Raw genomic sequence first — 115343 nt, 5'->3', positions numbered from 1 at the left:
GGATGTGGACGGGTTGCTCGAGGACACTGCCACGCGTTCTCCCCCGGGCGCCTGAGGTGGGCGCCCTGCCTTGACTGGTGGTGAACGGACCGGGCCCGTGACCTGCGAGGGCAGACCGGGGCTCCGGCCCTCCTCGCATGGTGGTCGCGCAAGGACGGGCCCTCTCCCGAGGTGATGGCCGCCGATCTCCTCGACGACCGCTCAGCTACCACGGTACGTAACGAATCTCCCCAGCCCAATAGGTTTGTGCTGGTTGGAAGATGGCGGTCACGTACCGTCTCAGGAGCCGTACCGACGGTGCCGTGCGGCGTACGAGCGGAGCGCCCGCAAAAAGTCGACTCTGCGGAAGTCGGGCCAGTAGGCCTCGCAGAAGTAGAACTCGGAGTGGGCGCTCTGCCAGAGCAGGAATCCGGAGAGTCGCTGCTCTCCCGAGGTCCGGATGACGAGATCCGGGTCGGGCAGGCCGCGCGTGTAGAGATGCTCCGCGATGTGCTCGACGTCGAGGACCTCGACGAGGTCCTCGATGCTCGCGCCCTTGCTGGCATGCTCCTGGAGGAGGGAGCGCACCGCATCAGCGATCTCACGCCTTCCTCCATACCCAACGGCAACGTTCACAATCAGGCCTGGACGATGCGATGTGGTTTCTTTTGCGTGTTTGAGGACACGAGCCGTGTGATCGGGCAGAAGGTCGAGCGAGCCCATGGGGTTGAGGTGCCATCCCTGGTCCACGAGATCCTGCACGAGGTTCTCGATCACCTGGAGCAGCGGCTCCAGCTCGGCCTTGTCCCTGGCGAGGTTGTCGGTGGAGAGCAGCCACAGCGTCACGTACTCGACGCCGGCCTCGCGGCACCACGCCACCAGCTCGGAGATCTTGTCGGCGCCCTTCTGGTGGCCCCGGCTGACGTCCCGCAGCCCCATCGCCCGCGCCCACCGGCGGTTGCCGTCCACGATGACGCCGACATGGCGGGGGATCTGGTCGGAGGACAGCTTCCGTTCGAGCCTGCGCTCGTACAGCTTGTACACGAGATCGCGCACGCTCATGTAACCCTCTTCCTCGCGACCGGTGGGGCTCGATCACCAATTATCGCGGGCGAACCGGCATGCCCTGCCCTCTCCTCAGAGGCTTTCCTGGGCACGGCCGGAGTAACCCGGGTCGCGCCCTCGGAGGCGTCCGCGTGCCCGCAGCCAGGCGGCGAAGTCCCGCGCGTCCGCCCTCGACCCGCCCTCGGGCTTCACGTGCCCGGCGGCGTACGCGGCGAACAGACCGGCGAAGTCGGCGCCGAGGGCCTCGGCGAGGTCGGGAGCGGCGCGGGCGACCGAGCCGCGCCTCTTGGCCAGCAGCCCGCGGGCCTGGACGGCCAGCCTGCCGGGATCGAAGCCGTCCGGCACGGGTCCGCCCGCGACCAGGGCCGCCACCAGCTCCGCCTGGGCGGCGGCCAGCGCGGCCCGCGCGTCCCGGGCGGCCGCCGGCTCAGGCACGGGACATCGCCTCCCGGATCCGGCCCAGCTCGCCCGCCAGGACGCCGTCGCCGGGATAGGCGTCGTCCCACTCCAGCAGCACGCCGGGCGGCGTCACCCGGCCGCACAGCTCGGTCAGCAGGTCGAGCACCTCGGCGGGAGGGGAGGCGGTGTGCGTGTCGTGCCAGAGGCCGTCGTGGGCGTGCCCGCCCGCCACGTGCACGTACGCGACGGCCTCCAGCGGCAGCGCGTCGAGCGCCCGCCGCGCGTCCAGACCGAGGTTGACCTGGTTGGTGTGGAGGTTGGCCACGTCGACCAGCAGCCGCACGCCCGTACGCTCGACCAGTTCGCCGAGGAACTGCGCCTCGGTCAGTTCGTCGTCCGGCCAGCCGAACAGGGCCGCCACGTTCTCGAGCGCGAGCGGCACGGGAAGCGCGTCCTGGGCCTCCCGCACGTTCTCCACGATCACCGACAGGGCCTCCCGGGTGCGCGGGACCGGCAGCAGGTGACCGGCCTCCACGCCCCCGGCCCGCACGAATGCCACGTGCTCGCTCACGAGAGGCGCGTCCAGCGCCTGCGCACACGCCGCGAGGCGCGCCAGCCGGGCCGGGTCGGGGCGGTGCGCCCCGCCGACGCCCAGGCCCACGCCGTGGGGCACGACGGGCACCCCGGCGACGCGCAGCACGGTCAGGGACTCCGGAATCCGGGCGGGATCGACGTTCTCGGCGATCACTTCGACGAACCCGACTCCGGGCAGCCGCTCCACCGTGAGATCGATCTCCGGCCGCCAGCCGATGCCGACACCGAGACCGGCACCCTGGCCCGCACGGCGATCGGCACCCTGACCGGCACTTCGACCGGCACCCTGGCCCGTGCCGGCGGTGTGCCTCTTGTGGCCCCCGGCACGCCTGCCGGACGGCAGCCACCTTCCGAACCGGCGCTCAGCCACCGCCGCACCCGCCACCGCACCCACCGCCACCGCCGCAGCCGCCGCCCCCGCCGCAGGCGTGCGAGCCACCGGAGCCGCAGCCGCTCGTCGCGCACGCGAACCCGCCACCGTTACCGCCCGCGGGCCCGCCGTCGGCGGAACGGCGCATCAGGGCCTCGTCGGCCGCGATCTGGGCCGCGAGGTGCGGGTCGCCGAGCTCGCCCAGGCCGTACAGGGCGATGGGCGTCACCAGGGCGAGACCCGCCGCGCCGCCCACGCCGAGCGCACCGGCGGTGCCGCGCGCGGGGACACCCCTGGGATGCCTTTCGCGCGCCTGCCGCAGCGTCTCCTCACCCGCGGGGCTCAGCGGATTCCGCAGGGACGCGGCGTACGCGAGGGAGGCGATCAGCGCGCATCCGCCGAAGACCCCGGCGATCGCGACCGCGGCCCAGTTCTCCGCGGTGGCGGCGACGGTCCCGACGAAGAGGATCAGCACGAGCGTGACGGCCGCGGCGGCGAGGGCGAGCACCGCGAGAGCGCGCAGGCGTGCGTTGAGGCGCCGCGCGACCTCCGAAGAGCCCTCGGGCAGCAGGTAGCCCTGCGCGAGCAGCCGTTCCTTCAGCTCCGCCATCGCGGAACCGCCGCCCGCGCGGCGCCTGACCTCGGCCGCGCTCGCCCCGCCGGCCCGCGTGGCCAGGTCGAGGACGGCCTGCTCGACAGGATCGGCGGAGGTGGCAGGGGCGCCGGCGACGGCGGTGACCCTGCCGCCGCGCGCGACCCGCACCCGCTCACCGACGGACAGCGAGGCGAGCGCCGTGTTGACCACCCGGGTCGGCCCGCCCGCGAGATAGGCCAGTTCGTAGGCGTCGAGGCGGGATCCGGGCACCGCGGGCCCGGACCTGGCTTCGCGCCGCTCCCGGCCGACGGCGAGAGCGGTCGTGACGATGAGTGCCGCGAGTATCGCCGCGGCGACGACGAGCACCAGTTCCACGTGCGCCCTCCTCCGGGGGAGAAGAGGGGGACCCCGAACCGGGCCGGACGGCCCGCGCCCCGTCTATCCGGTAGACGAACCTCCCACGGGGAGAGTTCCGTGCCGGGGCGACGGCGCGCGGGCCGTGGGCGAGAACTCAGCCGAGCCGCTCGACCAGGGCGTGGTATTCGTCCCACAGCTCCTTCGGCATGTGCTCGCCGAAGGTCTCGAAGTGGGACGGGATGAGCGCGGCCTCCTCGCGCCACACCTCGGGGTCGACGCTGAGCAGAAGCTCCATGTCCTCGGGCGCGATGTCGAGGCCCTCGGTGTCGAGCGAGGCCGGCAGGTTGCCGATCGGCGTGGGCACGGCGTCGGCCACGCCGTTCAGCCGGTCGACGATCCACTTGAGCACCCGGCTGTTCTCGCCGAAGCCCGGCCACAGGAAGCGGCCGTTCGCGTCCTTGCGGAACCAGTTCACGTAGTAGATCTTCGGCAGCTTCTCCGGGTCGGTCATCGTGCCGACCTCGAGCCAGTGCGCGAAGTAGTCGCCCATGTTGTAGCCGCAGAACGGCAGCATCGCGAACGGGTCGCGGCGCAGCTCGCCGACCTTGCCCTCGGCGGCAGCCGTCTTCTCCGAGGCCACGTTGGCGCCCAGGAAGACGCCGTGCTGCCAGCTCAGCGACTCGGTCACCAGCGGCACGGCGGTCGCCCTGCGGCCGCCGAACAGGATGGCGGAGATCGGCACCCCGGCCGGGTCCTGCCATTCGGGGGCGATCGTCGGGCACTGCTCGGCCGGAGTGGTGAACCGGGCGTTCGGGTGGGCGGCGGGCTCCGGGGAGTCCGGCGTCCAGTCGCGGCCCTTCCAGTCGGTCAGGTGCGCGGGCGGCTCGTCGGTGAGGCCCTCCCACCAGACGTCGCCGTCGTCGGTCAGTGCGACGTTCGTGAAGATGCTGTTGCCCCACAGCGTCTCGATCGCGTTGCCGTTCGTCGAGGCGCCCGTGCCGGGGGCGACACCGAAGAAGCCCGCCTCCGGGTTGATCGCGTAGAGCCTGCCGTCGGGGCCGAAGCGCATCCAGGCGATGTCGTCGCCGATGGTCTCGACCTTCCAGCCCGGGATCGTGGGCTGGAGCATGGCGAGGTTCGTCTTGCCACACGCCGACGGGAAGGCCGCCGCGACGTACCGCGCCTCGCCCTGCGGCGGCGTGAGCTTGAGGATCAGCATGTGCTCGGCCAGCCAGCCCTCGTCGCGGGCCATCACGCTGGCGATGCGCAGCGCGTAGCACTTCTTGCCCAGCAGCGCGTTGCCGCCGTAGCCCGAGCCGTACGACCAGATCTCCCGGGTCTCAGGGAAGTGGCTGATGTACTTGGTCTGGCTGCAGGGCCACGGCACGTCGGCCTGGCCGGGCTCGAGCGGGGCGCCCACCGAGTGGACGGCCTTCACGAAGTCGCCGTGCTCATGATCGCGCTTGCCGCGGCCCTCGCCGGCTCGTGCCTCGCTCTCTCGGGCCTTTCGCGCCGCTCCGCGCTTCTCGATGAGGCGCAGCGCCTCCTCGCCCATGCGGGTCATGATCCGCATCGACACGACGACGTACGGCGAGTCGGTGATCTCGACCCCGAGCTGCGAGATGTTCCCGCCCAGGGGACCCATGCAGAACGGCACCACGTACATGGTCCGGCCCCGCATGCAGCCCTTGAACAGCGTGGCGAACGTCCGGCGCATCTCGTCGGGCGCGATCCAGTTGTTGGTGGGGCCGGCGTCCTGTTCGCGCTCGGAGCAGATGAACGTCCGGTCCTCCACCCGGGCGACGTCGCTCGGGTCCGAGGCGGCGTAGAAGCTGTTGGGACGCTTGACCAGCCGCTTGAGGGTGCCCTGCTCCACCAGCAGGTTGGTCAGGCGCGTCCACTCGGCCTCGGAGCCGTCGCACCATTCGATCCGGTCCGGCTGGGTCAGCTCCGCGATCTGGCTCACCCAGGCCGCCAGATCGCTGTGCGTGGTGGGCGTCGGTACCTCTACTGAAATGGACACGGGGGCGGCTCCTTAATCTCTCAGGGCCAGAGCATCATGAGCGATGAATGGCCTCCGGATCCAATTGGAGTAGACCACCGCGTTTCCACTCCGTTAAATCGGCGCCATTCTCGGCTTCACCACCTCTGACCGCGTCACCGCAGGCAGTGGCCGTGATGTGGTGGGACCTTACCCACACTGGCCCTGTTGGAAAAAACGTCCTTCTCCCCCTTACCCGCCTCGCCGGCGTTACACATTGGTATAGGCCAATTCAATTGGTCCAGACCTCTCCGCGAATTGGTTCAGTCCAATCCGCCGGGCCCTTCCGCCCTGATCCGGTCCACGTGCTGGAGGGCATCGCGCAGGTCAGCGAGCCAACTGTCGGTGTGCTTGCCGACGAGCCGGACGCACCAGGCCAGCGCGTCGCTGCGGCTGCGCGCGACACCCGCGGCGACCAGTGTGTCGAGGACCTGCCGTTCGGGCTGCCGCAGCCGGGTCATGACCGGGACGCTGAGAGTGGTGAACATCACCGTCTCGCCGCCCACGACGACGCCCCAGGAGACCTTGCGACGGAAGCGGTGCTCGGCCTCCCTCGCGATGTCGATCCTGCGCTCGCGGGTCTCCTCGCGGAACCGCTCGACGTACCCCTGGACCGCCGCCGCGCGTTCCAGGTCGGGCAGCCCCTCGGCCACCGACAGCGGCGGGAGCGCGCCGAGCACGCTGATCTCCTCACGGTCGACGACGACCTTGGGGGCTCCGGTGAACCAGTCCTCGGGCAACCGGCCCGCGAACCAGGCGCTCAGCTGTTCGTCTGCATTCATGTAATCAACATTACATCGCTGCGTGAAAGTAGCCATATCTGCCGGACGGGGGCCCGGCCGTCTTCCTACCGGGGAGTACGGCCGGGCGGCGGAAAGACGGCAGAATCGGGGCATGAGCTCACCCCAGCGCGCTGACCGGACCTCGTCCCTCTCCGACCGCGCTGTCACGAGCCTGCGCGAGCGCAAGAAGGCGAAGACCCGCAGGACCATCCAGGAGCAGGCCCTGCGGCTGTTCGCCGAGCAGGGGTACGACGCGACGACGGTCGAGCAGATCGCGGAGGCGGCGGAGGTCTCCCCCAGCACGTTCTTCCGCTACTTCCCCACGAAGGAGGACGTGGTCACCCAGGACGACTACGACCCGATCCTGATGGAGGCGATCAAGGCACAACCGGCCGGCCTGCCCCCGCTGACCGCCCTGCGCGCCGCGTTCCGCACCGCGTTCGAGTCGATGGGGGCCGAGGAGCTCGACCAGGTGCTCGCCCGGACCAAGCTGTCCGCCTCCGTTCCCGCCCTGCGCGCCCGCACGGTCGAAGGGCTGTTCGCCACCATCGACATGCTCGCGGGCGCGGTGGCCGAGCGGGCGGGCCGCGACCCCCACAGCCCCGCCGTACGGACGCTCGTCGGCGCGGTCATGGGAGTCATGCTCCCGGCGATTCTCACCTGGGTGGAACGGGACGGCCGGACACCCCTGCCCGCGCTGCTCGACGAGGCCCTCGGTTACCTGGAGGCCGGGCTGCCGATCTGACCGGCCCGCCCCCGGGGCCCGGGTCAGCGGACGCGGGCGGAGATCTGCGGGCTGACCCTGACGACCCCGGCGAGGTTCTTGGTGTAGACGTCGGCGATTCTCACGACGTCGCCGGTGTGCGGGGCGTGCAGCATCTTCCCGTTGCCCCAGTAGATGGCGACGTGCGAGATGTATCCCGGGTTCGTCGGATCGTTGCGCCAGAACAGCAGGTCACCCGGCTGCGCCTGCGACAGCGGCACCTGCGGCCCGGTGACCCACTGCTGGTACGTCACGCGGGGCATGCGCACGCCCGCCTGCGCGTACGCCCACTGCACGAGCCCCGAGCAGTCGAAGCTGTCGGGCCCCTCCGCGCCCCACACGTACGGCCGGCCGAGTTTGCTCACCGCCGCCGTCAGCGCGACCTTGAGCTGATCGGCCGACATGAACGCGGTCTGCGGCCACACCCTCCGGCCCTTGGGCGTCACCACCACCGGGTTGATCGTGGCGACCTGGCTGCCCTTGGGCAGGATCTTCAGCAGCCTGAGGCGGAGCTTGCGGGAGTCGACCTTCGGCGCGCTCACCACCAGGGCGTTGCCGTCCGGGATGCCGAGCGCCGCCGCCGTCCCCTTCGAGACGATCGCCGCGATCGAGCCCATGCCCACCGTGGCGTACGCGCCGATGCGCAGGCGCCTGCCGCCGCTTTGGACCTGCGAGCCGAGCTGCACGCCGCCGTCGTTGCCGAGCTCGAAGGAGACCGCCATGTCGCCGGCGGCGATGTTGCGCCACAACTCGTCGGAGGATGCCGTCACCTTCGGCGTGTACGAGCGGAAGGTGGACGGGTCGACGCCCATCGTCGGCACCCGCTTGCCGTCCACGGACACATCGGCCGCGCCGGTCACCTCGGCCGCCGTCACGCCCTTGACCCGGCGTACCTTCTCCACGACCTCGGGCGGCAGCGGCCGGTTGGCCACCACGAACAGATGCGGGCGGATCAGCCGCCCCAGCGCGGCCACCGGCTGACGCGTCACCGTCTGGGCGGCCGGAGCCTGCCGCCCCGGCGGCGTCGGGGACACCGGGTCGCGGGCCTGCCGCGCCGCCGCCACGTAGCGATTGCCGGTGCGCCCCTCGGACAGGGACGCGACCACGCCCGAATCCGGGGAGCCGGATGTGAGTTCGCCCAGCACGAGCACGTCGGCCGTCAGCACGGTGACGAGCGAGACGGCGATGAGGGGAACCGTCCTGCGCAGGCGCCCCGGACGGGGCAGCCGGGGGCGGTAGGCGAGGTCCTGGCGAGCCTCGGACACGGCTCTCGTGAGCTTCCTGCCTAACCGGGTGGATGGGCGCGCTCGGCGTTCGAGCACGATCTCACCCCTCCCGTGGCGAATGGTCCGGTCCAGGACGAGATTGCCGCACGGCCGGGAATACCGCAAACGACTGCGGAATTCCCGGCCGGGACGGAAACGGACTAGTTGCCGATGTACGGAACGGCTTCGAGGATCTCGACCGTGTTCTGCCTGCCGTTCGGCAGCGTGTACGTCGCCTTCTCCCCGATCTTCTTGCCGTTGATCGCGGACCCGAGGGGAGAGTTCGGCGAGTAGACGTCGATGGGCGCGCCGCTCTCCTCGCGGGAGGCCAGCAGGAAGGTGACCTCCTCGTCGTCGCCGTCGAAGCGGACCGTCACGGTCATGCCCGGACCCACGATGCCCTCGGCGCGGGGAGCCTCGCCGACCCTGGCGCTGTCCAGGATCTGCCGGAGGTGGAAGATGCGGGCCTCCATCTTGCCCTGCTCGTCCTTGGCGGCGTGGTAGCCGCCGTTCTCCCTGAGGTCACCCTCTTCCCGGGCGGCTTCGATCTTCTTGGCGATGTCCGTGCGACCCGGGCCCGAAAGGTACTCGTACTCCTCCTTGAGGCGGTCGTACGCCTCTTGCGTCAGCCAGGTGACGTTGTCGTTCTGGGAGACGGCCACGGGCTCTCCTTGTTTCCGTAAGTGACTCGAAAGGCTGTCAAGATAACGCCTTCGAACGCTTCCCCAAAGATTCCACTATACGAGATCGCAGTAGTCGACATGTACCGCTGTGGCCTGCGCGCTCGTCCTCAGCCGCTCGGTGAACTCGAGGTCCGACCGGCCCCTGGGAATGCCGACCTCGCGGCTGCCGACCTCCAGGTGCTTGGTGTCGAGCGCCTGGATCCGGCACGTCGCCGCCCGGTCGGCCGGCTTGTGCACGGTGAAGGTGATCACGGCGGAGTCCGGAGCGCTCGCGTCGAAGGTGATGACGTCCGCGCTCACGGACGGATTCCCGTTGGCACGCAGCATGACGAAGCCCCATCCGCCCGCGATCACCGCCACGATCAGCGCAATCACGACGTACGGCACCAGCCTGGCGGGCCGCGCCGGGCGGGGCGGGAAATCGTCCGGGGTGCCGAGCACCGGGCGTGTCCCCTGGCCGCCGGCCTCATCCGTGGGCATCGCGGAATCTCCCTGAGGATTGTCGGTGTTGTGCGAGACGATCGTCCCCACAATTCGACCGTGGCGTGACGCGGGCCAGCCGGGTCCGGAACGCACGGTCACTTAGAAGCTAACCTCTTTCCGTAGCCAGAGGACACCATGAGGAGAGCCGTGAGTGCACCGTTGAGACTGATGGCCGTGCACGCGCACCCAGACGACGAGTCGAGCAAGGGCGCCGCCACGATGGCCCGCTACGTCGCGGAGGGCGTGGAGGTCCTCGTTGTCACGTGTACGGGCGGGGAACGCGGCTCGATCCTCAACCCCAAGATGGACCGGCCCGACATCCTCGAGAACATGGGCGAGGTGCGCCGCCAGGAGATGGAGAAGGCGCGCGAGATCCTCGGCGTGCAGCAGCGTTTCCTCGGCTTCGTCGACTCCGGGCTGCCGGAGGACGAGAACGAGCCGCTGCCCGAGGGGTGCTTCGCGCTGCAGCCGCTCGAAGTGGCCTCCGCGCCGCTCGTCGCCGCCGTCCGGGAGTTCCGGCCGCACGTGATCCTCACGTACGACGACAACGGCGGCTACCCGCATCCCGACCACATCATGACCAACCGGGTGTCGATCGAGGCGTTCGAGGCGGCGGGCGACCCCGACCGCTACCCGGGCACGGGCGAGCCGTGGCAGCCGCTGAAGCTCTACTACCACATGGGCTTCACCCGGGAGCGGTTCGAGGCGCTGCACAACGCGATGACCGAGCGCGACATGGGCTCGCCGTACGCCGACTGGATCGCGCGGTGGGAGGACCGTCCGCAGAAGTGGGAGGTCACCACCAAGGTCCCGTGCGCGGAGTACTTCGAGATCCGCGACCTGGCCCTGCTCGCGCACGCCACCCAGGTGGACCCCGACGGGTTCTGGTTCGTCTGCCCCCGTGAGCTCCAGCAGGAGATCTGGCCGACCGAGGACTACCACCTCGCGCGGTCCCTGGTGGACACCACGCTGCCGGAGGACGACCTGTTCGCGGGGATCCACGCGGAGGTCACCCCTGCCTGCTCGTAAGCTGGGGGCGTGGACGCAACCAGCTACGGGCCGGGTCTCCTGGGTTTCCTCGTCGTCGCCGCGATCGGCGTGGCCCTGTTCTTCCTGCTGAAGAACATGAACAAGCAGATGAGGAAGATCCAGGTGCCGCACGACGGCCGCGAGGACGAACAGCGCGGGAACGGGCCCGAGGCGTGAGCACGGACGCGCGAGTGGCGCACAACGCCGCCGCGTCGCGCTACGAGATCCTGCTCGGCGACACGCTCGCCGGGTTCGCGCAGTACCGGCTGCGGGACGGCTCGATGGTCTTCACGCACACCGAGGTGCGCGGCGAGTTCGGGGGCCGGGGGCTGGGCGGCATGCTGGTCGGCGCGGCCCTGGACGAGGCACGGGCGGCCGGCCTGCGGGTCGTGCCGCTGTGCTCGTTCGTGGCCTGGTACATCGAGAAGCATCCGGAATACCGCGAGCTGGTGGACGACGACTACCGCGGCCTCGTCGACGCGCCGGAATAGGCCCGGACGGCGCCGGGCCGCCCGCGACCATCATCGGCCGGGGGCGCGACACCGCCGGTCGGGTACGCGGGAGCGTCAGTCGGGCAGGGCGGGGCCTGAGGACCAGGCGCGTTCCAGCGCCTTGGGCAGGCCCCACCAGCCCAGTGGGGTCAGCACCTCGGATCGGTCCACGATGCCGAGGTGCGCCCACAGCGGCGTCACCGCCGTGAACAGCATCTCCGTCGCCTCGAGGTCCTCCGGCTCGTCCGGGTCCACGTCGACGTCCTCGGAGTCGGCGATGAACCGGGCGATCCGCTCGGGCGAGGCGAGCACCCCCGGGCCGTACCGGACCAGGGTGATCACCGACGCGAGCCAGTCGGCGTGGTGGATGGCGCACAGCGAGGCCAGTATGGAGTCCTCGTGGCTGAGCTCGCCCTCCATGTCGAAGAACCGGGCGGCGTCCTCCTCGTCCGGCAGGTCCGAGATGGGCGCGGCGATTCCGGCCGCGACGGTGAGCCACAGGTCCTCGTCCCCTTCGGGCAGGTCGCCGTCCTCCAGGCCGGCGCAGGCGCGCAGCACGTTGCCCGGGTAGCCGGGCCGGGTCAGCGTCACGCGCAGCCGCCGGGCGGCCGAGTGGAGGTCGGCCGCGGGGAAGGGCGGCTCCGGCAGGTCGTCGAGCACCCGCCGCAGCTCGCTCAGCGCGAACGCCTCCTCCTCGTCCCAGGCGGCGTACAGCTCCCGGTCCTGCTCGTCGTTGACCACGACACCCGGCACCCGGCCGTCCGGCAGCGGGGTGCCGAGCCAGCGCTCCTGGAGCTCCTCGTAGGCGTGCCGGGCGGCGGGGTCGCCGGCGGCCAGCGCGTCCGCGTCGATCTCCCCGGCCGTCAGCCTCTCCTCCAGGAACTCGACCAGCCGCTCGTACATCTCCGTGGCCACCGGCCCGCGCTCGCTCTCCTCCGGCCACAGGAAGTAGCTGCGGGTGAGCATGATCGGCTCGGTCCCGCTGGACTCCAGCCAGCGCTGCACGTCGCCGACCGTCGCGACGCCGGACTCGATGCTCGTCAGCACGGCCTTGGCCGAATCCCAGAACACGGGAGTCAGCGGATTGCCCGCCGCGAGCAGCTGCCGCCGCAGGTCGGGAAGGGCGACCAGGGCCTGTCCGGACGGAACGGCCAGCAGCACCCGCGCGACGTCGCGCCGCGTCATGAAGGCCGCGGGGCGTCCCGAGTGCCTGACAGCGAAGTCCAGATCCAAGCCCACGTCCTGTGAGCCTACGCCGGGACGCGCCGGAACACATCCCCGCGGTCGCCCGCGCGTTCTCCCGACATGACAAACAGCTCCACCCGGGAAACCAGAGCGCTCCGCGTCACGGCGAGCGGCCCCGGAGCGATCCGCACCCGAATCGTCCTTTCTGACGGTGTGAGAGGCTGGCCCTATGAACCGGCTGGGTGGCGAGACCTCTCCCTACCTCCTGCAACACGCGGACAACCCGGTGGACTGGCTCCCCTGGGGTGAGGAGGCCTTCGCGGAGGCCCGCGGGCGCGACGTCCCCCTGCTGATCAGCGTGGGGTACTCGGCATGCCACTGGTGTCACGTCATGGCGCACGAGTCGTTCGAGGACGAGGCCACCGCGACGCTGATGAACGACATGTTCGTCAACGTCAAGGTGGACCGCGAGGAGCGGCCCGACGTGGACGCCGTCTACATGGGCGCGGTCCAGGCGATGACCGGCCAGGGCGGCTGGCCGATGACGGTCTTCGCCACCCCCGACGGGCACCCGTTCTACGCCGGCACCTACTTCCCCCGGCCGCACTTCCAGCGGCTGCTGCACGCCGTCTCGCAGGCCTGGCGGCAGGACCGGGAGGGCGTCCTGGCCCAGGGCGAGAAGGTGGTGGAGGCGCTCGCCGGGCAGACCGGGGTTCCGTCGGGCCCGGCGCCCACCGCCGAGACCCTCGACCTGGCCGTACGGAACCTCGCGGACGGCTTCGACGACCGGCGGGGCGGATTCGGCGGGGCGCCCAAGTTCCCGCCGTCCATGGTCCTGGAGTTCCTGCTGCGGCACGGCACCCCAGATGCCGTCGCCATGGCGGAGGCGACCATGGAGGCGATGGCCAGGGGCGGCTTGTACGACCAGCTGGGCGGGGGCTTCGCCCGCTACTCCGTCGACGCGGGCTGGGTCGTGCCGCACTTCGAGAAGATGCTCTACGACAACGCGCTGCTGCTGCGGGTCTACGCCCACTGGTGGCGGGCGACCGGATCGGTCCTGGCCAGGCGGGTGGTCCTGGAGACCGCCGAATGGCTGCTGCGCGAGATGCGCACGCCGGAGGGCGGGTTCGCCTCCGCCCTCGACGCCGACAGCGAGGGACCGGACGGCACGCACGGCGAGGGCTTGTTCTACGTCTGGACCCCCGAGCAGCTCCGCGAGGTCCTCGGAGAGGACGACGGAGCCTGGGCGGCCTCGGTGTTCGAGGTGACCGGCACGTTCGAGCACGGCACGTCGGTGCTCCAGCTTCTCGCCGACCCCGACGACCCGGCCCGGTTCGACCGGGTCCGTACGGCCCTGCGCGCCGCGCGGGAGCGCCGGCCGCGGCCCGGACGGGACGACAAGGTCGTGGCCTCCTGGAACGGGCTGGTGATCGCCGCCCTGGCCGAGGCGGGCGCGCTCTTCGAGCGGCCCGACCTGGTCGACGCCGCGCGTGAGGCGGCCGTGCTGCTCGACGGCCTGCACACGGTGAGCCGCGACCCGGCCCGGCTGCTGCGCACCTCCCGCGACGGCCGGGCGGGGGCCAACACGGGCATGCTGGAGGACTACGCCAACGCGGCCGAGGGCTTCCTCGCCCTCTATGGCGTCACCGGCGAGAGCCGGTGGTTCCACCGCGCCGCAGATCTGCTGGAGACCGTGCTGACGCGGTTCCCCGACGGGTCCGGGGGGTTCTACGACGCCCCCGACGACGGCGAGCGGCTGTTCCAGCGGCCCCAGGACCCGACCGACAACGCGACGCCGTCGGGCCAGTTCGCGGCGGCGGGCGCGCTGCTGTCGTACGCCGCGCTCACCGGCTCCGCCCGGCACCGGGAAGCGGCCGAGGCGGCGCTGGGCACGGTCTCCGCGCTCGCGGAGCGGCACGCCCGGTTCGCCGGATGGGGTCTCGCGGTGGCTGAGGCGGCGCTGCGCGGCCCCGCCGAGGTGGCGATCATCGGCCCGGCCGACGACTCCCGTACGCGTGCGCTGCACCGGGCGGCCCTCATGTCCGGCACGCCGGGTTTGGTCGTCGCGCTGGGCACCGGACAGCCCGGCGCCGCACTCGTGGACGTGCCGCTGCTGGAGGGCCGGGGCATGGTCGACGGCTCACCCGCGGCCTACGTGTGCCGTCGGTTCACCTGCCGCGCGCCGGTCACCACCCCCGCGGAACTGCGGGCCGAACTGGCCCGGTAGAAGCGGCGGCCACCCTCAGCGGGGGCCGCGGAGCCGATCGCCCGCCGCCCGGACGAAGGCGCGGACGCGTGCGGTGGAGTTGTCGGCTCTCCACAGCAGACCCCATTCCAGCGGTGGAGCGTCGCTGAACGGGACGTAGGCGACGTCGGGCCTGGCGTAGTAGCGCCTGGCCTGCGCGCCGACCGGAAAGGCCCCGTGACCTGCCCCGATGAGGGTGAGCATCTCGTTGAACGTGGCCGCGGCGGGGCCGGGCTCGATCATCCGTCCGGAGGGCGTGGTGCGCGGGGTGCGATCCTCCCGCAGGGAATCCGGGAGCGTGCCGGGGAGCTGGAGCAGGGGAACCCCGGCCAGGTCCTCCAGGCAGACCGACTCCCGGCGGGCGAACGGATGCCCGGACGGCACCGCGAGCAGGCGCGCCTCCGACACCAGGACCGGCCCGGTGACGATGCCGGGCTCCTCGACGGGGAAGGTGCCCAGCGCGACGTCGACCTCCCCGGCGCGCAACCAGGGCATGAGATCGACCATCTGCGCTTCCCGGAGCTGGACGTCGCAACCGGGCTCGCTCCGCCGCAGGAGTTCGGCCGCCCCGACGAGCAGCTGCCCGCCCGCGGCGCCGACGAAGGCGACGCGCAGGGTGCCGATGACGCCGCGGCCTTCGGCGACGGCCTGCTCGAAGGCGGACGTGATCTGGTGCCAGGCGGGTCGCGTCTGCTCATGCAGTCTGCGGCCCAGCGGGGTCAGCTCCACCCTGCGGCTGGTGCGGTGAAACAGCGGGACGCCGACGCGGCGTTCGAGCTTGGCGATGGTCTGGCTGATCCGGGCGGTGGACACCCGCAGGCGTTCGGCGGTGCGGCCGAAGTGCAGCTCCTCCGCGAGGGTGAGGAACGCCTCCAGCTCGTGCCGCTCCAGCATCACGCCCCCATCGTTAACTCAGGCTTCACGATCATTGCACAGGACCGCGTTGATCGGCTCTGCGCTCGGCCCGAGAGTGGGACAGGTCCGCGGCTTTCTTCGGCCCCGCCGAAGCCGTCCGGCCTGCCACCACGGAAAGAAGATGATCGTGAACGCTCTGAACGCCCTGCGCTCCGCCGTTCGCGGGCGGGTCTGGTTGACCGGCGACTCCGGCTTCGACGCCTCCCGCCGTCCGTGGAACCTGGCCGTCGAACAACCGGTGGCGGCCGTGGTGGAGGCGGCCGACGCCGACGACGTCGCCGCGCTGGTCCGGCACGCCCGCACCGCCGGATTGACCGTCGCCACCCAGCCGAACGGGCACGGCGCGACCGGCCGCACCGACGGCGCCGTCCTGCTGCGCACCAGGCCGCTGGACTCCGTGGAGATCGATCCGGCCGCCCGGCGCGCCCGCGTCGGAGCCGGCGTGTCCTCGGGTCGCCTGCAGGCCGCCGCCGCGCCGTACGGCCTGACCGGCCTGCCGGGCAGCTCTCCGGTCGTCAGCGTCACCGGCGTCGCCCTCGGCGGCGGGCTCAGCTGGTTCGGCCGGGCCCACGGCTGGGTCGCCGACAGCGTCACCGCCTTCGACATCGTCGACGCCGAAGGACGACAGCGGCGCGTCACCGCCGAAACCGACCCCGACCTGTACTGGGCCCTGCGCGGCGGAGGCGGCGACTTCGCCGTCGTCACCGCCCTGGAGCTGTCCCTCCACCCCGCGCCACGACTCTACGGAGGGCGGGTGCTGTGGCCGGCCGAACACGCGCCGGACGTCCTGGACGCCTACCGGCGGATCACCGCCAGCGCTCCGGACGAGCTGACCGTCTGGCTGGATCTGCTGCAATTCCCCGGCTCCGCTCCCATGGTGGCGGTGGACGCCGCATACCTCGGTGAGGCGGCCGAGGCTCGCGATCTGCTGGCTCCCCTGGAGCGCCTTCCCCGGCCGCTGTCGGACACCCGGCGGACCATGCCGGTCTCCGAGCTCGGGTCCATCACCGCCGAGCCCACGGAGCCCGGCGCCGGCTCCTCCCGCGCTGAGCTGCTGACCCGGCTGGACGACACGACGGCCAAGACGCTGCTCGCCGATCCCGTCGCTCCGCTGATGAGCGTGCAGATCCGCCATCTGGGCGGCGCGTTCGCCCGCCCTTCCGACAGCCCGCACGGACCGCTGGCCGAGCCTTACGCGCTCTACCTGTTCGGCGTCCCGGCCGACCCGGCGACGGCCGAGGCGATCACGGCCAGGCAGCGCGCACTCGCCGAAGCCCTCCCGGTCGGCGGGCGCAAGCCCCTGACCTTCCTCAACCCCCGCGAGAGCGTGGCCGACGCCTTCACCCCCGCCGTGCTGAAGCGCCTGCGGGGCGCCAAGCGCCGCCACGACCCCCATGGCGTCTTCCGCGGCAACTTCCCCGTTCTCGCCGCCGAAGAGTCACAGCCGCCCGCCACGGGACTGCCCTTCTGAGCCGTCAGCGGGCGGGAACCTGGGCGACCGGTAGCTGGGGCCCGGGGACCTGCGTGAGCGGTGCGGGCTGGTCACCATGACCGTCCTGGCCGGTCTGGCCGGTCCGCCTGGTATCGGGACCCGTGGCGGCGCCCGGGGCCCTTCTTGCGCCCGTTCCCGTGGCGCCCGCGTCGGATCTGTCGTTCGCCGGCCCGGGGGCGGCGTCCGCGGCACCCGAGTCGCGGGCACGGGCCGCGCCGGCCGGGCCCGTCACCCCGTCGATTCCGTTCGCGCCACCTCGCGGGCCGGCCTCGCGGTCCTGGCCGGCCGTGCCCTGCTGCTCCTCCTCCGCGTCCGTGGTCGCGCCGGGCACGTCCTGGTCCGGCGGCACCACCGCTCCCCCCGGCCCGTACGGTCCGTAGGGGCCATCGGCACCGGGCGGACCCGACGGGTAGGGACCGGACGGATAGGCGGTGGGAACGCCGCTCGGCTGAGGCAGAGCCATGCCGTAGGTGTTCCAGTCGTAGGGGTTCCACGTGACCGGGTCGGGGAACTCCCGGACCGGCTTGCCCTCCATGGCGGTGCTCATGAAGGATTTCCAGATCTCGGCGGGCAGCGTGCCGCCGTACAGCTCGCCGTAGCCGGGAACGGTCACCGGCTTGTTGTCGTCGCGGAACATGTCGACCGCGACGGCCAGCTGGGGGACGTAGCCGGAGAACCAGACCGCGGCGGACTCGTCGGTCGTGCCGGTCTTGCCCGCCACCGGGCGGTCCCACAGGCCCGCGGCGCTGCCGGTGCCGCTGCGCACCACCTGCTCCAGCGCGTACGTCGTGTCGGCGGCGGTGTTCTCGCTGAAGGCCCGGGTGCCGGGCGGGGCGAACCTGCGGGTGAGCCCGGTGCCGTCGGTGACCGCCCGGATCACGTGCGGCTCGTGGTGAATGCCCCCGGCGGCGAACGTGGCGAACCCGGAGGCCTGCTGCACGGCGCTCACCGACGCCACACCGAGGGGCAGCGTGGCGGCGCCCTGGTGCGGGGCGAGCTGTGCCGCGGGGATCCCGGCGGCCCGCGCCGCCGCGACGACCTTGTCGATGCCGATCCGCTGGCCCAGATCCACGAAGGCGGTGTTGACCGAGTACTGCGTCGCCTCGAGCAGCGTGATCGCCGAGCCGTACGACTTGCCGCCGGAGTTGGGGATGTCGGTGGCGCCGACGCGGATGGGTGAGTTGCCGTAGACCAGCGTGTCGAGCCCGTAGCCGGCTTCGAGCGCGGCGGCCAGCGTGTAGGGCTTGAAGGTCGAGCCGGCCTGGACCTTGGCCGAGAAGGCGTTGTCGTACTGGTTGGTCTCGTAACGTCCGCCGTAGAAGGCGACGACCTCGCCGGTCGCGGGGTCGACGGCCGCCAGGCCGGTGCGGACCTTCTTGGGGGTGTCCTCCGGCAGGACCGACTTGACCGCCTGCTGGGCCTGCGCCATCAGCTTCTTGTCGAACGTCGTGGTGACCTTCAGGCCGCCGTGGTTGATGTCCTCGTCGGTGAAGCCGAGCCGGTTCAGCTCGGCGCGCACCTGCGCCAGCATGTAGCCGTTCTGGCCGCCGAGGGACAGCGGCGCGCGCTGCTTGGCGAGCGTGGGGAACACCAGCGCGCCGGCCTCCTCGCGGCTGATCGCGCCGATCTCGCGCATGCCCCGGACCACGGACGCCCATCTGGCCTTCACCGCGTCGAGCGCGGCCCCGGTCGGGTTGGCGAAACGGGTGGGCTGCTGGATCACGGCGGCGAGATAGGCGCCTTCGGCCGCCGTCAGGTTCTGCACGTCCTTGTCGAAGTAGGCCCGCGCGGCGGCCTGGACGCCGTACGCGCCCCGGCCGAAGTAGATGGTGTTGAGGTAGCGCTCCAGCACCCAGTCCTTCGGCATGGAACGATCCACCTTCAGCGCGATCATGACCTCTTTGAGCTTGCGCGCGATGGATCGTTCCTGGCCGAGACCGCTGTAGTAGTTGCGGACCATCTGCTGGGTGATGGTCGAGCCGCCCTGGAGCTGGCGGCCGGTGATCGTCGACCAGACGGCGCGGGCCGTGCCGGACACGGAGACGCCCTGGTCCTGATAGAACGTGCGGTTCTCCGCCGCGATCACCGCGCTTCTGACGGCCTGCGGGACCTGCGTGAGCGGCACGTTCTTGCGGTTGACGCCTTCGTTGGCGAGGACGGTCTTGCCGTCCCGGTAGTAGATCACCGAGCCCTGGGCCGTCGCCAGTTCCTGGGTGCTGTCCGGGATGGGGGTCAGCGCCCACACCACGGCGAGGAACACGACGAGCCCGGCGATCGCGGTGGCCAGACTCACGAGCAGGACGCGCGGCAGCCGTCTTCGCCGGCGAGGCTCCGGCGCGCGGCCGCCTTCGCCGCCTCCCCCGTTCGGGCCGCCGAGTGACGCCCGCGGATCCACGGCGCCCTCCTCGATCGGGCCCTCCTCGGCGCTGTCCACGCTGTGACCCCCGATAAGTCCGATACCCCCGCTACGCCCGTTTGTGCCCCTGAGCTGGGCGGATAGGAACACGGTAAACGATGGCCATCGGTGGTCCGGCACTTCCCGCGACGTCTGTGGAAAAGCCTGGCCCACGGCGGGACGTGTGGAAAACCCGTGCGGTCAGCCTCCGGCCGCCCGGACGAGCGGAAGGGTCCGGTACGGCACCGGCGTGTCGAGCGCGATCACCGACTCGGTCCGTACGACGCCCTGCACGTCCACGATCCGGTCGATGACGCGCTGGAGGTCGGCGTTGCTGCGGGCGACCACGCGGCAGAACATGTCCCCGCCGCCGGTGATCGTGTGGACCTCCAGGACCTCGGGGATGAGCGCGAGCTGGTCGGCCACCGGCACGTGCCCCGCGACCTGCCTGATGTGCAACGTCACGAACGCCGTCACGTCGAAGCCGAGCGCGGCCGGATCGATGTCCGGGCCGTAACCGGTGATGACCCCCCTCGCGGCCATCCGGTCGAGCCGGGCCTGCACCGTGCCCCTGGCGACGTTCAGCCGGCGGGAGCACTCGAGCACGCCGATCCTGGGCTCGGCGGCCAGCAGTGCGACAAGTCGGGCGTCGAGGTGGTCAATCGTCATAACGATTTCCCCTTGTCCGAAGCGAAGGCTGAGCACATTGTCCACCTATTTGAGTCACTGTTGCACAAATTGGCCATGCGAACGGACGCTTGTCACATGAACGATGTCTTTCCGGTTCACGGCATGGACGCGGTGGTCTTCGCCGTCGGCAACGCGAAGCAGGCCGCGCACTACTACTCGACCGCCTTCGGGATGCGCCTGGTGGCCTACCGGGGGCCGGAGACGGGCAGCCGCGACGAGGTGGCGTACGTCCTCCTGTCGGGCTCGGCCCGGTTCGAGCTGCGCGGAGCCGTACGGGCGGGCACGCCGCTCGCGCGGCACGTGGCCGAGCACGGCGACGGCGTCATCGATCTCGCGCTGGACGTGCCGGACGTGGAGACGGCCTACCGGCACGCGCTGGAGAACGGGGCCCGGGGGCTGGAGGAGCCCCACGTGGTCGAGGACGAGCACGGCAAGGTCGTCGTCGCGGCCATCGCGACCTACGGCGAGACCCGGCACACGCTGATCGACCGCGCCAACTACACCGGCACCTACCTGCCGGGATACGTCGCGGCCGAGCCCATCGTCGCGCCGCCCGCCGTGAAGAACGGCCGGCTCTTCCAGGCGATCGACCACTGCGTCGGCAACGTCGAGCGCATGGAGGAGTGGGTGGAGTTCTACGAGAAGGTCATGGGCTTCACCAAGATGGCCGAGTTCATCGGCGACGACATCGCCACCGAATACTCGGCGCTGATGTCCAAGGTCGTCGCCGACGGCACCCGCAAGGTCAAGTTCCCGCTCAACGAGCCCGCCGAGGGCAAGAAGAAGTCCCAGATCGAGGAGTTCCTGGAGTTCTACGGCGGTCCTGGCGTGCAGCACATCGCGCTCGCCACCAACGACATCCTGACGACCGTGGACGCCATGCGCGCGGCGGGGGTCGAGTTCCTCGACACGCCCGACTCCTACTACGACGACCCGGAGCTGCGCGCCCGCATCGGGGAGGTCCGCGTGCCGGTCGAGGAGCTGAAGAAGCGCCGCGTCCTCGTGGACCGCGACGAGGACGGCTACCTCCTGCAGATCTTCACCAAGCCGGTGGTGGACCGCCCGACCGTCTTCTTCGAGCTCATCGAGCGGCACGGGTCCCTCGGCTTCGGCAAGGGCAACTTCAAGGCGCTCTTCGAGGCCATCGAGCGCGAGCAGGCACGCCGCGGCACCCTCTGACGCACCCTTTGCGCCTGCCCGGCTTTGACCGAAGGGCGGCGGGGTGACCATTCAGCCATGGGAACACCGCCGCCTCCGGGAAGCCCGTACGAGGAACCGAGGAGTCCCTGGACACCCCCGCCCTTCGGGCTGACGGCGCCGCGGCTCGCCGGCCGCTGGCGCCGCCTGTTCGCCGGGATCCTGGACGCCGTGCTCATCGGACTCGTCGCCTCGCCGCTCACCTGGGACGACTGGCGGGTCGTGTCCGAGGGCACGACGGGAGCGGTGGCCCGGGTTCCGGTCGGCAACGGTCTCCTCGTCGGGCTGATCGGGTTCCTCTACTACTGGCTGCTCCAGTCGTTCTGGAACGGCCAAACAGTCGGCAAAAGAGTGTTCGGCATGCGCGTGGTGCGGGAGACCGGGGAGCCGGCCGGTCCCGGGCCGATCGCGGTCCGTCAGGCGGTGGAGATCGTGCTGGGCTGGTTGTTCTGCCTCGGACTGGTGAACCTCGCGTGGATCCTGTTCGACCGCAGGAAGCAGGCCCTGCACGACAAGGCGGCCCGGACGCTCGTCGTGGACGCCTGAGACGGCCGCCCCAGGCGCAACCTTCGAGACGGCCGCCCCCCAGGCGCAACCCCGAGACGGGCGCCCCCCAGGCGCAACCCCTGCGAGCAGGGAAAACACGCGGTGTCAGTACCCGGACCACCTCGCCGCCTCGCATAGGGTTGCCAGACATATGGCCACGCATCGTCTTCCTCCGTTCCCAATGCCGACCAGGACGCCGACCAGGACGCCGATCACCGCCCTGATCTGTGCGGTGGCCGTCGGAACCGCCACGGCCTGCGCGCCGTCCCAGGGCGCGGTCGCGCCGTCCTCTGCCGCGGCCGCCCCCGCGTCAGCGGGGGTGGGCACGTCGACGGGCACCATGGGCGCCCCGGGCATCGGCGACCCCGACTTCCCTAGCGACGGCAACGGCGGCTACGACGTCCGGCACTACGACCTCCGTCTGTCGTACGACCCCTCGTCCAGGAAGCTCGCGGGCAGCGCCACGATCGAGGCGAAGGCCGCGCAGGACCTCACGTCGTTCGACCTGGACCTGCACGGGCTCACCGTGAGCCGCGTGGCGGTGGACGGCGCGGCGGCCTCGTTCAGCCGCAGTCAGGACGAGCTCGTGATCGAGCCGGCCCAGCGGATCCGGAACGGCGACGGCTTCGCGGTCACGGTCGACTACTCCGGCGTGCCGGAACCGATGCACGACACCGCCAACCTCGGCCGGTACGGCTTCATCGCCACCCCGGACGGCGCGTTCGTCACGTGCGAGCCGAACGGCGCGAAGACCTGGTTCCCGTCGAACGACCACCCCGCCGACAAGGCGACCTACGACTTCCGGATCACCGTGCCCGAGGGGCTGACCGCGATCGCCAACGGCGAGATGGCCGGGACGCCGCAGACCACGGCGGGCAAGACGACTTTCGTCTGGCGGGAGAAGCACCCGATGGCGAGCTACCTCGCCACGATGACGACCGGAAAGTTCCAGGTCCGCACCGGCACGAGCGCAAAGGGCCTGCCGATCTACGCCGCCGTGGCCGACTCCTTCCGCGGCTCGCTGGACACCCTCTTCACCCAGACCGGGAAGATCACCGACTACTGGTCGACCGTCTTCGGGCCCTACCCCTTCTCCTCCACCGGCGGCGTGATCGACGACTACGCGGCGGGGTACGCGCTGGAGAACCAGACCAAGCCCATCTACGGCGGCTTCTCGCCCGAGCCCGCGATCATCGCGCACGAGCTCGCCCACCAGTGGTTCGGCGACAGCCTGAGCATCGGGCGCTGGCGGGACCTGTGGCTGAACGAGGGCTTCGCGACGTACGCCGAGTGGCTGTGGGCGGAGCACACCGGTCAGGGCACGGCCGATTCGGCCTTCCGGCGCTACTACGAGAACGCGGCGGACCCGATGTGGGCCTATCCCCCGGGCGCGGCCCGCGCCGACGACCTGTTCAGCGCCGCCGTCTACAACCGCGGCGCCATGACGCTGCACGCGCTGCGCCGGGAGATCGGCGACCAGAAGTTCTTCCCGCTGATCAGGGCGTGGGCCGACGCCCACAGGTACGGCAACGTCAGCACGCGGGAGTTCATCGCGCTGGCCGAGCGCGTCTCGGGCAAGGACCTCAAGGGACTGTTCGACGCCTGGCTGTTCCAGCCGAAGCGCCCCGCCCCGGTCATGTGACCCGAACCGCCCCGGATCAGGAGAACAGCAGCTTGTAGCCGTCCCGCCGCAGCGCGCTCAGCACCTCGTCGCAGTGCGCGGGACCGCGGGTCTCCAGTTGCAGCAGGACCTCGGCCTCCTCCAGGTGCAGCCGGGAGCCGAACCGCTCGTGCACCACGTCGAGCACGTTGGCCCCGAGGTCGGCCAGCCGGGCCAGGAGCGCGGCCAGCGCCCCGGGACGGTCGGTCAGCCGGATGCGGAAGGCGAGATAGCGGCCCGCCGCCGCGAGGCCGTGCCGCAGCACCCTGGCCAGCAGCAGCGGATCGATGTTGCCGCCCGACAGCACGACGACGACCGGCGGCTCGAACGCGTGCGGCTGGTCGAGCAGCGCCGCGACCCCCGCCACCCCGGCCGGCTCCACCAGCAGCTTCGCGCGTTCGAGGCACAGCAGCAGGGCCCGCGACAGCGACTCCTCCGACACCGTGACGACGCTGTCGACCAGGTAGTGGATCAGCTCGAACGGCAGGTCGCCCGGCCGCCCGACCGCGATCCCGTCCGCCATCGTGGACGTGGGCTCGACCATGACCGGACGGCCTGCGGCCAGCGAGTCGGGGTAGGCGGCGGCCCGCTCGGCCTGCACGCCCACCACCTTGATCCCCGGGCGCTGGGACTTCACCGCGAGCGCGACCCCGGCCGCGAGGCCCCCGCCGCCGATGGGCAGCACGATCGTGGCCGTGCCGGGGAGCTGCTCCAGGATCTCCAGGCCGACCGTGCCCTGCCCGGCGACCACGTCGGGGTGGTCGAACGGGTGGATGAAGACGGCGCCGGTCCGGTCCGCGTGCTCCCTGGCCGCCCGCAGCGCCTCGTCGACCGTGTGCCCCGCGAAGACCACGTCCGCGCCGTACGCCCGGGTGGCCTCCACCTTCGGCAGCGGCGCGCCCTCGGGCATGTAGACGGTCGACTTGGCCCCGACCAGCGACGATCCCAGCGCGACGCCCTGCGCGTGGTTGCCCGCGCTGGCCGCGACCACGCCCCGGGCCCGCTCCTCCTCGCTCAGGCGCGCGATCCGCACGTACGCTCCGCGGACCTTGAAGGACCCGGCCCGCTGGAGGTTCTCGCACTTCAGGTGCACCGAACCGCCGACGATCTCGGACAGCACCCGGGAATGCAGGACGGGTGTCAGCGCCGCCACGTCCGACAGCGACTCGCGTGCGGCGACGACGTCCTCGTACGTCACCTGTGGGACAGCCATGTGCCCATCATCACAGGTTCCGGCGCTCTCAGCGCTCCGGCGACCAGTACCTGTCGCCGGCCGCCACGAGCGCGGCGGCGCCGACGAGTCCGGCGTCCTGGCCGAGCGCGGCGGGCACGACCCGCACCCGCCCGGCGAACCCCATGCGGGTGTGCTTTCGCAGCGCCTCCTCCAGTGGCGCGAACAGCAGGTCGCCCGCCTGGCTGAGCCCGCCGCCGACGGTCACGAGGTCGAGGTCGCACAGGTTGACGGCGGAGGCGATCGCGACACCCAGGGCGCGCCCGGCCCGGGCCATCGCGGCCAGCGCGATCGGGTCGCCGGCCGTGGCGTCGGCGGCGAGGCGGCGCGCGGTGGCCGTCCCCTCCTCCCGGTAGAGCTCACCGTGGGTCACCCCGGCGTTCGGCGACCAGCCCTGCGCGAGCGCCCAGGCGGCGAGGCCGGGGCCGCGGGCGATCGCCTCCAGACAGCCGTTGCCGCCGCAGCCGCACGGCGGGCCCCCGGGGTCGACCACCACGTGACCGATGTGACCCGCGTTGCCCGTCCCGCCGTCGATGAGCCTGCCGCCGAGGATCAGCCCGCCGCCGACGCCGGTCGACACGACCATCCCGAGCATGGCCTCGCTGCCCTGCCCGGCGCCGCGCCAGTGCTCCGCGACGGCCAGGCAGATCGCGTCGTTGTGGATGCGGACCGGAACGCCGGGAAACCGCCCGGCCAGCCTCCCGCGCAGCGGGAAGCCGCGCCAGCCGCCCATGTTGAGGGGCGAGACCTCCCCCTCGGGCCAGGTCATCGGCCCGCCGCAGCCGACGCCCACGCCGGCGAGCGCGGCGGGCAGGTCCAGCCGGTCGAGCAGCGTGGTGAGCGTCTCCCACAGCGTCTCGGCGTCGCCGCCCTGCGGGGTGGCGGCCCGCTCGGCGGTCACCACCCGCCCGTACGGGTCCACCAGGCCGGCCGCGAACTTCGTGCCGCCGATGTCGACGGCCAGGATGAGGTCGCTCACGCGCCCGCTCCCGCGTCCCCGGGGAATCCCGTGCCCCCGGGGAACCCGGTGCCGCCGGAGAACCCCTTGTCTCCCGAGAAGCCCGTTCCCCCGGAGAAACCCGTGCCGCTGGACAAATCGGTGCCGCTGGAGAAGACGAGCAGCGACGCGGTGAAGCCGTGGACGTGGTTGTGCCCGCCGACCGGCCCGACCTCGCCCGCGGCGAAGAACCCCGCCACCCCGATCGGCCCCAGCGTCTCGCGTACGGCGAGCGCGTCGTGGTCGGCCGAGTCGAACATGCCCGAGCCCCGGCCGTTGCAGGAGAACAGCAGCGCTCCCTCGACCCGGCCGGAGTGCTCCCGCAGGTGGTCGTCGAGCAGTTCGTAAAGGTCCTCGTCGGCGGCCTCGGCGTCCCTGACCTGGAACCGCACCGTCCTGCCGATCTCGATCACGTCGCCGACGGCCACCGCCTCCCGCTCGGGGTCGATCCCGATGACCCCCCGGATCAGGAAGTCGCCGCGCTCGTGGCGCTCGGCGTACTCGTCCATCGCGATGCCGATCTGTAAGCCGGCGGCGACCAGGTCGCGGTCCTCCTCGTCGAGGGCGCTGACGATGTCCTCCAGGCGCGCCAGCGCGGGCTGGCCCGCGAGTTCCAGCAGCACGTTGTCCTCGGCGCGGGTGACGACCATGGACGGCCCGATCGGCCGGCAGCCCTGGCTCACGACGGTGCCGACGTTCACCTGACCGCCGATGACCACGCCGATCGCGCCGGAGTCGTGGACCTCCCCGTTGGCGAACAGCCGCACCGAGCCGCGGCCCTGCAGCCCGTTGGCCAGGCCGCCGACGATCGGCAGGCTGCCCAGCACCTCGTGCGAGTGCTCGATGAACGCGTCCGTGGGGAAGCTGTAGGGGTCGGCGAGCAGGATCACCGCCCGGTCGTCGGGGACGCGCTCCGGCAGCCCCACGACCACGAACCTGTCCTCCGTCCGGAGCGTCTCCAGGGCGAAGGTGTCGATCCTGGCCCCGCCGAGGGACGCCGCCCACGCGCTCACGGCGGGGGTCAGCTCCACGCCCTGGCCGTGCCCGATCACGCCGGTCGCGCTGCAGCCGATCACGTCGGCTCCGGACGCGACGGACATCGCCCGCCGGCCGGCTCTGGCCACGTCGTCGGGGTCGTCTCCGCAGATGAAGAAGCACACAAGATCTGGCGGACCCGACAGGCCGGCCAACGCCTGGCGTACGGCGGTCTCGGCCGCTTCCACCAGGTTCGGGCCCACGGCGAGACCGTCGGCGAAGCGGCTCGTCATTACCGCCATAGTCTCGCCCTCTCTTCCTCCGCGACTGTTTCCTTGGGCCGATTCTCCCCACTGAACGGAGGTCAACGCACGGGCCGCCCGGCCAATTGGGTCGTGTCCCCCAGCCGTTATCCCCCTCAGCCATGTTCCCTGAAAGTCGGCTGCCGGATCACCTGATGGGGACGTAGGCTCGACTCCGTGCACAAATCGCCCACGCCTGCCCCCAGCACTCTGCGTGAACTGCGCGAGAGTGGACACCGATACCGAACGGTCAAGGCCGAGATCAGGGAGAACCTCCTGGCCCGGCTGCGGGCCGGCGAGGCCCGGTTCCCCGGCATCGTCGGCTTCGACGACACGGTCCTGCCCCACCTGGAGAGGGCACTGATCGCGGGCCACGACCTCGTGCTCCTCGGCGAGCGCGGCCAGGGCAAGACCCGCCTGATCCGCACCATCACCGGCCTGCTCGACGAGTGGTCGCCGGTGGTCGAGGGCTGCGAGATCAACGACCACCCGTACGCGCCGGTCTGCGTCCGGTGCCGCCGGCTGGCCGCCGACCACGGCGACGACCTGCCGGTCGCGTGGAAGCACCGCGAGGACCGGTACGGCGAGAAACTCGCCACCCCGGACACCTCGGTCGGCGACCTCATCGGCGACGTCGACCCCATCAAGATCGCCGAAGGCCGCACGCTCGGCGACCCGGAGACCGTCCACTACGGCCTGGTCCCCCGGACCAACCGCGGCGTCTTCTCCGTCAACGAGCTGCCCGACCTGGCCGAGCGCATCCAGGTGGCGCTGCTCAACGTGCTGGAGGAGCGCGACATCCAGGTCCGCGGTTACAACCTGCGGCTCCCCCTCGACATCCTGCTGATCGCCAGCGCCAACCCCGAGGACTACACCAACCGCGGCCGGATCATCACTCCGCTCAAGGACCGGTTCGGCGCGGAGATCCGCACCCACTACCCCCGTACGGTCGAGGACGAGCTGGTCCTGATCCGCCAGGAGGCCGACCTCGGCGATCTCGGCGCGGACCTGCCCGACCACCTGGTGGAGGTGATCGCCCGGTTCACCCGCCTGGTCCGCGAGTCGACCGCGGTCGACTCCCGCTCGGGCGTGTCGGCCCGCTTCTCGATCGCCGCCGCCGAGACCGCCGCCGCCTCCGCCGTACGGCGGGCCGCGCTGACCGGGGAGGAGCGGCCCGTCACCCGCGTGTGCGACCTGCCCGGCGTGGTCCACACGCTGCGCGGCAAGGTGGAGTTCGAGGTCAGCGAGGAGGGGCGGGAGATCGAGGTGCTCGCCCACCTGCTGCGCCGCGCGACGGCCGAGACGTTCCGCGGCTCGCTCGGCGGCGCCGACCTCGCGCCGCTGCTGGACAGGTTCGGCGAGGGCGCGCAGGTGGAGTCGGGCGAGCTGGTGCCGGCCCACGAGCTGCTGCGCAGGATCGGCCGCGTCGAGGGCCTGTCGAAGATCATGGCCCGGCTCGGCATGGGCGAGGGCGACGAGTCGCCCGGCCACGCCGCCGCGGCGCTGGAGTTCACGCTGGAAGGGCTTTACCTGATGCGCAGGCTGTCCAAGGACGAGACCGACGGCGCCGCGGTGTACCGGACGTGAGCTACTTCTACCGGGAGTACCACGACGGGCCGGATCCGCTGGCTCCGCCGTACGACGTGCGCTCGGCGCTGGACGAGATGGGCGACGCCGTCCTGTCCGGCTCGACCCCGCTCGACGCGCTGCGCGACCTGCTGCGGCGCGGGTTGCCGGGCGCTCCCGACCGCCGCGGCCTGGACGACCTGCTCCGCCAGGTACGGCGGCGGCGCCGCGAACTGCGGGACAACACCCGGCTCGACGGCACGCTGGAGCGCGTGCGCGTCCTGCTCGACAAGGCGATCGGCCAGGAGCGGGCCGAGCTCCAGCGGGGGTCCGGGGGTCGCCCCCCGGGAGAACGCAGTCCCGATCCGGCCGACGACGCCCGGTTCCGGGAGGCGATGCTCGACGCGCTGCCCTCGGACACCTCACGGGCCGTCCAGGAGCTGGCCGGCTACGACTGGCGATCGGCCGCGGCGCGGCAGACGTTCGAGGAGCTGCGCGACCTGCTGCGCAGGGAGGTCCTCGACAGCCAGTTCCGCGGCATGCGGGACGCGCTGGCCAACCCCGACCCGGCCGCCATGGAACGGGTCCGGCAGATGATGTCGGACCTCAACGACATGCTGGACCGCGACGCCCGGGGCGAGCACACCCAGGACGACTTTGACCAGTTCATGCAGAAATACGGGGACATGTTCCCCGAGAACCCCCGGAACCTGGATGAGCTGGTCGACCAGCTCGCCCGCCGCGCCGCCGCCGCGCAGCGGCTGCTCGCCTCGCTCACCCCGGAGCAGCGCGAGGAACTGGCCGGACTGATCGACCAGACGCTGGAGCAGGCGGGCCTGGCCGAGCAGATGCGGCGCCTCGGCGACTCTCTCTACGCCCGCCGTCCCGACCTCGCCTGGGGCTCCCCCGAACGGGTGTCCGGCGAGCAGCCGATGGGCATGGGCGACGCCGTGACGGCCCTGCAGGAGCTGGCCGACCTCGGCGACCTGGAGAGCGCGCTGCGCCAGGACTACCCCGGCGCCCGGCTCGACGACATCGACGAGGCCGCGATCCGGCGGGCGCTCGGGCGCTCGGCCGTGGACGACCTGGAGGCGCTGCGACAGGTCGAGCGCGAGCTGGAGGCCCAGGGTTACCTGCGGCGCAACCGCGGCAAGCTGGAGCTCACGCCCAAGGCCGTACGCCGCCTCGGGGAGACCGCCCTGCGCCGCGTCTTCGCCTCGCTCGACTCGGGCCGCCGCGGCGACCACGACCAGCGCGACGCGGGCACGGCCGGGGAGCCGACCGGCTCGACCCGCCCATGGCGCTTCGGCGACGAGCAGCCCATCGACGTCGTCCGTACGGTCGTCAACGGCGTACGGCAGGGCGGGGGCGCGCCCGTGACCCTGTCGGTGGACGACTTCGAGGTCGTGGAGACCGAGCGGCGCTCGGCGGCGGCCGTCTGCCTGCTGGTCGACCTGTCCTACTCGATGGCCCTGCGCGGCACCTGGGCGGCGGCCAAGCAGACCGCGCTCGCCCTGCAGGCGCTGGTCGCCTCGAAGTTCCCCCAGGACGCGGTGCAGATCATCGGGTTCTCGAACTACGCCCGGGTGCTGCGGCCCGACGAGCTGGCCGGGCTCGAATGGGACATGGTCCAGGGCACGAACCTGCACCACGCGCTGCTGATCGCGGGCCGGCACCTCGACCGCCACCCGGACTTCGAGCCGGTGGTCCTGGTGGTCACCGACGGCGAGCCGACGGCGCACCTGATGCGCAACGGCGTGCCGCGCTTCGAGTGGCCGCCGTCGCAGGAGACGCTGACGCTGACGCTCGCCGAGGTCGACAAGATGACCAGGCGGCGCGCGACGATCAACGTCTTCATGCTGGCCGCCGACGACCGGCTGCGGGAGTTCGTGGACGAGGTCGCCCGCCGCAACGGCGGCCGCGTCTTCTCCGCCAGCGCCGACCGCCTCGGCGAGTACGTCGTCAGCGACTTCCTGCGCGCCCGCCGCACCCGCTGAGCGGCCGAGCCGGCGGCCGGCGGCCGCCTGAGTCACACGCACGCCGGCGTCGTCGTCCTCGGCGTCGGGGCCGTCCACGCGCTGCGCCGGGTGCCGGCTCCGCGCGGGAGGCGGACCGGTGGACGGTTCGCCGCCTGCCTGCCGGGCATGGCTAAGCACATCGGCGCGGGTCGGGGGGCGTGTCGCGAAGCCGCAGGACCGGCGGGGACCGGGAAGGCACCGGGCGGCGGACGTGAGCGGGGAGACGGACGGCCGCGGCCCCGGGAAATCGATAATCGATTGCCGACCGGGTTGCAATCGGCGGACGATAGACAGGCATCCCCTGTTCGCGCTGGTCGTTCCACATGCCGGTGGAAGGAGCGCTCCCATGTTCGCAGCGGTCGGCCTCGTCGTCCTCATGGTCGTCACCACGGTGCTGTTCGAGATGGCGGTCCACAACCGCCCCCGTCGCCGGAAGTAGCTCCCGCGTGTGCCCCGGCGTCCGACGCGTCCCGCGACGAGCGTGTCCGGGCGACTGCGGGGCCGATCAGTCAGGCGATAGCCTCTGCCCATGTCGCCTCTCGACCATCTGCTGCTGTGGCTGCACATAGGGTTCGCGATCTTCGCGCTCGGTCCGCTCACGGCGGTCACGAGCGTCACTCCGCGCTACATCCGGGCGCGCGATCTGGGCGTGCTGCGATATCTGCACCGCGCGACCCGGCTGTTCGGCCTGCTCACGATCGGGGTCTTCCTGTTCGGCCTGTTGCTGGGCCGCAGCGCCCTCGGCGCGCCGTACCTGTCGGTGTCGATGACGTTGTTCGTCGTGGCGGCCGTCCTCCTGGTGATCGTCGAGCGTGACCAGCGTACGGCCATCGCGGCGCTGTCCAGCGAGTCGCCGGAGGACGACGCGAAGGTGCAGACCGGGCGGATCGCGGCGCTTGCCGGCATCAGTGCCCTTATCTGGCTCGTCGTCCTCTTCCTGATGGTCTTCTTCAATCCGTCGTAACCGATTCCCGTCTTTTCCCGTATGTCCGGTAAAACGTCTTTGGCCGGAATCGGGGGAAAGAGGAGCGGGTGCACCTTACGACGCAACGCCGTGCGGCGTGGGCGCTGGTCGCCCTCGCCGTCGGCGCCTTCACCTACGTCACCGCCGAGGTCCTGCCCATCGGGCTGCTCACGGTGATGGCGGCCGACCTGGACCGGTCGCCGTCCGAGACGGGCCTGCTCGTCACCGGGTACGCCGCGGTCGTGGTGCTGGCCTCGCTGCCGCTCACCCGGCTGACCCAGCGGGTGCCGCGGCGCAGGTTGCTCACCGCCACGCTGGCCGTGTTCGTCGCGGGGATGCTGCTGACCGCCGTGGCGCCGAACTATCCGACGCTGCTGGCCGCCCGGCTGCTGGTCGCGGCCACCCAGGCGCTGTTCTGGTCGGTCGCGACCCCGGCCGCGGCGGCGATGTTCCCCCCGGAGATCCGGGGGCGCGCGATCGCCCGGATGTCGATCGGCAGCTCCCTCGGGCCCGTCCTCGGCGTCCCGGCCGGCACCTGGCTCGGCCAGCAGGTCGGCTGGCGGGCCGCGTTCGCCCTGGCCGCCGCCGTCGGCCTGGTCACGTGCGTCACAGTGGCGGCGCTGATGCCCGGCCGCCGGCAGACGGGCGGCGGCGCCGACGGCGGCCACGAGCCGGGCCGCGGCGCGACCCCGGACGCCCGCCGCTACGCGCTTCTGATCGTCGCCACCGTCATCGGTGTGGGCGGCTACCTGACCGCGTACACCTACATCACGCCGTTCCTGCTGGAGTTCGGCGGGTTCGCCCCGGCCGCGCTCAGCCCGTTGCTCCTCGCGTCCGGGATCGCCGGGGTCACGGGAACGATCGTGGTCGGCCGGCTGCTCGACAGCCGGCCGAGGACCGCCCTCGTCGGGCCGCTGGCCATCATCACGTGCGCGCTGCTGGGTCTGTACGCCTTCGGCGCCGTGCACGCGGTGGCCGTGGTGGCCCTCTGCCTGACGGGCATGTCGTTCAGCGCGCTCGCCGCGGCCATCGCCAGCCGCGCGCTGCAGGTGGCCCCGGGCAGCACCGACATCGCCTCGGCCGGCAGCGGCTCGGCCTTCAACATCGGCATCGCGGGCGGCTCGCTGCTCGGCGGCGCGCTCATCGACCACTCCGGCGTCCGCAGCGTGACCGTGGCCGGCGCCCTGCTGACGGCCACGGCGCTCGCCGCCCTGCTGTGCGAACGGTGGGTGGCTCCCGCCCGCCGCTCCGCGCCGGAGCCCGCGGCCCCGGCGCGAAGCGCCCCATAGGCAGAGCGCGGAGCGCGCGTTGGACAGAGCGCGGAGCGCGCGTTGGACAGCCGGCGCGGAGCGAGCGCGGAGACCTCAGCCGAGGGCCTCGGAGAGGTCGGCCAGGAGGTCGTCGACGGTCTCGATGCCGACCGACAGACGGACCAGGTCGGCGGGGACCTCCAGCGGCGACCCGGCGGCCGACGCGTGGGTCATCCGGCCGGGGTGCTCGATCAGCGACTCGACGCCGCCGAGGGACTCGCCGAGCGTGAACAGCTTGGCGCGGTTGCAGATCTCGACCGCGGCCTCCTCGCCGCCCTCGACGCGGAACGACACCATCCCGCCGAAACGCCGCATCTGCTTGGCTGCCACCTCGTGCCCGGGGTGCTCGGGCAGGCCCGGATAGAGCACCTGGACGACCTTCGGGTGCGACAGCAGCAGGTCGACCACGCGCTCGGCGTTGTCGCAGTGCCGGTCCATCCGCACGCCAAGCGTCTTGAGGCCGCGCAGCGTGAGCCAGGCGTCGAACGGCCCGGCCACCGCGCCCATCGCGTTCTGGTGGTAGGCCAGCCGCTCGCCGAGGTCCGCGGACCGGGTCACCAGCGCGCCGCCGACCACGTCGGAGTGGCCGCCGACGTACTTGGTCGTCGAGTGGACCACGACGTCCGCGCCCAGGCTGAGCGGCTGCTGCAGGTAGGGCGAGGCGAAGGTGTTGTCCACCACGAGCACGGCGCTCCCGTCGTGCGCGACGTTCGCCAGCGCGGCGATGTCCGCGACGTTCAGCAGGGGGTTCGTGGGTGTCTCCACCCAGATCGCCTTCGTCTCCGGCCGTACGGCGGCGCGCACCGCGTCCAGGTCGCCGAGCGGCACCGGGTCGAAGGTGACCCCCCACTCCTGAAGGACCCGGGAGAACAGCCGGTAGGTGCCGCCGTACGCGTCGTCGGGGATCACCACGTGATCGCCGGGCTTGCAGACGGTGCGCAGCAGCGTGTCCTCGGCGGCGAGGCCCGACGCGAAGGCCAGCCCGCGCACACCGCCCTCGACGGCGGCCAGCGCCTCCTCGAGAGCGGTCCTGGTCGGGTTGGCCGACCGGCTGTACTCGTATCCCGCCCGCAGGCCGCCCACGCCGTCCTGCTTGTAGGTGGACACGGCGTATATGGGAGGAACGACGGCGCCCGTGTGCGGGTCCGGCTCCTGGCCCGCGTGGATGGCCAGCGTCTCGAAACCATGGTTCATGGCGTCGAGCGTAGCCGCCCGGCCCGCCTGGTCCCGGCGGGCGCGTCGTCCGCCGGCCAATGGCAGGTCTAGTGGTTGGCGAGGAAGGCCAGCAGGTCCTGACGGGTGACCATGCCCACCGGCTTGCCGTCGTCCAGCACCACGGCCGCGTCGGCCTTCTCCAGCGCCTCGACCGCCCGGGCCACCGGCTCACCGGACCCGATCATGGGCAGCGGCGCGGACATGTGCCCGCCGATCTCGTCCTCGGACCGCACCCGGCCGCGGTAGAGGCCCTCCAGCAGGTCGCGCTCCACGATCGAGCCGATGACCTCGGCCGCCATGACCGGCGGCTCCTCCTTCATCACCGGAAGCTGGGAGACGTTGTACTCCCGCATGATCGAGATGGCGGTGCCGACCGACTCGTGCGGGTGGACGTGGACGAACTCGGGCAGCCCCGGCGTCTTGCGTCCCAGCACGTCGCCGACCAGGCCCTCCTCACTCGACGTGGTGAGGAAGCCGTAGTCGGCCATCCACTCGTCGTTGAAGATCTTCGAAAGGTAGCCGCGGCCGCCGTCCGGCAGCAGCACGACCACGACGTCGTCGGGCCCGGCCGCCTGGGCCACGCGCACGGCCGCCACCACGGCCATGCCGCACGAGCCGCCGACGAGCAGCGCCTCCTCGCGGGCGAGCCTGCGCGTCATCCCGAACGAGTCCTTGTCGGAGACCGCGATGATCTCGTCGCAGATCCCGGTGTCGTACGTGGCGGGCCAGATGTCCTCGCCCACGCCCTCGACGAGGTACGGACGGCCGGTGCCTCCCGAGTAGACCGAGCCGATCGGGTCGGCGCCGATGACCTTCACCCGGCCGCCGGAGACCTCCTTGAGGTACTTCCCGGTCCCGCTGATCGTGCCGCCGGTGCCGATTCCGGCGACGAAGTGGGTGATCCTGCCCTCGGTCTGCTCCCAGATCTCCGGGCCGGTCGAGTGGTAGTGGCTCGCCGGGTTCTCGGGGTTGGAGTACTGGTCGGGCTTCCAGGCGTTCGGGATCTCACGGGCCAGCCGGTCCGACACCGAGTAGTACGAGTCGGGGTGGTCGGGCGAGACGGCGGTGGGGCAGACCACGACCTCCGCGCCGTACGCGCGGAGCACGTTGATCTTGTCCTGGGCGACCTTGTCCGGGCAGACGAACAGGCAGCGGTAGCCCTTCTCCTGCGCCACGATGGCCAGGCCAACGCCGGTGTTGCCGGAGGTCGGCTCGACGATCGTGCCGCCGGGCTTGAGCTCGCCGCTCCGTTCGGCCGCCTCGATCATCCGCACCGCGATGCGGTCCTTCACCGAACCGCCGGGGTTGAAGTACTCCACCTTCGCGAGGACCTGGGCGGGCGCGCCCGCCGTGACCTTGCGCAGCCGGACGAGCGGGGTGTTGCCCATCAGCTCCACCAGCGAGTCGTGTACGCGCACCGCGATGACCACCTTGTTTGCCGAAGCTTGTCAGCCTGCCGTCAGCCGGGGTTCCGGTAGGGGTGGCCGGAACTCGGCTAATTTCTCCCTCAAACCGTACCGTGAGCATGGGGAGGACGGGTGATCCGGACGTCCGGCGCGGTGCGTGCCGCCCGCCGCATCGCCACCGCCGCCGCCGTGGGCGGTGGCGGGCTCACGGCCCTGGGAGCCGTGACGTACGGCCTGCTGATGGCCGAGGCCGTCCTGGCCCGGAGGATCGTGGGACAGCCGCACGGCCTCGACGGCCCCCGGGCCGACGGCGTGTACGGCTCGTTCCCCGGAGAGCCCATCCGGATGGCCGTGCTCGGCGACTCCACCTCGGTCGGCCTCGGCATGACCCGCCCCGAGGACACCCCGGCCGTCCGGATCGCGTACGGCCTCGCGGCCGTGGCCGAGCGTCCGGTGCGCCTCACCGTCGTCGGCCAGTCGGGCGCGGCGTCGGTGGACCTCGGCGTCCAGGTGGATCGCGCGCTGGAGATCCGGCCGGAGATCGCGGTCGTCTTCGTGGGGGCCAACGACGTGACCACCGCCACCCTGCCGGCCCGGGCCGTACGGCATCTGCAGAAGGCGGTGCGCCGGCTGCGCGAGGCCGGCGCGGAGGTGGTCGTGGGGACCTGTCCCGACCTGGGCACCGTGCGCCCGATCGCCCAGCCGCTCCGGTGGGTCACCCGGCGCTGGTCGCGGCAGCTCGCCGCGGCCCAGACCGTCGCCGTCATCGAGGCGGGCGGGCGGACCGTGGCGTTCGCCGACCTGCTCGGGCCCGAATTCGACGCGAACCCGGCCGAGATGTTCGGACCTGATCGTTTTCATCCATCTGCCCGAGGTTACCTACAAGCCGCGTACGCAGTGCTACCGTCTGTATGCGCCGCGTTGGGGTTGTGGCCCGAGCCGGAACCCGTGCGCGTCGAAGGATCGCAATACCTCTTGGCCGCAATGGCCGTGGAGGAACCCGGCACCGAGGTCACCGCGACCCGTGTCGCCGGCCGGGCTGTCGGCCCCCACGGACGGTGGGCGGCGCTGCTCCGCCGGAGACCCGGGCCGCTTCCGAACGCCTAGAGCCGGTCACCTACCGCGGCCGGGCCATCACCCCCTGTAGGAGCGAAATGATCCGGCCCCAGGTGAACCACGTGAAACCCGCTCTGGCCCTCGCCGCGACCGCCCTGCTGACCGGCGGCGCCCTCACCGGCTGCTCCGGCGGCGACGAGGCCGCCAAGGACCACCCGGCCTGGCACAACACGCAGGTGAACGCGGTCAGCCGGGCCACCACGGGAGGCGGCGTCGCGGCGACCACCTCGATGCGGCCCGACGGCTCCCTGGAGACCGTCGCACTCGACCTCGCGACCGGCCGCCGGCTGTGGGCGCACCCCGCGACGATGGTGGGCCGCCTCCCCGGCATGGGCGTGCAGGCTCCCGCGACCGTGGAGACCGGCGGCGGGCAGGCCACGGTGGTCGCGCTCGACCCCGCCGCCGCCGGCCGCAAGGGCGCCGTATTGGTGGCCAGGGACGCCCGCACCGGGCGGCAGAAGTGGGTCAGGCCCGTGCGGTCCACCTTCGGCCCGCAGCGCTGCGGGCCGTACGTCTGCGTCTCCGAGGACACCGCCCTCTCGTCCGCCCGCGTCGTGGTCCTCGACCCCCGTGACGGCGCCGTGAAGTGGCGCCTGCCCGGCATCGCCGAGGTCGAGTGGTCCGACGCGACCAAGGTCGTCCTGCTGAGACTCGCCTCCCATCCGGTGCTGGAGGCCCGCACGATCAAGGACGGCAAGACCGTCTGGCAGCTGCCGATCGAGCAGGCCCTCGGCCCGGGCGTCGACCTGAGCGGAGGCTGGGCCTTCGGCGCGACGGACGACAAGATCATCGGGTACGTCGCGCCGTACACCAACCCCCAGACCAAGGAGACCTCGACGTTCGGCCTGTTCTCCGCGCGTCTCACCGACGGCGCCGTCGACTGGATGCGGCCGTCCGTCGTCCGCGTCTACCCCAGCGGCAACCCGGCGTACGCGCCGGTCGTCCGGCCGGTCGACGAGCAGGGCCAGTACGGCGGGTTCGCCCGGCTCGACGCCGAGACCGGACGGGTCCTGGGGCAGATCACGCCCACGCAGGTCCCCGGCACCGGCTGGTGGCTGGCCTTCCCGCCCGAGATGAACAAGCTCGGCTTCCTCAAGCGCGACGCGCCCGGCTCGGTCTTCGACCTCAGCACCGGCGAGCCGACCCCGGTGAGCGGCGCGACCGGGTGGTCGTTCTGCGTGACCGACCCGAAGCCGCTGCCGCTGCGCGGCATGACCCCGGGGTTCTACTCGATCGCGGCACTGTGCGAGTTCGACCTGGCCACGGGTAAGCGCAAGGACTCCTCCTCCGCGCCGCCCTCCTGGTTCACCGGCGGCCAGAACGGCTGGCGTCTGTGGCGCGACGAGAAGGGCGCCCTCCACGCCGTCAACGACGGCACCGCCACCACCCCCGGCATGTACGGCTGACAGCCGAGCGCGCGGGAGCGAAGCGACCAAGCGCGACGAGGGCTGCGTTCCTGACGCGCCTCCGGCACGACCCCGCCGGGAGTGAGCGCCCCGACGAGCGAGCGGGAGACACTGTGCATTAGTACAAAGTTCTGGTGAGTGGGGCCCAGAGCGTGGCGGGCGGCGTACCGAGGGGTAACCTCCGGGGAGGAGGCCCCCCGAACCCTGGGTGGAGGGGCCCGAGATCAGGCAGGAGAGTCACATGCCCGAGGCAGTCATCGTGGCGACCGCGCGGTCACCGATCGGCCGCGCCTTCAAGGGGTCACTCAAGGACATCCGCCCGGACGACCTGACCGCGCAGATGATCCGCGCCGCGCTGGCGAAGGTGCCGCAGCTCGACCCGAACGACGTTGACGACCTCATGCTGGGCTGTGGGCTTCCCGGCGGCGAGCAGGGCCACAACCTGGGACGGGTGGTGTCGGTGCTGCTCGGGCTCGACAACGTGCCGGGCACCACGGTGACCCGTTACTGCTCCTCCTCCCTGCAGACGACCCGGATGGCGTTCCACGCCATCAAGGCAGGCGAGGGCGACGTCTTCATCTCGGCCGGCGTGGAGACCGTCTCCCGCTTCGCGCACGGCAGCTCGGACATGCCGCAGGCGCAGAACCCGCTGTTCGACGAGGCGAAGGCGCGTACGGAGGACACCGCCAAGGGCGGGGCCCCCGTATGGCACGACCCGCGTGAGGACGGCGTGCTGCCGGACGTCTACATCGCCATGGGCCAGACGGCCGAGAACGTCGCGGCGCTGAAGGGCGTCTCGCGGCGTGAGCAGGACGAGTTCGGCGTGCGCTCGCAGAACCTCGCGGAGAAGGCCATCGCGAACGGTTTCTGGGAGAGCGACATCACCCCGGTGACGCTTCCGGACGGCACCGTGGTGAGCAAGGACGACGGCCCCAGGGCCGGCACGACGTACGAGGCGGTCTCGCAGCTCAAGCCGGTGTTCCGGCCGGACGGCACGGTGACGGCGGGCAACTGCTGCCCGCTGAACGACGGCGCCGCCGCGGTGATCGTCATGAGCGACACCAAGGCCGCGGAGCTGGGCATCACGCCGCTCGCCCGGATCGTGTCGACCGGCGTCACCGGCCTGTCCCCCGAGATCATGGGGCTGGGCCCGATCGAGGCGTCGCGGCAGGCTCTCGCCCGCGCGGGCATGTCGATCGGCGACGTCGACCTGGTCGAGATCAACGAGGCGTTCGCCGCCCAGGTGATCCCCTCCTACCAGGAGCTGGGCATCGACATCGAGCGGCTCAACGTCAACGGAGGGGCGATCGCGGTGGGCCACCCGTTCGGCATGACCGGCGCCCGCATCACCTCCACGCTGCTCAACAGCCTCCGGTTCCACGACAAGTCGATCGGGCTGGAGACCATGTGCGTCGGCGGCGGCCAGGGCATGGCGATGGTGCTGGAGCGGCTGTCCTGAGCGACGGAGTCGACGCCGGTCCCGGCCCGCGCCGGGACCGGCGCCGCGTCAGCCGTGGTAGTCGGGGCCGGCGCGGGTGGGCTCGACCTGGATGATCACCCGCTTGTCCCGGATCATCGCGGCGCGGTAGTCGTCCCAGTCCGGGTGCTCGCCGCTGATGTCGCGGTAGTACTGCACCAGGTGCTCCATCGCGTCCGGCAGCGAGATGATCCGAGCGGTGCCCTCGATCTGCATCCACTCGCCGTAGAAGGCGTCGGTCATCACGGTGAGCACGACCTGGGGGTTCTCCCGCAGGTTGCGGGTCTTCACGGCCGTCTCGCGACTGCTGATCACGATGTGGCCGTCCTTGTCGCAGCCGACGGTCACCGGGGAGGTCTGCGGTCGTCCGTCCGGATACCGGGTCAGCATGACCGCTCGATGGTTCTTCCTGACGAACTCACGCGCCTTGTCGAGATCCATAGAACAATGATGCGCCCGCACCGGACCGGTGCGGGCGCTCGGTGTTTCTTGAGGTCGCGTGCCGCTCGAGGTCGAGAGCCGAGCTCTGCTGCTCGATGGGTCGCTGCTGCTTGGTGCTGTGTGCGCGGGAAGGCACTGCCCCCTCCCGCGCTCCGGTGTTCGCTAGAAGCGACGACGCCGCTCGTGCTCGAGGACGATCGCGGCGGCGTAGCCGTGGCTCAGCCCGTGCTCGTCGGCGAGCCAGTTGGCCCGCTCGTCACAGCGTAGGAACGACGGACCGTTGTCGATGGCTTCGAACCACTCTGGGAGTTCTCGCCCGGTTATGGACGGGACGCGGGCGATCAGCTTGTTCTGGGTCTCCGGTGAGTGGTTCAACGACATGGGCACCTCCACGGAAAAGGCGGCTTTGTGTCACAGTGCATCACCGGTCCGCGATTGACAAGCCCTCAGCGGCATAGATTTGTTACAAGATGTTGATCGAAAGTTACGGTACAGATCACCGGATCCTGCTATAGCGCAACAAAGGGGCACCGCTCCCGCAGGAACGGCGCCCCTTTCGCTCGTACGGCTAGTCGCTGCTCGTGAAGTAGCTGATGAAGCGGAGGATCTCCAGGTAGAGCCAGACGAGGCTCAGGGTCAGGCCGAACGCCATCAGCCACGAGTAGCGCTCCGGCACGCCGGCCCGCACCCCCTGCTCGATCTCACTGAAGTCGAGCAGCAGGAAGAAGCAGCCCAGCAGGATCATGGCGATGCTGAAGATCCAGCCGAGGGGCGTGTCGGCGCGCAGGCCGAAGCCTCCCGGAAGGAAGAGGCTGCCGATCCAGTTGAGCAGCATGAGGCCGATCGCGGCGAACCCGGCGGCGATCACGAACTTGGCGAACTTCGGCGTCGGCCGGAAGATCTTCATCGTGTACACCGCGAGCGTGCCGCCGAAGGCGACCATCGTGCCGAGCACGGCCTGCAGGACGATGCCCTCGGTGGCCTCGTTGTACATGTGGCTCAGCACACCGATGGCGAGGCCGTAGCACACGGAGTAGCCGAGGATCAGCGCGGGGTTCGTGCTCTGCTTGAACGACACGATGAGCCCGAGAATAAGGCCCACGATCATCGCCGGCGCCGCGAGCCCCCAGCCGAGGTCGAGGTACCAGGCCAGGGCCGCCGACACGATGAGCGTGCCGAGGGTCATGAAGCCGCGCACCACGACGTCGTCGATCGTCATGGTCCGCGCTCCCGGGGGAGCGTACGAGGGCGTGGCGTACATCTGGTTCAGCTGCTGCACGCTGGGCGTCGGACCGGCCCACGCCTGCTGACCAGCCGCCCCGCGCCGACTGAATATGGGGTTCTTACTCTCCATTCGCTTCCTCCAGGACGCGACTCACTGATCAGCCGCTGCGCGGCCTAGTGGGGATGGTGCCCGAGGAGTGGTGCTCCTACAAGCGAGAGCGCCACTCCACCACAGTGGGAACGATCAGGGTTCCACGCGAGTTCCCGCCGGTGCCATGGAAATACGCCCCTCCCCGCCAAGCGGAGTACAAACTTGAACAATTCCTTTACTTGAGGTCTTCAAGTCTAGTGCTACCGTGGTGCGGAGCCGAGAAGTAGCGGCCTGACCAGGCAGAACGCCATAGCGACCGGTCCGCCTGCCGTTGCGAGCCTCTCATTCCGAAACAGACAGGCACAGCACATCGTCGGGACGGCCACGTCGATCACACGGAGGCGGCCGCCCGCCGCGAGTGCCGCAGTCATCGCAAGGAGGACGGCGATGAACGCCAGCGGCCCACCGTTACTGCGGAGGTTCCGGCCTCATTCCATCCGAGGACGCATCACCGTCCTCGTCACGGCTCTCGCCACCCTGCTGCTCATCCCCACCGGGATCCTGGGCAGCGTGCTGGCCCGGCAGGCGTTCGCCACCGCGGTCTGGCTCGACGCGCGGCAGGAGGCCGCACTCACGGCCGCCGCATGGCGCGCCGGCCATCTGCGGGACGTCATCACCCCGCAGGTGGCCGGGATCAGCCTGGTCCAGGTGGTGGCTCCGAACCGGCGGGTGCTCGCCGCGTCGCCCGCCGCCCGGGGGATCGCCCCGCTGAGCTCCTTCTGGCCGTCTCAACAGGATCCGATGCAGGACCTGCAGGCCTGTGCGCACGACGGGATCGGCTGCCTGCGCCTGTCGGCGCTCCGGGTGACGCCCGGGGCCGACTCCCCCGTCGTCTACGCGGGACGCCCGATCGACGGATTCACTCCCGTCGCGATGTTCGACCTGCTCTTCACCGTGGAGGTGGCCGTGCTCGTCCTGCTCACCGCGTGGGCCACCTGGGTGGTCGCCGGACGCACCCTGCGGCCCGTGGAGGCCATCCGCAGCGACCTGGCCGCCGTCAACGTGCACGACCTGGACACCCGGGTGCCCGTACCGATCGGAGACGACGAGATCGCGCGGCTCGCCCGAACCGTGAACAGCACGCTCGCCCGCATCGAGCAGGCGAAGCTGACCACGGAGCGGGCCTTGCGGCGCCAGCGCGAGTTCGCCGCGGACGCCTCGCACGAACTGCGCACTCCGCTCGCCGGCCTGCGCACGCAGCTCGAGGAGGCGCAGCTGCATCCCGACGAGACCGATCTGCGGTCGCTGCTCCGGGACGCGCTTTACGACGTGGAGCGGCTCGAAGGGATCATCGACGACCTGCTCCTGCTGGCGAAGGTGGGGGCGACCGCCCCGGACCGCAAACCCGTGGACGTCTCGGCGCTGGTCAGGGACGAGGTCGCCCGCCGGGCGGACCGCATCCCCGTGCGCCTTCAGCTGGCGGACGGGGTCAGGATGCACGCCGCGCCGCGCCACCTCGCGCGCCTGCTTACCAACCTGCTCGACAACGCGCAGCGGCACGCCCGGAGCGTGGTCGAGGTCGGGCTCCGGCGTGACGAGGGCTACGTCGAGTTGTGGGTCGGCGACGACGGCCCGGGCGTCCCGGCGGGCGAACGGGAGAGGATCTTCGAGCGGTTCGCGAGGTCGGACACGGCGCGCAGCCGGGGTCATGGGGGCACCGGACTCGGCCTGGCCATCGCCCGCGACATCGCCCGCGCCCACTGCGGCACGCTCGTGGCCGCCGAGTCGCCGTACGGCGGCGCCCTGTTCGTGCTGTGCCTGCCGGTCTCCGGCTGCCCGCCGAACACCGACGCCACGGCCGCGCACGACGGGAGCCGCCGCGCCCCCGGCCCGTACGCCGAGGCCGCGCAGCTGGAGATGGCGCCAGGACCGGTGAACGAAGGGCACGCCTGACAGCGGTCAGAGGCGGGCGAACCAGTCCCGTACGGCCTGCCGCCCGCCTCCGCCGAGCGCCACCATCAGGGCGGACCGAGCCTTCACGGCGGCCAGCCCGCGCGCCCCGATGGCGCCGACCTTTCCGGCCAGCCCCAGCCCGAGCGGCAGGTCCTCCAGCGCGACCGGCCGGGTGTGGCACCGCGAGGCGACCACCACGGGGATGTCCCACTCCGCCAGTTCGCCGATGGTGGCGTACAGGGTGACCGGGACGTTCCCCGCGCCGGTGCCCTCCAGCACGACACCCCTGGCGCCGGCGTCCACGACGGCCGTGAGGAGCACGGGGTCCATCTCCGGGTACGTCTTGATCAGTGCGACGTGCGTCTCGGGCTCCCCCCGCGCGGCCGGGGGCCGTGGTGGCGGCGCGGACGTCAGTTCGGCCCGCCCGTCCACCACCCGCCCGAGGATAGGCGCGGGAGCGGAGGACATGGCCGCCATGCCCGTCGCGTCGGTCATCGTGACCCAGCGGGCCGCGTGCAGTTCGTCGTTGACGCAGATCACCGCACCGGCGCCGCGGAGAGCGGGGTCGGCGGCGGCGACCAGTGACGACGCCAGGTTGCGCGGGCCGTCGCTCGACAGCTCGTCCAGCCCGCGCACGGCACCGGTCAGCACGATGCCGCCGCGCGGCGCGGCGGGCCCGGCGAGCAGGTCCGTGAGAAAGGCCGTCTCCTCGATCGTGTCCAGGCCGTGGGTGACGACCACGCCGTCGAACCCCTCGTCGAGCAGGGCCGAGCGGGCCCGGCGGGCCAGCCGCAACATTGTGGAGGGCGAGGTGTCCCAGCTCGGCTCGGCCTGGACGTCCTCGGCCACCACCTCCACGCCGAGGTCGCCCGGCAGGGCCGCCAGCAGGTCGGCGGCCGTCGCGAGCCCGGGGCGGCTCGTTCTGCGGGCGTACGCCATGACGTCGCCCGTGGCGACCAGCAGCACGCGTCCGGTCACGAGGCGCCCTCCTCGGCGGGCCCGGAGACCCCCGCGTGCTGCTCGAGCCGCTCGACGCGCCGCAGCAGCGGCGCGATCTCCTGCCGGACGACCGCCGCGACGATCTGCGCGGCGTTCTGCGGAAGGTCCTGCGATGTGTTCTGAGAAGCGCCTTGTCCCTGGGCCCGGAGGTGGACGTAGCCGGCGAGCGCGGCGCTGACCGCGCGCCGCGTGAGGCGGGGCTCGGCGCCCCTGGCCCGCAGCACCTGCCCGGCGGCCCCGTCGGGCTCCGCGACCAGGCCGAGCAGCAGGTGCTCGCACCCGATGTAGTTGTGGCCCAGCGCGTGCGCCTCGGTGACCGCCAGTTCGAGGGCGTTGGCCGCCGCCGCGTCGAAGCGGCTCGGACCGTCCTCCCGCGCTCCCCCGTCCCCGGCCGCCTGCTCGGGGCCCGCCGTCCCGGCGGGTACGGACGGCCGGCGGCCCGCGAGGTCGCGTTCGAGCAGGGCGGGCTCGATCTCGATGGCGCGCAGGACGTGGAGGGCGAGGTTCTGGCCCTCGGCCAGCATCGCGGCGAGCAGATGCTCGGTGCCGACGCCGGAGGCGCCCTCGGCCCTGGCCCGCTCCAGCGCCAGCCGGAGGACCGCGCGGGTCCTGGAGGTGAAGTGCGACAGGCGGGGGTCGTCGATCTCGAATTCGCCGAGGACGCTCTCCCGGATGGCGGCCACCCGGCGGACCGCCTGCTCCAGTGCGCGCTGGCAGATCGCGGACACCGGAAGCGCCGCCTCCTTGACCGCCTCCGCGAGATCGTCCGGCAGGTAGACGTTGATCTTAGGCATGCCTCATTGATACCCCCAGTGGGGGCATATGTCTATAACCCCACCGTCAAGGGAGCGCGACGTACTCGCCGAGGAACTTCCGGGCCGACGGCGTGTCCAGGCGGTAGTCGAGGTTGGTGAACCGGCAGGCGTCGTCCACTCCGCTGATCGTCGTGGCCACGAGCAGCTTCGAGTCGGAGCCTCCGAGGTAGTTGGGGCCACCCGAGTCGCCGTAGCAGGTCCCGCCTTCCTTGCCCCAGGGGTCCGGCGACAGTTCGAGCCACTTGCCGCGGAGGCGCTTGAAGGAGATGGACGTCTGGCTGCGCGTGTCGGTGTAGTGGAACCGCCATCCGTGCGCCTTCTTCGTGGGGTCCACCGAGCCGTACCCGACGGGGGTGAAGCGCGCGGCCTCCAGACTGCCGTCGGCCTTGAGCCGGTCGAGCAGGCCCAGAGAAGGCAATTTGGCCGGCGTGATGCCGGGGATGGGGTCGGGGAAGACGACGACCGCCATGTCGTAGAGCCCGTTCTTACGGGTGTAGCGCGGGTCGGGCACGTAACGCCCGGCGTAGAGCGTGTCCCCGGCCCGGTAGTGGCCGGCGAAGGAGACCCGCGCGGTCTTCTGCCCGTCATGTCCGCAGTGAGCGGCCGTGAGGAAGACGGTCGGCGAGATGAGAGTGCCGGTGCAGTACGCCCAGGTGCCGTCGCGTTCCGGCGTGTCACCGATGAGGGCGCCCACTTCCGGATGATCCGCATGATCGACCGAGCCATGGGTGATGGCCGATGCCGGCGAAGCGGCACCCGCCACCAAACCGGCAATAATCATGACAAAAGGGACAAAACGCATGCACAAATGTATCCGAGCATGGGTTCCGCATGGCAAACGCCGGGAGAAGATCTACGCGTGCTCGTCAGGCCCCCGGCGTCACCGGCCGCCCGGCCGCTTTTCGTGCTGGCCCGCGTCCCGGTGCGACTCGGGCCCACCACCAGCCCTCGGAGGCCCGCATGCCCGGCCGCGAACCGGACGCGGCGTGTCACCAACCACAGGGATGGCGACCGGCCGCAAGCCGATCGTGCCCTGCCGGCCGAGCCGACGCCAGTCGTAGCAGCCGGACTAGCTGGATCAGGCGGTGGCCGGACGCGTGCTGGTCGCCGGCTTTTCACGCTGGGAGGGGATGGTGCCCCCGGTGGGACTCGAACCCACACCACAGCCCTTTTAAGGGGCTTGCCTCTGCCATTGGGCTACGGGGGCGCCGCGATCATATGTCACGGATCACTCCTCTGTAAGCAAGTTACGTCTTACGCGGCTTGTCCCCCTTTCCACAGCGGGCGAACGGCGCGGGTGGCCGCCACCCGGTCAAGGTCGCGGAGACCGTCCGTACCTTCCCTCCCGTCCATCACACCAGCATGGCAGAGCCGCGGGAAGACGGACGGCCCGGCGGCGGGTGCCGCCGGGCCGTCCGGTGTCCTGGGGTCCTGCCGCTGCGAGCGGGTCAGCGCCTGCGGCCGCTCTCCGCGGCCGCCCTGAACTCGTCGCGCGGGTGCTCGATCTCGCCGAGGGAGATCGTCTCGCGCTTGAAGAACAGCGACAGCGTCCAGTCCATCACCACGCGGACCTTGCGGTTGACCGTGGGGACCCGCGACAGGTGGTAGGTGCGGTGCATGAACCAGGCGGGGAAGCCGCGCAGCTTCATGCCGTAGACGTTGGCGACGCCCCGGTACAGGCCGAGACCGGCGACCGAGCCGGCGTACTTGTGCCGGTAGTCCTTCAGCTTCTCCCCGCGCAGGTACGCGGCGACGTTGTCGCCGAGGACCTTCGACTGCCGTACGGCGTGCTGGGCGTTGGGCGCGCAGTACTGGCCGGGGTTGGTCACGTCGGGGACGCCCGCGATGTCACCGGCGGCGAAGGCGCCCTTGACGCCCGCGATCGTCAGGCGCGTGGTGGTCTTGATCCGGCCCCGCTCGTCGAGCGGCAGGTCGGTGGAGTTGACGATCGGGCTCGGCTTGACGCCCGCGGTCCAGACGATCGTGGCCGACTCGAACTCGTCGCCGTCCGAGGTCTTGACCTGGCCGCCCTCGCAGGACTGCAGGAACGTCTCCATCTTGAGCTCGATGCCGCGCTCGCGCAGCTGCTCGGCGGTCCACTCGCCCATCTCGGGGCCGACCTCGGGCAGGATCCGGTTGGACGCCTCGATGAGCACCCAGCGCAGGTCCTTCTTCTCGATGCTCGGGTAGTACCTGATCGCGTCCTCGGTCATGTCCTCGAGCTCGGCGAGGGCCTCGATGCCCGCGAAGCCGCCGCCGACCACGACGAAGGTCAGCGCCCGGCGGCGCACGTCCTCGTCGTCGCTCGACTCGGCCCGGTCGAGGAGGGCGATCACCCGGTTGCGCAGCGCGATGGCCTCGCCGACGGTCTTGAAGCCGATGGCCGCGTCCTCCAGGCCGGGGATCGGCAGCGTACGCGAGATCGAGCCGGCCGCCATGACGATGACGTCGTACTCCATCTCGCGGGACTGGCCCGCGCCGGGCTCGAAGGTCAGGGTGCGCGCCTCGTGGTGGACCTTGGAGACCTTGCCGTTGAGGATGCGCACCTTCGGCAGCACCCGGCGCAGCGGGGCCACGACGTGGCGCGGCGAGATGTTGCCGGCCGCCGCCTCGGGGAGGAACGGCTGGTAGGTCATGTACGACTGCGGGTCGATGAGCGTGATCCGCACGCTGCCGTCGCGCAGCTCACGGCGGAGCGTGCGCTGGAGACGAAGAGCCGTGTAGAGGCCCACGTACCCACCGCCGACGATGACGACGTGCTTCCAGTTGCGGTCTGCCACGATGCCCTCCCAAGGCTTGTGAAAGCATTCACAAGCCTACGTCACAAGATGGCAACCGCACCAATCCACCAGAGCCGAAGGTCTAGTGATTTTCCCCACTTAGTCATCTTGCGGTGACATTTCTCAGGAAAATTCCCGCAAACTTCCCCAAGTGACCGAGTTCACACTTGTGAAATGGTTCACAAGGTGCCCAGGGCCACGGCCCGGGCGAAGACCGCGTCGAGCATGTCCGCGGTGACCCGGCCGGTGAAGGTGTTCTGCTGGCTGGGGTGGTAACAGCCGATGAGCGTGACCGGGGCGGCGCCGTACGAGACGGGCACCTCCACGCCGTGCCCGAACGGCGGCCTGCGGGACGGCAGCGTGAACCCGGCCGTGCGCAGCGCGGGCCACACGGCCTGCCAGGCGAAACCGCCCAGCGCGACGATCACCCGGGTCGTGCCCGCCACCAGTGCGAGCTCCCTGGCGAGCCAGGGGAAACAGGTGTCACGCTCCTCCGGCGTCGGCTTGTTGGCGGGTGGCGCGCACCGCACCGCCGCCATCATGCGCGCGCCGATCAGCCGCTGCCCGTCGTCCGCGCGCACGCTGGTCTCCTGCGCGGCGAGCCCGGTGCGGTACAGCGACGCGAACAGCCAGTCACCGCTGCGGTCGCCGGTGAAGATCCGGCCGGTCCGGTTGCCGCCGTGCGCGGCGGGAGCCAGGCCCACGATGAGCGTGTGCGGCTCCTCGTCGCCCCAGCCCGCGATCGGCCGGCCCCAGTAGGTCTCGTCCGCGAACGCCCGCCGCTTGACGTCGGCGACCTCCTCCCGCCACTCCACGAGACGCGGGCAGGCGCGGCACACCGACTGCCGGGCGGTCAGTTCGGCGGGCGTACGGCTCTCGGCCGCGAGTTTGGCGACCTCACGGGCGTTCTGGGCGACGGGGGTGTCCGGGGCAGCGGGGTCGCCCGGCCAGCCGGAACCGGGAGGAACGAAGCTCATGACACCGATCGTGCCAGGTCAAACGGGATGCGTCGGCCGGAGCCGGGATCTGCCCGCGACGACGCCCCCCTCCACGACGTCCGAGTGTCATGAGAGGTCACACCGAAGAAGATTCCAATCTTTTCCGTCGTATGGGAGATGGGTACGTACGGCCCGTGTCCATCGACTCATGCCCCCCGCTGTTCGGCCCGGCGTTCGACGCCGACCCCTACCCCGCCTACGACTGGCTGCGCCGCAACGCGCCGGTGACCCGCGTGCCCCTGCCGGGCTGCGAGGCGTGGCTGGTCACGCGGTACGAGGACGCCGTGGCCGCGCTCACCCATCCCTCGCTCGCCAAGGACCCGGCGGCGGGCTCGCCCGAGTGGCGGGCCGCCAATCTCGGCCTGCCCCTGGACCACCGGCCGGGGCTCGCCCGGCACATGCTCAACGCCGACGGAGGCGACCACGCTCGGCTGCGGCGGCTCGTGAGCGGGGCCTTCACGCCCCGGCGCATCGCGGGGCTGCGTGCGCGGGCGCTGGAGGTCACCGACGCGCTGCTCGACCGCCTCGACGGCCCGGAGGCGGATCTGGTCTCCGGCCTCGCCTATCCCCTGCCGATCACGATCATCTGCGACCTGCTCGGCGTGCCGGAGGAGGACCGGGCCACCTTCCACCGCCACGCCTCTGTGATCGACTCCGCGGCGGCGTCCGATGTGGAGGAGATCACCCGCGCCACCGACGCCCTGGAGGGCTTCCTGGCCGACCTCGTCGAGCTCAAGCGTTCCCGGCCGGGCAACGACATGCTCACCGACCTCGTACGGCGGTCGAACCAGGGCGAGATCGACAAGAACGAGCTGACCTCGACCGCGTTCCTGCTCCTCGTCGCGGGTCATGAGACGACCGTGGCGCTGATCGGCAACGGCCTGCTCGCGCTGCTGCGCCATCCCGGCCAGGCGGCGGCCCTGCGCGCCGACCCCAAGCGGCTGCCGGACTTCATCGACGAGATGCTCCGGTACGACGGTCCCGTACGGAACGCGACCTGGCGCTTTCCCACCGAGCCGGTGGTCATCGGCGGCCAGGAGATGCTGCCCGGGGAGCCCATTCTCGTCTCCCTGCTGGCCGCCAACCGGGACCCGGCGGCGTTCGCCGACCCGGACGCGTTCGCCCCCGGCCGGATCGGCGAGCCGCACCTCGCCTTCGGCCGGGGCCCGCACTACTGCATCGGCGCCGCCCTGGCCAAGGTGGAGGGGGAGGCCGCGATCGGCCGGGTGCTCGAACGGTTTCCCGATCTGGCCCTGGCCGTCGATCCCGCCACGCTCACGTGGTGGCCGAGCGCGATCATGCGCGGCCTGTTCGCCCTGCCCGTCCGCCTGCACGGCTGACGTCCCGCCTCCGGCTCCGTCCACAGGGCGGAGCCGGAGTGGGGCCCCCGCCGCCCGGGGTCAGCGCGTCGGCGTGGCGGAGGCCGACGGGGAGCCGGACGGCTCGGCCGAGGGGGTGGCGGAGGGCGTGGGCGTCGGCCCGGCGGACACGCAGGTCGCCTCCGGTTCGGTGGGATCGGCGCGGCGCTCCACGGGCTTCAGCGGCAGCGGGTAGGCGTTGCGGATCGGCGGCTCGCCGTCGCAGGGGATGGCGATCTCCTGGTCGAAGCCCTGCTCCACCATGATCGGGTTGCCGTCCTGGTCGTAGAGCCGGACGTTGTGCAGCGGCGTGCCGTCCTCGGCGTACGGGAAGATGTTGGTCACGTTCCCGCCCAGCGACGACACGCTCTCCACCTGTACGCCCATCGCGTGCATCGCCGGCCGGGGGCCGTAGTCGAACGCGACGCTCCGCGCCGACGTGCTGGGGACGTCGGCCATCGTCCCCAGCACGAGGGCCACGGCCAGCAGGTTGGCCCCGAGCAGCAGCACCCGGCCCCAGCGCGGCGCCCCCGTGCGGCCGCGCCGGCCCAGCCACACCGACCCCCAGACGACCGCCAGCGTGAACACCCACGCGGGGATGTCGCCGGGGACCAGCCCCGGAGCGCTGATCGGCGCGAGCACGGCCAGCGCGATGGCGTAGCCCCGCAGGACCCACCACGCGGGACGCAGCTCGGGGGCGAAGACGGCCGCCTGGCGGTAGGGCGGCAGCACGAGCAGCCGCGTGTGCGCGCGCCGGACGGCTCCGGTCACCCGCTCGCGCAGCCGCCCGCCCAGCGAGGAGCCGCCTCCGCCCTGCGGCCTCCCGCCGTAGGCGGCCCGCAGCTCGGCGGCGTACGCCTCGGGGCTGCCGAGGCGTTCCTCCAGCGACATGCCCGGCTCGGCGGCGACCTCGGCGAGATGCTCGTCCAGGTCCTCCAGCAGCGTCTCCCTGTCACGGGCGGGGAGATCGGCGAGCGCCTCGCGTACCGCGGCGGCGTAGTCCTGGGGCGTCATCGGGGGGTTCATCCTGGGTCGACCTCCTTGAGCAGGTCGTTCATGGTGGCGGCGAAGGACGTCCACGTCTTCGCCGAGGTCTGCAGGAGCGAGCGGCCCACGTCGTTCAGGCCGTAGTACTTGCGGTGCGGCCCCTCTTCGGAGGCGACCACGTAGGAGGTGAGCGCTCCGGCCTTGTAGAGCCGGCGCAGCGTCCCGTACACCGAGGCGTCGCCGACGTCCTCCAGCCCGGCCTCACGCAGCCGGCGCACGACGTCGTATCCATAGCTGTCGCGCTCGGCGAGCACCGCGAGGACCGCCAAATCGAGGACCCCTTTGAGGAGCTGGCTACCGTCCACGCACCGCACAGTACTACGCATCGCAGAATAGTGCCAAGATCTCGCGTTACGCTCCGGCCGCGAGTCGCGTCAGACGCGGACGACGTACTTGCCGGCGCCGAGCCGGGCCGCGTCGGTGAGCAGCAGCAGCGCGCTCGTCAACATCAGCGGGCGGGCGCCACGGCCACCTCGGCCAGGCCGCCGGACGGGGTGAACGCGGCCACCCGCTGCCCCGGCACCAGGCCGGAGACCCCCGGGCCCACCTGGCGGACGGTCCCCGCCACCTCCTTGCCCGGCACGAACGGCCACGCGGTGACGTAGCCCGGGTCTCCCCTGCGCGCCATCACGTCGATGAAGTTCACACCCGCGTGGGAGACGTCGACGGACACCTCCCCCTCGCCGGGCTCGGGCACCGGAATGTCCCCGATCTCGGTCAGGTCCGATCCGCGCGGGGCTGCTCGACTCGATCCTCGACGCCTACGAGGCGCACGCCGAGGCCGTCGCTCCCTGAATCGCGCTTGTGCCCGGACTTGGGCGAGCAGGTTCAGGCGAGGGACCAGGCGATGCCGTCGAGGATGTCGTGCTCGCTCACCACGACCTCGGAGAAGCCGTAGCGGCGGACGATGCGGTCGAGGATGAGCGCGCCCGCGCCGATGACGTCCACCCGGCCCGGGTGCATCACCGGGATGGCCGCCCGCTCGTCGTGCGTCATGTCCAGCAGCCGCGCGGACACCTCGTGGACCCGCCCGGCGGGGATGCGCGAGTGGTGGATGCGCGCCGGATCGTAGGCGGGCAGGCCGAGCGCGATCCCGGCGACCGTGGTGACCGAGCCCGCCAGGCCGACCAGCGTGTGCGCCGTGCGCACGGGGACGCTCTCCTCGACCCGGTCCATGGCCGCCTCGATGTCGGCGACGGCGGCCTCCACGTCCCCGGCGGCCGGCGGGTCGTCGCGCAGGTGGCGCTCGGTCAGCCGTACGCAGCCGATGTCCACCGACAGCGCGCCCTCGACGGACCGGGAGCCGACGACGAACTCCGTGGAGCCGCCCCCGATGTCCACCACCAGGAAGGGCGTCTCGGCGGCGGACCCGGCGAGGCCCCGGGTGGCGCCGGTGAAGGACAGCCGTGCCTCCTCGTCACCGGTCACCACCTCCGGCTCCACGCCGAAGATGTCCCGTACGCCGGAGACGAAGTCGGCCCGGTTGGCGGCGTCACGCGTCGCCGACGTGGCGACCACGCGGACCGGCACGGGGCCGTCCGGGGAGTGCTCCCTGATCAGCTTGGCGTACCCGCGCATGGCGCCGAAGGTCCGCTCCAGGGCCTCCGGCGCGAGCCGTCCCGTACGGTCGACGTCCTGGCCGAGCCGGACGATCTCCATCCGCCGCTCGACGTCGGTGAGGCCGTCGCCCGCGATGTCCGCGATGAGCAGCCGGACCGAGTTGGTCCCGCAGTCGATGGCCGCGACCCGCTTCGTTCCCACGCTCATCCCTCCCGGCCTCCGATCGCCTCTTCCGGCTTCTCCACGTCGACGCAGGGGCCGTCGGCCCACCAGTCGGGCAGCGCGTCCAGGGCCTCCCGGCCGAACGGGTTGACCCCCGGCGCGGCCAGCTCGTGGGCGACCAGCGCGTGCAGGCACTTGACCCGGTCCGGCATGCCGCCGGCGCTCTGCATGTCGCGCGGCAGCGGCTCCAGGCCCTCCTCGTCGGCCGCGCGGTCGCGGCGGGCGACGTAGTCCTCGTGGGCCGCCCGGTACGCCTCGGCCAGCTCGGGGTCCTCGGCGAGCCGTGCCTGCATCCGCCGCATCAGCCCGGACGACTCCAGCGTGCCGATCGCCGAGGCCGCCCTGGGACAGGTCAGGTAGAACAAGGTCGGGAACGGCGCGCCGTCGGGCAGCCGGGGCGCGGTCTCCAGCACGTCGGGCAGCCCGCAGGGACACCGGTGGGCGACGGCCCGCACCCCGCGCGGCTGCCGCCCGAGCTGCGCCCGCGCCGCCTCCAGGTCCGCCTGGTCCACGGCGCCCAGCTGGTCGTCCGCCACGTCGATCTCCTCGCCCTTCACGATGCCCGCCGCGGTCCTCATCCCGCCGTCCTCATCCCGACGCCGGGGACGCAGTCGGCGTCGGCGCCGGGCTCCGCTGCCCCTGCTGCGGTACGGCGGGCCGCCCCTTGTCGGCCGCCTCGAACGACCGCCAGAGCGTGACGTACCAGGCGGGCCGCTCCGGCGGCTTCGTCCCGGCCTTCGCGGCGGCGGCGCCGGCCTTCTCCTCGTCGAGCACCTGGTAGCAGTCCGCGCCCGGCTCGCAGTAGAACAGCCGCTCCTTGGCCAGGCGCTTGATGTATTCCGGGTCCTCCAGCCGCCGGCGCCGCTCCTCCAGGTTCTGGAGCTTGCGCAGCGCGTTCGCCTGCTGCTGCTCCAGCTGGGCGATCTGCCGGCGCTGGGCGACGTACTCGCGCACGGGGTAGGCCAGGCTCATGGCGATGGCGCACACGACGACCGCGAGGATCGCCGCGCGCCCGGTGAGCTGCGGCCGCTTCGCCGCCACGAAACCACCCCTCCCGGCCGGTCAGCGCATGGCCCGATCGACGGCCACCCTAACCGCCCGTCCCGGCCGTCCACGCCCCACATCGCGTAGGCGCTCGCCGCACCGCGTGTGCGGGGCGCGTCCAGCCGGGCTACCCGCGTGTGCCGCCGCTATCCCTGGAAGCGCGGGAAGGCGGCGCGACCGGCGTACCGCGCCGAGTCGTCGAGCAGCTCCTCGATGCGCAGGAGCTGGTTGTACTTGGCCACCCGGTCCGAGCGGGCCGGGGCACCGGTCTTGATCTGGCCGCAGTTGGTGGCCACGGCGAGGTCGGCGATCGTGGTGTCTTCGGTCTCGCCGGAGCGGTGGCTCATCATGCAGCGGTAGCCGCTGCGGTGGGCCAGGTCGACCGCGTCGAGGGTCTCCGACAGCGTGCCGATCTGGTTCACCTTCACCAGCAGCGCGTTGGCGGCGCCCTCGGCGATGCCGCGGCCGAGCCGCTCGGGGTTGGTGACGAACAGGTCGTCGCCCACGAGCTGGACCTTGGCGCCGAGGGAGGTGGTGATGGCCTTCCAGCCCTCCCAGTCCTCCTCGTTCAGCGGGTCCTCGATGGAGACCAGCGGGTAGGAGCGGACCAGGTCCTCGTAGAAGGCGATCAGCTCGGCGGACGACACGCCCTTGCCGTCGATCGTGTAGACGCCGTCGTTGTGGAACTCGCTGGCCGCGACGTCGAGCGCGAGCGCGATGTCCTGGCCCGGCGTGTAACCGGCCTTCTCGATGGCGACCAGGATCAGGTCGAGCGCGTCGCGGTTCGACGGCAGGTTCGGCGCGAAGCCGCCCTCGTCGCCGAGGCCGGTGGCGTAGCCCTTCTCCTTCAGCACGCTCTTGAGCGTGTGGTAGGTCTCCGCGCCCATGCGCAGCGCCTCGGAGAACGTCTCGGCGCCGATCGGCGCGATCATGAACTCCTGGATGTCCACGTTGGTGTCGGCGTGCGCGCCGCCGTTCAGGATGTTCATCATCGGCACGGGCAGGATGTGCGCGTTGGGCCCGCCGACGTAACGGAACAGGGGCAGGTCGGCGCTGTCGGCGGCGGCCTTGGCGACGGCCAGCGAGATGCCGAGGAGCGCGTTGGCCCCGAGGCGGGCCTTGTTGGGCGTGCCGTCCAGATCGATCATCGTCTGGTCGATGAGACGCTGCTCCTCGGCGTCGAAGCCGATCAGCTCGTCGGCGATCTCGTCGGTCACGCCGAGGACGGCCTTCTCGACACCCTTGCCGAGATAGCGCTTCTTGTCGCCGTCGCGCAGTTCGACGGCCTCGAACTGGCCGGTGGAGGCGCCACTCGGAACGGCGGCGCGGCCGGTGCTGTAGTCGTCCAGCAGTACCTCGACCTCGACCGTGGGGTTCCCACGGGAATCGAGAATCTCGCGGGCGGTGATGGCCTCGATGGCAGCCACGAACGCTCCTAGCAGAATGGCGGGCGGTTTGCCGTCTGAGCCTATCGGTCCCTACTACTCGGTACGGCGGAGGGCCGCCCGTTCACGGCGTGTCCGGCGGCGTCAGCGGCGGTCGTCCTCCCACTCCTCCACGCGCCGCCGGTACTCCCTGGCCGCCGCCCGCAGCTCGGCCTCGGGGTCGAGCCCCGCGTCCTGGATCTCCCGTACGAGCGCGAACAGGCGGGCGCCGGCGGGCGTGGCGAGGTCCTCGGCGAGCACGCCGGGCGCACCGGCGCGGCCGGCCCGGCGCAGGAGCTGGGCGGCCAGGGAGACCGCGGGCTGGCCCATGGGAACACCGCTGAGCACCGAGCCGGTCTCCCCCTTGGCGGCCCGCTCCGCCGCCTTGATCGTCTCCCAGTTGTCGCTGACCTCACCGGCGCCGGAGACCTCGACGTCCGCGAACACGTGGGGATGACGGCGGACCAGCTTCTCCACGATCCCGGCCGCGACGTCGTCGATGTCGAACCCGTCCCCATCCGTCCCCATGCGCTCCTGAGCGAGACGGGCGTGGAACACCACCTGGAGCAGCAGGTCGCCGAGCTCCTCGCGCAGCGGCGCGCCGTAGTCGCCCTCGTCGATGGTCTCCAGCACCTCGTAGGCCTCTTCGACCAGGTACGGCACGAGCGACTCATGGGTCTGCTTGCGGTCCCACGGGCATTCGCGGCGCAGGCGGTCCATCACCTGGACGAGATCGAGCAGCCGGGCCCCCGGCAGGTCGTAGGAACCGGGGACGACCTCGATCTCCGGCGGCTCGTCCAGGGAGATCACGGCGTGGCCGACCGCGCGCATGAAGTCCTCGTCGCCGTCCTGCGCGGCCAGCCATACCACCGTCTCCGTACGGCTCGCGCGCGCGATCGCGCCGGGGTCCGGAGTCACCACCTCGACCCGGACGCCGGCCTCGTCGAGGTAGGGCAGACAGGGGTGGTCGGGGGTGCCGGTGAGCACCCGTCCTCCCGTGAGGGCCTTCCACGCCGCGGGGGCGAACAGCCCCGGAGCGACCCTGGGCGAGGTGGTCACCACGATCAACGCCATGTCCCCACCCTAATCACCCCTCATGGCGTGATCTTGCAAAAGGTTGCAGATCACCCCGCCCACCTGCACCGCCACACTCCGTGATCTTGCAGAAGGTTGCAGACCACGCCGCTCACCTGCGCCGCGCATTTCGTGATCTTGCACAATCTCGGCCGCGGCCGCCACTACCAGCCACAACCCGATTCGTGATCTTGCAATTGCATGATCACGAATCAGATCTGGCCAGGTCGGGTACCACACTGCACGAAAAGTGCATGATCACGAAGACCGAAAGCGCAGGTCACGACGGCACCTGCGACAAACTACAAGATCACGGCCGTCGTCGGGTCAGCCCGCTTGGGGGGCGCCTTCCGCGCCCGGCGCGCCTTCCGCCCCCGGCGCGCCTTCCGCGCCCGCACCGGGTGCGCCCGCGCTGGCGCCGAAGCGGTCGTCGGCGACGAAGCCCTGCTGGGGGTCGAACTTGCCGTAGCGCGGGCTGTACTTCACCGGCACGGCCGAGTCGGCCTCCTCGACGATCTTCTGGAGGGCGGCCTGCTGGCTCGCCTGGTCCTGACCCGCCCCGGACTGCTGCGCCAGCTTGTTGCGGACGATGACGGCGCGGATGAAGTCGCGGCTCTCGTCCAGCGGGATGCCGTTGGCCAGCAGCACCTTGTTGAACTGGTCCCAGCCGCCCTGGGCGACGGCGACGTCGTCCACCTCACGGTCGGTGACCGTGACGCCCTTGCGCCGGCCGAGCTCCTGGAACTGCCTGCTCGTGGTCATGTTGAGCAGGACCGTCTGCGGCAGCGAGAAGGACAGCTGGAGCTGGTTTTCGGGGATCTTGTTCGCGGCCAGGTCGGCGCGCAGCTCGCGGACCTCGTCGTTCAGCTGGCTGGAGGTGATGCGCTCATTGCCCACGATGGCCGCGGAACCCGCCTGCACGGGACCACCGCACGCGGTCACGGCGATACCGGCCGCCGCCAGCGCCACGGCGACGCGCACTCGATACGACTTCACGGACGATCCTCCCGAACGACACCGGCCACGCATATGTTGACAATTTCGCGGGTCACTGTACCCGCATCGGCTCCAGGAACAGGGCCTCGACCAGGTCCCCGCACCATTTCAGCAGGTCGAGGTCGCGAAGCGGCTGACCGCCGATCGGTTTCGTCTTGGGCACCGGGACGAGCAGGATGCTCGTCGCCTGCTTCCAGATCGACCGCGGGTAGAGCCGCTGCAGCCGCACCTGCTGGGAGTCCTTCAGCTCCACGGGCGCGAACCTGATCTGCTGGCCCTGCAGCGTCACGTCCGTCAGCCCGGCCCGCCGCGCCTTGATGCGGAAGCGCGCCACCTCCAGCAGGTTGTCCACCTCCTGGGGCGGCCTGCCGTACCGGTCGGTGAGCTCGTCGCGGACGGCCGTGATGTCGTCCTCCGAGCCGATCGCCGCGATCCGCTTGTACGCCTCCAGCCGCAGGCGCTCGGAGGTGACGTAGTCGTGCGGCACGTGGGCGTTGATCGGCAGCTCGACCTTGACCTCGGGCCGCTCCTCCACCTTGCTCTCGCCCGCGAGCTTGGACTTCTGTTCCTGTACGGCCTCGGCCATCATCCGGACGTACAGGTCGAAGCCGACGCCGGCGATGTGGCCGGACTGCTCGGCCCCGAGGATGTTGCCGGCGCCGCGGATCTCCAGGTCCTTCATCGCGACGTACATGCCCGCGCCCATCTCGGTGTGCTGGGCGATCGTGGCGAGCCGCTCGTGCGCGGTCTCGGTCAGCGGCGACTCGGGCGGGTAGAGGAAGTAGGCGTAACCGCGCTCGCGGCCCCGGCCGACCCGGCCGCGCAGCTGGTGGAGCTGCGACAGGCCGTAGTTGTCGGCCCGGTCCACGATGAGCGTGTTGGCGTTGGGCACGTCCAGGCCGGACTCGACGATCGTGGTGGAGACCAGCACGTCGAAGCTGCGCTCCCAGAAGTCCACCATGATCTTCTCGAGCTGTGTCTCGTTCATCTGCCCGTGGGCGACCGCGATCCGCGCCTCCGGCACCAGCTCGCGCAGCCGCGCGGCCACCTTGTCGATCGTGCGGACCCGGTTGTGGACGAAGAACACCTGACCGTCGCGCATCAGCTCGCGCCGGACCGCCGCCGCGATCTGCTTGTCGTCGTACGGCCCGACGAAGGTGAGGATCGGGTGCCGCTCCTCCGGCGGGGTGAGGATGGTCGACATCTCGCGGATGCCGGTCAGGCCCATCTCCAGCGTCCTCGGGATCGGCGTGGCCGACATGGCGAGCACGTCGACCTGGGTGCGCATGTGCTTCATGGCCTCCTTGTGCTCGACGCCGAACCGCTGCTCCTCGTCCACGATGATCAGGCCGAGGTCCTTGAACTTCACCTCGGGCGACAGCAGCCGGTGCGTGCCGATCACCACGTCGACCTCGCCCGTGCGCAGGCCGTCGAGGGTCCCCTTGACCTCGCTGTCGGTCTGGAACCGGGAGACCGGCTTCACCGTGACCGGGAAGGCGGCGAACCGCTCGCCGAACGTCGACAGGTGCTGCTGCACCAGCAGCGTCGTCGGCACGAGGACGGCGACCTGCTTGCCGTCCTGCACCGCCTTGAACGCCGCCCGCACCGCGATCTCGGTCTTGCCGTAGCCGACGTCGCCGCAGATCAGGCGGTCCATCGGGACGGGCCGCTCCATGTCGCGCTTGACCTCGTCGATCGCCTCGAGCTGGTCGCCCGTCTCGGCGTACGGGAAGGCGTCCTCCATCTCCCGCTGCCAGGGGCTGTCGGGGGCGAACGCGTGGCCGGGCGAGGCCATCCGGGCCGAGTAGAGCCGGATCAGCTCACCCGCGATCTCCCTGACCGCCTTCTTCGCCCGGGTCTTGGCCTTGGCCCAGTCGGCCCCGCCCATCCGGTTGAGCGTGGGCGCCTCGCCGCCGACGTAGCGCGTGACCTCGTCGAGCTGGTCGGTCGGCACGTAGAGCCGGTCGCCCTTGGCGTACTCGATCACCAGGTATTCGCGGGTCGCGCCCTGGATCGTGCGCTGGACCATCTCGACGTAGCGGCCCACGCCGTGCTGCTCGTGCACGACGTGGTCGCCGACCTTGAGCTGGAGCGGGTCGACCATGTTGCGGCGGCGCGACGGCAGCCGGCGCATGTCCTTGGTGGACGCCTTCTGCCCGACCAGGTCGAGGTGGGTCACCACGGCGACGTCCGGCGTGACGAAGCCGTGGTCGATGCGGCCCGTCGTGACCTGCACGACGTCCTTCGGCGGCGGTCCGTCGAGGGACGGCACCAGCCGCGCCGCCACGTCCACGCCCTTGAGCAGCTCGACCATGCGCTCGGCCGGGCCGTGCCCCTCGCTCAGCAGCACGACGGCCTTGCCCGCGCCCAGCCAGCCCTTGATGTCGGCGAGCGCCCGCTGGGTGTCGCCCCGGTAGGCCTCGACGTCCTGCGCGTCCAGCTCCACGCCCTCGCCGAACGGCGCGATGCTCCACCACGGCTGGCCCAGCTCGCGGGCGTGGTCGCGCACCTCCTCCAGCGTGCGGAAGGCCGCCGCCTCCAGGTCGATCGGCGCCTCGCCGCCCGCCGCCGCGGCGATCCAGGACGCCTCCATGAACTCCTGGCTCGTACGGACCAGCTCGACGGCCCGGCCGCGGATGCGCTCGGGGTCGCAGACGAACACGGCCGACCGCACCGGCAGGTGGTCGAGCAGCAGGTCCATGGCCCCGGCGAGCACGGGCGCGAACGCCTCCATGCCCTCCACCGGCACCCCCTCGGCGAGCTGGTCGAGCACGTCCTTCAGCGCCGGGTGCTCCTCCCCCAGCTCGCGGGCGCGCCGCCGTACGTCGTCGGTGAGCAGCAGCTCGCGGCAGGGCGCGGCGAACAGGCCGTCCTGGGCGACCTCCAGCGAGCGCTGGTCGGCCACCTTGAACCAGCGGATCTCCTCGATCGTGTCGCCCCAAAACTCCAGCCGCAGCGGATGCTCCTCGGTGGGCGGGAACACATCGAGCAGGCCGCCGCGCACGGCCACCTCGCCGCGCTTCTCCACCATGTCCACCCGGTGGTAGCCGTTCTCGACCAGCCGGGCCACGATGTCGTCCAGGTCGGCCTCGTCGCCGGCGCGCAGCCGTACGGGCGCGAGGTCGCCGAGACCGGCCACGATCGGCTGCAGCAGCGAGCGGACCGGGGCCACCACGATCCGCAGCGGACCGGCGGTCTGGTCGCCCTCGATCGGGTGCGCCAGCCGCCGCAGCACGGCCAGCCGCTGGCCGACCGTGTCGCTGCGCGGCGACAGCCGCTCGTGCGGCAGCGTCTCCCAGGCGGGGAAGACGGCCACGGAATTCTCGTCGACCAGGCTGGTGAGCGCGGCGGCCAGATCCTCCGCCTCACGCCCGGTCGCCGTGATCGCGAGCACCGGCCGTACGCGGGACAGCGCGGCCACGGCGAACGGCCGCAGCGCGGGCGGCGCCACCAGCTCGGCACCGGGATCGGCGGACTGCCCTGCCGCGTCGAGCGCGGCGGCCAGCCTGGATTCGGCGGAAACGAGGTCGAGCAGTCCGGAAAGAGACATCGATGCCTTCAAAAGCCCCGTGACTTAGACAGCCGGCGTGCGGACGCGGCCCCCGGCATCCGGCCGACCCCCGCCTGAGCGAAGATCCACGAGATGCTCCCAACCGGGCCGCGGCTATCCAGGCTACGCCCTGTCCGCCCGCCTCGCTCCGCTCGGCCGCTCGGTCCGGACGAGATGGGGGACGGCAAATGCGCAACTCAGCGTCCTCAAATGATTACTCTCAGTCGTATGACAGAGGTTCGGTTGTCGTCCGCGGACCAGGACGACGTGTTCAGCCAGCGGATTCGCGAGCAGTGGACCGACCAGCTCGGACGGCGGCTCGACATCCTCATCGCCGGATGCGGCCGGGGCGGCGCCCTCGACGTGGGGCGGTACGAGCCGAGGATGACGGGGGTGGACGAGGATCTGCCGCCCCTGCGGGCGCACACCGCCAACCGCGGCGACCTGGAGGCGTCCTACCTGGGCGACCTGCGTCTGGTGCCGATCCCGCCGCGCTCCTTCGACGTCGTCTACGTGTCGTTCCTGCTCGAACGCATCCACCACGCCGAGCTCGTGCTCGACCGGCTCGTCGCGGGGCTGCGCCCCGGCGGGCTGCTGCTGCTGAAGATGCGCGACCGGAAGTCGGCGTACGGCTTCTGCGACCGGGTGACGCCCCGCTGGCTGCGCCGGACGCTGTGGCGCACGCTCGCCCCGGCCGGGTCCGTGGGGCCGCTCCCGGCGGTCTACGAGCCGCTGGCCTCCCGGGAGGGCATCCAGGCGTACTGCCTGATGCGCGGACTCATGATCGCCGAGGACTACTCGGCGGTGAGCGGCCCGGCCCGGCGGGGACCGCACAGCGGTCTGGTCTCGGTGGTCTGCCGGGCCGTGGCCGCGCTCTCGCGAGGCGGGCTCAACGGCACCGAGGACGAGATCACCATGGTGATCCGCCGTCCGCAGAACCACTTCGCCCGCCTCATCTGACCCCTACCGCGGGGTCAGGACCGGTTCCCACGACCCGGGCTGCTGGCTGTTCTTCCGGTTCGCCGTCAGCGGTACGGCGTTCCCGCCGTCCACGTCCACCAGCACCAGTCCGTTGGTGAACTCGTTGCCGCACCTGCCGGCGCAGCCCAGTCCGACCAGGCGGCGGTTGTCCGCCCAGGCGAGAAGCTGGAGCACCTGCTGACGGCCCACGACTTTGCCCGTCGCAACTTCGGTGACCTTGGTCGGCATGCCGTCCCGGCCGGCCAGCAGCCTGCCGTTGGGCGACACGCCCGCCTTCGACTCCGGCGCGACGTAGCCGTCGGGCGCCTCGTGCGGCCGGCCCTCCAGGTCGTAGAAGGCGTCGGGCCGCGGCATGAGGTATCTGCTCTCCCAGACCAGCGTGCCGTCGTCGCTCCACCGGAAGTCGCGCCGCACGTTGCCGGGTCCGATGCGGCAGGGATCGACGGCGCGGAACCTGCCCGCCGTCGCGGTCGCCACGTCGACGATGTAGAACCCGGTGCGGCTCGTGGAGATCCTCCCGGGGTGCGGCTGCCCGGGACTCGCCGGCGCGCGCGGCGGGCAGGTTTCGCGGCCGGCCGCGCTCTGGTGCAGGTCTGGGCTCTTGTCGTAGGCGGTGGCCACGAGCCGGGTGCCGTCGGGCGACCAGGAGACGCCGCCCACCGGATGTTCCACGGGCACCCACGCCCGCACCCGGCGCGTCTCCATGTCGAGGATTCCGATCCTCCGCACCGGGAGGTCCTTCTCCAGGACCGCCGCCCAGCGCAGGCCGGGCGCCACCTCGGCCCAGCCCCATTGCGTCTTCTTGTAGCTCTGCGTCACCTGGTCGAGCACATACCACGTGCGGTCGATCACCCGGCGTCCGTCGACGGTGCGCCACCGCCAGGTGTAGTAGGCGGAGACGGCCACCTGCCCTGCCGCGATCATCTTCTTCGGCGGCGAGCTCGCCATGTCGGCGAGCACGTCCTGCGCGTGGGCCGTCTGCCGGTAGGGCTCGACGGGCACCACCACCGGTGCGCCGCCGCTGTCAGCGGGCTGCGCGAACCGGGGGATCACGACCAGCGGCACCAGCAGGGCCACGGCCGCCACGAGCGCCGCGCACGAGACCGCCCCCGCGAATCTCGTCAGGCGCAGCCGCGACCGGCGGCGCAGCGCGCGGCCGGCGAGGTCGGCGGGCACGTGCACCTCCCGCGACCACTCCTCCAGCGTCTGCTTCAGCATCCGGGGCGTCATCAGATCACCTCGCTCAGGCGCAGGTCAGTGAGTTCCGGCGCGGTCGCCCGCAGCCGGGCGAGGGACCGGTGCGCGGTGCTGCGCACGGTCCCGACCGAGCAGCCGAGAATGCGGGCCACCTCGTTCTCGGGCAGGTCCTCCAGATACCGCAGCACGAGCACGGCGCGCTGCCGGGGCGTCAGCCGGGCGAGCGCGCGGCGCAGGATCATCCGCAGCTCGGCGTCGTCGGCGTCTCCACGGCCGGCCGGGTGCTCCGGCACGTCGGCCACGCTGGTCTCCCGTTGCCGCCACGCCAGCCGCCACCAGCTGATCTGCTGCCGGTACATGACCTGCCGCACGTACGCCTCGGGCTCGTCGAGCCGCCCCCATCGGGTGACGACCTTGGCCAGGGCGGCCTGCAGCAGGTCCTCGGCGGAGTGCTGGTCGCCTCCGGTCAGCAGATAGGCCAGCCGCATGAGCGCCGGCGCGCGGGCCGACACGAAATCGCGGAATCGTCGCTCCTCTGCGGCGTCCACGAGCACCTCCTCGGATTAATGTCTGCCTGTAGACGCCCCGGGCACGGGCGCGCTATGCGTGCCGGTGCCAGTAGGGTGCGTATCCGACCCCATGAGGTCCGATCGATCAAGCGGAAACGGATGCCATGACCGAGTGGACGCCCGACGCACGTGAGCTGGCCGACCTGGAACTGCTGCTGTCCGGGGCGTACGCGCCGCTGACCGGCTTCCTCACCTCTGCCGAGGTGGAGAGCGTGGTCGACCGCGGGCGGCTGCCCGGCGGGGCGCCCTGGCCCGACCCGGTCACCATCGCGCTTCCCGACGAGTTCGGGCCCGGCGACCGGGTGACGCTCAAGGACCCCGAGGGCGCGGCGGTCGCGGTGCTGACCGTCGTGGAGCGGGACGGCCACCACGCCGCGGGACCGGTCGAGGCGCTCGACGCCCCCGCGTACGGCCCGTTCGCCCGGCTGCGCCGTACGCCGGAGGAGGTGCGCAAGGACCTGCCGTACGGCGAGGTCCTCGCGGTGACGATGCGCGGGCCGCTCGACTCCGCCGCGCTCGACGAGGTCGCGGCGACCGCCGAGGAACTGGACGCGGCCGTGCTCCTCATGCCCCTCGTCTTCGGCGAGGGCGGCCCGGCCGTGGTGCGCGCCGCGCTCAAGGCGGCCGAGAAGCTCCCGGGGGCCACGGTGGTCGCGGTGCCGCTCGCGCCGCGTGAGGACACCGAGATCGACCTCGAGCTCCGCGAGCACGTGGCGCGCAACTACGGCGCCACCGAGCATCTCGCCGGCCCCGCGCCGGTCACGATCCCCGGGCCGCCGCACAAGCGGGGTCTCGTGGTGTTCTTCACCGGGCTGTCCGGCTCGGGCAAGTCGACGATCGCCCGGGGGCTGCGCGACGCGCTGCTGGAGCGCGGCGGCCGCACGATCACCTACCTGGACGGCGACGTCGTGCGGCGGCTGCTGTCGGCGGGGCTCACGTTCTCGCGGGAGGACCGCGACCTCAACATCCGCAGGATCGGGTTCGTGGCCGCCGAGGTCGCCCGCCACGGCGGCCTCGCCGTCTGCGCGCCCATCGCGCCGTACGCCGCGACGCGGGACGAGGTGCGGGCGATGGTCGAGGAGGTCGGCGGCGACTTCCTGCTCGTCCACGTGGCCACGCCGCTGGAGGAGTGCGAGCGCCGCGACCGCAAGGGCCTGTACGCCAAGGCGCGCGCCGGGCTGATCCCGGAGTTCACCGGGATCTCCGACCCCTACGAGGAGCCGGAGGACGCCGACCTCGTTCTCGACACGACGGACATGACGGTCGAGCGCGCGGTCGGCGCCGTGCTGAACCTCGTCACCGCGGGCGGCTGGGTGCGCTGAGGCGTCCCCCCGGGCACGCTCAGGAGGGCGGCACCGGCGTCGACGTGAAGCGGGGCAGCCGTCCGAGCTGCGCGAACGCCCGGGTGGCGCCCGGCGTGGTGTCGAACCTGGTGTCACCCCGGGGAGCCAGCGGCGAGTCGAAGTAGACCAGCGCCTTGATCTGCGGGTAGTTCCCGATCTGGCGCTGGACGGACTCGAAGAAGTCGCGCTTGAATCCCGGCGCTCCGCGCCGCTCGAAGGCGCCCCACTCGGCGACCATGATCGGCTTGGCCGGGAACCTCGCCTGCATCCACCGGTAGAACCCGGGCCAGCCCGGCGCGTCGGGCCGGGTCTTGTCGACCAGCCCGGCGAAGTCGCGCACCCGGTCGTCTGCGTACGGGTCGAAGGCCACCCAGTCGACCACGTCGTCGCCGGGATAGAGCCGGCCGAACCACGGCTTGACCGCCCAGTTGGGCGCGCCCATGTAAGTCATCACGGTCACCGCGTTGCGCACGCCCCGCTGCCGCAGGCGCGTCACCACGTGCCGGTACATCGCGACGTAGTCGGCGGCCGTGTATCCCCCGCCCTCGCGTACGTCGTTCTCCGGCTCGTGGTGGATCGTGAGGAAGAACCGGCCGGGGAAGGTGCGCCGGATGTGCTCGGCGAGCCGGTCGACGCGCCCGTCCACCTCGCCGCGCGCGACCTCGGCCCAGGTGTGGTCGAGCGCCGGCTTCCAGTTCACCAGCAGCAGCCGGGGGCCCTTGGCGATCTCCCGCTCCTCGGCGGTGGGGAAGAGCTCGCCGCCCCGGTGGTAGACGTGCACGATGTCGGCCCGGCGGCCCATGCGCCGTTCGGCCATGTCCACCGCGCGGATCGGGCCGCGTCCGGAGAAGACGTCGGGCGCGATCCCCCACCACGCCCCGCACGTCGGGATGAGCTTGTCGGTGACCGCGCAGGCGACCGGCGTCGTCGCGGCGCCGCCGCCCGGCACCCGCCCGCTCGTGGCGGTGCCCGCGCAACCCGTCGCGCACGCCCCCGCCGCCAGTACGGCCACGCCGGCGATGAGTCTCATCGCGCCCCCTTTTTCGGCAGACCTCGCAATGAACGGATGGGCAAACACCATCCCATCAATTCCCGTGGCTTCGGAAGCCGTTTCCCCATCTCAGATGTACGGAAATATCCGCTTTCATCGGCTAATTGCTCGGCCATTGCCCGGCCCGAATTCGGCAATAGCCGGGGACGAAACTCCTCGGCGGCCTATAGTTCGAGACCGGATCCCGCCGGACCGCCGCCGGGACCACGAACGCGCCCGGCGGCTTCTCCCTCATTCCGGGGCCACAACTCCCCGCACCGAGGCCGCGGCCGCGTGACGACCGAGGGCACGGGGAGTTCGATGAGCCTGCCGCCGCACAGCCGTCACCGGGTGGATCACGGCCTGGCGGAGTACGGTTCGGTGCTCGGGCGCAGGCGTCTGGTCGCCGCCGTCTGCCTGCTGGCGGGAGTGGGCGGCGCAGGCGCGGCGCTCGCGCTGACCCCCGAGCGTTACACCGCGGTCGCCCAGGTGCAGGTGCTGCCGACCGGCGCGCAGGAACAGTTCAACGTGCCGAACGCGCGGCAACGGGAGACGCTCAATCTCGACACCGAATCACAGATCGCCCGGTCGGCGGTCGTCTCGGCCCGGGCCGCCGAAGCACTGAAAAATCCGAATCCGGAGGAATTGCGGGAGCACGTCACCGTGGACGTTCCCCCCAATTCCGCCATTCTTTCCATTTCGTTTTCCGCGTCCGATCCCCAAGCCGCGGCGGCGGGAGCCCAGGCGTACGCGGAGGCGTACCTGCGCAACCGCGCCCGCGCGGCCGAGGACGCGATCGGCGCCCAGCTCAAGCTGATCGCCGCGCGGCTGCGCGACGTCGAGGACGATCTCGACGAGGCCACCGCGACCCGGAGCGCGACCGCGACCGCCCAGACGGCCCCGGCCCAGACCACGACAGCAGGGGGTGCGGCCGGGCTGGGGACGACGCGGCGGCAGGCCATGCTCGCCCGGCAGGTGTCGGACCTCACGCTGCGCTACGACGCGCTCAAGACCGTCGCGGTGACGCCGGGCACGGTCATCAGCCCCGCCAGGCCGCCCGCGCGACCGGCCCACCCCAGCCCCCCGCTCTTCCTCGGCAGCGGCCTGTTCCTCGGCATCCTGGCGGGGGCGGGCGCCGCGTTCGGCCGAGACCGCCTGGACACCCGCGTCCGCACGTGTGCGGACATCGAGAGGTTGTGCGGCCTGCCGCTGCTCGCCGAGCTTCCGGCCAGGCCGGACTCCGGGATCCTCGACGAGATGGCCGCCGCCGTCGCCACGTCGCTGGGCGGCGGGCCACACCGGCTGCTCCTCGAAGGCGTCGGGGTCACGAGCACCGCCAGGCCGCTCGCCAAGGGCCTCGGCTCGGCGCTGGCGCATCTCGTGCCGGTGACGGTCGTGACCGGCCGGTCGGCCCATCCCGACGCCGCCCTGCTGCTGGTCGGCCTGCGGCGGACGACCTCCCCCGAGGTCACCCGGGCCGTGCGGCAGCTGTCCCGGCAGGGCGCCCGCGTGCTCGGCGCCGTCGCCGTACCGCCGGGGTTCGTCGCGCCCGTCCCCGAGACCGCGGAGTGGGGCGCGTGAGAGCCCCCGGCATCCGCATCGCGAGCGGTCCCGCGCCGATGGTCGCCGTCCCGCGGTTGGAGCTCCCGGCGCACGGGACGGGGTGGCAGGACCGGCCGCCCGGCGGGGACCAGCCCCTTGCGGCCCGCAGGCGCCGTCGCCGTCGCCGTCCCGCGCGGACGGCCTGGCCGATCGCCGCGCTCCTGCTCGGCTACCCGGTCTGGTGGGCGCTCGGCCTGGGCGGGCTGTCGGTGGTGGTGCTGGCGGCGCCCATGGCGGCGGTGCTGTGGCGCAGGCGGCCGATCCGCGCGCCGAAGGGCTTCGGCCTGTGGGCGCTGCTGCTCACGGGCTACCTCGTCAGCGCGCTCGCGCTCGCCGAAACGCCGGACGGCACGTACGGCGAGCTCGCCGCCGGCCGGGTCATCGGCTACCTGATGCGGCTGGCCGTCTACGTCTCACTTCTGATCATGGTGCTCTACCTGGGCAATCTCACCCATGACGAGCTGCCGCAGCGCACCCTCGTCAGGTGGCTCGGCGTGCTGTTCCTGACGGCCGTCGCCGGCGGGCTGCTGGGCGTGCTCGCGCCCGGCTTCGCGTTCACCTCGCCCATGGAGATGGTGCTGCCGCCGTCGATCGGCGGCCACCCCTTCGTCGCCAACCTCATCCACCCGACGGCCGCCCAGATGCAGCACGTGCTCGGGCACGCCGCACCGCGTCCGGAGGCGCCGTTCGAGTGGGCCAACGCCTGGGGCAGCGACGTCTCGGTGCTGGTGATCTGGTTCGTGGTGGGCTGGTGGGCCTACGGCGGGCCGTACCGCCGGGTGGCGGCCGTGCTCGTGCTCGCCGTCGCCGCCGTCCCGGTCGTCTACTCGCTCAACCGGGGCCTGTGGATCGGGCTCGGGGTCTCGGCGGCCTACCTCGTGATCCGGGGCGGACGCCCCCTCGTGGCGGCCGCGGCCGCGGCCCTCGCCGCCGCGGTGTTCCTGCTGTCGCCGCTGAGCGGCATCGTCGCCCAGCGGCTGGACAACCCGCACAGCAACGGCATCCGCGCGTTCACGGTCGCGACCACGGTCCGGGTCGCGACCTCGTCCCCGGTGATCGGATACGGCAACACGCGCACCGCGTACGGCAGCCACCGGACCGTGACGACGGGCCGCAGCGCGTGGTGCGTGGAGTGCGGCCATCCCCCGCTCGGCAGCGACGGGCAACTGTGGCTGCTGCTGATCAGCCAGGGCTTCGCGGGGGCCCTGCTGTACGCCGCCTTCTTCGCCGGCGCGGTGCGGCGCTACTGGGCGGACCGGTCGCCGATCGGCAAGGCCGGGACGCTCGTGATGATCATCGTGCTGCTCTACATGGTCGTCTACGACGGGCTGATCAGCGCCCTGACCCTCTTCCTGATCTCCTTCGCACTGCTCTGGCGCAACGCCGCCGTGACAACGGACCTCGGGGAGGCCCGATGAGGGACGCCGCCGATCGTCTCCGCTACCTGGACCAGGTCATGAACCTGCTGTTTCCCGGACACGACGCCCGTCCGGGGGCCCGCAGCGTGCTGCCGCACCGCCTCGCCCCCCGGCGGGTCGTCCCGCGCGCGTGGTGGCACGGCGCGCTGGGGCGCGGCCTGCCCGTCCACGGCGGGACCGACACGATCGAGACGCACCTGAGCGACGTCCTCGGCCGCCGTGTGCGCGTGGTCGTCCACGTCAGGCCCGCCCGCCGCGCCAACCGCAAACCCATCCTGGAGGCGTACGACGAGTCGGGACTCGCGGGGTTCGTGAAGATCGGCGACTCACCGCGGGCCAAACGGCTGGTGCGGTACGAGAGCGAGGTGCTGCGCATGCTCGCCGGGCGGCCGTTGAAGGTCGTCATGCCGCCCGACGTGCTGTATCACGGCGAGTGGCGGGGCCTGGAGGTGCTGATGCTGTCCCCGCTGCCCGTGACCTCCCGCCGCGTGCCCGCCCGCCTGCTCGATTCGGCCGTACAGGAGATCGCCGCCATCCGCCCGTACGACGAGGAGAGGCCCGGGGATCGGCACGGGGAGGCGGCCTGGCACGGGGACTTCACCCCCTGGAATCTCGCGGCGGGGGCGGACGGGCGGCTGCTCGTGTGGGACTGGGAACGCTTCGCGGTCGGCGTGCCGCTCGGCTTCGACGCCCTGCACCACTTCTTCCACCAGGCGCTGCGCCGGATGCCGCCCGCGGTCGCCGCCCGGTCGTGTCTCGCCCAGGCGGGCGGGGTCCTGGAGCCGTTCGGCGTGGAGGTGGCGCTGGCCCGCCGTACGGCGGTCCACTACCTGGTCGCCCTGGCCGAGCGGCACCACCGCGACGGCCACGAGCCGCTCGGGCCGCCCGCCGTCTGGCTGAACCCTCTCGTCGACCATGAGGAGTGCCTGCTGTGAAGGCGCCGTTGAAGCACTCGGCGCACGCCGTCTCGTACGCCGCAGGAAGGCTGACCAGCGGCGGGAGGGTGCTGCCGTCGTTCCTGATCGTCGGAGCCCAGCGGTGCGGCACGACCTCGCTCTACCGCGCCCTGTCCCGGCACCCGCTGGTGATGAAGCCGGTGCTGCGCAAGGGCGTCCACTACTTCGACATGGCCTACGAGCGGGGCCTGGCGTGGTACCGCGCCCACTTTCCGCTGACATCCGGGGCCCGGATGCTCGGGTTCCGGCACGGCCAGGCCCCCCAGGCGTTCGAGTCGTCCCCCTACTACCTGTTCCATCCCCTGGCGGGGGCCCGCATCGCGGCCGACCTGCCCGGCGTCAAGCTGATCGCCCTGGTCCGGGACCCGGTGGAGCGGGCCTGCTCCGCGCACGCGCACGAGCTGGCGCGGGGGTTCGAGACCGAGCCGAGCTTCGAGCGCGCCCTCGCGCTGGAGCCGGAGCGCCTCGCCGGTGAGGCAGAACGGCTCCGGAGCGTCCCCGGCTACGTCAGTCACGCGCACCGGCATCAGGCGTACCTCGCCCGGGGACGGTACGCCGAGCAACTCGCCCGGCTGGAGCCGCTCGTGGGGCGCGACCGGATCCTGGTGCTCGACAGCGGGCTGCTGTTCCGCGACCCCTCCGCCGCGTACGACCGGGTGCTGGGCTTCCTGGGGCTGCCCCGGCTGGTGGACGTGGAGTTCGAGCGGCACAACGCCCGGCCGCGTCAGGCCATGCCCGCGTCGGTCCACCGCCGGCTCCGCGAGCACTTCGAGCCGTGGGACGCGCTGCTCGTGCCGTGGCTGGGGGCGGTGCCCTCGTGGCGGCGCTGACCGGACCGTCCGCGGGTCCCGGGCGCAATCGTCCCGGTCATGAGGGTCCGCACGGTGGCCCTCGTGAGCGGAGGGGCCTGCTGCGGCATGGGGTCGCCGGGCTGGTCTCGGCGGCCGCCGCCGCGGGCGGGCAGTTCGCCCTCGTGCTCGTGGTGACGCGGTCGCTGTCCCCGCAGGCCGCCGGGGCGTTCTTCACGGCCACATCGGTGTGCCTGATGCTGGCGGGCGTCGTGCGCCTCGACACCGGCAACGGCCTGGTCCACGCCCTGGCCCGCACCCGGCCCACCGGGCCCACCCGGCCCATCCGGCCCGTCCGCGGCCCTGGCGGGGGCCGGCGGCTGGTCCGCGGGGTCCTCGCGCCGGTGGCCGCGCTCGCGTCCGTGACCGGGGCTGCGGTCGCCGTGGCTGCGGGGCCGCTCGCCGGGCTCACCGGCGTGCCCGGCGGCGTCTGGGTGGTGCTGGCCGCCGCCCTGCCGTTCGTCACACTGTCGGACGTGCTGATCTGCGCCACCCGCGGCCTCGGCACCATGCGGCCCACGCTGCTGCTGTCCGGGGCCGTCCAGCCGCTCGGGCAGCTCGCGCTCGTCAGCGCCGCCGTGCTCTGCGCCGCGCCGCCGCCGGTGCTGGCCGCGGCCTGGGCGGTTCCCTGCCTGGCGGGCGCGGTGCTGGCCGCCGTACGGCTGCGGGGGCTCGGGCCGTACGAGGTGGGAGAGGTCGGGGCCTTCTGGCGGCACACCGCGCCGCGGTCGGCCGCCGCGGCCCTGCAGTCGGTGTTCCAGCGGCTCGACGTGGTGATCGTCGCGCTGCTCGCAGGACCCGCCGCCGCGGCCGTCTACACCGCGGCGACCCGGTTCAAGGTGCTCGGACAGCTCGCCGGTCAGGGGCTCGCCCAGGCCGCGCAGGCGCGGCTGGTGCGGGCCCTCGCCGAGGGCGACCTGGACGGCGCCCGCGCGCTGTATCGCACCACCACCAGGTGGCTGGTCGTGCTCACCTGGCCGCTCTGGCTGGGATACGCGGCGCTCGCGCCGTGGCTGCTGCCGCTGTTCGGGCCCGCCTACGCCGGCGGCGGCGCGATCGCGCTCGTCCTGTCGGCCACGATGATGGTCGCCACCGCCTGCGGCATGGTCGACGTCGTGCTCGTCGCGGGCGGGCGCACGGCCGCCAGCCTGGCCAACGTGACCGCGGCCGTCGCGGTGACGATCGCCCTCGACGTGCTGCTCGTCCCCGCGTACGGCGCGCTGGGCGCGGCGCTGGGCTGGTCGGGCGGCGTGCTCGTGAAGAACCTGCTGCCCGCCGTCCAGGTCCACCGCCGGTACGGCCTGCTCCCCTTGGGCCTGCGCCGCCCCGCCGCCGCGACAGCCTGGGCCTGCGCCGCCCCGCCCGCGCGACGGCCGTCCGGATGAGGGCCGCGTCGTGACACCCGCACCCGGCCGCCGGCCCCAGCGGGACCGGATGACGGCCGCCGGGCCGCCCGTGCTGGTCACGGGCCTGCCGCGCAGCGGCACGAGCTGGGTGGGCCGGATGCTCACGGCGAGCGGGCGGCTGGTCTACGTGAACGAGCCGCTGAACCCGCAGCGCCCGCCCGGCCGCTCCCCCGGCGTGCTCGACGCGTCCGTGACGCACCGCTTCCAGTACGTCTGCCCGGACAACGAGACGCCCTGGCTGGCGGCCTTCTCCCGGACGGTCGCGCTGCGCTACGGCTGGGCGGCGGAGATCCGCCGCAACCACGGCCCCGGCGACCTGGCCCGCATGGCCAGGTACGGCACGGCCTTCACCCTCGGGCGCCTGCTGGCCAGGAGGGCGCTGCTGGACGACCCCTTCGCACTGCTGTCGGCCGAATGGTTCGCCGGCCGCCTCGGCTGCCGGGTGGTCGTCGTGGTCCGCGACCCCGTGTCGTTCGCCGGGAGCTGGCGGCGGCTCGGCTGGCGGGTGGACGTGCGCGAACTGCTCGGCCAGCCCCTCCTGGTGCGTGACCACCCGTACGTGGCCGATCTCGGGCCCTTCACCGGCGAGCGGGATGTGATCACCTCGGCGGCCGTGTTGTGGCGGGTCGCGTGGCGGGTCACCGACACGATGGCCCGGCGGGCGGCCGGCATCAGGGTCGTGCGCTACGAGGACCTGTGCGCCGCGCCCCTCGACGGCTTCCGCGACCTCTACGACTGGTGCGGCCTGCCCTGGACCGATCGCGCCGCCCGCCGGGTCACCGCCGCCTGCACGTCCTCCCGGAGGCCGGCCCGTTCCCCGTTCACCTGGACGGGCCTGTCCCGTACGGCCTACCGCCCGATGGACTCCCGCCGGGCGCTCACCGCGGCCTCACTCCCCCACGAGGACGCCGCCCGCGTACGCGCCCTGGTATACGGCTGACCGGCCTGCCTCACAGGCGACACGCAGCTAGCCGAGGGTGGTGTCGCCGAGGGAGGCGAGGAGGGTACGCAGGGCGCCGACCAGGTGATCTCGCTCCCCCGGGTCCAGCGGGGCCAGCAGTCGCGCCTCGTTCGCGACGTGCGGCTCCAGCACCTCGTCCACGAGCGCGAGGCCGCTGCCGGTGAGCCGTACGCGGACGGACCGCCGGTCGCCGGAGTCCGGGATCCGTTCGACCAGCCCCCTGGCGGCCATGCGGTCGATGCGGTTCGTGATCGCGCCGGAGGTGACCATCGCCGCCCTGTTCAGGGCTCCGGCCGTCAGCTCGTACGGCGGGCCCGACCGGCGCAGCGTCGCGAGCACGTCGAACTCCCACGTCTCCAGGCCGTACGACGAGAAGAACTCCTTCAGCTCCCGGTCCAGCAGCCGCGCCAGCCTGGAGACGCGCCCGACGACGCCCATCGGCCAGGGGTCCACGTCCGGCCGTTCCCGCCGCCACTGGCTCAGCAGCATGTCCACGGCGTCGCCCATCCAGGCTCCCTCGACGTCTCTCAGCGTTCGTTTATTTGACGTTTAACTGTTCGGCGTGCTGTTATCTCAACACTGAGATTATCAACGAGGAGCAACCGTGAGAATCGCCAGCCATGGTTCCCTGCCGGCCGTGGGCACGCTCGCCCTCACCGCGCTCACCCCACTCGTCTGGGGCTCGACCTACGCCGTGACGACCGAGTTCCTCCCGCCCGACCGTCCCCTTTTCACCGCGCTGACCAGAGCGTTGCCGGCCGGGCTCGCACTGCTCGCCGTCACCCGCGTGCTGCCGCGGGGAGTGTGGGTCTGGCGGGCGGCGGTGCTCGGCGCGCTGAACATCGGGGCGTTCTTCCCGTTGCTGTTCCTGGCGGCGTACCGGCTGCCGGGCGGTGTCGCGGCCGTGCTGGGCGCCGTCGGCCCGTTGTTCGCGCTCGCCTTCGCCGCCCTGCTGCTCGCCGAGCGTCCGACCGCGCGCAAGGTGCTCGCCGGGCTCGTCGGGCTGCTCGGGGTCGGACTGGTCGTCCTGCGCGCCGAGGCGCGACTGGACATGGTCGGCGTGCTCGCCGGGCTCGTGGGGGCGGCGTCCATGTCGGCCGGGACCGTGCTGACCAAGCGCTGGGGCCGTCCCGAGGGCGTCGGCGCGCTCGCCCTCACCGGATGGCAGCTCAGCGCCGGCGGGCTGCTGCTCGTTCCGGTCGCCCTGCTCGTCGAGGGCGCGCCGCCCGCGCTCAGCGGCGAGAACCTGCTCGGCTACGCCTATCTGGGCATCGTCGGCACCGCCCTCGGCTACTGGATCTGGTTCCGCGGAATCTCCCGGCTGCCCGCGACCTCCGTCGCCTTCCTCGCGCTGCTGAGTCCGGTCTCCGCGGCCGTCATCGGCTGGGCCGCGCTCGGTCAGGCTCTCAGCCCGGTTCAGCTGCTCGGCATGGTCCTCGCCCTCGGCGGCACCCTGCTCGGCCAGGCCCCCGCGGGTGCCTCCCGGCGCGCCGAGGCCCCACCCGAGCCCGTACGGCCCGTGGCCGAGCCGGCCTGTCCGTCCCGCTGACGGAAGACGCGCGAGACGGAAGACGCGCGAAACAGGACACACGCAGGACGGAGGACGCGCGAGGACACGGGGAAGGCGGCGCGGGCGCGACGGAGGGGACGTGGGAGGATTTTCACGGCCGTGCTGTCACCACCGGAGGACGGGCGCGATGCGCGACGAGAAGATCAGCGACTTCCTCTCCCGGCTCGCCGACCGGGTGCCCGCCCCGGGCGGAGGCGCCGCCGCGGCCCTGCAGGCCGCCCAGGCCGCCGCGCTGCTGGGCATGGTCGCGCGGTACAGCACCGGGGAGAAGTACGCCGGGCACGCGTCCCTGGTCGAACGGATCATCGGCGAGACCGACGAACTGCGGTCGAGGGCTCTGCGCCTGGCCGAGGACGACGAGGCGGCGTTCACGGCGGTCACCGAGGCGTACAAGCTGCCCAAGGACACCGACGAGGCGAAGGCCGCCCGGTCGGCCGCCATCGCCGAGGCGCTGGTGGGAGCGGGCAGGGTCCCGGCCGAGGTCGCCGGCGTCGCGGAAAGGGCCGTCGGCATCGCCGAGGAACTGCTGCCCACCGGCAACCGGAACGTCGTCTCCGACATCGCCGCCGCCACCGAGGCCGCGCGGGCCGCGGCGACCACCGCCCGGGTGAACATCGAGATCAACCTCGGCGGGATCAAGGACGAGCGGGCCCGCGCCGAACTGACCGCCGTGGCGGCAGGCGTGGACGACGTGGCCGCGCGGGCCGAACGCGTCACCGCCGCCGTCCGTGCGGAGATCGCCCGATGAGCGCCCGGGTGCTGTCCGGCAAGGAGCTCGCCGCGGCCGTCCGGACCGAGGCCGCCGAGCGGGCCGCCGCACTCGCCGCGGCCGGCAGGCCGCCGAAGCTCGCGGTCGTCGTGGCGACCGCGGACGAGTCCAGCGCCTGGTACGTCCGCTCGATCGCGCGTGCCGCGGAGAAGGCCGGCATCGCCTGCGACATCGTCGACCTCGGCGCGGAGGCCGACCCCGGCCGGATCCGCGAGCGGCTGGCGGAGCTGAGCGCCGACGACACCGTGCACGGCGTCATCCTCCAGACTCCGCTGCCGCGGGGAGCGAAGCTGGAGGACCTGGCCGGCGCGATCGCGATCGAGAAGGACGTCGACGGCGCCAACCCGCTGTCGCTGGGCCGCCTGGCCGCGGGCCTGCCCGCGTTCGCTCCGGCGACCGCCGAGGCGGTCGTGGCGATCCTCGACCACCACGGCGTCGACCTGGCCGGCCTGCACGTCGCCGTGGTCGGCCGGTCCACGGTGGTCGGCAAGCCCGCCGCCCATCTCCTGCTGGACCGGAACGCCACCGTGACGGTCTGCCACTCCCGCACGCGGGACCTGGCCGCGATCACCGCCGTCGCCGACGTGGTCGTGGCCGCGGCCGGCCGGGCCGGGCTGATCACGGCCGAGCATGTGCGGACCGGGGCGGTCGTCGTGGACGTCGGCACCAACCCCACCGAGGACGGCGGCCTGGTCGGCGACGTCGACGCCGTCGCGGTCGCGGACAAGGCGGGGGCGCTCACGCCCGTGCCCGGCGGGGTTGGCCCGGTGACGACGGCCCTGCTGCTGCGCCACACCGTCCAGGCCGCCGAGCGCGGCTGACCGCGTCCCCCTGCCGCCCGCACCGGCCGGTTGCCCCGTCAGCCGGACGCGGCCGGAGCGTCGACGGGAGCGACCGGGGCATCGGGCCGGGACGGGATCCGCATCGCCGCCGAGGCCTTCCAGGCCGCGGTCACCAGCAGCGGCACCAGCAGTGCCAGCGTCCAGGTCAGTCCGAGCACCTGTGCGACCCGGCCGACCAGCGCCGGAGCGAGCAGCATGGCCGAGTACGTCATGGTGGTGAGCCGGGCCACCGCGGCGGTCGCCCCCGTGGCGCCCTCCTCCGTGCCCGCGTGCCCGGCCGCGCTGAAGATCAGCGGCAGCGGTGAGGCCAGCCCGAGACCGGTGAGGGCGAATCCTGCGACCGCGAAAACCGGAGTGGGGGCCACGACCACCGCCGCCAGGCCGATGGCCGCCAGCGCGGTGCCGCCCCGGACCAGGACGCGTGCCGGGTACCGCGCGGACAGCCGGTCGCCCGCGAGCCGTCCCGCCGTCTGGCAGGCGGTGAAGGCGACGAGGCCCAGCGAGGCCACGCCCAGTGAAGCGCCCCGATCGTCGTGCAGGAGCACCCCGCTCCAGGTGATGACGGCCTCCTCACAGGCCAGCACCGCCGCGCCCATCGCGCCGAGAAGCAGGACGCGGCGCGTCCAGCCCGCCCGCCGTCCTCGCCGTCCGGGCACGTCGTCCGTACGCGCGGACGGGTGCTCCGCGGAGGGTTCCTCGGCCGGCAGCCATCTGCCCGTCACCAGGGCGACGGTCGTCACGACCGCCCCCAGGATCAGGTAGTGCGTGGTGAGGGACATGCCCGCCTGCGCCGCGGCCCCGCCGGTGACCGAACCGGCCACCGAGCCGATGCTCCATGCCGCGTGGCAGCCGTTCATGATGGGACGGTGCGCCGCCCGTTCGACCATCACCGCCTGCGCGTTCATGCCCGTGTCGAGCAGCCCGTTCGCGGCTCCGACGAAGACCATGGCCGCGGCCAGGTGGACGTGCCCGCCGGCGAGGCCCACCCCGACCAGGGCGAGGGGAAGGGCGACCGCGGCGATCCGCACGACCCAGGCGCTGCCGATCCGCGCCGCGAGTCGCCCGGCGACCCGCGTCGCGGCGAGCGCCGCCACACCGGCCAGGGCGTTCAGGAGGCCCAGCAGTCCCTCCGTCAGATCGTGGTCCATCTTGAGGGAGGGCGTACGGACCGCGAACGCGGCGATCAGGGCGCCGTTCACGGCGAACACCGCCGTCACCGCCGCTCGTGCCCGTGGCACGGCTCTCCGGTCCCGGCCCTCTCGCCGTCCGTCTCGACCGGCTGCCCCCCGGGCCACCTCGGACATGCGTCCCGCCTTCCCGTACGGCGCCTTCCGACGAGCGCCTCCCGCAAGCACGACGGCGCCGGGGCGGATTTTCGACATCCGGGCGGAACCGGCTGTCGATTTCGGGACACCATCGCGTCGTAGAGGAGAGCGGCCGCGCAGGGCGGCCACCGTGTCCCGGAGGAGACAACCGATGAAGTACCTGCTGTTGATCTGTGCCGAGGAGTCGGTCGAGGTGAGCCCCGAGCAGGCCGACCCGGAGGCGTGGGTCGAGGAGACCGAGCGCCGCGGCGTGCGCCTCGGCGGGCATCGCCTGTGCCCCGCCGGCGACGCCACGACGGTGCGGGCCGGACTGGTGACCCAGGGGCCGTTCGCCGAGACCAAGGAGCAGATCGCCGGATTCGACATCATCGAGTGCGCCGACCTGGACGAGGCCATCGAGATCGCCTCGAAGCACCCGGTGGCGTCGTTCGGCGCGATCGAGGTGCGGCCGTTCTGGCCGGAATGAGCGGCGCCGACGTCACCCGGGTCGTCGAGGAGGCGTTCCGCGAGGAGTGGGGCCGTGTCGTCGCCATGCTGATCCGGCTGACCGGCGACTGGGACCTGGCCGAGGAGTGCGCCCAGGACGCCTTCGCCCAGGCGCTCGCCCGCTGGCCCCGGGACGGTGTGCCGCGCCGTCCCGGGGCGTGGCTCACCACCGCGGCGCGCAACCGGGCGCTGGACCGGTTCCGCCGCGGCACCGCCGAGGCGGCGCGGCTGCGCGCGCTGGCCTCGGCGCCGGCCGGGCCCGGCCCGGAGCCCCGGCCGGAGTCCGCGGAGGAGGATCACGTGCCCGACGACCGGTTGCGTCTGATGTTCACCTGCTGTCACCCGGCCCTGCCGCTGGAGGCGCAGGTCGCCCTCACGCTCCGTACGCTCGCGGGGCTCACCACGGCCGAGATCGCCGCGGCGTTCATGGTGCCGGAGGCCACCATGGCGCAGCGGCTGGTCAGGGCCAAGCGCAAGATACGCAACGCGGGCATCCCCTACCGGGTGCCGCCCGCGCATCTGCTGGCCGAGCGGACGGCGGGTGTGCTCGGCGTGCTGTACGTCCTGTTCACCGAGGGCTATTCGGCCAGCGGCGGGCCGAGCCCCGCCCGGCCGGAACTCACGGTCGAGGCCATCCGGCTGGCCCGGGTGCTCGCCGGGCTCATGCCGGGCGAGCCCGAGGCGCAGGGGCTGCTCGCGCTCATGCTGCTGCAGGACTCACGGCGCGCGGCCCGGTTCGACGAGGCGGGCGACATCGTCACGCTGGAGTTCCAGGACCGCGCGAAATGGGACCACGACGAGATCGAGGAGGGGCTGCGACTCCTGGACGACGCGCTGGCGCGCCGCCGCCCCGGGCCGTACCAGGTGCAGGCGGCCATCGCCGCCTGTCATGCCACCGCCCTCGACCCGGACGACACCGACTGGCCCCAGATCGCCGGGCTGTACGGAGAGTTGGCACGGCTGGCGCCGTCCCCGGTTGTCGAGCTGAACCGGGCGGTGGCCGTGGCGATGGCCGACGGCCCCCTCGCCGGTCTGCGACTGGTCGACGAGCTGCGGGCCGCCGGCGAACTGGCCGGGCACCACCTGCTCGCCGCCACCCGTGCGGACCTGCTGCGCCGGCTGGGCCGTACGGCGGACGCGACGCAGGCCTACGGGGAGGCCCTGGCGCTCGCGCCGACGGACGCGGAGCGCCGCTACCTCGCCCGCAGGCTCACCGAGACCGGCGGGACCTGACAGGCGGCGCGGTCATGCGGGCCCTGCCGGCCGGGCATCTTTGGCGAACGCCCGCCGATCGGCCGGCGGCGATCACACGGCGGACGCGCCAAGGATCGTCGTCGTAAAGTGTGAAAGGGCCTCGTCGAGTTGCTTCCGTCAGACGGGGACGCTGACCGCTCCGTCCACCGGGAGGGCGATTCATTCGATGCCACACCGCAATCGCACGTGGATATGGGCGGGACGGCTGATTTTCGGCCTCGTCGTCATCGGACTCGTGGGGTATTACTCGGTGGTCGGGCTCGACAGGGCCGACAAGTTCGCCAGCGTAATCGGCTCCCTTCTGGCGCTCGCCGCATTGGTCGTGCCGCACCTGCTTCCCGTCTCCCGCGGCGACGACGGACGAGGCTCGACGTCACCCGCGGCGAACGCCACCCATGGTCAGATCGACGCTCGTCATGCCCAGGGGGTGCAGATCAACCAATCCGGCGGGAACACCCAGCACAACACCTTCCTGTCGTGATGCGTGAGCGGGACGAGGAGAACCCGGGTGAGACCGCACGCCCGTCCGTGGACGCCCGCGCTGCGCGCGGCCTGCAGATCAATCACGGGACGGGCAACTCACAGATCAACAACTTCGCGCAGCCGTCACTGGAGGACGATCTTCGAAACCTGAGCGTGCGCGACATCGAGAGCGCGTTCGGCGAGTTCTGCAAGCGGGATCACGACAGACAGGTCTATCTGTTGTCGGAGTACCCGAGATCGGAAGAGCTCGTCAATCTCATATGCGCGCGGAACGGTCACGACAAATGTGCGGGCCTCCTCTACGGGATGGCGGCCGATCGCGTGATGCAGCGGCTCGGGCAACTCGAGAGCGCGCACCGGACCGAGGTGCTGAAACGGCTGGCTTTCCGGCTGGCGACGGACCCCGAGAGGGCCCCCGCACGCCTCAGGGAATACGCCGCGGAGAATCGTGGCCGGACCGCCCATCTGTTGTACTCCATCACGCGACTACACGACGTCCCCGAGCGAGCCCGCACCTTCATCGCCGTCAGCCTGCTTCCCGGCCCGGAATTCGTCCTGGAACTGCCGGACGACAGTGCCACGGTCCTGCTGAAGTCGTTTCTGTTCCGCTACGGCCCCGCATCCGCCGACGGAGACAGACGGCTCATCCCGAGTTTGACCCGGGAGGGCCCGCTGTTACTCGAGCAGTTGGTGGCGCTGAACGCGGAACGCGTGACCGAACTTCTGATGCCGCTCGACGCCAGCATGATCGCGGCATGCGTCAGGCACGTCCGGATGAGGTTCGCCCGGCGAATCCTGCAGGCGGCGTCGCTCGATTTCGCGGACAGATACAGGGAGATACTCGAGAAGCTGCCCCGGCCCATGACGTCGGCCCTGCTCGGGGAGATGACGGCGACGGCGAGATCCAGGGCTGGAGCACTCGCCGGCTGGACGACGGGCTGGCCCTGGATCGACGCCTGCCTGACGTCACTCACCTATGCGGCCCCGGTTCTGCGCCGTCTCGTCCAGCGGGGCGACCTGCGTCTTCCCGCCGCGGCGGTCCGGCAGGAGATTCGCGAGATCTGGCGGGCGGCGGCCTCCCATGTCGTCAGGGACGGCCGGTACTACCGCAGGCAGCGGAACCATCTCGCCATATCGACGGTCGTACTTCTCACGGCTCTGGTGGCCGCGATCGTCCTGCGATGAACCGCCTTTGGCACTCCGGTCGTCAGCCCGCCGGATAAGCCCGTACCAGGGGCAGGAAGAGCTCGTCCACGATCGACTGGATGCGCGGGGGCTTCGGTGGTCCGAGGTCCATGAGCATGTCGTGTCGCACGAGTTCGAAGGGCAGAGCGAGCACCGCAGCGGGTATCCGGTCGAGATCGATCTCGCCACGGTCGTGCGCGCGCTGGTAAATGGTCCGCCGGTGCGGGAGCAACTGATCGCCCATGACGTGCTCGCGGATCTGCGAGGGGCTCATACCGGTGTCGGCGAGCAGCCCCGAGAACGCGGCGGCCGCGGCGATGGCGAAAAACCCTGCGAGGGCTTCGCCCAGGGCAGCCAACTGTGCGAGCAGGTCGCTCCGGAGTGCACCGGTGTCGGGGACGGCGACTGGGTTGGCGTTCCGGTAGTGATCCAGCGCGGCGAGCACGAGCTGGTCTTTGTTCGCCCAGCGGCGGTAGAGCACAGGCTCGCTGGTGTGAGCGCGAGCGGCGACCGACCCCATGGTGAGACGAGCGTATCCGACCTCGACAAGCTCGTCCCATCCTGCCGCGAGGATCGCGGACTCGAGCTGCTTGCCGTGCCGGCGACGCCGGGCGGGCTCGGACGTGTCAGTGGCCACCACCCAACGATAGAAAGGCTTGCCTTTCTCCACAACCATCCCTACCGTGAGATAGAAAGAGATTCCTTTCTTGCGTGAGGATGCGGTGGCCGAGCCGATGACGACGAACCCGCGAGTGCAGGACACGCCGACGGTGCTGATAGTCGGGGCCGGCCCGACGGGGCTGACCCTGGCGTGCGAGCTCGCCCGCAGTGGGGTCCCCTTCCGCCTCATAGACGCCGCCCCGGGGCCGCGGCCCGGCTCGCGCGGCAAGGGCGTCCAGCCGCGCTCTCTCGAGGTGTTCGAGGACCTCGGGATCGTCGACCGCGTGCTCGCAAACGGGTGGATGGCGATGCCCATGCACGCGACCGCGCCCGACGGCCGGGTGACGCGCGGCGGCGCCGTACCGAAATCGCTGACGAACCGTCCCGACATCCCGTACGCGGCGAGCCTGATCACGCCTCAATGGCGGGTCGAGGAAGCGCTTCGGGTGCGGCTGTCGGAGCTCGGCGGCGCGGTCGAGTTCGGGACGGTGCTGGTCGGTTTCGACCAGTCGGATGACGTCGTGACCGCGGAGGTCGTCGCGGGCGGCATGGCCGAGACCGTCAGGACACGGTGGCTGGTCGGCTGCGACGGCGGCCACAGCGTCGTCCGCAAACAGGCCGGCATCCCGTTCGTCGGCGAGACGCTTGAGGACGTGCGAATGATCGTCGCCGATCTCCCGGTCGACGGCCTTGATCGCGACGCCTGGCACGCATGGCAGCATCCGGAAGGCCTCCTCAGCCTCTGCCCGCTGCCCTCGACCGGCCTGTTCCAATATGCGGCCGGCATCGCGCCCGGTCAGGATCCCGGGCTCGGCCTCGCGCACCTGCGGGCGATCCTGGAGCGGCGTACTGGTCGCACCGACATCCGCCTCCACGAACCCCAGTGGTCGTCGCTCTGGCGCGCCAACATCCGTCTCGCCGACCGCTATCGCGAAGGGAACGTGTTCCTCGCCGGCGACGCGGCGCACGTTCATTCGCCTGCAGGCGGACAAGGCATGAACACCGGCATCCAGGACGCGCACAACCTCGGTTGGAAGCTCGCCGCGGTCGCGAACGACGGCGCTGCGTTCGAACTGCTCGACAGTTACGAAGCCGAGCGCCGGCCTGTCGCAACCCACGTGCTCGCCCTCTCGAACGCACGCCTCAAGCAGGCGCTCGAGATCCAGGCCGCCCCGACCCGCCGCGACGCGAGCACGATCCAACTCGACGTGGGATACCGCGGCTCCGCCCTCGCACGCGACGACCGCGACGACGCGGCGGCGCTCCGCGCCGGCGACCGCGCCCCCGACGCGACGAAGCTGGCGACGGTCGAGGGCGAACGCCGCCTGTTCGACCTGACCCGCGGCGGACGATTCACCCTGCTGGCCTTCGGGCCCGCGACCCCGGCCGAAGTCGCTCAGCATGGCCTGAGGACCCTCCACGTGGTCGGGCACCCGACCGGACCCGACGATATCGCCGACACCGAAGGCCATCTCGCGGCCGCCTACGACGCGTCCGACCGCACCCTGGTGCTGATCCGCCCCGACGGCCACGTCGGGCTGATCTCCGACGCCGGCGACGTCCGGGCGGTGACGGGCTACCTCGCCGCGATCGGCCGACCCTCTCAGCCGATCTTCGACTTTCGTTCGGCAAGTGTGCCCTGAGTACGTCCCTTCCGGGTTCCCGTGCCACCTCTCGACCGCGGGAGAGCTGCTCACTCTTCTCGCGGCTGGAGGGCTCGGCGCAGCAGGGCGCCGGTCAGGAGGCGGAGGGCGAAGGGCAGGTCGTCGACGAGGTAGCGGCGGGCGAGCCGCTGGGGTTCGCCGAGCAGGCGGTAAAGCCATTCCAGCCCGTGGTTGCCCATCCACGCGGGCGCGCGGCGCACCGATCCGGCGGCGAACGCGATGGCCGCGCCGCACCCCACGAACCAGGCGCCCGGCAACTCGCTCCGGAGCGCCGCGATGAGCCGGTCCTGCCGGGGGAACCCGAGCCCGGCGAAGACCAGGGAGGGCCGCGCGGCGACGAGCCGCGCCCGCACCTCCGCCATCGCCGCCGCGCTGGTCTCGAACCCGTACGGCGGGGCGTGGACGCCCGCCACGACCAGGCCCGGATACCGCCCACATAGCGCGTCACGCGCCGCCTCGGCGACTCCCGGCGGCCCTCCGATGAGATAGACGGGCAGACCGCGATCCGCTGCCGCCGCGGTCAGCGACCAGATCAGATCGGCTCCGGTGACGCGTTCCGGCAGCGGGCGGCCGAGCAACCGCGACGCCCAGACCAGCGGCATGCCGTCGGCCACGGCGAGGTCGGCCGCATCGATCAGCGCGCGCAGCGAGGGGTCGCGGGTGGCGGCGCGGCAGATGTCCACGTTGGGCGTGACGACGTGACCGCCCGCGCCGCGCTCCAGCGCGTCCATGACATGCGCCACCACCTGCGCCTCGGGGAGCGGGTCGAGCCGCACTCCCGCCACTTCGACCCGGCCGGCCCGAGGCATCTCGGCCCGCGCCCGTGCGCCCTCCTCCGCTCGCCTCCCGCCCGGGAGGTCCCGGGAGCGGTCGGAGCCCCCGGAGGCGTTTCCGGAACGGAAGGGGGGTGTCCTCGACGGGAACGGCGGACGGGCCAGCACGGGCTCTGTCATCAGATGCCGTGGCCGCGGCGGTGGAGGGCGTGCAGCACGGCACGCGGGCTGACCAGCCCTCCGGCGACCGCCAGCGCCATCGCCGCGCGCGGCTCGCCCGGCCGCGCGGAGAAGGCGCGCAGCGACCAGCGGGCGGCCTCGCGACGCCGGCCGAGGGCGGCGTGGCAGAAGGCGAGCTGCCCGTAGACGCGCGCCGCGCCTCGTGGCTCGGCGGCCAGCCCGGGATGCCGCGCGAGCATCCACTCCAGGCCCGCGATCCGGTCGGCCCACCGCCCCGCGTAGTGCGAGGAGCCCCAGCGCACCCGCACGAGCGGCCGGTCGACGTGGACGATCGGATGCCGCCAGGCGGCCCGCAGCGCGAGATCCCAGTCCTCGTTCTGACCGCCCGGGGCGCTCTCGTCCACCCAGGTCCAGCCCCGGCGGAACAGGAACGTCGAGGAGTGCACCATCATCATGCGCGAACGGGTGAGGTGCCGGTGGGTGACCCTGCCCGTGCCGGCCAGCCGCGGCACCCGGCGGTCGCCGTACTCGACCTCGACGGCGCAGCTCGCGAAACCCGCGGCGGGCTCCTCCGCCAGCGCGGCGACCTGGGCGGCCAGCTTGCCGGGCAGCCAGAGGTCGTCGTCGTCGCAGAAGGCGACCAGCTCCGTGCCGAGTGCGGAGATCCCCGTGTTGCGCGCGCCCGGCAGGCCGCGAGCGCTCCGGTTGCCCAGCACGCGGACGCTCCGGGCCGCTCCGGCGTCATCCGGGCCGGCCCCCGAATGAGCCCCCGAATGAGCCCCCGAATGAGCCCCGGCGTCGGCCGCCGACACCTGCCGGGCGACGAGGAAGGCGGGGACGCCGTCGGCCACGACCACCACCTCGACCCGGCCGGCGTAGTCCTGGGCGAGCACCCCGGTCAGCGCGGCCAGGAGCGGGCCGGGCCGGTCGCCGCGGGTGGGGATGACGACGCCGACGGACGGCCTCAACGTCCGGCTCCCCGTCGGTAGGCGAGACCGTAACCGTAGAAGAGGAGAAGTGGAAGGGTGAGCGCGGTGACGAGCCACCGCTGGGGGCGCGGCAGGGGCGCCGGACGGTTCCGTATCTCGACCGGGCCCACGGAGAAGCGCATCGGGTTGCCGGAGACGGTGTGCGCGACGCCGAGCAGCGCCTCGCGGTCGTCCAGGAAGGCGAGGCCGTCGTCCGGGAGGCCGAGCCGCGCGGCCAGGCGTGCCAGGGTCGCGCGGGGGTCGCGCGCCAGGTCCTCGTGACGCACCCGGACGACCTGCACGCCCTTGCGGCGCAGCACCTCGAAGGCGAGGTTCTGGGCCAGCCAGTGGACGGCGGTGCGCGCGGGCGTCCAGCGGGTCATCGGCCGCCCGTCCTCGGGCCTGCGCACCCTGCGCCGCCACGACGCGGCCACCGCGCGGGGGTCGCGCACCACCTGCACGACCCGCAGCTCCATGATCGCGGCCAGGCAGTACGCCAGGGAGGCGTGCTTGCTGGAGTCGACGACGACCCGGGCGTCGGCGATCTCGGCCGCCGCCGTGTAGATGCGGGAGTACGACCGGACGTACTCAGCCAGCTCGGCCTCGCGGCTCGCGAGCCCGATGGCGAGGACGGGCAGGCGGCGGGTCCGGTCGACGCGGGCGCGCAGGCCGGGCAGCCAGCCCGCCTGGCTCTGCCGCCACTGCCCGAACGCGCGGGTGCCCACCTTCGTCCAGAACGGGCACTGGGAGAACCGCTGCCCGCAGCCGCAGGGCTCGTCGGCGCGTACGCCGCGGTCCCACAGGTGGACGACCTCGCCGAGCGGCGCCACGCCGGGCACCTCGCCGAGGAGACGTTCGAGCAGGGTGCTGCCGCTGCGTCCCAGGCCGCCCACGAAGATCACTGGCTGTGTGTCGGCCACGTGTCCTCCATGGATGGATGCGAAACGTGACGACCCTAGCGCGGAGGGTGATCGGACGACTGCCGATCAGGCAAAGGATCTACGAGCCCCCGTCGGCAGCGGAACGCGGACGGCGGGGGCGGGTGAAGCCGGCGACGCCGCCACGTGAGCCGTCCGCACTCCCAGCGGGAAGACCGCCTCAGGAGGAGCGCAGTTCGACGCAGCACTCCCCCGGCCGCGGCACCAGGACGGCCCGCACCCTGGAGGCCTCCAGTCCGGTGAGCATGCCGTCGAGGAAGGCGTGGTTGACCCCGCAGACCAGGTCGGGGGCGCGCGCCGCCAGCGGATGGAACGGGCAGTTGCGCAGCCGTACGCAGGTGGGGGACTCACGGCCGGGCTCGAAGCCGTGCCGCGCGAGCAGGCCTTCGAGCAGGGTGAGGGCGCGTTCCGCGCCGAGGCGGCCGGGCTTGGCCCGGGCGCGTTCCGCAGCGCCGATCTCCGCGCCGCGCCGGCCCGCGACCCGGACCGCCGCCTGGCGGGCGCTCTCCCCTTCGCCCTCCGCGAGAACGGCGTCCATGAGGATGTCGGCCAGCACCTCGTGGCGGCGCTCGGGGATGGTGACGCGGATGTCGGTCTCGGTGGGTTCGTAGACCTTCGGGGTGCGGCCGACCTTGCGGATGCCGCCGACGGCCTCGTAGCGGGCGCGCAGCAGGCCGGCGTCGACCAGTTTGTCCAGATGGAAGGCGGCCAGCTTGCGGGAGATCCCGACCGAGGCGGCGGCCTCGTCCCGGGTCACCGGGCGGCGCATCCTGCGGATGTAGGCGTACATGCCCTGCCGCAGCGCGTCGTCCAGCGCGGCCACCGCACTGATCGCGGGATCCGTCGTCACCCCGCCACGATAACGCCTGCCGCCACGGTCGAAAACCATAACCCCCCGATGTACGCGAACATCTTGACCGCCCGCTCGAATAAGACCAACATTCATTGGCGTAATACGTCACACGCGGAGGTCCCGATGACCGGTGGGCTGCACGAGGCGAAACAACCGGTGAGCGCGATGCTGGCCGGGCCGTACGGCCATCCGTTCCACCCGATGCTGGTCGCCCTGCCCATCGGGGCATGGGTGGCGAGCATGGTCTTCGACCTGGTGTCCCGGTTCGCTGCCGATCCGGGGTTCCTGGCCGAGGGCTCGAAATGGCTGATCGCCATCGGCGTGCTCGGCGCGCTGGCCGCGGCGATGGCCGGGTTCCTCGACCTGTTCGCCATCCCGGCGGGCACCCCGGCGTTCCGCACGGGTCTGCTCCACATGGGGCTGAACCTCGTGATCACCGCCGCGTACGCCGCCGGCTTCCTGTGGCGTCAGGCGGGCACATCGGTCGGCACGGCCGGCACAGGGACCGGCACAGCGACCGGCGGCCCGGTCGCGCTCGGCCCGCTGCTGCTCTCGGCGGGCAGCCTGGCGCTGCTCGTGGTCTCCGGCTATCTGGGCGGCAAGCTCGCCTATCGCTACGGCGTACGGGTGGCCGACGAGGTCACCCAGGCCGACGGTTTCCGGCGCTGACCTTCATTCCACCTACAGGAGGAGAACTCGTCATGGGTATCGCGGCACTGGTCACGTGGCTGCTCACCGCGGTGGGCGGCTTCGTGATGCTGGGCACCTGGATCGCCAGAGGCGGCCGGCGCACCAGCCGCTTCTCACCGGGGCTGATCTTCGGCCACTTCGCGCTGGCCGCCGCCGGGCTGGTGGTGTGGATCGTCTACCTGTTCGCCGGCCTCGCCGCCCTGGCGTGGGTCGCGCTGGTCCTGCTGGTTCCGGTCGCGCTGCTGGGCTTCGCGATGTTCGCCCGGTGGATCCCCGCCTACCGCGCCCGTACGGCGGTGGCCGGCGGGCCCGGCGCCACCGGCACGGCGGGACCGCCCGAGCGGCACTTCCCGGTCGTGATCGTGGCCGGCCACGGGCTGCTGGCGGTGGCCACCGTCGTGCTGGTGCTGCTGACCGCGCTCGGCGTGAGCGGCGGCTGAGATGCGTACCGGTAGTGCCCTGAGGGTGATCGCCGAGCCGCGCGACGGTGTGGACCTGGCCGCCGCCGAGCGCGCGGCCGGCCAGTTCCTTGAGGCGCTGGGCATCTCGACGGACTCCGAGAGCCTGCGGGAGACTCCGGCGCGGATGGTGAAGGCGTATGCCGAGCTGTTCACGCCACGCCCGTTCGACCTCACCACCTTCCCCAACGAGGAGTGCTACGACGAACTCGTGCTGGCCCGGGCGATCCCGGTCCGCTCGGTCTGCGAACATCACCTGCTGCCCTTCGCCGGAGTCGCCCATGTCGGCTATCTCCCCGGCGACCGCATCCTCGGGCTGTCCAAGCTGGCCCGCGTCGTCGAGCACTTCGCCCGCCGGCCGCAGGTGCAGGAACGGCTCACGAAACAGGTGGCCGACTGGCTCGCCGACCGGTTGCGACCCGCGGGGGTCGGCGTCGTGATCGAGGCCGAGCACACCTGCATGACCCTGCGAGGGGTACGGGCCGTCGGCTCGACCACCGTCACCTCGACCCTGCTGGGCATCCTGCGGGAGGACGCCCGATCCCGTCAGGAGTTCTTCGCCCTCACCGGCACCCGTGCCTGAAAAGGAGACCATCGCCGTGACACAGCAGAGGTTCGTGATCGTCGGAGCCGGCCTGGCCGGAGCCAAGGCCGCCGAGGCCCTGCGCGAGCAGGGATTCGACGGGCGCATCACGCTGATCGGCGCCGAGCCGCACCGGCCCTATGAACGGCCCCCGCTGTCCAAGGGCTGCCTGACGGGCTCGACCGACCGTGCCGGCGTCTTCGTCCATCAGGACGGCTGGTACGCCGAGCACGACGTCGAGGTGCTGCTCGGCGTGGCCGCGACCGGCCTCGACCGCGGCGCCCACCGCGTCGAACTGGCCGACGGCGGCGCGATCGAGTACGACAAGCTGCTGCTGGCCACCGGGGCCCGCCCGCGAAGGCCGCCGATCCCCGGCGCGCGGGCGCCGCACGTGCGCTACCTGCGCCGGATCGAGGACTGCGAGTCGCTCAGGGACGTCCTCGGGAGCGTGTCCCGGATGGCGGTGATCGGGGCCGGCTGGATCGGGCTGGAGGTCACCGCGGCCGCCCGGCGGGCCGGCGTCGCGGTCACGGTGCTGGAGGCGGCGCGGCTGCCGTTGCTGCGCGTGCTCGGGCCCGAGGCCGCCCAGGTCTTCGCCGGCCTGCACCGTGACCACGGCGTCGACCTCCGGCTGGGGGTCACCGTCAGCGAGATCACGCCCTCGGGCGTACGTCTGGGGGATGGCGGCGAGATCGCCGCCGACGCCGTCCTCGTCGGCGTCGGCGCCGAACCCGAGGTGGAGCTCGCCCTGCGCGCCGGGCTGCACGTGGACAACGGCGTCGTGGTGGACGCGACCCTGCGGACCGGTGACCCGGACATCGTCGCCGCCGGGGACGTCGCCAATGCCTACCATCCTCTGCTGGGCAGGCACGTACGGGTCGAACACTGGGCCAACGCGCTCAAACAGCCCGCCGTCGCCGCCGCCGCCATGCTGGGCCGGGACGCGGTCTACGAGGAGCTGCCCTACTTCTACACCGACCAGTACGACCTCGGCATGGAGTACGTCGGCCACGTCGAGCCGGGCGGCTACGACCAGGTGGTCTTCCGGGGCGACGTCGCCGCCCGGAAGTTCATCGCGTTCTGGCTCAAGGGCGATCGCGTCCTGGCCGGCATGAACGTCAACGTCTGGGACGTCGTCGAGCCGATCAAGAGGCTGATACGCGCAGGGACGCCCGTCACGTCCCACGCGCTGGCCGACCCCGACCGGCCGCTGGAGATCCTCGCCGCTTCGTAGCGCGGCCTGACCTGCGGGAGGTCCCGAGAGGCGAGCACCGGATCACCGTCCCGTGCCTCGCCCCCGCGGGTCCTCCCGGACTCCCGGCAAGCGCCGGTCAGCGCGCGTCGACGATCATCCCGGCGCCGACGGTGCCGTTGGTGGCCTCGTCGATCAGGATGAAGCCGCCGGTCAGGCGGTTGCGGGCGTAGTCGTCCACGAACAGCGGCTGGGTCGTCCGCAGCGACACCCGGCCGATCTCGTTCAGGCCGAGTGAGCTGGCCGACTCGTCGCGGTGCAGGGTGTTGACGTCGAGCCGGTAGTGCAGGTCGCGCACGAGGGCCCGGGCCGTACGGGTGGTGTGCTTGATGATCAGCTTGGAGCGGGGCTGGAGCTTCAGGCCGTCGGCCATCCAGCAGACCATGGCGTCGATCTCCTGAGCGGCCTGCGGCTGGTTGTTCGGCCGGCAGATCATGTCGCCCCGGGAGATGTCGATGTCGTCGCCCAGGCGCAGCGTGACCGACATCGGCGCGAACGCCTCCTCCACCGGCCCGTCGAACGTGTCGATCGCGGTGATCGTCGTGGTCAGGCCGGAGGGCAGGTGCAGCACCTCGTCGCCGGGCTTGAGCACGCCGCCCGCGACCTGCCCGGCGTAGCCCCGGTAGTCGTGCAGCTCCTGGTCGGTCGCGTTGTGCGGGCGGATGACGTACTGCACCGGGAAGCGCACGTCGACCAGGTTGCGGTCGGAGGCGATGTGCACGTTCTCCAGGTGGTGCAGCAGCGACGAGCCCTCGTACCACGGCATGTTCTCCGACCGGGACACGACGTTGTCGCCGTGCAGGGCCGAGATCGGGATGAACGTCAGGTCCGAGGCGTTGAGCTTGCTCGCGAACGAGGTGAACTCCTCGCGGATCTCCTCGAACCGGGCCTCGGAGTAGTCGACGAGGTCCATCTTGTTGACCGCGAGCACGAGGTGCGGCACCCGCAGCAGCGTGGTCAGGAAGGCGTGCCGCCGCGACTGCTCCAGCACGCCCTTGCGCGCGTCGATCAGGATGATCGCCAGGTCGGCGGTGGAGGCGCCGGTGACCATGTTCCGGGTGTACTGGATGTGCCCCGGGGTGTCGGCGATGATGAACTTCCGCTTGGGCGTGGCGAAGTAGCGGTACGCCACGTCGATCGTGATGCCCTGCTCGCGCTCGGCCCGCAGGCCGTCGGTCAGCAGCGACAGGTCGGTGTATTCCGTGCCCCGGTCGCGGGAGGTGCGCTCCACCGCCTCGAGCTGGTCCTCGAAGATCGCCTTGGAGTCGAACAGCAGCCGCCCGATCAGCGTCGACTTGCCGTCGTCGACGCTGCCCGCCGTCGCGAAACGAAGGATGTCCATCAGAAGTAGCCTTCCTTCTTGCGATCTTCCATGGCGGCCTCGGAGGCCCGGTCGTCGGCGCGGGTGGCGCCGCGCTCGGTGATCCGGGTGGCGGCGATCTCGTCGATGATCTGCTCCACCGTCGTGGCGGTGGAGGCGACGGCCCCGGTGCAGGTCATGTCGCCGACGGTGCGGTAGCGGACGACCGCGTCGAACGCCGGCTCGTCGTCGCCCCGCTGGACCACCTCGGCGTCGGCCAGCAGCATGCCGTCGCGTTCGAAGACCCTGCGCGAGTGGGCGAAGTAGATGGACGGAATCTCGATGCCCTCGCGCCGGATGTAGTGCCACACGTCCAGCTCGGTCCAGTTCGACAGGGGGAACACGCGGATGTGCTCACCCCTGCTGATCTTGGTGTTGTAGAGGTTCCACAGCTCGGGGCGCTGGTTCTTCGGGTCCCACTGGCCGAACTCGTCGCGGAAGGAGAACACCCGCTCCTTGGCCCGGGCCTTCTCCTCGTCGCGCCGGGCTCCGCCGAACACCGCGTCGAACTCGTGCTCCTCGATGGCGTCCAGCAGCGTCGTGGTCTGCAGCCGGTTGCGGGAAGCCCGCCGCCCGGTCTGCTCGGTCACGCGACCGGCGTCGATCGACGCCTGGACCGAGGCGACCACCAGCCGAGCGCCGAGCTCGGCGACCCGCCGGTCGCGGAACTCGATCACCTCGGGGAAGTTGTGGCCGGTGTCCACGTGCATCAGGGGGAAGGGGATCGGCGCCGGCCAGAATGCCTTCTCGGCGACCCGCAGCATGACGATCGAGTCCTTGCCGCCGGAGAAGAGCAGACACGGGCGCTCGAACTCGGCCGCGACCTCGCGCATGATGTGGATCGCCTCGGCCTCGAGCACGTCGAGCTGCGACGTGGTGTAGTCACGCTGAAGCATGGGGACTTCCTTCACGGAGTCTGGCGATGCAGGTCACGGATTCCGGCGAGCAACGTTGGCGCCAGATCCGGTAGGGAGACCAGGATATCCGGCAGTGAGGGGTCCCCCTGGTTGTAGGTCAGGGGTGAGCCGTCGATCCTGCTCGCGTGGGCCCCCGCCGCGACCGCCACAGCGACCGGCGCGGCCGAGTCCCACTCGTACTGCCCCCCGGCGTGCACGTACGCCTCGACCTCTCCGGTGAGGACCGCGGCGATCTTGGCACCGGCCGAGCCGATGGGGACGAGCTCCCCGCCGAGGCGGGCGGCCAGCTCACGGACGAACTCGGGCGGCCGGGTGCGGCTGACCGCGATGCGGAACGGCTCGCGCACCTTCTCCGGCAGCTCGGGCGGCGCCGCCGTCGTGAGCGTACGAACCTGCGCGGGCAGCGCGACCGCACCGGCCGTGAGAGATCCGCGTTCCCACAGCGCCACGTGGACGGCCCAGTCGGTGCGGCCCTGCTCGGAGAACTCGCGGGTGCCGTCGAGGGGGTCGACGATCCACACCCGCTCGGCCGACAGCCGCCGGGGGTCCATCCGCTCCTCGCGGGTCGCCTCCTCCGACAACACGGCGTCGTCCGGCCGCAGCCGTGCCAGCGCGTCCATGAGGAATCGGTGCGAGGCCTGGTCACCCGCGTCCTTCAACGCCCGGGCGTCCGCGAACCCGAGACGGGCGCGCAGCTCCACAAGCCGCTCCCCCGCCTCCGTCGCCAGCTGTCCGGCAAGGGAATGGTCGTCCCGTATCGTCATTCCTCAGTACGCTCCCGCTCCGCGCGCCACCGCAGACCACGTCTTCCATAAGATCTGCAGATCCAGCATGAGAGACCAGTTCTCGACATAACGTAGGTCCAACCGTACCGATTCCTCCCACGAGAGGTCAGACCGGCCGTTGACCTGCCAGAGGCCGGTCATCCCCGGCCGCACCACCAGCCTCCTGCGTACGTCGTCGCCGTACCGCGCGACCTCCTCGGGCAGCGGCGGACGCGGCCCGACGAGCGACATGTCGCCCCGCAGCACGTTGATGAGCTGCGGCAGCTCGTCCATCGAGTAACGCCGCAGCGCGGCGCCGAGCGGGGTGACCCGCGGATCCCTGCGCACCTTGAACAGCACGCCCTCGGCGTCGCTGACCAGCTCGACCTTGCGGGCCTCCGCGTCCCGCCGCATGGTGCGGAACTTCAGGATCGTGAACTCGGCGCCGTCCCTGCCGACCCGCCGCTGGCGGAACAGGGCGGGGCCCGGGCTGGTCGCCCGCACGGCCACCGCGACGACGGCCAGCAGCGGGGCCAGCACGACCAGCGCCGCGGCGGCGACCAGCCGGTCGAACACGTCCTTGACCAGCCGGCGTCCGCCCGCCAGCTCGGGATGCTCCACGTGCAGCAGCGGGAGCCCGGCGACGGGCCGGATCGCGGTCCGCGGGCCGGCGACCTCCATCAGCGCGGGCGCCACCACCAGGTCGGTGCGCGTGCGCTCCAGCCGCCACGCCAGCCTGCGCAGCGCCGTGCCGTCCAGCTCGGGGCAGGCGAGCACCGCGACCGTGTCCGCCCGGACCTGCTCCACCACCAGCGGCACGTCGGTGAAGTCGCCCAGCACCGGCACGTCGCCGACCCCGCCGGTGGCGTGGGCGGGCACGCAGGCGGCCACCACCTCCATGCCGTGGTAGCGCTCCCTGCGGAAGGTGCCGACCAGTTCGGCGATCGCCGTCCGGTGGCCCACGGCCACCACCCTGCGCATGCCGCCCTGGCCCCTCGCCCGTCTGCGGTGCAGCCGCCGCCGCAGGCCGTACCGGGCGCCGAGCGTGAGCGCGGTGGCGAGCGGCAGCGCGATCAGCACGTAGCCGCGGGCGATGTCGGTCTTCGACGCGTACGCGATGATCGCGACGCCCGCGACCAGCGTGAAACCCGCCCGCGCGACCCGGCGGAACTCCTCCGCCCCCACGCCGATCAGGCGCGGCTCGTACGCCCGGTTGAGGACCAGGATCACCGCCCAGACGGCGGGCAGCGCGGCGCTCGCCATGACATACGGCGTCACGTACGGAGTAACCTCGCCGAACCGGATCACCACCGCGGTGACCCCCGCCAGAAAGGCCCCCAGGATGTCGCAGACGGCTGCGGTGAGCCGATATCGGACGGCCCACGCGGGCGGCCGGGGCATCGGATGGGCGGGCGAGTCGCGCGACGTGCCGACGGCGAGCGAGGACGTGTCACCGTCCAGCACCATCGCCCCCCGTGATGATTCGGCTACCGATCGTGATGGAATGCTAGCCGCCCGCCCCGGAGTCTCAGGGAGATTTCAGTGAAAGCCGAAACGTACATATCGGTTGATGTCGAGGCGGACGGCCCGATTCCGGGGCCGTACTCGATGGTCAGCTTCGGCATGACCGTGGCCGGCCGGATGACCGGGCGGCGGTTCGAGCGGACCGACCCGGAGGCCCTGACGTTCTACGCGGAGTTACGGCCGATCAGCGACGACTACGTGGCGGAGGCGCTGGCGGTGAGCGGCCTCGACCGGACGGTGCTGCTGCGCGAGGGACGCGACCCGGCCGAGGCGATGACGGCGGCGTCGGCCTGGGTGCGCGAGGTGTGCGACGGCGACCTGCCGGTGCTCGCGGCATTCCCGCTGTCGTACGACTGGATGTGGATGTACTGGTACTTCCTCCGGTTCACCGGGGAGTCGCCCTTCGGCCACTCCCGGTGCATCGACATCAAGACGTTGTACGCCGCCAAGGCCGTGGTGCCGGTGGCCTGGGCGACCAAGCGCCAGATGCCGCGCGAGGTGCGCGCGAAGCGCCCGCACACCCACAACGCGCTCGACGACGCCATCGAGCAGGCGGAACTGCTGCAGAACCTCATGGAGTGGCCGGGCGCCACCCGCGAGCGCGACGCGAGCGACGTCAGCGGGGAGGCTTCGCCGGATTGAGGTCGGCGGCGTGGAAGCGGTTCTGCGTGGTCTCCAGACCGGCGGTCATCAGCGACTCCACCATGTCGGCCGCCCGGTCGACGAGGAACGGCAGGTCCTTGCGCTCGGCCGTGGCGAAGTCGCGCAGCACGAAGGTCGCCGGGTCCATGCGCCCCGGCGGGCGGCCGATGCCGAACCTGATCCGCGGGTAGTCGCGCGTCCCGAGCGACTTCGTGATCGACTTCAGGCCGTTGTGGCCGTTGTCGCCGCCGCCGATCTTCGCGCGCAGCGCGCCGTACGGGATGTCCAGCTCGTCGTGGACCACGATCACCCGGTCGGGGGTGACCTTGTAGAAGTCGGCCAGCGCCTTCACCGGGCCGCCGGACAGGTTCATGAACGACAGCGGCTTGGCCAGCACGACCGGGAGCGCGGCCAGGCGGCCCTCGACCACCTCGGCCCGCGACCTGTGTGCCTTGAACCGCCCGCCCACCCGGGCCGCCAGCTCGTCGAGCACCATGAAGCCCGCGTTGTGCCGGTTTCCGGCGTACTCCGGCCCGGGGTTGCCCAGGCCCGCCACCAGCCACCGCTGCGCGGACGCGTCGGACATCGCTGTCTCCTCCGCTGTCTCCTCACATGGAAGAGCCCTCCACAGGACACCCTGTGGAGGACTCTCTCACGAACGGGTCCTACTCGGCGGCCTCGGCGCTCTCGCCCTCGGCGGCCTCGCCCTCCTCGGGCAGCTCGGCGACCGGGGCGCCGATCACCTGCAGCACCAGGGCCTCGGGGTCGCCGGCCAGCGTGGTGCCCTCCGGCAGCTTCAGGTCGCTCGCGTGCACCGCGAAGCCGGCGTCCTTGCCGTCCACGTCGACCTCGACACCGGTCGGGATGTGGGTCGCCTCGGTCTCGACCGAGATCGTGACGAGCTGCTGCTCGACGATGGCGCTGCCGATCGGGTCACCGGTGACGGTGACCGGGATCTCGACGGTGACCGTCTCGCCGCGCTTGACCAGCAGCAGGTCGACGTGCTCGAGGAAACCCTTGATCGGGTCGCGCTGGACGCCCTTGGGCAGCGCGATCTCGTCCACGCCCTCGCCCCGCAGGCGGATGAGCACGTTCGGCGTGCGCAGCGCGAGCAGCAGGTCATGGCCGGGGAGGGTCAGGTGCTTGGGCTCGGTGCCGTGGCCGTACAGGACAGCGGGGACCTTGTTCGCCCGGCGGATCTTGCGGGCGGCGCCCTTGCCGAACTCGTTGCGAAGCTCGGCGGCGATGAGTACTTCGGACACGGCACATCTCCTAGGGATGACTCGAGTGACGGATTGGCGCGCTCCCCCTCACCCGCCCTAGCGGAAGGCGTTACGAGCGCAACCCTCACAGCCTACCGTGTCTCCCGCGTCGCTCGGCTGGGCGCTCTTACCCGATGTCTTCCCTCGGTGCGTGCTCGCTCGTTCCTCACTCCGCGCGCTCCTCAGTCCAGACACCGGCGCGCCCCCCGGCTCGCTCGTGTCTCCCGCGTCGCTCGGCTGGGCGCTCGCATCCGCCGGGATCGCGCCTGGACGGAGACGCCGTTGGTCAGGCGGAGTCGCGCAGCTCGCGTTCGACAGCGCGCCGACTGGGCGCGCTCGGTGTTCCCGCGTCGCTTGGTGTTCCCGCGTCGCTCGGATCTCCCGCGGTGTTCTGGTGGCCGTTACACTGGCCGCGTGATTCGTACGTCGTGTCTGGGCTGGTGGCGCTCCTCGTAGGAGCGGCCATCTCACACGCGTACGACCGGGCCGTTCGGATGGACGGCCCTTTTTCGTGCTCCCTGGACGAGGGGTCGCCGTCGGGACGGCGGACCAGCCGCCAAGGGAGAGACCACATGAGCACGACCCTCGACATCACCGCGTCCGACGACCTCGGCGTCCCGGCCGCGCGACGGCGCAGCGCCGAACTGGAGAGATCGGTCCGGGAGCGGCCCGGCCGGTTCCGCGCGCTGACCGGCGACCGCCCGACCGGGCGGCTGCACCTGGGGCACTACTTCGGCAGTCTGCACAACCGCGTCCGCCTGCAGAACCTCGGGGTGGACGTGATGGTGCTCGTCGCGGACTACCAGGTCCTGACCGATCGCGACGTCGCCGACCGGCTCGCCGAGCACGTGGAGGACCTGGTGCTCGACTATCTGGCCGTGGGCATCGACCCGGCCCGGGCCACGATCTTCACGCACAGCGCGATACCCGCGCTCAACCAGTTGCTCCTGCCGTTCCTCAGCCTGGTCTCGGTCGCGGAGCTGGGCCGCAACCCCACGGTCAAGGACGAGATCGCGCACTCGCGCCAGTCGGCGGTCAGCGGGCTGATGTTCACCTATCCGGTTCACCAGGCGGCCGACATCCTGTTCTGCAAGGCCGGGCTCGTCCCGGTCGGGCAGGACCAGCTGCCCCACCTGGAGGTGGCCCGCACCGTCGCGCGCCGCTTCAACAACCGCTACGGCACCCCGGACGGGCCGGTGTTCCCCGAGCCGGAGGCGCTGCTGTCCGACGCCCCGCTGCTGCTCGGCACCGACGGAGGCAAGATGAGCAAGAGCCGGGGCAACGCCATCGCCCTGGCCGCCGGCGCCGACGAGACCGCCAGGCTGATCCGCGGCGCGAAGACCGACGGGGACCGCCACATCGCGTACGACCCCGTCGCCCGGCCCGAGGTATCCAGCCTGGTCCTGCTGGCCGCGCTGTGCCTCGGCCGGGACCCGCACGAGGTGGCCGGCGAGATCGGGGGCAGGGGAGCCGCCGCGTTGAAGGCCGTCGTCACCGACGCGGTCAACGACTACTTCGCGCCCATCCGGGCGCGGCGCGCCGAGCTGGCGCGGGACCGCGCCCACATCCGCGGCGTGCTACGCGACGGCAACGAACGCGCCGCCGCCATCGCCGAGGCCACCCTCGTGGAAGTGCGTGCGGCGATGAAAGCCCTCTACTACTGACTACCGGCGCCCCCGGGCCCCCGGCCGGCATTGCCGGGGGCCCGGGGCGCGGTTCAGCTGTCGCCTTCGAAGAGGCTGGTGACGGAGCCGTCGGTGAAGACCTCGGTGATGGCCCTGGCGATCAGCGGGGCGATCGACAGGACCGTGAGGCTGTCGAACCTCTTCTCCTCCGGGATGGGCAGCGTGTTGGTCACGACCACCTCGGAGATGCGGGAGTTCTTCAGCCGGTCCACGGCCGGGTCGGAGAAGATGGCGTGCGTGGCGGCGACGATGACGTCGGTCGCGCCGTGCTCGTACAGCGCGTCGGCCGCCTTGCAGATCGAGCCGCCCGTGTCGATCATGTCGTCGATCAGCACACAGGTCCTGCCGCGCACCTTGCCGACCACCTCGTGCACCTTCACCTGGTTGGCCACGTCGAGGTCACGCCGCTTGTGGATGAACGCCACCGGCGTGCCCAGGCTGTCGGACCAGCGCTCGGCCAGCCGTACGCGGCCGGTGTCGGGAGAGACGATCGTGGTGGTCGCCGGGTCGAGCTTGCCGCGCAGATAGTTGATCAGGACCGGCAGGGCGAACAGGTGGTCCACCGGGCCGTCGAAGAAGCCCTGGATCTGCGAGGTGTGCAGGTCGATGGACATCATCCGGTCGGCGCCCGCCTGCTTGAACAGGTCGGCCATCAGCCTGGCGGTGATCGGCTCGCGGCCGCGGCCCTTCTTGTCCTGGCGGCTGTAGCCGTAGAACGGCATGATCACGGTGACCCGCTTGGCGGAGGCCCGCTTGAGGGCGTCCACCATGATCAGCTGTTCCATGATCCACTGGTTGATCGGCGCGGTGTGGCTCTGCATGACGAAGGCGTCGCAGCCGCGCACGGACTCCAGGTAGCGCACGTAGATCTCGCCGTTGGCGAAGTCACGCAGCGCGGTCGGCGTGATCTCGACGCCGAGGGCGTTCGCCACCTCCTCGGCCAGCTCGGGGTGGGACCTGCCGGAGAAGAACATCAGGTTCCGCTCGCCGGTCGTCTTCTTGCCGCTCATGCCGCGCTCCTCGCGTGTCGAGCCTGTTCGCCGTACCGGGCGTGGTGAGGCCGAGCCGGCCATGGCGCCGTTCCCTCGCTTCGCCCGGGGCTCGCGAACCCCTTCGCCCGGTCGATGTGGTCGGTCACGGTGTCCTCCTGGCCTGGCCCTTCGGCGCTACGCGGTCGGACCGCGCCTCGTACGTGTGTTTCCTGTCCCCGTACGGCCCGCGGGGAAGCGGGCCGCAGGTGGTCCTCATCGCCGGCACTGATCACCGGCACTAGTCATCGGCGGGGTCTCCGCCGTTCGCCGCGGCCGCGTCGCGGGCTTCGGTCGCCCGCAGGGCCGCCTCCGCGGACCGGGTGCCGGCGCGGCGGCGCACCACCCAGCCCTCGATGTTGCGCTGTTTGCCGCGGGCGACCGCCATCGCCCCGGGCGGCACGTCCGACGTGATCACCGATCCGGCGGCCGTGTAGGCGCCGTCCCCGATCGTGACCGGGGCGACGAGCATGTTGTCGCTGCCCACACGCACGTGGTCGCCCACGACCGTGTGGTGCTTGGCGACGCCGTCGTAGTTGACGAAGACACAGGCGGCGCCGATGTTGGAGCCGACCCCGATCGTCGCGTCGCCGACGTACGTCAGATGGGGGACCTTGGAGCCCTCGCCGATCCGCGCGTTCTTGGTCTCGACGAACGCGCCGATCTTGCCGGTGGAGCCCAGCACGGTGCCGGGGCGCAGGTAGGCGAAGGGACCCACGGCGGCGCCGGGGCCGATCTCGGCGCCGTCGGAGACGGTGTTGCGCACGACGGCGTCCTCGCCGACGACCGTGTCGGTGAGCGTGGTGCCCGGCCCGACCTGCGCTCCCGCGCCGATCCGGGTGGCGCCCTTCAGCTGGGTGCCGGGATGGATCACGGCGTCGGGCTCGATCGTGACCCCGGCGTCGACCCACGTGCCGGCCGGGTCGACGACGGTCACCCCGGCGCGCATGTGCGCCTCCAGGATGCGGTCGTTGAGCACGCGCCGGACGAAGGCGAGCTGGACGCGGTCGTTGACGCCCTCGACCTCGGCGTGGTCGGCGGCCACGTGCGCGCCCACCCGGTGGCCGTCCTCGCGGAGGATGGCCAGCACGTCGGTCAGGTACTCCTCGCCCTGGGCGTTGGCGGCGCCGATCCGCTTCAGGCCGTCGGCCAGCAGCGCGCCGTCGAAGGCGTACACGCCCGAGTTCATCTCGGCGATCGCCCGCTGCCCGGGTGTGGCGTCCTTCTCCTCGACGATCTCCAGCACCGCACCGTCCTCGTCGCGCACGATCCGGCCGTAACCGGTCGGGTCGGGGACGACGGCGGTCAGCACCGTGACGGCGTTGCCGTCGGCGGCGTGCCGTTCGAGCAGGGCCGCCAGGGTCTCGGTGCGCAGCAGCGGGGTGTCGCCGTACGTCACCAGGACGGTGCCGTCGATCGGGCCCTCGGCTTCGAGGGCGGTGCGAACGGCGTGGCCCGTGCCGTTCTGCTTGTCCTGGACGACCGTACGGGCGTCCGGCGCGGTCGCCGCCAGATGGGCGCCGACCTGCTCGCGCGCGTGCCCGATGACCACGATCAGCCGCTCCGGGGCGAGGCCGCGCGCGGCGGCGAGCATGTGGTCCACGAGTGAACGGCCACAGACCTCGTGGAGGACCTTGGGGGTTTTCGATTTCATCCTGGTGCCCTCGCCGGCGGCGAGGACGATCACGGCTGCCGGGCGCGGCACACTCACGGACTGAGGCTCCCTCGGCGTCGCGGCTTACACGGGATCGGCTGCGGCTTCCACGCGTCCACTACCCAGGAACCGCACGGTCACCCGCTCGACAAGGTGAGCTTACCTGCCGTCCCCCAAGAGGGAACCAGCCCCCCTGGGGCGCGGACGGACGGATGAACAGGCTCCCGGGGGAGGATTCGAACCTCCGTTGACAGAACCAAAATCTGTAGTCTTGCCCCTAGACGACCCGGGAAGGGCACAACGTCCCGCTTTGCCGGATTCCGGCGACCGCCCGAATCCGCACTCAGGATACAGAGCCGACCGTTCACTGAGCATCAGTCTTTCCCAGTGATTCCCCCCTGGCCCGGGCACGCCCAGTCCTTCCGCACGGCCGCCCCGCCCGGCCCCGCGAGCCGGGCCGGGGGCGCAAGCTCACCGGAGGGGGCGGAAGAAGGCCCTGACGTCCTCGACGAGCAGGTCGGGCGCCTCCATCGCGGCGAAGCGGCCGCCGCGGTCGAACTCGGACCAGTGCACGACGTCGTGTTCGCGCCCGGCGATCCGCCGGACCCCGGCATCGCCGGGGAGGACGGCGACACCGTGCGGCAGCGCGGAATACTCGGCCGCAGCTCCCCAGGTCTTCTGTTCCTCCTTGTAGAGACGCGCGGCCGAGGCGGCGGTGCGGGTGAACCAGTGGATGCTCACGTCGGTGAGCATCTGGTCGAGGTCCACCGCGTCCTCGGGCAGATCATGGGCCGGGTCGGTCCACTCCTTGAACTTCTCCGCGATCCACGCCAGTTGCGCCGCCGGCGAGTCGTGCAGCCCGAACGCGAGGGTCTGCGGCCGGGTCGCCTGGGGATCATGTAGCCCGCTCCGTCCTGGTCCCGGTACTGGCCGAGGCGGGCGAGCTCCGCGGGGGTGAGCCACGCGCGGGAACCCCCGGTTACCGGCTCGGCGCCGGCGCCGGGCTCCCACCGCTGCTGCTCGACGACGACGAGGCGGTCGCCGTCGCCATCGGGCTGGGCACCGCCGCCGTCTCCGGCGTGGCGGGCATCCAGGAGACCTCGCTCCGCGCCCTCGCCAAGATCCAACGCCCTCGACGAGCTGGCCGCGCGGGTCGCGCGGCTCGGCGTCCCGTTCGAGGTGCACGAGCCACCCGAACTCGTCGAGCACATCCGCGCGCTCGGCGCCCGCCTCGTCGCCGCGGCCCGGCCTCGGACCACGGAAACGGGATGACCTCCGCCGCCTGGCATGTCTCTCGAGATACGGCGATTGCGGATGTTATCGAGACGGCATTGCGGGCAGGTCGCGGTGGACGCCGCGGCATCACGGCGCGGCCGGAAGCGAGTACGAGGCATTACCAGATGGCCGACCGTTGGTGCAAGGCGTGGATTCGCCACCAGATGTGGCCCGGAGCGTCACCTTCCACACATTCGCTCTTAGGGATTCCTAACTTACGATGGCGTAGGTTACGGTTGCGTAGCCAGACAATCTTTCCCATTTCGTGAGGTAGCCCATGACCGTCCTAACCGACCGCCCCTCCCCACAGCCGAAGCCCGACTTCGAACCCGAAGGCAAGAGCAAAGCCGATCTGGTCGTCTTCGCACTCGTCGTCGGCCTTCCGATCCTCGCGGTCATCGTCGCGGTGCCGTTCGCCTGGGGATGGGGCCTCGGCTGGACGGACGTCGCGATCGCCGGCGTCTTCTACGTCGTGTCCGGCCTGGGGGTCACGGTCGGGTTCCACCGCTACTTCACGCACGGCTCGTTCAAGGCCAACCGGCCCCTGAAGATCGCGCTCGGGATCGCCGGCAGCCTCTCGCTGGAGATGTCGGTGCTGGACTGGGTCGCCGCCCACCGCAAGCACCACAAGTTCTCCGACAAGGAGGGCGACCCGCACTCGCCGTGGCGGTTCGGGCCCGGCTTCAAGTCGATGTGCAAGGGCCTGCTCTACGCCCACGTGGGCTGGCTCTTCGAGGTCGAGCGCGTCAACCGCGCCAAGTACGCCCCGGACCTGCTCAAGGACCCGGACATCATGAAGCTGCACCGGTGGTTCCCCACGCTGGCGATCACCTCCCTGCTGCTCCCGCCGGCCCTCGGCGGTCTGATCACCTGGTCCTGGCAGGGCGCGCTGACCGCGTTCTTCTGGGGCACGCTGATCCGGATCGGGCTGCTGCACCACGTCACCTGGTCGATCAACTCCATCTGCCACGTCTTCGGCGAGGAGGTGTTCGAGTCGCGCGACAAGTCCCGCAACGTCTGGTGGCTGGCCATCCCCTCGTTCGGCGAGTCGTGGCACAACCTGCACCACTCCGACCCCACCTGCGCCCGGCACGGCGCACTCAAGGGCCAGATCGACCTCAGCGCGGGTCTCATCCGCTGGTTCGAGAAGGCCGGATGGGCTCACGACGTGCGCTGGCCGACTCCCGAGCGGCTGGCGGCGAAGCGCATTGCCTGACGACTCCGTCAGCGCTGACGGCAGGGCCGCTCTCCGGAACACGGCGGCCCTGACCCTCGCACCGACGTCCCCCTCACCGGCTTCCCCCACATCGGTGCCTCCTTTACCCGCGGCGTCCTCCGCACCCACGGCGCCGGCCGGCTCCGGCATCCGTACGGCCTCCGTCTCCGCGGTGGCCGTACCCGCGCTTCCGGCCATTCCCGCCGGGCAGACTCCTGCGGGGACGACTCCCGCCGAACCGGCAGCAACCGGGACCGTCCCGAGCCGGGTCCGGGCCGCCCGACCCGCCATGATGGAACCCGTGAGCGAGTCCTCTCGATCCCGCAGACGCATGACCGGCGCGGAACGGCGCGAGCAGCTGATCCAGGTCGGCCGTGCCCTGTTCGCGGACAAGGGCTTCGACGGCACCTCGGTCGAGGAGATCGCGGCCAGCGCCAAGGTGTCCAAGCCCGTGGTGTACGAGCACTTCGGCGGCAAGGAGGGCATCTACGCCGTCGTCATCGACCGGGAGATGCAGCGCCTGCTCAGCCTGGTCACCCAGGCCCTGTCGGCCTCGCACGCCCGCGTCAAGCTGGAGCGGGCCGCGCTCGCTCTTCTCCAGTACATCGAGGAGAGCAGCGAGGGCTTCCGCATCCTGGTCCGCGACTCCCACGCCGCGTCCGGGACGGGCACCTTCGCCAGCCTGATCAGCGACATCGCCAGTCAGGTGGAGGACGTGCTGGCGGACGAGTTCAAGGAGCGGGGCTACGACCCCAAGCTCGCGCCGATGTACGCCCAGATGCTCGTGGGGATGACCGCTCTCACCGGCCAGTGGTGGCTCGACGTGCGCAAACCGCGCCGCGAGGAGGTCGCCGCCCATCTGGTGAACCTGTCGTGGAACGGCCTGACGGGCCTGGACGCCAATCCGGTGCTCACCGGCGCGACGCGTGGCCTGGTCCTGTCCCCCAGCGTGGACACCCGTACGGCGAGACCCGCCGAGCGCGACTCGAAGGAGCAGGACAAGCTCCGCCGCGAGCAGGAGAAGGCACGCGAGCGCGAGCAGCGCGAACGCGCCAAGCAGCTCGAACGCCAGCAGCGCGAGCAGGAGAAGGCACGCGAGCGCGAGCAGCGCGAACGCGCCAAGGAGCTCGAACGGCAGCTGAAGGAGCAGGACAAGCTCCGCCGCGAGCAGGAGAAGGCGCAGGAGCGCGAGCAGCGGGAGCGCGCGAAGGAGCTCGAACGCCGCCAGCGCGAGCGGGCCAGGGAACTGGAACGCCTGCAGCGCGAGCGGGCCAAGGGACTCGAACGGCAGCAGCAGGGAGAGGTCTGACCGCCCGCCGCGCGGGACGACCCCCGTACGGCGGGCGCCCGCGGATCCACCGAGGGCATGCCGGCTCACGAAGACCCGGCGGCGGGCGCCGCAAGCAGGGAAAACGGCGGCCGAGCGCCATAGCCTGACGCTTTCGTTGCGACGAAGTTAACGTTCCGTTCAACGAGTTAGGGCATATTTCGTTATATGTCCGCCCAAAGCTCCCCTGCCTCTGAGCCGGAGGAGGCCGACCTCCCCGCGCACGCGCCGCTGCCCAACGATCGGTTCCTCAACCGCGAGGAGAGCTGGCTCCAGTTCAACGAGCGTGTCCTGGAGTTGGCGGAGGACTCCTCGCTGCCGCTGCTCGAACGTGTGCGGTTCCTCGCCATCTTCGCGAGCAACCTGGACGAGTTCTTCCGCGTACGGGTGGCCGGGCTCAGACGGCGGATGGCGACCGGCCTGCTGCTGCGGACGCCGGGCGGGCTGAAGCCGAGCGAGGCGCTGACGCGGATCGCGACGGTCGCCGACGACCTGGCGCGCAGGCACGCGGCGGTCTTCCACGACCGCATCTGCCCCGAGCTCGCCGAGGAGGGCATCGCGATCGTCCGGTGGGACGACCTCGCCAGGGACGAGCGGACGGCGCTGCGCAAGCTCTTCCGTGAGCGGATCCGGCCGGTGCTGACGCCGCTGGCCGTCGATCCCGCTCACCCGTTTCCGTACATCTCGGGGCTTTCCCTGAACCTCGCCGTGATGGTGCGGAACCCGGCGAACGGCCACACGGTGTTCGCTCGGGTGAAGGTCCCCTCGCAGCTCCCCCGGTTCGTGACCGCCTCGCCGAGCAGGTTCGTCCCGCTGGAGGACGTGATCGCGGCGCACCTCGGCGAGCTGTTCAAGGGCATGCAGATCGTGCAGCACCACGTCTTCCGGGTGACCAGGAACGAGGACCTGGAGATCGACGAGGACGTCACGGAGAACCTGATGAAGGCGCTGGAGCGGGAGCTGCTGCGCCGCCGGTTCGGGCCGCCGGTCCGACTGGAGGTCGAGGACACCATCACCCCCGAGGTGCTGGAACTGCTCGTCGACGAGCTGGGCGTGGCCGGCAACGAGATCTACCGTCTGCCCGGGCCGCTCGACTTAACCGGGCTGCACGCCATCGCCGACCTCGACCGTCCCGAGCTCCACTACCGGCCGTTCGTCCCCGCGGAGGCGATCAGCGCCGAGGACGACCTGTTCACCATCCTGCGCGAGCGCGACATTCTCATCCACCACCCGTACGACTCGTTCGCGACGAGCGTGCAGCGGTTCGTGGAGGAGGCGGCGGCCGATCCGGACGTGCTGGCGATCAAGCAGACCCTCTACCGGACCAGCGGCGACTCGCCGATCGTGGACGCGCTGATCGACGCGGCCGAGGCGGGCAAGCAGGTCGTGGTCGTGGTGGAGATCAAGGCGAGGTTCGACGAGCACGCGAACATCTCCTGGGCGCGCAAGCTGGAGACGGCCGGGTGCCACGTCGTGTACGGCGTGCTCGGTCTCAAGACGCACTGCAAGCTGTCGATGGTGGTCCGTCAGGAGGCGGGCGGCGAGCTGCGGCGCTACTGCCACATCGGCACCGGCAACTACAACCCCAAGACGGCCCGGCAGTACGAGGACTTCGGCCTGCTCACCGCCGACCGGCAGGTGGGCGAGGACGTCACGGACCTGTTCATCCACCTGACCGGCTACTCCCACCAGTCCGACTACCGCAGGCTGCTGGTCGCGCCCGACTCGCTGCGGCAGGGCCTGCTCACCCGGATCGAGCAGGAGATCGCCCACCGCAGGGCGGGCCGTGCGGCGCGGATCCGGATCAAGACGAACTCGCTGGTGGACGAGCCCGTCATCGACGCGTTGTACCGGGCCTCGCAGGCCGGGGTGCCGGTCGATCTGTGGGTGCGCGGCATCTGCACGCTCCGTCCTGGTGTGCCCGGCCTGTCCGAGACGATCCGCGTACGCAGCGTTCTCGGGCGGTTCCTGGAACACTCCCGGATCTACGAGTTCGGCGGCGGCCGGCGGACCGAGCTGTGGATCGGCAGCGCCGACCTGATGCGCCGCAACCTCGACCGCCGCGTCGAGGCGCTGGTGAAGGTCGCCAGCCCGGAGCATCGCAGGTATCTGTCCCACCTGCTCGACATGGCGTTCGAGGACACCACCACGGCCTGGACGCTGCACTCGGACGGCAAGTGGCTGCGCCACCGGGGCGAGGTGGATCTCCAGCACCACCTGATCGCGAGCCGCCGCTGGCGGGCCGTGGACGACGGGGCCGAATGATGGGCGGCGGCATGATCAGGGCGGCCGGCGCGGTCGTCTGGCGGGGGAACGCCGACGACCCGGAGGTCGCCGTGGTCCACCGGCCGGCGTACCGCGACTGGAGCCTGCCCAAGGGGAAGCTCAAGCACGGCGAGCACGTGATCGCGGCGGCCCTGCGCGAGGTGTGGGAGGAGACCGGCCTGCGGGTGGTGCTCGGCCGCGCGCTCCCGCCCGTGCACTACATGCGCGGCGGCCGGCTCAAGCGGGTGGACTACTGGCTCGCCCACGCTCCGGGGTACCAGCATGCGATCGGCGGCGACGGGCACGAGGTCGACGAGGTCGCCTGGCTGCCGATCGAGGAGGCGAGGCGGCGCCTCACCTACCCCTGGGACCGCAGCCTGCTGCGTGCGGTCGGCGCCGCTCCCCTCGTCACCATGCCGCTGATCCTGCTGCGGCACGCGCTGGCGGGCTCCCGGCAGGAGTGGCAGGGCGACGACGACCTGCGCCCGCTGGACCAGCACGGACACGCCCAGGCCGAGATTCTGGCCACGGTGCTGGGGGCCTACCGCCCGATCACGCTGGTCAGCTCGCACAGCAGGCGCTGCACCCAGACGCTGCGGCCGTACGCCGAGCGGCACGGGCTGGAGGTGCGCACGGAGGAGGCGCTGTCGGAGAGCGGCTACGACCCGCGCGCGGCGGAGCGCATCGTCCGCGACCTGCTGGCCGAGCCCGAGCCCGCGGTGCTCTGCAGCCACGGCAAGGTCCTGCCGGACCTGCTGGACATGGCCCGCCGGGCGCCGTACGGCACGGGCGACCGCAACCTCGCCAAGGGCGGCTTCGCCGTACTCCACCGGGCGGTGGACCGCGCGGGTGCCGCCGGCAACGGGGGTGCCATCGACGAAGCGGAGGCCGCCGACAACGCGGGTGCCGTCGACAACGCGGGTGCCGTCGACAACGCGGGTGCCGTCGACGCGGGCGAGCACGTGGTGAGCCTGGAGCGCTACACCACCTAACCCCCCGCGTGATCTTGTAATTTGTCGCAGGGACTGCCGCTGACCTTGGGAAGAACACTTCGTGATCATGCAGCCGTCGACGCCGGACGTGAGCTGACCAGGGACTATGCATTCCCTGATCTTGCACCGTGCCGGCATCTGCAAGATCACGAGGACCGTTCGGGCAGGTCAGCCAGTATTAGCTTGATCGCTTGCAAGATCACAACGGAATTCTGTGCAGCTCACCCGCCATACTTGCGACAAACTACAAGATCACGCGGAGTGGGGGAGGTGGGACCAGACGGCGGGGAACTCCTCGTGGGCCCGGGCGGCCTCGGCGCTCTCGATGCCGGCGAGCATGCCGTAGGTGAAGGTGTCCTCCCCCGCCTGCCTGGCCCGTTCGGCCTCCTCCAGCAGCACGCCCTGGGCGACGACGCCGTCCTGGTGCCGTCCGAGCACCTCCTGCACCCGCTCGGCGCGCTCGGCCCGGCCGGGCATGCCGGCGGCCTCGGCCGTGTAGCGGGCGCGCTTGGCGGCCTTGCGCACCTCGTGCATGGCCGTCTCCCGCTCCTCGCCCTCCTCAACGCGCCGCGCCGCGTCGTAGGCGTCGGTCACCCGGCGCCACGCTTTGTCCACGATCTTCGGCAGCGCCTTGTCCGCCTTCTTGGCCGCCATGGCCGTCAGCGGCGGGTCGGCGGCCAGCGCGTCGAGGGCGTCGAGCAGGGCGAAGTAACGCTCCCCGCCGAGGGCCGCCCGGATGTGCTCGTACGCGTCGTGCTCCCTGGCCCGCAGGTCGTCCCCCAGCCTGCGGCGCGCGTCCTCGGTGACGAAGCGGGGGTCGACGTCGTCGAGCCGGGCGGCGAAGCGGGCCCGGAGGACCTCCAGGTCGCGGGCCTCGCCCAGCACCTCGCCGAGCCACTTGAGCTCCTCCCGGAGCTCCTCGGTGCCGGCGACGATCCGTCTGAACGCCTTGAGCGCGCTGCGCAGACGGCGGCAGGAGACCCTGGCCTTGTGGACGGCGTCCTCCTCGGCCAGCCGCACGTACGGGTCCCGCGCGAGCAGCGCGGCGACGTGGGCGCGGAGATAGGCGGCGACGACCTCCCCGGCGGAACCGGGCTCGGGCCGGGTCACCGGCCGCGGCGCGGGTATGCGGTCACCCAGGACGCGGGCGAGCTTGCTCGCGCTGACGGCAGGAGTGGCGCCCGCCTTGCGCAGGCGCTTGGCCACCTTCTTCAGGAGGTCGCGATCGCCCTCCTTGAGCTCGGCCTCGACCTCGCGCCAGCGCCGCACCACCGGCTCGTCGCCGAGCACCGTGCCCTTGACCCGATCGTCGGCGATCTCCACGAGCACCGTGTCGCCCGGCCCGAGCAGCCGGGTGATCCCGCGACGGGTCTCCAGCTGGGCCACCGGCGCGAGCGGGGCGCCCCGCGTGTACGCAAGCACGAGGCCGGCCAGCTCGGCGGGCACCACCTTGGCGCTGCGGGTGAGCGGCCGGGTGATCTCCCGGCGCGCGCCCTTGGTTCTGGGCAGCTTGAGATGCCAGCCCTCGTCGTCCCCGCCGCGCCGCCGGCGCAGGGTGACGCCCCGGGCCGCCAGCCGCAGGTCGGGGGTGTCGAAGTAGACGGCGGTCAACCGGTGGGAAAGCGGCTCGGCCACCCCTTCGCACCCCGGCAGGCCACCGAGGCCGGGAAGGACGAAACCCTCCGGAACGTCGAACTTGTCCTCTATTTCCAGCGCCACCGTTCCCCCTTGTGGTGTCCCGGTCGGCGGTCATACTGCCACGCGAAAGTGAACAGATTTCAAAGATGCGCGGCCACGAAGATCCGCCGGAATGGAAACGGCGTGCCGTACGGCCTGGGCGGGTAGGCCTCGCGCAGAGCACGCGCGCAGTCGGCGAGGAAGGCGGCCTGCCGCCCGGCCGGCAGCCGGTCGAGCATGGGCCGCAGTGCCGTGCCCTTGATCCAGCCGAGCACCGGGTCCTCCCCCGGCAGGATGTGGGTGTACGTGGTCTCCCACGCGTCCACGACGAAGCCGAGCCCCGCGAGCAGGTCCACGTAGTCGGCCGGGTCCCCGACCGGCGTCCCCCGCCACACGTCGCCCAGCTCCTCCCGCCAGGTCGTACGGCACAGCTCGCGGACGACGGCGTGGCTCGGCGCGTGGAAGTTGCCGGGGATCTGGAAGGCGAGCCAGCCGCCCTCGGTCAGGTGGCCCCTCCACCGGCGCAGCAGGTCGGGGTGCTCCGGGATCCACTGCAGGAGCGCGTTCGAGACGATCACGTCGACCGGCCGCGGCGGGCGCCAGTCGCGGACGTCGGCCGTCTCGAACGTCGGCCCGGGCGGCGCCTTGGCGATCATCTCCGGCGAGGAGTCGACGCCGTGCACGTGGGCGCCGGGCCAGCGATCGCACAGGGTCGCCGTGAGCTCTCCGGTGCCGCAGCCGAGATCGACGACGTACCGGGGCGATCGGGCGTTCACCCGGGCGATGAGCTCGTAGAAGGGGCGGCCGCGCTCCGTCGCGTAGCGCCCGTAGACCTCCGGATCCCACATGTCCACGCCTCCATTATCTTGATGTCGAGATACTCGATATCGCGGGAGATATCTCGATGTCAAGAGAAGCTAAACTCGGCCCATGACCTTCTCGAGGCCCGCCGAGGACGAGGTGGACCGGCTGGTAGCGGCCTGGAAGCAGGAGCGCCCGGACCTGGACGTGACGCCTCTCGAAGTGCTGAGCCGCGTGTCCCGGTTGAGCCGGCACCTTGAGCGTGAGCGCCGCGCGGCCTTCGCCTCCCACGACATGGAGTCATGGGAGTTCGACGTGCTGACGGCCCTGCGTCGCGCGGGCGAGCCGTACGAGCTCAGCCCGGGGGCGCTGCTGCGCGCCACTCTTGTCACCTCGGGCACGATGACGAACCGCATCGACAGGCTCGCCGCCGCCGGCCTGGTCACCCGGCGCCCCGACCCCGAGGACCGTCGCGGCGTGCTCGTGCGGCTCACCCCTGCCGGAAGGCACCGCGTGGACGACGCCTTCGCCGACCTGCTGCGCCGGGAACGCGAGTTGCTGGCCGGTCTCGAACAGCACGAGCAGCAGGCCCTCGCCGGGCTGCTGCGCACGCTCCTGGTCCCCTTCGACACCTCCAACGGGACAGCTCACTGAGCCGGCTCCACCTCCGCCGGCTCGACAGCCGGCGGACGCCCTCCTCGCGACCCGGAAATGCCATTCTCTGCCGTTTGTCGCTTTTGACGCTTTCGACGGCGTAAGCGGCTATTCGTCACCAGCTTGCTGGCTTCACTCTCCGCAGTGACACAACTCCCCCTCGATGTGATTTTCCTCACATTTATCCCTGGACCGGTCCAGCACGGCCACCGAATGAGGGACTCTCGATGGCTACGTGATCAGCGGAGACGATGCCCGTAGACGTACGGCGGAGCCGCCGGGACGGCGCGTGGAGACCCTGTGGGCGCTGATAGCAAATTCTGAAATTTCTGTTTTCAGAGGCTTTCTTCGTTATAACTTCCATCAGTTCCTTCACTGACGCATGGGGCGCAAGTGACGCCCCACGACAGACCAGGGAGATTCACCTTGAAGCGCACTCTCGCTCTCGGCGGCGTCGCGGCCGGCCTCCTGGCCTCCGCAATCGTCGCCTCTCCGGCCCAAGCCGACGACAAGATCCCGGCCATCAACCTCGCGAAGACCAACTTCGCCGCGCAGCAGGTGGCCGCGTTCTGGTTCGGCGAGGCCCGGGCCAACCTGATCAACGCGACGCCGTACAACGTCGAGACCAAGCTCCCGACCAAGCACGTCTCGACCGGCGGGACCTCCGCCAGCAGCAAGGCGGGCGTCGTCGGCTCCAGCGGCGACCAGAAGGCCTCCACCGGCAACCTGAAGAACGTCAACCTCCCCCGCACCGTGGGCAAGGTGTTCTTCATCGGCGCCGACCACAGGCCGCACTGGTGCTCGGCCACCTCGGTGCAGAGCGGGTACAAGAACCTGGTGGCGACCGCCGGTCACTGTGTCTACGACACGGCGAGCAACAAGGCCACGCTCGACAAGTGGGTCTTCATCCCGGGTTACTACCAGGGCAAGACCCCGTGGGGCATCTACGTCGGCAAGACCGCCTACACCCACTACGACTACGACGTCTACGAGGACGGCGACCGCGACTACGCGTTCGTGACGGTCTACAACGGCGTCCAGGTCACCGACGTCAGCTACGACCGGTACGGCCGCGACGACCACCGCGGACACAACCACGGGCGCGACGACCACCACGGCCGCGACGACCACCACGGCCGCGACGACCACCACGGCCGCGACGACCACCACGGGCGCGACGACCACCGTGGACGCGGTCACGACGACCGCTCGTACGTCAAGCGTCTGTCCGTGGACGAGTTCAAGGCCCTGAACAGGGGCAGGGACCTCACCGGCAACGGCCCCTGGGCCAAGGGCACGGGCGTCGAGACCCGCGAGATCAGCGAGCGCCAGTACAACAGCCGTTTCGACTCCTACGAGAGCGGCGACGGCAAGACGCTGTACTTCCGCAAGAAGGTCTGGGACCGCGACGACCACGGCCACGGCGGACCGGGTCACGGCCCCAGGGCTGCCGCGGACGACGTCACCCTCCTGAAGGTCGGCGGCAACGACGGGGACAGGGGCCGCCCCGGGCACACCCCCTCCCCCTCGCCGTCCGCCACGCCTTCGCCGAGCCCCTCGCCGTCGGCCTCGGCCTCCCCGTCCCCGTCGCCGAGTGCCACCCCGACCGGCAAGCCGACCGGCAAGCCGGACTGGTGCGACGACGACCGTGGTCCCCGCAGCAACTTCGGGGGCGACAACGAGCGCGGGCGCGGCGGCAAGGACCACTGCGACGACAACAACCACCGGCCGAAGTACAAGTACTACGCCCGGACGTTCTGGGCGAAGTCGGTCCGCAACGACCACAAGCCGCACGGCACGCTGAAGATCACCCTGAAGGACGTGGGGCGTCTCGGCGACAACGTCGGCGGTCAGGGCCTGGCCTACAACCAGAAGATCGGCACGAACGTCTTCGTGTTCGGTTACCCGAGCGGGTCGCACCCGGACGGCAACTACGCCTTCACCGGCCAGACCCTCAAGTGGGCGTACGGCAAGACCTTCAAGGTGAGCGTCCCGTCCGTCAAGGGCGAGGAGCTCGTCGGGGTCAAGACCTCGTTCACGGGCGAGGGCTCGATCGGCTCGTCCTGGCTGTTCCGCTACAGCAGCGCCAAGCGCCTCGGTTACCTGAACGGTGTGACCATCGGCCTGGGCGACGTGGACGGCAACAGCCGCATCGACACCAGCATCTCGCCGTACTTCGACGGTGAGACCCTGGCCGTCTACCAGTACGCCGCGAAGTTCCACTCCGGCCGCATCGTCTGAGTGTTCTGACTCCTGACGGCGTCAGGAAGGGCCCGGATGGCTTGTCCATCCGGGCCCTTTCGTTTTTTCCGGAGACTCCCCGGACGCGCCGTCTCCTCTGCGGTCTCCTGCGCGCCGCGAGCCGCTGTCATCCGCGTGATCCGGGTCCCACCGCACGCGTCGGTGTCTCCCCGTGCGCCCCGGCCGCCCAAGACGGCCGCCAGAGCCCCCTCTGAGGGCCGTACGGCCGGCCTTGAGGGCTGTGCCACGCCCGGATCCGGCCACCTGAATTGCCGCGCGCAGCCGCGGTAGGCCCGCTTTCCTCTCCCTCCGGCCTTGACCAAGGCGGTCATGGACTTCGCTGCCGATGAATCGGGACGCGGCTGAATACCGATTGGACCGATGCAATAACCAATGGCGTTTGTTCGGACCGGTCCAAATTCTCTGCCGCGGCCGACGTCTCCGTACCGGCGAGCGCGACGAGATGTCCGCCCGTGAGATTCCGTGGATCAGCGGCGTACGCGGAGGCGTCGGGACGGCGGGAGCGGCCCGTGCCGGACGTGCGAGGCCGGCTCCGCGACACGGCCGAATGGCACCTGACCTGCGACATAAGCCCTCGAAACAGGCCAAAGCCCGTCATCGCGGCAACGTCCCCCACGTCCGCTGCCCACCTCCACCGACGGGCCGATTTGGACGCGATCCCCGCGCTGCCGGTTTCATTCAAACCTGTGATTTAGCTCACATTCGAGGCTGAACGGCGCCGTCAGGAAGATTGATGCACGACGTAAATGATCAGGCAAAACGCGTCCGCACGGCGTGACGGGGGTGCCGCCGGCACCCGGGCGGAGGCCGCGAATGCTCTTACACCTCACGAAACTCTCCTATAGCTTTCTTCTCGATCCTTCACTGACGGATGGGGCGCAAGTGGCGTCCCACGACAGACCTGGGAGAAATCCATGAAGCGCACCCTCGCTCTGGGCGGGATCGCGGCGGGCCTGCTGGCCGCTGCCGCCGTCGCCGCGCCGGCTCAGGCCGACACCGACGTCGCCCCGCCCGTTAACCTGGCCAACACGAACTTCGCCGCCAAGCAGGTCGCCGCGTTCTGGTACGGCCAGGCCAAGGCCAACCTGATCAACGCCACGCCGTACAACGTCGAGACGACCGTGCCGTCCAAGCACGTGTCGACCGGTGGCGCCTCGGCCGACAGCAAGGCCGGCGTGGTGGGCTCGAGCGGTGACCAGAAGGCCACCACGAGCAACCTGAAGAACGTCAACCTGCCGAAGACCACCGGCAAGGTGTTCTTCATCGGTGGCGACGGCAAGCCGCACTGGTGCTCCGCGACCGCTGTCCAGAGCCAGTGGAAGAACCTGGTCGCCACCGCGGGTCACTGCGTCTACGACACGGTGAGCAACAAGAACACCCTCGACAAGTGGGTGTTCATCCCGGGTTACTACCAGGGCAAGACCCCGTGGGGCATCTACGTCGGTAAGACCGCGTACACCCACTACGACTTCGACGTGTACGAGGACGGCGACCGCGACTACGCGTTCGTGACGGTCTACAACGGCGTCCAGGTCACCGGCGCGTCGGTGGACAAGGTCAAGAACTGGGTGGACAACCGCACGTTCGAGACCAAGGCCGAGGCCGAGAAGGCCCAGAAGGAGCTGGAGCTCAAGAGCACCGGCTTCGCGGGCAAGATCGTGCCCGTGGTGGACTACACCAAGCGCGTCCGCCTCCACACGCCGGACTCGCAGAAGGCCCCCGCCACCAAGGCTCAGCTCGGCGGCAACGTCCCGGCGAACCAGGCCACCCTGGAGAACCAGGCCAAGGAGCACGGCACGTCCACCTACCAGGACAGGACGTGGGGCACCGAGGTCACCCGGGTCTCCAAGGAGGAGTTCGGCAACGGCGGCTGGTCGGCCGACGGCAAGGCCTTCTACTTCGCCAAGGACAACGGCTGGTACAAGGCGACCTACTGGGGCAACTTCGACGTCGACTACAGGCTCCGTGGTCACCTCGTCGACATCGCGCTGAAGGACGTCGGCACCCTGGGTGC

The 115343-nt window shown here is 71.7% G+C and carries 106 protein-coding genes, 2 tRNA genes and 1 pseudogene (1 of these 109 running past the window's edge); 49 read left to right on the top strand and 60 right to left on the bottom strand.

The window, feature by feature from the left end; genetic code table 11:
• The 7 genes from phoH2 to abmR all read right to left on the bottom strand — a co-directional run.
• A protein-coding gene (phoH2, locus tag AAH991_RS17750) for an RNA 5'-3' helicase PhoH2 (protein WP_346226949.1) crosses the window boundary here: on the bottom strand, positions 1–33 show its 5' portion. Its footprint begins 1278 nt before the window's first position; 33 of the gene's 1311 nt are visible here — the first part of the coding sequence; the start codon lies at positions 31–33; its stop codon lies beyond the left edge, outside the window.
• Positions 34–279: 246 nt separating this feature from the next.
• A complete protein-coding gene (locus tag AAH991_RS17745) occupies positions 280–1041 on the bottom strand; it encodes an isoprenyl transferase (RefSeq protein ID WP_346226948.1) in 762 nt (253 codons plus the stop codon).
• 75 nt (positions 1042–1116) lie between these two features.
• Complete coding sequence (locus tag AAH991_RS17740) at positions 1117–1479, bottom strand: SCO6045 C-terminal-like domain-containing protein (RefSeq protein WP_346226947.1); 363 nt, start codon at positions 1477–1479, stop codon at positions 1117–1119.
• Entirely contained in the window at positions 1472–2407 is a 936-nt protein-coding gene (locus AAH991_RS17735; protein ID WP_346226946.1) for an MbnB/TglH/ChrH family RiPP precursor modification enzyme, read from the bottom strand. The genes AAH991_RS17740 and AAH991_RS17735 overlap by 8 nt, the downstream gene beginning before the upstream one ends.
• Positions 2400–3377 carry a TIGR04222 domain-containing membrane protein gene (locus tag AAH991_RS17730; protein WP_346226945.1) on the bottom strand — a complete coding sequence of 326 codons (978 nt, stop codon included), beginning with the start codon at positions 3375–3377 and terminating at the stop codon, positions 2400–2402. Before AAH991_RS17730 ends, AAH991_RS17735 begins: the two co-directional genes overlap by 8 nt.
• A gap of 136 nt (positions 3378–3513) precedes the next feature.
• Positions 3514–5382 carry a phosphoenolpyruvate carboxykinase (GTP) gene (locus tag AAH991_RS17725; RefSeq protein ID WP_346226944.1) on the bottom strand — a complete coding sequence of 623 codons (1869 nt, stop codon included), beginning with the start codon at positions 5380–5382 and terminating at the stop codon, positions 3514–3516.
• A 281-nt stretch (positions 5383–5663) separates the two neighbouring features.
• The gene (gene abmR / locus AAH991_RS17720) at positions 5664–6182 is read right to left on the bottom strand and encodes an ATP-binding transcription factor AbmR (protein ID WP_346226943.1); all 519 of its coding nucleotides are present in this window, start codon (positions 6180–6182) and stop codon (positions 5664–5666) included.
• Between the two features lie 112 nt (positions 6183–6294).
• Here abmR and AAH991_RS17715 point away from each other — a divergent pair, with 112 nt between their 5' ends.
• Positions 6295–6927: an acyl-CoA-like ligand-binding transcription factor gene (locus AAH991_RS17715; protein WP_346226942.1), complete on the top strand. Its 633-nt coding sequence runs from the start codon at positions 6295–6297 to the stop codon at positions 6925–6927.
• Between the two features lie 23 nt (positions 6928–6950).
• Here AAH991_RS17715 and AAH991_RS17710 read toward each other — a convergent pair whose 3' ends face one another.
• The 3 genes from AAH991_RS17710 to AAH991_RS17700 form a co-directional block, all read right to left on the bottom strand.
• The gene (locus AAH991_RS17710; RefSeq protein WP_346226941.1) at positions 6951–8210 is read right to left on the bottom strand and encodes a C40 family peptidase; all 1260 of its coding nucleotides are present in this window, start codon (positions 8208–8210) and stop codon (positions 6951–6953) included.
• A gap of 161 nt (positions 8211–8371) precedes the next feature.
• Positions 8372–8872 (bottom strand): transcription elongation factor GreA, encoded by a 501-nt coding sequence (gene greA, locus AAH991_RS17705; RefSeq protein ID WP_139577342.1) that lies wholly within the window; start codon positions 8870–8872, stop codon positions 8372–8374.
• Between the two features lie 75 nt (positions 8873–8947).
• Entirely contained in the window at positions 8948–9373 is a 426-nt protein-coding gene (locus tag AAH991_RS17700) for a DUF4307 domain-containing protein (protein ID WP_346226940.1), read from the bottom strand.
• Between the two features lie 150 nt (positions 9374–9523).
• Between AAH991_RS17700 and mca the strand changes: the two genes are divergently transcribed.
• From mca to AAH991_RS17685, 3 genes are read left to right on the top strand one after another with little or no spacing between them, the layout of a single operon-like run.
• Positions 9524–10405, top strand: coding sequence for a mycothiol conjugate amidase Mca (mca, locus tag AAH991_RS17695; RefSeq protein WP_346226939.1), 882 nt, complete (start codon positions 9524–9526; stop codon positions 10403–10405).
• 9 nt (positions 10406–10414) lie between these two features.
• Positions 10415–10582: a hypothetical protein gene (locus tag AAH991_RS17690; RefSeq protein WP_346226938.1), complete on the top strand. Its 168-nt coding sequence runs from the start codon at positions 10415–10417 to the stop codon at positions 10580–10582.
• Positions 10579–10896, top strand: coding sequence for a GNAT family N-acetyltransferase (locus AAH991_RS17685; RefSeq protein WP_346226937.1), 318 nt, complete (start codon positions 10579–10581; stop codon positions 10894–10896). Before AAH991_RS17690 ends, AAH991_RS17685 begins: the two co-directional genes overlap by 4 nt.
• A gap of 75 nt (positions 10897–10971) precedes the next feature.
• Here the strand turns inward: AAH991_RS17685 and AAH991_RS17680 are convergent, their stop codons facing one another.
• Complete coding sequence (locus AAH991_RS17680; RefSeq protein WP_346226936.1) at positions 10972–12135, bottom strand: hypothetical protein; 1164 nt, start codon at positions 12133–12135, stop codon at positions 10972–10974.
• Positions 12136–12310: 175 nt separating this feature from the next.
• Here AAH991_RS17680 and AAH991_RS17675 point away from each other — a divergent pair, with 175 nt between their 5' ends.
• Positions 12311–14308, top strand: a complete 1998-nt coding sequence (locus AAH991_RS17675) for a thioredoxin domain-containing protein (protein ID WP_346226935.1) — start codon at positions 12311–12313, stop codon at positions 14306–14308.
• A gap of 15 nt (positions 14309–14323) precedes the next feature.
• Here the strand turns inward: AAH991_RS17675 and AAH991_RS17670 are convergent, their stop codons facing one another.
• On the bottom strand, positions 14324–15220 hold the full coding sequence (locus tag AAH991_RS17670; RefSeq protein WP_346226934.1) for a LysR family transcriptional regulator: 897 nt from the start codon (positions 15218–15220) through the stop codon (positions 14324–14326).
• A 148-nt stretch (positions 15221–15368) separates the two neighbouring features.
• On the opposite strand from AAH991_RS17670, the gene AAH991_RS17665 reads away from it, so the two are divergent.
• Positions 15369–16712, top strand: coding sequence for an FAD-binding oxidoreductase (locus AAH991_RS17665; RefSeq protein WP_346226933.1), 1344 nt, complete (start codon positions 15369–15371; stop codon positions 16710–16712).
• 4 nt (positions 16713–16716) lie between these two features.
• Here AAH991_RS17665 and AAH991_RS17660 read toward each other — a convergent pair whose 3' ends face one another.
• Positions 16717–19167 (bottom strand): transglycosylase domain-containing protein, encoded by a 2451-nt coding sequence (locus AAH991_RS17660; RefSeq protein WP_346226931.1) that lies wholly within the window; start codon positions 19165–19167, stop codon positions 16717–16719.
• A gap of 162 nt (positions 19168–19329) precedes the next feature.
• On the bottom strand, positions 19330–19797 hold the full coding sequence (locus AAH991_RS17655; protein ID WP_346226930.1) for an Lrp/AsnC family transcriptional regulator: 468 nt from the start codon (positions 19795–19797) through the stop codon (positions 19330–19332).
• Positions 19798–19893: 96 nt separating this feature from the next.
• On the opposite strand from AAH991_RS17655, the gene hppD reads away from it, so the two are divergent.
• The 3 genes from hppD (at position 19894) to AAH991_RS17640 (ending at position 23203) form a co-directional block, all read left to right on the top strand.
• The gene (gene hppD / locus AAH991_RS17650) at positions 19894–20997 is read left to right on the top strand and encodes a 4-hydroxyphenylpyruvate dioxygenase (protein WP_346226929.1); all 1104 of its coding nucleotides are present in this window, start codon (positions 19894–19896) and stop codon (positions 20995–20997) included.
• A gap of 57 nt (positions 20998–21054) precedes the next feature.
• Positions 21055–21561 (top strand): RDD family protein, encoded by a 507-nt coding sequence (locus AAH991_RS17645; protein WP_346226928.1) that lies wholly within the window; start codon positions 21055–21057, stop codon positions 21559–21561.
• 181 nt (positions 21562–21742) lie between these two features.
• Positions 21743–23203 carry a M1 family metallopeptidase gene (locus AAH991_RS17640; protein WP_346226927.1) on the top strand — a complete coding sequence of 487 codons (1461 nt, stop codon included), beginning with the start codon at positions 21743–21745 and terminating at the stop codon, positions 23201–23203.
• Positions 23204–23219: 16 nt separating this feature from the next.
• Here the strand turns inward: AAH991_RS17640 and ilvA are convergent, their stop codons facing one another.
• The 3 genes from ilvA to AAH991_RS17625 are packed head-to-tail and all read right to left on the bottom strand — an operon-like array spanning position 23220 to position 26717.
• Positions 23220–24434 carry a threonine ammonia-lyase gene (gene ilvA, locus AAH991_RS17635; protein ID WP_346226926.1) on the bottom strand — a complete coding sequence of 405 codons (1215 nt, stop codon included), beginning with the start codon at positions 24432–24434 and terminating at the stop codon, positions 23220–23222.
• A 28-nt stretch (positions 24435–24462) separates the two neighbouring features.
• Positions 24463–25431 (bottom strand): ROK family protein, encoded by a 969-nt coding sequence (locus tag AAH991_RS17630; RefSeq protein ID WP_346226925.1) that lies wholly within the window; start codon positions 25429–25431, stop codon positions 24463–24465.
• Positions 25428–26717 carry an FIST signal transduction protein gene (locus tag AAH991_RS17625; protein WP_346226924.1) on the bottom strand — a complete coding sequence of 430 codons (1290 nt, stop codon included), beginning with the start codon at positions 26715–26717 and terminating at the stop codon, positions 25428–25430. The genes AAH991_RS17630 and AAH991_RS17625 overlap by 4 nt, the downstream gene beginning before the upstream one ends.
• 186 nt (positions 26718–26903) lie before the next feature.
• Here AAH991_RS17625 and AAH991_RS17620 point away from each other — a divergent pair, with 186 nt between their 5' ends.
• The 4 genes from AAH991_RS17620 (at position 26904) to AAH991_RS17605 (ending at position 32563) form a co-directional block, all read left to right on the top strand.
• Positions 26904–28313: a sigma 54-interacting transcriptional regulator gene (locus tag AAH991_RS17620; protein ID WP_346226923.1), complete on the top strand. Its 1410-nt coding sequence runs from the start codon at positions 26904–26906 to the stop codon at positions 28311–28313.
• Positions 28310–30289 (top strand): vWA domain-containing protein, encoded by a 1980-nt coding sequence (locus AAH991_RS17615; RefSeq protein WP_346226922.1) that lies wholly within the window; start codon positions 28310–28312, stop codon positions 30287–30289. The genes AAH991_RS17620 and AAH991_RS17615 overlap by 4 nt, the downstream gene beginning before the upstream one ends.
• Positions 30290–30839: 550 nt before the next feature.
• Complete coding sequence (locus AAH991_RS17610) at positions 30840–31274, top strand: hypothetical protein (RefSeq protein WP_346226921.1); 435 nt, start codon at positions 30840–30842, stop codon at positions 31272–31274.
• 68 nt (positions 31275–31342) lie between these two features.
• Positions 31343–32563, top strand: coding sequence for an MFS transporter (locus AAH991_RS17605; protein ID WP_346226920.1), 1221 nt, complete (start codon positions 31343–31345; stop codon positions 32561–32563).
• Positions 32564–32638: 75 nt separating this feature from the next.
• Here the strand turns inward: AAH991_RS17605 and AAH991_RS17600 are convergent, their stop codons facing one another.
• Both AAH991_RS17600 and AAH991_RS17595 read right to left on the bottom strand, forming a co-directional pair.
• Positions 32639–33778: a cystathionine gamma-synthase gene (locus tag AAH991_RS17600; protein WP_346226919.1), complete on the bottom strand. Its 1140-nt coding sequence runs from the start codon at positions 33776–33778 to the stop codon at positions 32639–32641.
• Positions 33779–33846: 68 nt separating this feature from the next.
• Positions 33847–35217 carry a cystathionine beta-synthase gene (locus tag AAH991_RS17595; RefSeq protein ID WP_346226918.1) on the bottom strand — a complete coding sequence of 457 codons (1371 nt, stop codon included), beginning with the start codon at positions 35215–35217 and terminating at the stop codon, positions 33847–33849.
• 120 nt (positions 35218–35337) lie between these two features.
• On the opposite strand from AAH991_RS17595, the gene AAH991_RS17590 reads away from it, so the two are divergent.
• The 3 genes from AAH991_RS17590 to AAH991_RS17580 all read left to right on the top strand — a co-directional run bounded on the left by AAH991_RS17590 (position 35338) and on the right by AAH991_RS17580 (position 39186).
• Complete coding sequence (locus AAH991_RS17590) at positions 35338–36312, top strand: SGNH/GDSL hydrolase family protein (RefSeq protein ID WP_346226917.1); 975 nt, start codon at positions 35338–35340, stop codon at positions 36310–36312.
• A gap of 71 nt (positions 36313–36383) precedes the next feature.
• Complete coding sequence (locus tag AAH991_RS17585) at positions 36384–37727, top strand: outer membrane protein assembly factor BamB family protein (protein ID WP_346226916.1); 1344 nt, start codon at positions 36384–36386, stop codon at positions 37725–37727.
• 241 nt (positions 37728–37968) lie between these two features.
• Positions 37969–39186 (top strand): acetyl-CoA C-acetyltransferase, encoded by a 1218-nt coding sequence (locus AAH991_RS17580; RefSeq protein WP_346226915.1) that lies wholly within the window; start codon positions 37969–37971, stop codon positions 39184–39186.
• A gap of 48 nt (positions 39187–39234) precedes the next feature.
• Here the strand turns inward: AAH991_RS17580 and AAH991_RS17575 are convergent, their stop codons facing one another.
• The 3 genes from AAH991_RS17575 to AAH991_RS17565 form a co-directional block, all read right to left on the bottom strand.
• Positions 39235–39645, bottom strand: a complete 411-nt coding sequence (locus AAH991_RS17575; protein WP_346226914.1) for a PPOX class F420-dependent oxidoreductase — start codon at positions 39643–39645, stop codon at positions 39235–39237.
• A 162-nt stretch (positions 39646–39807) separates the two neighbouring features.
• Entirely contained in the window at positions 39808–40026 is a 219-nt protein-coding gene (locus AAH991_RS17570; RefSeq protein ID WP_169983440.1) for a DUF4287 domain-containing protein, read from the bottom strand.
• 187 nt (positions 40027–40213) lie between these two features.
• Entirely contained in the window at positions 40214–40999 is a 786-nt protein-coding gene (locus AAH991_RS17565; protein WP_346226913.1) for a Bax inhibitor-1/YccA family protein, read from the bottom strand.
• A gap of 408 nt (positions 41000–41407) precedes the next feature.
• On the opposite strand from AAH991_RS17565, the gene AAH991_RS17560 reads away from it, so the two are divergent.
• Complete coding sequence (locus AAH991_RS17560; RefSeq protein ID WP_346226912.1) at positions 41408–42913, top strand: sensor histidine kinase; 1506 nt, start codon at positions 41408–41410, stop codon at positions 42911–42913.
• A gap of 6 nt (positions 42914–42919) precedes the next feature.
• Here the strand turns inward: AAH991_RS17560 and AAH991_RS17555 are convergent, their stop codons facing one another.
• The 6 genes from AAH991_RS17555 to AAH991_RS17530 form a co-directional block, all read right to left on the bottom strand.
• Positions 42920–43891 carry an asparaginase gene (locus AAH991_RS17555; RefSeq protein ID WP_346226911.1) on the bottom strand — a complete coding sequence of 324 codons (972 nt, stop codon included), beginning with the start codon at positions 43889–43891 and terminating at the stop codon, positions 42920–42922.
• Positions 43888–44706 (bottom strand): Clp protease N-terminal domain-containing protein, encoded by an 819-nt coding sequence (locus tag AAH991_RS17550; protein WP_346226910.1) that lies wholly within the window; start codon positions 44704–44706, stop codon positions 43888–43890. The genes AAH991_RS17555 and AAH991_RS17550 overlap by 4 nt, the downstream gene beginning before the upstream one ends.
• 46 nt (positions 44707–44752) lie before the next feature.
• Positions 44753–45421, bottom strand: a complete 669-nt coding sequence (locus tag AAH991_RS17545; protein ID WP_346226909.1) for a trypsin-like serine protease — start codon at positions 45419–45421, stop codon at positions 44753–44755.
• A gap of 437 nt (positions 45422–45858) precedes the next feature.
• Positions 45859–45934, bottom strand: a tRNA-Leu gene (locus AAH991_RS17540).
• A gap of 241 nt (positions 45935–46175) precedes the next feature.
• Positions 46176–47510 carry an NAD(P)/FAD-dependent oxidoreductase gene (locus tag AAH991_RS17535; RefSeq protein ID WP_346227021.1) on the bottom strand — a complete coding sequence of 445 codons (1335 nt, stop codon included), beginning with the start codon at positions 47508–47510 and terminating at the stop codon, positions 46176–46178.
• A gap of 176 nt (positions 47511–47686) precedes the next feature.
• Complete coding sequence (locus AAH991_RS17530) at positions 47687–48484, bottom strand: uracil-DNA glycosylase (protein WP_346226908.1); 798 nt, start codon at positions 48482–48484, stop codon at positions 47687–47689.
• A gap of 155 nt (positions 48485–48639) precedes the next feature.
• Between AAH991_RS17530 and AAH991_RS17525 the strand changes: the two genes are divergently transcribed.
• Positions 48640–49845: a cytochrome P450 family protein gene (locus tag AAH991_RS17525; RefSeq protein WP_346226907.1), complete on the top strand. Its 1206-nt coding sequence runs from the start codon at positions 48640–48642 to the stop codon at positions 49843–49845.
• A gap of 60 nt (positions 49846–49905) precedes the next feature.
• Here AAH991_RS17525 and AAH991_RS17520 read toward each other — a convergent pair whose 3' ends face one another.
• From AAH991_RS17520 to mfd, 10 genes are all read right to left on the bottom strand, one after another.
• Complete coding sequence (locus tag AAH991_RS17520) at positions 49906–50889, bottom strand: DUF1700 domain-containing protein (protein ID WP_346226906.1); 984 nt, start codon at positions 50887–50889, stop codon at positions 49906–49908.
• Entirely contained in the window at positions 50886–51215 is a 330-nt protein-coding gene (locus AAH991_RS17515; RefSeq protein ID WP_346226905.1) for a PadR family transcriptional regulator, read from the bottom strand. The genes AAH991_RS17520 and AAH991_RS17515 overlap by 4 nt, the downstream gene beginning before the upstream one ends.
• Positions 51216–51358: 143 nt before the next feature.
• Positions 51359–51607 (bottom strand): alcohol dehydrogenase catalytic domain-containing protein, encoded by a 249-nt coding sequence (locus AAH991_RS17510; RefSeq protein ID WP_346226904.1) that lies wholly within the window; start codon positions 51605–51607, stop codon positions 51359–51361.
• Positions 51608–51738: 131 nt separating this feature from the next.
• Positions 51739–52671 carry a Ppx/GppA phosphatase family protein gene (locus AAH991_RS17505; protein WP_346226903.1) on the bottom strand — a complete coding sequence of 311 codons (933 nt, stop codon included), beginning with the start codon at positions 52669–52671 and terminating at the stop codon, positions 51739–51741.
• Positions 52672–52673: 2 nt separating this feature from the next.
• The gene (locus tag AAH991_RS17500; RefSeq protein WP_346226902.1) at positions 52674–53270 is read right to left on the bottom strand and encodes a DUF501 domain-containing protein; all 597 of its coding nucleotides are present in this window, start codon (positions 53268–53270) and stop codon (positions 52674–52676) included.
• Between the two features lie 10 nt (positions 53271–53280).
• Positions 53281–53733, bottom strand: a complete 453-nt coding sequence (locus AAH991_RS17495) for an FtsB family cell division protein (RefSeq protein ID WP_346226901.1) — start codon at positions 53731–53733, stop codon at positions 53281–53283.
• A 149-nt stretch (positions 53734–53882) separates the two neighbouring features.
• Positions 53883–55163 carry a phosphopyruvate hydratase gene (gene eno, locus AAH991_RS17490; protein ID WP_346226900.1) on the bottom strand — a complete coding sequence of 427 codons (1281 nt, stop codon included), beginning with the start codon at positions 55161–55163 and terminating at the stop codon, positions 53883–53885.
• Positions 55164–55265: 102 nt separating this feature from the next.
• Complete coding sequence (locus tag AAH991_RS17485; protein WP_346226899.1) at positions 55266–56234, bottom strand: nucleoside triphosphate pyrophosphohydrolase; 969 nt, start codon at positions 56232–56234, stop codon at positions 55266–55268.
• 327 nt (positions 56235–56561) lie between these two features.
• Positions 56562–57230, bottom strand: coding sequence for a SurA N-terminal domain-containing protein (locus tag AAH991_RS17480; protein ID WP_346226898.1), 669 nt, complete (start codon positions 57228–57230; stop codon positions 56562–56564).
• A gap of 52 nt (positions 57231–57282) precedes the next feature.
• Positions 57283–60780, bottom strand: a complete 3498-nt coding sequence (mfd, locus tag AAH991_RS17475) for a transcription-repair coupling factor (protein WP_346226897.1) — start codon at positions 60778–60780, stop codon at positions 57283–57285.
• 228 nt (positions 60781–61008) lie between these two features.
• Here mfd and AAH991_RS17470 point away from each other — a divergent pair, with 228 nt between their 5' ends.
• Positions 61009–61740: a methyltransferase domain-containing protein gene (locus AAH991_RS17470; protein ID WP_346226896.1), complete on the top strand. Its 732-nt coding sequence runs from the start codon at positions 61009–61011 to the stop codon at positions 61738–61740.
• A 3-nt stretch (positions 61741–61743) separates the two neighbouring features.
• On the opposite strand, the gene AAH991_RS17465 is transcribed toward AAH991_RS17470, so the two are convergent.
• The gene (locus AAH991_RS17465) at positions 61744–62991 is read right to left on the bottom strand and encodes a WD40 repeat domain-containing protein (RefSeq protein WP_346226895.1); all 1248 of its coding nucleotides are present in this window, start codon (positions 62989–62991) and stop codon (positions 61744–61746) included.
• A complete protein-coding gene (locus tag AAH991_RS17460; RefSeq protein ID WP_346226894.1) occupies positions 62991–63506 on the bottom strand; it encodes a SigE family RNA polymerase sigma factor in 516 nt (171 codons plus the stop codon). Before AAH991_RS17460 ends, AAH991_RS17465 begins: the two co-directional genes overlap by 1 nt.
• A gap of 101 nt (positions 63507–63607) precedes the next feature.
• Between AAH991_RS17460 and cysC the strand changes: the two genes are divergently transcribed.
• On the top strand, positions 63608–64849 hold the full coding sequence (gene cysC / locus AAH991_RS17455) for an adenylyl-sulfate kinase (RefSeq protein ID WP_346227020.1): 1242 nt from the start codon (positions 63608–63610) through the stop codon (positions 64847–64849).
• A gap of 19 nt (positions 64850–64868) precedes the next feature.
• Here cysC and AAH991_RS17450 read toward each other — a convergent pair whose 3' ends face one another.
• On the bottom strand, positions 64869–65900 hold the full coding sequence (locus tag AAH991_RS17450; protein ID WP_346226893.1) for a glycoside hydrolase family 26 protein: 1032 nt from the start codon (positions 65898–65900) through the stop codon (positions 64869–64871).
• 321 nt (positions 65901–66221) lie between these two features.
• Here AAH991_RS17450 and AAH991_RS17445 point away from each other — a divergent pair, with 321 nt between their 5' ends.
• Genes AAH991_RS17445 through AAH991_RS17420 form a run of 6 tightly spaced genes read left to right on the top strand, consistent with a single transcriptional unit; the run spans position 66222 to position 73070 of the window.
• A complete protein-coding gene (locus tag AAH991_RS17445) occupies positions 66222–67481 on the top strand; it encodes a YveK family protein (RefSeq protein ID WP_346226892.1) in 1260 nt (419 codons plus the stop codon).
• The gene (locus AAH991_RS17440) at positions 67478–68920 is read left to right on the top strand and encodes a hypothetical protein (RefSeq protein WP_346226891.1); all 1443 of its coding nucleotides are present in this window, start codon (positions 67478–67480) and stop codon (positions 68918–68920) included. Before AAH991_RS17445 ends, AAH991_RS17440 begins: the two co-directional genes overlap by 4 nt.
• On the top strand, positions 68917–69855 hold the full coding sequence (locus tag AAH991_RS17435) for a hypothetical protein (RefSeq protein WP_346226890.1): 939 nt from the start codon (positions 68917–68919) through the stop codon (positions 69853–69855). The genes AAH991_RS17440 and AAH991_RS17435 overlap by 4 nt, the downstream gene beginning before the upstream one ends.
• Positions 69852–70706 (top strand): sulfotransferase domain-containing protein, encoded by an 855-nt coding sequence (locus tag AAH991_RS17430; protein ID WP_346226889.1) that lies wholly within the window; start codon positions 69852–69854, stop codon positions 70704–70706. Before AAH991_RS17435 ends, AAH991_RS17430 begins: the two co-directional genes overlap by 4 nt.
• Positions 70673–72109, top strand: a complete 1437-nt coding sequence (locus tag AAH991_RS17425) for a lipopolysaccharide biosynthesis protein (RefSeq protein WP_346226888.1) — start codon at positions 70673–70675, stop codon at positions 72107–72109. The genes AAH991_RS17430 and AAH991_RS17425 overlap by 34 nt, the downstream gene beginning before the upstream one ends.
• Before the next feature lie 10 nt (positions 72110–72119).
• Positions 72120–73070 (top strand): sulfotransferase, encoded by a 951-nt coding sequence (locus tag AAH991_RS17420; protein ID WP_346226887.1) that lies wholly within the window; start codon positions 72120–72122, stop codon positions 73068–73070.
• Positions 73071–73097: 27 nt separating this feature from the next.
• Here AAH991_RS17420 and AAH991_RS17415 read toward each other — a convergent pair whose 3' ends face one another.
• A complete protein-coding gene (locus AAH991_RS17415; protein ID WP_346226886.1) occupies positions 73098–73598 on the bottom strand; it encodes a MarR family winged helix-turn-helix transcriptional regulator in 501 nt (166 codons plus the stop codon).
• Between the two features lie 97 nt (positions 73599–73695).
• Here AAH991_RS17415 and AAH991_RS17410 point away from each other — a divergent pair, with 97 nt between their 5' ends.
• The 3 genes from AAH991_RS17410 (at position 73696) to AAH991_RS17400 (ending at position 76251) form a co-directional block, all read left to right on the top strand.
• On the top strand, positions 73696–74640 hold the full coding sequence (locus AAH991_RS17410; protein WP_346226885.1) for an EamA family transporter: 945 nt from the start codon (positions 73696–73698) through the stop codon (positions 74638–74640).
• A gap of 148 nt (positions 74641–74788) precedes the next feature.
• Complete coding sequence (locus AAH991_RS17405) at positions 74789–75409, top strand: cyclodeaminase/cyclohydrolase family protein (protein ID WP_346226884.1); 621 nt, start codon at positions 74789–74791, stop codon at positions 75407–75409.
• Positions 75406–76251, top strand: a complete 846-nt coding sequence (locus AAH991_RS17400) for a bifunctional 5,10-methylenetetrahydrofolate dehydrogenase/5,10-methenyltetrahydrofolate cyclohydrolase (protein WP_346226883.1) — start codon at positions 75406–75408, stop codon at positions 76249–76251. The genes AAH991_RS17405 and AAH991_RS17400 overlap by 4 nt, the downstream gene beginning before the upstream one ends.
• A 38-nt stretch (positions 76252–76289) precedes the next feature.
• On the opposite strand, the gene AAH991_RS17395 is transcribed toward AAH991_RS17400, so the two are convergent.
• Positions 76290–77510, bottom strand: a complete 1221-nt coding sequence (locus tag AAH991_RS17395) for an MFS transporter (RefSeq protein ID WP_346226882.1) — start codon at positions 77508–77510, stop codon at positions 76290–76292.
• 238 nt (positions 77511–77748) lie between these two features.
• Between AAH991_RS17395 and AAH991_RS17390 the strand changes: the two genes are divergently transcribed.
• The 4 genes from AAH991_RS17390 to AAH991_RS17375 all read left to right on the top strand — a co-directional run bounded on the left by AAH991_RS17390 (position 77749) and on the right by AAH991_RS17375 (position 81005).
• A complete protein-coding gene (locus tag AAH991_RS17390; RefSeq protein ID WP_346226881.1) occupies positions 77749–78063 on the top strand; it encodes a YciI family protein in 315 nt (104 codons plus the stop codon).
• Positions 78060–79316, top strand: a complete 1257-nt coding sequence (locus AAH991_RS17385) for an RNA polymerase sigma factor (protein WP_346226880.1) — start codon at positions 78060–78062, stop codon at positions 79314–79316. The genes AAH991_RS17390 and AAH991_RS17385 overlap by 4 nt, the downstream gene beginning before the upstream one ends.
• Positions 79317–79503: 187 nt before the next feature.
• Entirely contained in the window at positions 79504–79818 is a 315-nt protein-coding gene (locus AAH991_RS17380) for a hypothetical protein (RefSeq protein ID WP_346226879.1), read from the top strand.
• 47 nt (positions 79819–79865) lie between these two features.
• The gene (locus AAH991_RS17375; protein WP_346226878.1) at positions 79866–81005 is read left to right on the top strand and encodes a hypothetical protein; all 1140 of its coding nucleotides are present in this window, start codon (positions 79866–79868) and stop codon (positions 81003–81005) included.
• 22 nt (positions 81006–81027) lie between these two features.
• On the opposite strand, the gene AAH991_RS17370 is transcribed toward AAH991_RS17375, so the two are convergent.
• Positions 81028–81675 carry a TetR/AcrR family transcriptional regulator gene (locus AAH991_RS17370; protein WP_346226877.1) on the bottom strand — a complete coding sequence of 216 codons (648 nt, stop codon included), beginning with the start codon at positions 81673–81675 and terminating at the stop codon, positions 81028–81030.
• A gap of 37 nt (positions 81676–81712) precedes the next feature.
• Here AAH991_RS17370 and AAH991_RS17365 point away from each other — a divergent pair, with 37 nt between their 5' ends.
• Positions 81713–83308: an FAD-dependent oxidoreductase gene (locus AAH991_RS17365; RefSeq protein ID WP_346226876.1), complete on the top strand. Its 1596-nt coding sequence runs from the start codon at positions 81713–81715 to the stop codon at positions 83306–83308.
• A gap of 50 nt (positions 83309–83358) precedes the next feature.
• Here AAH991_RS17365 and AAH991_RS17360 read toward each other — a convergent pair whose 3' ends face one another.
• The 4 genes from AAH991_RS17360 to AAH991_RS17345 all read right to left on the bottom strand — a co-directional run bounded on the left by AAH991_RS17360 (position 83359) and on the right by AAH991_RS17345 (position 87038).
• Entirely contained in the window at positions 83359–84138 is a 780-nt protein-coding gene (locus AAH991_RS17360) for a WecB/TagA/CpsF family glycosyltransferase (protein ID WP_507185148.1), read from the bottom strand.
• A 143-nt stretch (positions 84139–84281) separates the two neighbouring features.
• On the bottom strand, positions 84282–85250 hold the full coding sequence (locus tag AAH991_RS17355) for a glycosyltransferase family 2 protein (RefSeq protein WP_346226874.1): 969 nt from the start codon (positions 85248–85250) through the stop codon (positions 84282–84284).
• A complete protein-coding gene (locus AAH991_RS17350) occupies positions 85247–86170 on the bottom strand; it encodes a sulfotransferase family protein (RefSeq protein WP_346226873.1) in 924 nt (307 codons plus the stop codon). The genes AAH991_RS17355 and AAH991_RS17350 overlap by 4 nt, the downstream gene beginning before the upstream one ends.
• A 178-nt stretch (positions 86171–86348) precedes the next feature.
• Positions 86349–87038, bottom strand: a complete 690-nt coding sequence (locus AAH991_RS17345) for a helix-turn-helix transcriptional regulator (RefSeq protein WP_346226872.1) — start codon at positions 87036–87038, stop codon at positions 86349–86351.
• A gap of 126 nt (positions 87039–87164) precedes the next feature.
• Between AAH991_RS17345 and AAH991_RS17340 the strand changes: the two genes are divergently transcribed.
• The 4 genes from AAH991_RS17340 to AAH991_RS17325 are packed head-to-tail and all read left to right on the top strand — an operon-like array spanning position 87165 to position 90006.
• Complete coding sequence (locus AAH991_RS17340) at positions 87165–87710, top strand: DUF2231 domain-containing protein (RefSeq protein WP_346226871.1); 546 nt, start codon at positions 87165–87167, stop codon at positions 87708–87710.
• A 32-nt stretch (positions 87711–87742) separates the two neighbouring features.
• A complete protein-coding gene (locus AAH991_RS17335) occupies positions 87743–88171 on the top strand; it encodes a hypothetical protein (protein WP_346226870.1) in 429 nt (142 codons plus the stop codon).
• A gap of 1 nt (position 88172) precedes the next feature.
• Positions 88173–88772 (top strand): GTP cyclohydrolase I FolE, encoded by a 600-nt coding sequence (gene folE / locus AAH991_RS17330; protein ID WP_346226869.1) that lies wholly within the window; start codon positions 88173–88175, stop codon positions 88770–88772.
• Between the two features lie 16 nt (positions 88773–88788).
• Positions 88789–90006: an NAD(P)/FAD-dependent oxidoreductase gene (locus AAH991_RS17325; RefSeq protein ID WP_346226868.1), complete on the top strand. Its 1218-nt coding sequence runs from the start codon at positions 88789–88791 to the stop codon at positions 90004–90006.
• A 97-nt stretch (positions 90007–90103) separates the two neighbouring features.
• On the opposite strand, the gene cysN is transcribed toward AAH991_RS17325, so the two are convergent.
• From cysN to AAH991_RS17305, 4 genes are read right to left on the bottom strand one after another with little or no spacing between them, the layout of a single operon-like run.
• Positions 90104–91366 (bottom strand): sulfate adenylyltransferase subunit CysN, encoded by a 1263-nt coding sequence (gene cysN, locus AAH991_RS17320; RefSeq protein ID WP_346226867.1) that lies wholly within the window; start codon positions 91364–91366, stop codon positions 90104–90106.
• Positions 91366–92280, bottom strand: coding sequence for a sulfate adenylyltransferase subunit CysD (gene cysD / locus AAH991_RS17315; protein ID WP_346226866.1), 915 nt, complete (start codon positions 92278–92280; stop codon positions 91366–91368). Before cysD ends, cysN begins: the two co-directional genes overlap by 1 nt.
• A gap of 11 nt (positions 92281–92291) precedes the next feature.
• Positions 92292–93065, bottom strand: a complete 774-nt coding sequence (locus AAH991_RS17310; RefSeq protein WP_346226865.1) for a 3'(2'),5'-bisphosphate nucleotidase CysQ — start codon at positions 93063–93065, stop codon at positions 92292–92294.
• Between the two features lie 3 nt (positions 93066–93068).
• Positions 93069–94532: a sugar transferase gene (locus AAH991_RS17305; RefSeq protein WP_346226864.1), complete on the bottom strand. Its 1464-nt coding sequence runs from the start codon at positions 94530–94532 to the stop codon at positions 93069–93071.
• 75 nt (positions 94533–94607) lie between these two features.
• On the opposite strand from AAH991_RS17305, the gene AAH991_RS17300 reads away from it, so the two are divergent.
• Positions 94608–95231: an exonuclease gene (locus AAH991_RS17300; protein WP_346226863.1), complete on the top strand. Its 624-nt coding sequence runs from the start codon at positions 94608–94610 to the stop codon at positions 95229–95231.
• Here the strand turns inward: AAH991_RS17300 and pth are convergent.
• Together pth and AAH991_RS17290 are read right to left on the bottom strand one after the other, a co-directional pair.
• The gene (gene pth, locus AAH991_RS17295; RefSeq protein WP_346226862.1) at positions 95206–95817 is read right to left on the bottom strand and encodes an aminoacyl-tRNA hydrolase; all 612 of its coding nucleotides are present in this window, start codon (positions 95815–95817) and stop codon (positions 95206–95208) included. The two genes, AAH991_RS17300 and pth, sit on opposite strands and share 26 nt — an antisense overlap.
• A 79-nt stretch (positions 95818–95896) precedes the next feature.
• Positions 95897–96493 carry a 50S ribosomal protein L25/general stress protein Ctc gene (locus AAH991_RS17290; protein ID WP_346226861.1) on the bottom strand — a complete coding sequence of 199 codons (597 nt, stop codon included), beginning with the start codon at positions 96491–96493 and terminating at the stop codon, positions 95897–95899.
• Between the two features lie 572 nt (positions 96494–97065).
• Here AAH991_RS17290 and trpS point away from each other — a divergent pair.
• Entirely contained in the window at positions 97066–98157 is a 1092-nt protein-coding gene (gene trpS, locus AAH991_RS17285; protein WP_346226860.1) for a tryptophan--tRNA ligase, read from the top strand.
• Positions 98158–98210: 53 nt separating this feature from the next.
• Here the strand turns inward: trpS and AAH991_RS17280 are convergent, their stop codons facing one another.
• The 4 genes from AAH991_RS17280 to AAH991_RS17265 form a co-directional block, all read right to left on the bottom strand.
• Entirely contained in the window at positions 98211–99188 is a 978-nt protein-coding gene (locus tag AAH991_RS17280; RefSeq protein WP_346226858.1) for a ribose-phosphate diphosphokinase, read from the bottom strand.
• Between the two features lie 259 nt (positions 99189–99447).
• Positions 99448–100917, bottom strand: coding sequence for a bifunctional UDP-N-acetylglucosamine diphosphorylase/glucosamine-1-phosphate N-acetyltransferase GlmU (gene glmU, locus AAH991_RS17275; RefSeq protein ID WP_346226857.1), 1470 nt, complete (start codon positions 100915–100917; stop codon positions 99448–99450).
• Positions 100918–101081: 164 nt separating this feature from the next.
• A tRNA-Gln gene (locus AAH991_RS17270) sits at positions 101082–101152 on the bottom strand.
• A gap of 179 nt (positions 101153–101331) precedes the next feature.
• Complete coding sequence (locus AAH991_RS17265; RefSeq protein WP_346226856.1) at positions 101332–101823, bottom strand: hypothetical protein; 492 nt, start codon at positions 101821–101823, stop codon at positions 101332–101334.
• Between the two features lie 14 nt (positions 101824–101837).
• Between AAH991_RS17265 and AAH991_RS17260 the strand changes: the two are divergent.
• From AAH991_RS17260 to AAH991_RS17240, 6 genes and pseudogenes are all read left to right on the top strand, one after another.
• Positions 101838–101984, top strand: a pseudogene (locus tag AAH991_RS17260) (DNA-binding transcriptional regulator); the annotation flags it as partial.
• Positions 101985–102000: 16 nt separating this feature from the next.
• A complete protein-coding gene (locus AAH991_RS40630; protein ID WP_507185150.1) occupies positions 102001–102132 on the top strand; it encodes a hypothetical protein in 132 nt (43 codons plus the stop codon).
• A gap of 280 nt (positions 102133–102412) precedes the next feature.
• On the top strand, positions 102413–103351 hold the full coding sequence (locus tag AAH991_RS17255; RefSeq protein WP_346226855.1) for an acyl-CoA desaturase: 939 nt from the start codon (positions 102413–102415) through the stop codon (positions 103349–103351).
• A gap of 292 nt (positions 103352–103643) precedes the next feature.
• Positions 103644–104660 carry a TetR/AcrR family transcriptional regulator gene (locus AAH991_RS17250; protein ID WP_346227019.1) on the top strand — a complete coding sequence of 339 codons (1017 nt, stop codon included), beginning with the start codon at positions 103644–103646 and terminating at the stop codon, positions 104658–104660.
• A gap of 186 nt (positions 104661–104846) precedes the next feature.
• Complete coding sequence (locus AAH991_RS17245; protein ID WP_346226854.1) at positions 104847–106943, top strand: RNA degradosome polyphosphate kinase; 2097 nt, start codon at positions 104847–104849, stop codon at positions 106941–106943.
• A gap of 11 nt (positions 106944–106954) precedes the next feature.
• Positions 106955–107935 carry an NUDIX hydrolase gene (locus AAH991_RS17240; protein ID WP_346226853.1) on the top strand — a complete coding sequence of 327 codons (981 nt, stop codon included), beginning with the start codon at positions 106955–106957 and terminating at the stop codon, positions 107933–107935.
• A gap of 252 nt (positions 107936–108187) precedes the next feature.
• On the opposite strand, the gene AAH991_RS17235 is transcribed toward AAH991_RS17240, so the two are convergent.
• Both AAH991_RS17235 and AAH991_RS17230 read right to left on the bottom strand, forming a co-directional pair.
• Positions 108188–109654 (bottom strand): CYTH and CHAD domain-containing protein, encoded by a 1467-nt coding sequence (locus AAH991_RS17235; RefSeq protein ID WP_346226852.1) that lies wholly within the window; start codon positions 109652–109654, stop codon positions 108188–108190.
• 59 nt (positions 109655–109713) lie between these two features.
• Positions 109714–110460: a trans-aconitate 2-methyltransferase gene (locus AAH991_RS17230; protein ID WP_346227018.1), complete on the bottom strand. Its 747-nt coding sequence runs from the start codon at positions 110458–110460 to the stop codon at positions 109714–109716.
• Positions 110461–110542: 82 nt separating this feature from the next.
• Here AAH991_RS17230 and AAH991_RS17225 point away from each other — a divergent pair, with 82 nt between their 5' ends.
• The 3 genes from AAH991_RS17225 to AAH991_RS17215 all read left to right on the top strand — a co-directional run.
• Positions 110543–111067, top strand: coding sequence for a MarR family winged helix-turn-helix transcriptional regulator (locus AAH991_RS17225; RefSeq protein ID WP_346226851.1), 525 nt, complete (start codon positions 110543–110545; stop codon positions 111065–111067).
• A gap of 426 nt (positions 111068–111493) precedes the next feature.
• Entirely contained in the window at positions 111494–113308 is a 1815-nt protein-coding gene (locus AAH991_RS17220; protein WP_346226850.1) for a trypsin-like serine peptidase, read from the top strand.
• A gap of 935 nt (positions 113309–114243) precedes the next feature.
• The coding region (locus tag AAH991_RS17215) for a trypsin-like serine peptidase (RefSeq protein WP_346226849.1) at positions 114244–115343 on the top strand (1100 nt) is incomplete at its 3' end.

The sequence above is a fragment of the Microbispora sp. ZYX-F-249 genome, assembly GCF_039649665.1.
Taxonomy (GTDB): Bacteria; Actinomycetota; Actinomycetes; order Streptosporangiales; family Streptosporangiaceae; genus Microbispora; species Microbispora maris.
Note: the sequence above shows the minus strand (reverse complement) of the source record. Positions and strands in the feature narration are given on the sequence as shown.

Coding starts and splice junctions, on each gene's coding strand:
- AAH991_RS17745 (WP_346226948.1), bottom strand. CDS start 1,041: ATGAGCGTGCGCGATCTCGTGTACAAGCTGTACGAGCGCAGGCTCGAA.
- abmR (WP_346226943.1), bottom strand. CDS start 6,182: ATGAATGCAGACGAACAGCTGAGCGCCTGGTTCGCGGGCCGGTTGCCC.
- AAH991_RS17715 (WP_346226942.1), top strand. CDS start 6,295: ATGAGCTCACCCCAGCGCGCTGACCGGACCTCGTCCCTCTCCGACCGC.
- AAH991_RS17700 (WP_346226940.1), bottom strand. CDS start 9,373: ATGCCCACGGATGAGGCCGGCGGCCAGGGGACACGCCCGGTGCTCGGC.
- AAH991_RS17675 (WP_346226935.1), top strand. CDS start 12,311: ATGAACCGGCTGGGTGGCGAGACCTCTCCCTACCTCCTGCAACACGCG.
- AAH991_RS17670 (WP_346226934.1), bottom strand. CDS start 15,220: ATGCTGGAGCGGCACGAGCTGGAGGCGTTCCTCACCCTCGCGGAGGAG.
- AAH991_RS17655 (WP_346226930.1), bottom strand. CDS start 19,797: ATGACGATTGACCACCTCGACGCCCGACTTGTCGCACTGCTGGCCGCC.
- hppD (WP_346226929.1), top strand. CDS start 19,894: ATGAACGATGTCTTTCCGGTTCACGGCATGGACGCGGTGGTCTTCGCC.
- AAH991_RS17645 (WP_346226928.1), top strand. CDS start 21,055: ATGGGAACACCGCCGCCTCCGGGAAGCCCGTACGAGGAACCGAGGAGT.
- AAH991_RS17640 (WP_346226927.1), top strand. CDS start 21,743: ATGCCGACCAGGACGCCGACCAGGACGCCGATCACCGCCCTGATCTGT.
- ilvA (WP_346226926.1), bottom strand. CDS start 24,434: ATGGCTGTCCCACAGGTGACGTACGAGGACGTCGTCGCCGCACGCGAG.
- AAH991_RS17625 (WP_346226924.1), bottom strand. CDS start 26,717: ATGACGAGCCGCTTCGCCGACGGTCTCGCCGTGGGCCCGAACCTGGTG.
- AAH991_RS17610 (WP_346226921.1), top strand. CDS start 30,840: ATGTCGCCTCTCGACCATCTGCTGCTGTGGCTGCACATAGGGTTCGCG.
- AAH991_RS17600 (WP_346226919.1), bottom strand. CDS start 33,778: ATGAACCATGGTTTCGAGACGCTGGCCATCCACGCGGGCCAGGAGCCG.
- AAH991_RS17580 (WP_346226915.1), top strand. CDS start 37,969: ATGCCCGAGGCAGTCATCGTGGCGACCGCGCGGTCACCGATCGGCCGC.
- AAH991_RS17575 (WP_346226914.1), bottom strand. CDS start 39,645: ATGGATCTCGACAAGGCGCGTGAGTTCGTCAGGAAGAACCATCGAGCG.
- AAH991_RS17570 (WP_169983440.1), bottom strand. CDS start 40,026: ATGTCGTTGAACCACTCACCGGAGACCCAGAACAAGCTGATCGCCCGC.
- AAH991_RS17565 (WP_346226913.1), bottom strand. CDS start 40,999: ATGGAGAGTAAGAACCCCATATTCAGTCGGCGCGGGGCGGCTGGTCAG.
- AAH991_RS17560 (WP_346226912.1), top strand. CDS start 41,408: ATGAACGCCAGCGGCCCACCGTTACTGCGGAGGTTCCGGCCTCATTCC.
- AAH991_RS17550 (WP_346226910.1), bottom strand. CDS start 44,706: ATGCCTAAGATCAACGTCTACCTGCCGGACGATCTCGCGGAGGCGGTC.
- AAH991_RS17530 (WP_346226908.1), bottom strand. CDS start 48,484: ATGAGCTTCGTTCCTCCCGGTTCCGGCTGGCCGGGCGACCCCGCTGCC.
- AAH991_RS17520 (WP_346226906.1), bottom strand. CDS start 50,889: ATGAACCCCCCGATGACGCCCCAGGACTACGCCGCCGCGGTACGCGAG.
- AAH991_RS17500 (WP_346226902.1), bottom strand. CDS start 53,270: ATGAGGACCGCGGCGGGCATCGTGAAGGGCGAGGAGATCGACGTGGCG.
- AAH991_RS17485 (WP_346226899.1), bottom strand. CDS start 56,234: ATGGCGTTGATCGTGGTGACCACCTCGCCCAGGGTCGCTCCGGGGCTG.
- mfd (WP_346226897.1), bottom strand. CDS start 60,780: ATGTCTCTTTCCGGACTGCTCGACCTCGTTTCCGCCGAATCCAGGCTG.
- AAH991_RS17470 (WP_346226896.1), top strand. CDS start 61,009: ATGACAGAGGTTCGGTTGTCGTCCGCGGACCAGGACGACGTGTTCAGC.
- AAH991_RS17465 (WP_346226895.1), bottom strand. CDS start 62,991: ATGACGCCCCGGATGCTGAAGCAGACGCTGGAGGAGTGGTCGCGGGAG.
- AAH991_RS17450 (WP_346226893.1), bottom strand. CDS start 65,900: ATGAGACTCATCGCCGGCGTGGCCGTACTGGCGGCGGGGGCGTGCGCG.
- AAH991_RS17445 (WP_346226892.1), top strand. CDS start 66,222: ATGAGCCTGCCGCCGCACAGCCGTCACCGGGTGGATCACGGCCTGGCG.
- AAH991_RS17435 (WP_346226890.1), top strand. CDS start 68,917: ATGAGGGACGCCGCCGATCGTCTCCGCTACCTGGACCAGGTCATGAAC.
- AAH991_RS17415 (WP_346226886.1), bottom strand. CDS start 73,598: ATGGGCGACGCCGTGGACATGCTGCTGAGCCAGTGGCGGCGGGAACGG.
- AAH991_RS17405 (WP_346226884.1), top strand. CDS start 74,789: ATGCGCGACGAGAAGATCAGCGACTTCCTCTCCCGGCTCGCCGACCGG.
- AAH991_RS17400 (WP_346226883.1), top strand. CDS start 75,406: ATGAGCGCCCGGGTGCTGTCCGGCAAGGAGCTCGCCGCGGCCGTCCGG.
- AAH991_RS17390 (WP_346226881.1), top strand. CDS start 77,749: ATGAAGTACCTGCTGTTGATCTGTGCCGAGGAGTCGGTCGAGGTGAGC.
- AAH991_RS17385 (WP_346226880.1), top strand. CDS start 78,060: ATGAGCGGCGCCGACGTCACCCGGGTCGTCGAGGAGGCGTTCCGCGAG.
- AAH991_RS17380 (WP_346226879.1), top strand. CDS start 79,504: ATGCCACACCGCAATCGCACGTGGATATGGGCGGGACGGCTGATTTTC.
- AAH991_RS17360 (WP_507185148.1), bottom strand. CDS start 84,138: ATGCCTCGGGCCGGCCGGGTCGAAGTGGCGGGAGTGCGGCTCGACCCG.
- AAH991_RS17340 (WP_346226871.1), top strand. CDS start 87,165: ATGACCGGTGGGCTGCACGAGGCGAAACAACCGGTGAGCGCGATGCTG.
- AAH991_RS17335 (WP_346226870.1), top strand. CDS start 87,743: ATGGGTATCGCGGCACTGGTCACGTGGCTGCTCACCGCGGTGGGCGGC.
- folE (WP_346226869.1), top strand. CDS start 88,173: ATGCGTACCGGTAGTGCCCTGAGGGTGATCGCCGAGCCGCGCGACGGT.
- cysN (WP_346226867.1), bottom strand. CDS start 91,366: ATGGACATCCTTCGTTTCGCGACGGCGGGCAGCGTCGACGACGGCAAG.
- cysD (WP_346226866.1), bottom strand. CDS start 92,280: ATGCTTCAGCGTGACTACACCACGTCGCAGCTCGACGTGCTCGAGGCC.
- AAH991_RS17310 (WP_346226865.1), bottom strand. CDS start 93,065: ATGACGATACGGGACGACCATTCCCTTGCCGGACAGCTGGCGACGGAG.
- AAH991_RS17305 (WP_346226864.1), bottom strand. CDS start 94,532: ATGGTGCTGGACGGTGACACGTCCTCGCTCGCCGTCGGCACGTCGCGC.
- pth (WP_346226862.1), bottom strand. CDS start 95,817: ATGTCCGACGCGTCCGCGCAGCGGTGGCTGGTGGCGGGCCTGGGCAAC.
- trpS (WP_346226860.1), top strand. CDS start 97,066: ATGAGCACGACCCTCGACATCACCGCGTCCGACGACCTCGGCGTCCCG.
- AAH991_RS17280 (WP_346226858.1), bottom strand. CDS start 99,188: ATGAGCGGCAAGAAGACGACCGGCGAGCGGAACCTGATGTTCTTCTCC.
- AAH991_RS17255 (WP_346226855.1), top strand. CDS start 102,413: ATGACCGTCCTAACCGACCGCCCCTCCCCACAGCCGAAGCCCGACTTC.
- AAH991_RS17250 (WP_346227019.1), top strand. CDS start 103,644: ATGGAACCCGTGAGCGAGTCCTCTCGATCCCGCAGACGCATGACCGGC.
- AAH991_RS17245 (WP_346226854.1), top strand. CDS start 104,847: ATGTCCGCCCAAAGCTCCCCTGCCTCTGAGCCGGAGGAGGCCGACCTC.
- AAH991_RS17240 (WP_346226853.1), top strand. CDS start 106,955: ATGATCAGGGCGGCCGGCGCGGTCGTCTGGCGGGGGAACGCCGACGAC.
- AAH991_RS17230 (WP_346227018.1), bottom strand. CDS start 110,460: ATGTGGGATCCGGAGGTCTACGGGCGCTACGCGACGGAGCGCGGCCGC.
- AAH991_RS17225 (WP_346226851.1), top strand. CDS start 110,543: ATGACCTTCTCGAGGCCCGCCGAGGACGAGGTGGACCGGCTGGTAGCG.